This window comes from Streptomyces sp. NPDC000410, assembly GCF_040300305.1.
Taxonomy (GTDB): domain Bacteria; phylum Actinomycetota; class Actinomycetes; order Streptomycetales; family Streptomycetaceae; genus Streptomyces.
In genome coordinates, this window is sequence record NZ_JBEPDM010000007.1 from 169,049 (window position 1) to 261,296 (window position 92,248).

Here is a 92,248-nt window from a genome sequence, read left to right on the forward strand (position 1 = left end):
CCAGGCAGAACCCGTTCACCCACACGAACCCCCGCGTCCAGCCCGGCAGTTCGAGGCGGGCGTCACCGGGCGGTACGGGTGGCACGGCGGTCACCGGGGACGCCACGTCGAGCACGGCCCGGTACAGCCCCGGCTCCCCGCCACCGGCCACCGCCCCGAAGGGGATCCCTGCCACTGCCGTCGCGTCAGCGAACGCGTCCAGCCGCAGCCCCCGCGCCCGGAACCCGTGCAGATACTGCCGCTCGTGCCGTACGCCGCCGGTGATCCCCTTCGTCTCCGCCAGCCGCGGCCCGTAATTGACCCGCCCCAGGGACTCCACCCACAGCTCCACCGCCGCCGGCCCCGCCACCGCCGCGCCCGGCTCGGTCCGCTCGCCGTCCACGTAGAGCGCCGCCAGGTCCCGCAGTCCGTCGACGATCAGCGGATACGGCCGCCGCGGCCCCGGCAGCGCCACCCGGTAGCGCACCAGCCCCCGGTCCACCCCGAGCTCCTCGAACGTCGGCGGCACCGGGGAGGCCACCTCCTCGTCCCCGAGGACCCCCATGACGTCGGCGAGCGGCGCCCACGCCTCCGCGCGCGCCCGCACCGGCCCGCGCAGCCGCTCAGGGGCGTCCGGCACCTCCGGCAGCGGGCCCTGCGCGTACGCCGCCAGCACCTCGCGGAACCGCCAGAACTTCTCCGTCGGCCGCCCGCCCTCGTCGATCGGCGCGTCGTAGTCGTACGACGTCACCGTCCCGCGCAGCTCGCCCTGATGGAGATCGCCGGTGCGGTTAGCCCCCGCCCACCCGCCGAAGTTCGAGCCGCCGTGCGCCATGTACAGATTGACGGACGCCCCGCACTCCAGGATCTCCCGCAGCGCGTCCGCGGCGTCCGCGGGATCCCGTACGACGTGCTCCGTACCCCAGTGGTCGAACCAGCCGCACCAGAACTCCATGCACATCAGCGGACCACCGGGACGGTGCCGCCGAAGTACGCCGAACGCCTCCCGCGCGCCCGATCCGAAGTTCACCGTCGTCAGGACGCCCGGGACCGAACCGCCGGAGAGCATGTGATCCTCGGGCCCGTCCGAGGTGACCAGCGGCACCGCGACGCCCGACGCCCGCAGGAGACCGGCGAGGAAGCCGAGGTACGCCTGGTCCGTCCCGTAACTCCCGTACTCGTTCTCGACCTGTACCAGGACCACCGGACCACCCCGGTCGATCTGCCGCGCCACGACCTGCGGCAACAGCCGGCCGAACCAGCGCTCCACCTGCCCCAGATACTCCGCGTCGGCCGTCCGCACCCGTCGCCCGAGCGCCCCCGTCAGCCAGTGCGGCAGCCCGCCGTTCTCCCACTCGGCGCAGATGTACGGACCCGGCCGCACGATCGCCCACATCCCGGCGGCATCCGCCGCGTCGAGAAACCGCCCGAGCGCGCCGACATCGCTGTAGCGGCCCGGCTCCGGCTCGTGCAGATTCCACGGGACGTACGTCTCCACGCAGTTCAGGCCCATCGCCCGCAGCATCGCCAGCCGGTGCCCCCACTGCGCCTCGTGCACCCGGAAGTAGTGCAGCGCACCGGAGAGCAGCCGCACGGGCCGCCCGTCCAGCAGGAAATGCTCGTCACCCACAGTGAATTCCGCCACGGCCACCACCCTCGCCCTCTTCCGTGGCCCGGGTCCATGGACAAAGATCGCCCCTGCTTGGACTCGGACATCTGCTGGGACTCGGACACTCGGACACTCGGACACTCGGACACTCGGTCGGGAGGACGGATGGCGTACCACACCTGGATGCGCTACTTCACGCCCAGCCCGGTCCACCACCGCCTGGGTCTGGTCTGCCTCGGCGTCGGCCTCCAGCACGGCGTCCTGCCCACCGTCGGGCCCCGCACCCTCGACCACCATGTCGCGGTGCTGATCAGCGCGGGCGGCGGCTGGTACCGCGCCGCCGACGGGCGCCGCACCACCGTGACCGCGCCCGCCGTCATCTGGCTCGCCCCCGGCGTCCCGCACCACTACGCCCCCGACCCGGCCACCGGCTGGGACGAGAGCTTCGTCGACTTCACCGGCCCGGCCACGGCCACGTACACCGAACTCGGCTACATCGAACCGGACCGCCCCGTCGTCCCCCTCTCCGACGCCGCCCCCGCCCGCGCCGCCGTCGGCCGGATCGCCCGCGCCGCCCGCCGCGGCAACCCCCTCCTGGAGGTCGAGACCGGCGCCGCCGTCCATGAACTCCTCGTCGCCCTGCGCCGCGCCCGCGCCGACCTGAGCCCCGACGGCGACCCCGTCCTGACCGCCCTCGCCCGCGACGCCTTCCAGCCGCTGACCGTCGCCGAACACGCCGCCCGGCACGGCATGACCCCCGCCGAGCTGCGCACCGCCGTCCGGCGCGGCGCCGGGTGCAGCCCCAAGGACTACCTCCTCGGAATCCGCCTCGGCCGCGCCAAGGAACTCCTGGCCGCCACCGACCTCCCCGTCGCGGCCGTCGCCCGCCGCGTCGGTTACGACGACCCCGCCTACTTCTCCCGCCTCTTCACCCGCCGCGTCGGCACCGCGCCGATCCGCTTCCGCGAGCAGCAGGGCCGCGCAGTGCCCGGGGGCTGGAGCAACCGCGTTCCGGATCCTGAGCACCCGCCGACCATCACGCCCCGGCCGACGTAAGCTCCCTCACCATGACCACCAGCGACATCGACGAGTCCGTACAGGCCGAGCTGACCCGGCTGCGCGAGAGCATCGACAACATCGACGCCGCCGTCGTCCATATGCTCGCGGAACGCTTCAAATGCACCCAGCAGGTCGGCCACCTCAAGGCCGCCCACCACCTCCCACCCGCCGACCCGGCCCGCGAGTCCCGCCAGATCACTCGGCTGCGCCAGCTCGCGGAGAGCGCGAACCTGGACCCGGCGTTCGCCGAGAAGCTGCTGACGTTCATCATCGCGGAGGTCATCCGCCACCACGAGACGATCGCGGGCGGCTCCGACAGTCGCAGCTCCGACGACGGCAGCTGACCCCGGCTCCGGCGGTCCCCGCTGATCAACCCCTGACCCGTGCCCGGGCCTGCAGTTTCTCTGTGCGCTCTCAGCGCAATGAAAGTCCCGTGTGCGCGGGCACACCCATCCGGCAGCATGACCTCCATGTCCGTACTCACGCGCGACGAAGCGCAGATCCGAGCCCAGCTCCTCGACGTCCAGCGGTACACGATCGACCTGGACCTCACCACCGGCGAGGAGACCTTCGACTCCCGAACCGTGATCCGGTTCACTGCCCGCACGGACGCGGACACCTTTCTCGAGCTCAAGCCCGCCACCCTGCGCTCCGTCACCCTCGACGGACAGCACATCGACCCCGAGACGCTCGCCGGGAACCGGCTGCCGCTGAAGGGGCTCACGGCGGGCGAGCACGAGCTCCGTATCGACGCCGCCATGCGCTACTCCCGCACCGGCGAGGGCATGCACCGCTTCACCGACCCCACCGACGGTGAGACGTACGTCTACACCCAGCTCTTCATGGACGACGTGCAGCGTGTCTTCGCGGCCTTCGACCAGCCCGACCTCAAGGCCGTCTTCGAGCTCGCCGTCACCGCCCCCGACGGCTGGACCGTCCTCGCCAACGGCATCACCACCCACCACGGCGACGGCCGCTGGACCGCGGCCCCCACCCCTCGTATCTCCACCTACCTCGCCGCCGTCGCCGCCGGACCGTGGCACTCCGTACGCACCGAGCACGCGGGACTCCCCTTCGGTATCCACTGTCGCCGCTCCCTCGCTCCCCACCTCGACGCCGACGCCGAGGAGCTCCTCGGCATCACCCGCGCCTGCTACGACCGCTACCACGAGAAATTCGAGGAGCCGTATCCCTTCGACTCGTACGACCAGGCCTTCGTCCCCGAATTCAACGCCGGTGCGATGGAGAACCCGGGCCTGGTCACCTTCCGCGACGAGTACGTCTTCCGCTCCGCCGTCACCGACACCGAGCGGCAGAGCCGGGCCGTCACCATCGCGCACGAGATGGCCCACATGTGGTTCGGCGACCTGGTCACGCTGCGCTGGTGGGACGACATCTGGCTGAACGAGTCCTTCGCCGAGTACATGGGCTACCAGACCCTCGTCGAGGCGACGCGCTTCACCGACACCTGGACCGGCTTCGGCATCTCCCGCAAGGCCTGGGGCTACGACGCCGATCAGCGTCCCTCCACCCACCCCGTCGCCCCCGACCCGGACGCCGTTCCCGACACCGCGTCCGCGATGCTCAACTTCGACGGCATCTCCTACGCCAAGGGCGCCTCCGCTCTCCGCCAGCTCGTCACCTGGCTCGGCGAGAAGGACTTCCTCGCCGGAATCAACCTCCACTTCACCCGCCACCGCTTCGGCAACGCCACCCTCGCCGACTTCATCGACTCCCTCGCCGAGAGCACCGACCGCGACGTGCACGCGTGGGCCGGGCACTGGCTGCGCACCACCGGAGTCGACACCCTCACCCCCGCGATCGCCGAGGCCGACGGCTCCTGGCAGCTCACCGTGGACCGCGCCGGCAGCCGCCCCCACCGCATCGCCGTCGGCGCCTACGACCGCGACCTGATAGACGGCCGGAGCCTCGTCCTGCGCGAGCGGTTCGAGGTCGACGTACCCCAGACGGAGCCGCCCGCCGCGAGGCCCGGCCGCCGCCCCGCCCTCGTCGTCCTCAACGACGGCGATCTCAGCTACGCCAAGATCCGCCTCGACAAGGGCTCCGAGGAATCCGCCCTGCGCAGCCTCGCCGCCGTCCCCGACCCCCTCACCCGCGCCGTCCTGTGGAACTGTCTGCGCGACATGGTCCGCGACGGCCACCTCGAACCCGACACCTACCTCCAAACCGCCCGCGCCCACCTCCCGGAGGAGAGCGACCTCGCCATCGTGCAGGGTGTCCTCGCCTTCGCCGGCCCCCACATCGCTGACCGCTACGTCACCCCCGAGGACCGGCCCGCGGCCCTCGCCACCCTCCATGCCCTCACCCGCGACCTGATCCGCCGCACCGAGGACGGCCACAACCCCGGACTGCGGCTCGCCGCCGTACGCCACTTCATCGACGTCGCCACCCAGCCCGACACGATCCGGGACTGGTTCGACTCCGGAAGCATTCCCGGCGGACCCGGCCTCGACCCCGAACTGCGCTGGCGTATCCTCGCCAGGCTCGCCGTCCTCGGCGCCACCGACGAGACCGAGATCACCGCCGAACTCGACCGCGACCCCAGCGCCACCGGCCAGGAAGGCGCCGCCCGCTGCCGCGCCGCCCTGCCCACCCCCGAGGCGAAGGCCGCCGCCTGGTCCCGGCTCTTCGACTCCGACCACCTGTCCAACTACCTGTTCAGCGCTACCGCCCAGGGCTTCTGGCAGCCCGAACAGGCCGACCTCGTACGCGAGTACGTCCCGGCCTTCTACCCTGCGGCCATCGCCACCGCCGCCCGCCGCGGCCCCGCCATCGCCGAGGCAGCGGGCCGCTACGCCTTCCCGGCGTACGCCATCGACGCCGAAGCCCTCCGCCTCGGCGAGGACCGGCTCCGCGACGGCGACATGATCCCGGCGCTGCGCCGCAAGCTCATCGACCAACTCGACGACCTGCGCAGGGCGCTGGCCGTACGGGACAGCTGAGCAGGCAGGCGGCGGGGCCGAGTGGGGGAGGGGCGGGCTTTCTCCCGCCCCTCCCTCTACCTACTCCCTGGGGCGTGGGGGGGACCTCGGACGGGCTGGATTCGCCAGCCTCGCTGGGGGTCCCCACGCCCGCCAGGGCGTAGGGGGAGTTTGAGGCGCGGGGGGTGCGGGGGCAGAGCCCCCGCAAAACCAGGGCTGGGACGGAGCCCCAGTTGTGGGAAGGGGCGGGTAGGGGAAAGAAGCCCGCCGCAGGCGCACCCCCCGCCCATACCAGGCAGTGGGCAGCCATCTGCCGCTCACCACGGGGCAGTACCACTTTCGGGTCGAGATCGTTGAGCTCTGCGGGCACCCGCACCACAACCCCGTCCACCCTGGCGGGAAACCCGCGCTCCCGAAGGACCCGTCCCATGAGCATCCCGCCCCTCGCAGGAGGCACCACAGGACCCGACGCGCTGCGGCCCCTGCTCGGCGCCGTACTCGACGCGCTCGGCGAAGGAGCCAGGGCGCGGGGCGGGCCGCTCCCGGCAGGCGGCCCCGAGGCGGTGGCCGCGGCCGTGCGGGACGCCGTCACCCCGGTCGTCCCCGAGCACGGCAGCGGCGCCGACGAAGCCCTGCGTACGCTCGTACGCACCCTCGCGCACGGCGCCGCCGACCCCGCCGACCCCCGGTGCGCCGCCCATCTGCACACCCCGCCGCTCGCCCTCGCCGTGGCAGCCGACCTCGCCGCGTCCGCGCTCAACCCCTCTCTGGACTCCTGGGACCAGGCCCCCGCCGCCTCGGCTCTCGAAGCCGAGGTCACCCGCGCACTGGCCACCGAGGTGTACCCGGACGGCCCGAGGCCCGACGCCCTCGTCACCACCGGCGGCACCGAGGCGAACCAGCTCGCCCTGCTCCTCGCCCGGGAGCGAGCCCGGGAGCGAGCCCGGGAACGCGCACACGAACGCCACGGCGCCCCCGTCCAAGCCGTCTGCGGCGCCCACACCCACCACTCAGTCCGCCGCGCCGCCTGGCTCCTCGGCCTCCCCGAGCCCGTCACCGTCCCCGCCCCCGACGGCGTCACCGACCTCGCGGCCCTCGACGCCACCCTCGCCGGCCTGAGCGGGCCCGTGCTGGTCACCGCCACCGCCGGCACCACCGACACCGGCCGCATCGACCCCCTGCCCGCCATCGCCGACCTCTGCGACCGGCACGGGGCCGCACTCCACATCGACGCTGCCTACGGCGGACCGCTCCTCTTCAGTACCCGCCACCGGCAGCTGCTGGGCGGCCTCGACCGTGCCCAGTCCGTCACCCTCGACCTGCACAAGCTCGGCTGGCAGCCGGTCGCCGCAGGTCTCCTCGCCGTCCCGGACGCCGCACTGCTCGCCCCCCTCGCCCACACCGCCGACTACCTGAACGCCGACGACGACACCGAAGCCGGACTCCCCGACCTCCTCGGCCGGTCCCTGCGCACCACCCGGCGCCCCGACATCCTCAAGATCGCCGTCACCTTCCGGGCGCTGGGCCGCAGCGGCCTCGCCGGCCTCGTCGACGGCACCATCGCCGCCGCCCGCGACTTCGCCGACATCGTCGAGAAGCACCCGGCGCTGGAGCTCTTCGAACGGCCCACCCTCTCCACCGTCCTCTTCCGCCCGCGCGGCGCGAGCGACGACACCGTCGCCGGAATCCGCCGCACCCTCCTCCACCAGGGCAGCGCCGTCCTCGGCCGCGCCCGCGCGGCGGACCGCCTCTGGCTCAAGGCGACCCTGCTCAACCCCCACGCCACCCCCGGCGACCTCGACACCCTCATCGCACTCGTGGAAGGCAGCACCCCCCGATGACCGGCACCTCCGCCCCAGGCACCCCCGCCCCAGGCGCCCGCGACCTCGACCAGCCCCACGACCTGGTGGGTATCGGCATCGGGCCGTTCAACCTCTCCCTCGCCGCGCTCGCCCACGGCGTCCCCGGCGGCCTCGCCGCCACCTTCTACGAACAGCGCCCCACCTTCCACTGGCACCCCGGCCTGCTCATCGAAGGCTCCACCCTCCAAGTCCCCTTCCTCGCCGATCTGGTCACCCTCGCCGCCCCCGCGAGCCCCTGGACGTTCCTCAACTACCTCAAGAGCCGCGAGCGGCTCTTCCCCTTCTACTTCGCCGAGCGCTTCCACATCCAGCGCGCCGAATACGACGCCTACTGCCGCTGGGTGAGCGACCACGTGCCCGGACTCCACTTCGGCCACCAGGTCGACGCCGTCCGCTGGAACCCCGAACGCGCCCTGTTCGAAGTCGACTTCACCCAGCTCGACACCGAAGGCCAGGCCGAATCGCTCGGCCGGGCCTACACCCGCCACATCGCCCTCGGCGTGGGCACCGAGCCCTTCGTCCCCGAACCGCTGCGGCCCCTCGCCGAGGCCCCCGCCGTCCCGGTCCTCCACTCCGCGGACTACCTCAGTCACCGCGACCAGCTGCTGGCCGCCGAGCACATCACCGTCATCGGCTCCGGCCAGTCCGGCGCCGAGATCTTCCTCGACCTCCTGCGCGCCCGCCCCGCCGGGGCCGAGAAGATCCACTGGCTCGCCCGCACCGAGGCCTTCGCCCCCATGGAGTACTCGAAGCTCGGCCTCGAACACTTCACCCCCGACTACACCCACTACTTCCACGCCCTGCCCGAGTCCGTACGCGACGGACTCGTCCCGCGCCAATGGCAGCTCCACAAGGGCATCGACGCCGACACCATCGCCGCCATCCACGACGAGCTCTACCGCCGCACCCTCGACGGCGGCTGGCCCGACGCCGTCCTCACCCCCGGGGTCCACGTCCGTACCGCCGGCCGCGTCGCCACCACCAAGGTCGAGCTCCACCTCGAACACGTCCAGCAGGGCACCCGCTCCCGCCTCACCACGGACGCCGTCGTCCTCGCCACGGGCTACCGCGAGCGCCCCCTCAACCGCATCCTCGCCGGCCTCGACCCGTACATGCGCCGCGACTCCTCCGAGCGCCCGCGCATCGACGACCAGTTCCGGCTCGTCCTCGACCCCTCCGTCACCGGTTCGGTCTACGTACAGAACGCGGAACGGCACACCCACGGCGTCGGCGCCCCCGACCTCGGCCTCGCCGCCTGGCGCAGCGCGAGCATCCTCAACTCGCTCACCGGCAAGGAGCCCTACCCGCTGCCCCAGCGAACCGCCTTCACCACCTTCGGACTCGAGCGCCGGGAGGCGGCGCGGCTGCCCGGCCAGGCGGGGGAGGCCTTCACCCCTCTCGTGCAGTAGGAAACACTCGTGATCATCGCCGCGCCGGCACGGTCATGACGACGACGCACACCCGGGTGGCGGGCTTCCGCTCCGCGACCGTCGACCCGCACGAAACCATGCAGGTCTTCACGTCCCGGGCCTTCGCCGGACAGACCCTCCGCCAGGTCGTCCACCTCGACGGCGGGGGCTCGGCGGTACGGATCCTGCTCAGCAACCGCTACGGCACCCAGCCGCTCGTCATCGGTGAGGCCCGGCTCGCCGCCCGCACCGCGGGCAACGGAATCGGCCCCTCCACCGACGCGCCCCTGCTCTTCGGCGGCGCGGCCTAACTGACCGTCCCGGTGGGCGAGGAGGTCGTCAGCGACCCCGTCGAGCGCGACGTACGGGCCGGTGACGACCTCGTGCTCAGCCTGTACCTGCCGCACGAGACCGGCCTCGCCACCTTCTCCGGCATCGCCTCCGAGACCTCCTGGACCGTGCCGGGCAACGCCACGTCCGACAAGGACTTCGAAGGCCGCGAGGACATCGAGGAGTCCGAGTCCCGCTACTACCTGAGCGGCGCCGACGTCCTCGCCCCGGCGGGCACGGCCGTCGCGGTCGCCTTCGGCGACTCCTGGTTCGAGGGCGCCGGCACCTCCCTCGGCGCCAACGCCCGCTTCCCCCACCAGCTCAACGAGCGCCTGGAGCGGGGCTGGGTCGTCAACCAGGGCCTCTCCGGAAACCGGCTGCTCACCGACGAGATCGGCGTGCGGGCGCTCGACCGCGTCGAGCGGGACGTCTTCACGGTCCCCGGAGTGACCCACGTCCTGGTCACCTTCGGCCTCAACGACCTCGGCATGCCCGGCTTCGTAAGCCATCCCGAGCCCGCGGCCCCCGCCTCCGCCGAGGATCTCATCGACGGCTTCCAGAGCCTCGCCCGCCGTATCAAGGACTCCGGGCCGACCGTCATCGGCACCACCATCGGCCCGTACGCGGGCTGTGTCATCGACGGCTACTCCTCCGAGGCCGGCCAGGCCGTCAGTCTGCGGGTCAACGCCTGGCTGCGCGCGCACAGCCCCTACGACGCGCTGATCGACGTGGCCGCGGCGGTCGAGGACCCGGCCGACCCCTCACGGATCCGCGCCGACTTCGACTGCGGCGACGGCCTGCACCTGAACGACGCGGGCGTCAGGGCGATGGCCGACGCCGTCGACCTCGCCACGCTGGAGCTCCAGGGCCTGTCCGCGGAGCTGTACTCTGCCAGGACACCGGCCGAGGGAGCCCCCATGACCAGCGACGCCGCTCCGTACGCGACGCCCTACGGAACCCCCGAGACCCCGCGCGTCGCCGTGCGCGGGGAGGCCCTGCTGGAGTTCGACCCCGAGATCGCCCGCATCGGGGTGACCGTGAGCGCCCGCGGCACGGACCGGCGCGACGCGCTGGAGGACCTCACACGCCGCAACAGCGAGGTGCTGAGCCTCATCAAGTCGTACGGCGAGGCGGTCGAGAAACTGGAGACCGGGGCGTTCTCCATCAGCCCGGAGCTGACCCGGCACGGCCGTGGTGAGCGCGTCCGCGCCTACCACGGTCGTGTCCACGTCACAGCGGTGCTCGGCGACTTCACCGCCCTCGGTGAACTCACGACCCGCCTCGCCGACCTCGAACTCACCCGCGTCGACGGCCCCTGGTGGTCCCTGCGCCCCGACTCCCCGGCCCACGGCGAGGCCCGTCGCCAGGCGGTCCGCGAAGCCGTCCAGCGCGCCCGTGAATACGCCGAAGCCCTCGGCGCCCGACTCGCCGCCCTCGTCGAGCTCGCGGACCTGGGGGCCGAGGCGCCCGTTCCGTACGCCGCGTCGCAGGCACCGGGCGGCCTGCGTGCCGTCGCTTTCGGTGCCGCCGCCGAGGCCGCCCCCGCACTCGACCTCGAACCGCAGCGCCAGACGGTCTACGCCCAGGTCAACGCCCGCTTCACGATGACCCCGCCACAGCTGTGAATTGCTCATCAGAGCGCGCCCCTGCACAATTCAACACTTGTCAATAACCCTTCACGCAAAGGTTGTTGAGTAGTCACGCGCAGCCAATTCTCTACCCGTCGGTAAGCCATAGGCTCGAAACCATGCGCCGAGCAAAGATCGTCTGCACACTTGGGCCCGCCACCGATTCATACGACCAGATCAAGGCACTGGTCGAAGCCGGAATGGACGTCGCCCGCCTCAACCTCAGCCACGGCACCTACGCCGAGCACGAGGAGCGTTACCGGCACGTTCGCAAAGCCTCCGAGGAGGCCGGCCGCAGCGTCGGCGTACTCGCCGACCTTCAAGGCCCGAAGATCCGCCTCGGACGCTTCCGCGAAGGCCCCGTACTCCTTGAACGCGGCGATGAGTTCACCATCACCGTCGACGCCGTCGAGGGCGACCGCCATATCTGCGGCACCACCTACCAGGGCCTCGCGGCCGATGTCACCACCGGCGAGCGCATCCTCGTCGACGACGGTCGTGTCGCCCTCGAAGTCACCGCCGTCGACGGACCCCGTGTCCACACCACCGTTGTTGAGGGCGGTGTCATCTCCGATCACAAGGGCCTCAACCTCCCCGGCGTCGCGGTCTCCGTCCCCGCGCTCTCCGAGAAGGACATCGAGGACCTCCGCTGGGCGATCAGGACCGGCGCCGACGTCATCGCCCTCTCCTTCGTCCGCACCGGACGCGACATCGAGGACGTCCACCGCGTCATGGACGAGGAAGGCCGCCGCCTCCCCGTCATCGCGAAGATCGAGAAGCCCCAGGCCGTCGACAACATCGACGACATCGTCGCCGCCTTCGACGGCATCATGGTCGCGCGCGGCGACCTCGGCGTCGAAATGCCCCTGGAACAGGTCCCGATCGTCCAGAAGCGCGCCGTCAAGCTCGCCAAGCGCAACGCCAAGCCGGTCATCGTCGCCACCCAGATGCTCGACTCGATGATCGACAACTCCCGCCCCACGCGCGCTGAGGCGTCCGACGTCGCCAACGCCGTCATCGACGGCACCGACGCCGTGATGCTCTCCGGCGAGACCAGCGTCGGCAAGTACCCCGTCGAGACGGTCACGACGATGGCCCGCATCGTCGAGGCCGCCGAGGAGGACATCCTCGCCAAGGGCCTCCCGCCGCTGACCGACCGCAGCAAGCCCCGCACCCAGGGCGGCGCGGTCGCCCGCGCCGCCGCCGAGATGGGCGACTTCCTCGGGGCGAAGTTCCTGGTCGCCTTCACCCAGTCCGGCGACACCGTCCGCCGCCTCTCCCGCTACCGCTCCCCGATCCCGCTCCTGGCCTTCACCCCGGACCCGGCCACCCGCTCCCAGCTCACCCTCACCTGGGGAGTGGAGACCTTCCTCGGCCCGCACGTCGAGTCCACGGACGCGATGGTCGCCCAGGTCGACGAGATGCTCCTGAAGATCGGCCGCTGCGCCAAGGGCGACACCGTGGTGATCACGGCCGGCTCCCCGCCGGGAGTGGCCGGCTCGACGAACCTGGTGCGCGTGCACCGCATCGGCGAGGACGACAGCCCCCTGTAGGCGACGGGCAGGCAGCGAGCAGGGCGACGGGGAGGCGGCGAGCGGGCGTCAAGTTTGCTCGCACTCTTCCTGGGCAGTCGGCGAGTACAGGAGTCCCGTACGACAGGGCCCGCCGACAACGGACGCACGTGGAGGTCCGGATGTCCACAGAAACACTCATCGCCATCATCGTCCCCATCGCGGTCCTCCTGATCCTGATCGCGCTGGGGCTCTGGCTCGCCATGCGCAGACGCCACCTCAAAGAGCGGTTCGGACCCGAATACGACCGGACCATGGAGGCCGAGGACAGCCGGCATGCCGCCGAACGCGATCTGCGCTCCCGGGAGCAGCGGCATCGGAAGCTCGACATCAGGGAACTGCCCCCAGGAGCCCGCGACCGGTACGCCGAGGAGTGGAAGGGCGCGGAGGAACACTTCGTGGACCAGCCGGGACGCAGCGTCGACGACGCCGACCGTCTCGTCACCCAGCTCATGAGGGACCGCGGCTATCCCACGGAGGGCTACGACCAGATGCTCAGGGACCTCTCCGTGGAACACGGACGCACCCTGGAGCACTACCGCGCCGCCCACGAGGTCAACGTCCGCAACCAGGACGGCAGGGCGACCACCGAAGAACTGCGCGGAGCGATGGTGCACTACCGCGCGCTCTTCCAGGAGCTGCTCAGCGGCACCGACGACCGACCCGATCGACAACCACGGCACGACGCGGCCTGATCGCGCGTCGAGCGAGGTGAGTTGACATGCGCAACCCCGAAAGCACCCACGACGCACCCGAGCGCGGCCTCACGACCGAGGATCTCGCGCACCCCGGCGGGGAGACCCGACGGGACGACACCGCCTACCCCGACGAGACCGCCTCTCCCGAGGACACCGCCCGCGAGGATGCCGCGCCCGCCTACCCGGGCGAGGCCGCGCCGGTGCCCGGTTCCGGGCAGGACGAGCGGACCGAGGCGACGACAGCGGCTGAGGAGCCGGCCCCTGAGGACGACGGGCAGCCCCTGATCCCGCCCGATGACGCGGAGGGCTACCGCGACCGCTGGCAGCAGATCCAGGGCACCTTCGTCGACGACCCCAGGGACGCCGTGCGGACCGCCGACGCCCTGGTCGCCGAAGTGATCCAGTCCCTCGCGGCGACCTTCGCCGACCACAAGGAGGACCTCGAGGCCCAGTGGAGCCGCGGCGAGGACATCCAGACCGAGGAGCTGCGCGTGGCGCTCCAGCGCTACCGCTCGTTCTTCAACCAGCTGCTCCACGCGTGACGTCAACCAGCTGCTCCACGCGTGACGTCAACCAGTTGCTCCACGCCCGACCCGGAGCGTGAGCGCGACCTTCGGGCTCGGCTCGCCTCCGGGGCGCTTCAGCAGACGTCGACGGTCGATCGTGCTCGGCCCCTCGTTCCTCGGGGCCTGTGCGCGGTCTCCCTTTCGACGCCCGCGCGCCCCTTCGGCTCGGGCCGCCGTACACAGCGAGAAGCGGATGTTCACCAGAGTGTGAACATCCGCTTCGTTTCGATGGTGCCGGGTATGGGATTCGAACCCACACGTCCTTTCGGACAGAGGTGTTTGAGACCTCCGCGTCAGCCAGTTGCGCCAACCCGGCGAGATGACCGCGTGCAGCATACCGTGTGCGCGTTGCGCAGGCCCAGTAGGTAGGCTCGGGGGAGCAGTACCCCGCCCCGTACCAAGGAGTACCGTGACCGCCCCCGAGCCCGAGTCGCCCCAGCCCGCCGCCGACGACGCGAACGACACGTCGCACGTCCCGCCGCTGACGACCCGTGTCGTCATCGCCGAGGACGAGGCGCTCATCCGCCTCGACCTCAAAGAGATGCTCGAGGAAGAGGGCTACACGGTCGTCGGCGAGGCCGGTGACGGACAGAGGGCCGTCGAGCTGGCCCGGGAGCACCGCCCGGACCTCGTGATCCTCGATGTGAAGATGCCGGTCCTCGACGGGATCTCCGCCGCCGAGAAGATCGCCGAGGAGTCGATCGCCCCGGTCCTGATGCTCACCGCGTTCTCGCAGCGGGACCTGGTGGAGCGGGCCCGCGACGCCGGCGCGATGGCGTACCTCGTGAAGCCGTTCAGCAAGAGCGACGTCGTCCCGGCCATCGAGATGGCGGTCTCGCGGTTCGCGGAGCTGAAGGCGCTGGAGAAGGAGGTCGCGGACCTCTCCCAGCGGCTGGAGACGCGCAAGCTCGTGGACCGGGCGAAGAGCATCCTCCAGACGCAGTACGGCCTGACGGAGCCCGCCGCCTTCCGGTGGATCCAGAAGACGTCGATGGACCGGCGGCTGTCGATGCAGCAGGTGGCCGAGGCGGTCATCGAGGACGCCGAGGAGAAGAAGGCCGCGAAGGGGCAGTAGCCGCTCGCGTAGGTACGACTCAGGCCCGCACCCCGGATCCGGGGCGCGGGCCTGAGTCGTATCCGTACTGCTCAGTCCTCGCCGAGGTACGCCTTGCGGACGTCCTCGTTGACCAGCAGATCGCGGCCGGGGCCCGACAGGACGACCTTGCCGATCTCCATGACGTGACCCTGGTCGGCCAGGGACAGCGCGGCCTGGGCGTTCTGCTCGACCAGCAGGATGGTCGTGCCCTGGGCCTTGAGCTCGGCGATGGTCGCCATGATCTTCTGCATCATGATCGGGGAGAGACCCATGGAGGGCTCGTCGAGCATGAGCAGCTTGGGCTGGGACATCAGCGCCCGGCCCATGGCGAGCATCTGCTGCTCGCCGCCGGACAGGGTGCCCGCGGCCTGCTTACGGCGCTCGCCCAGGATGGGGAAGAGGTCGTAGGCGCGCTGGACGTCCTTCTGGATGCCGTCCTTGTCCTTGCGGAGGAAGGCACCGAGGAGGAGGTTGTCCTCGATCGTCATGCGCGGGAAGATGTGCCGGCCCTCGGGTGAGTGGGCGAGCCCGAGCGAGACGATCTCGTGTGCGGCGGTCTTCTTGAGGGACTTGCCGTTGAACTTGATCTGGCCGCCGCGCGGTTTGATCAGTCCCGAGAGGGTCCGCAGCGTGGTGGTCTTGCCCGCGCCGTTGGTGCCGATGAGGGTGACGATCTGCCCGGCCTCGACGCTGAACGAGATGCCCTTGACGGCTTCGATCTTGCCGTAGGCGACGCGGAGGTCCTCGACCTCGAGGAGTGCGGTCACTTGGCTTCTCCGTCCGTGCCGGTGGTGCTCGTGGTGCTGTCCGCCTCGGCGTCCCCGGAATCACCGGAGTCCTCGGCGTCCCCGGCGGTGTCCTCGGCGTCGGCGAGGACGGCCTCCGCGGCCTCGGCCTCGGCGGCTTCGACCTCGGCGGCCTCCTCGGCGCCGGGGGCGCCTTCGAAGGGCTCGCCGAGATACGCGGCGACGACGCGCTCGTCGCTCTGGACCTCGGTCGCGGTGCCCTCGATGAGCTTCTCGCCCTGGACGAGGCAGGCCACCCGGTCGCAGAGGTTGAAGATGAAGCGCATGTCGTGCTCGATGACGAGAACGGCGATGCCCTTGTCCCGGATGGCGAAGATGAGCTCTTCGGTGGTCCGGGTCTCCTGAGGGTTCATACCGGCGGTGGGCTCGTCGAGCAGGATCAGGCCCGGGTCGCTCGCGAGGGCGCGGGCGATCTCGAGCTTGCGCTGCTCGCCGTAGGGGAGGTTGCGCGCGAGGTGCTCGGCCTTGTGGGCGAGGCCGATGAACTCGAGCAGCTCCATGGCCTTCTTGCGGCTGGCTTCCTCCTCCTTGTGGAAGCCGGGCAGCCGCAGGAGGGCGGACCAGAGTCCTTCCTTGGTCCGGGTGTGGCGGCCGACGAGCACGTTCTCCAGGACCGTCATATTGCTGAAGAGACGGATGTTCTGGAACGTGCGGGCGATGCCGGCCGCGGTGACCTTGAAGGACTTGGGGGGCAGGACCGTGCCCTTGTACCGGACTTCACCCTCGGTGGGGATGTAGAGGCCGGTGAGGCAGTTGAAGAACGTGGTCTTGCCCGCGCCGTTGGGTCCGATGAGGCCGACGATCTCCCCGCTCCTGACGGTGAGGTCGACGCTCTTGACGGCGGTGAGGCCGCCGAACCGCATGGTGACGCCACGGGCGTCGAGAACGGTCTCCGCCGTGGTGGCGGTGGTGCTGGTCGTCATGGGTCAGGCCCCTGCCTTGCCGAGGACTGTGGGTGCGTCGTCCGACGGGTGCAGCTCGAGCTGGTTGCGCCGGTTGGGGATGAGGCCCTCGGGGCGCAGGCGCATCAGGACGATGAGCGCGATGCCGAAGGCGAGGAGCTGGTACTCGCCCAGGGACTGGAGCTTGTTGGGGAGCAGGAAGAGCAGCGCTCCGCCGACGAGCGGTCCGGAGATGGTCCCCATGCCGCCGAGGACGACCGCGGCGAGCAGGAAGGCCGAGTTCGGGGGCACGGCGTTGGCGAACACGTACTGGTCGGGGGTGACCGTGTAGTTGACGTGTGCCTGTACGGCGCCGGCGAGGCCGGCGAGTGTGGCGCCGAGGGCGAAGGCGATGAGCTTGACGCGGAAGCCGTTGATGCCCATGGCCTCGGCGGCGGTCTCGTCCTCGCGGATGGCGACCCAGGCGCGGCCGATGCGGGATTCCGCGCTGCGGCGGAAGACCAGGATCACCACGAGGGTGATCAGCAGCATCAGCAGGAAGTAGTTGGCGAACCGGCCGATGGTGAATCCGGCGAAGGTGTGTTCCGCGCCGAAGTCGAACCCGAAGAGGTTGATGTTCGGGACGCCGGCGATGCCGTTGGGGCCGTTGGTGACGTCGGGACCGGAGGTGCCGTCGAGGTTGAGCATGGTGATACGGAAGATCTCACCGAAGCCGAGCGTCACGATGGCGAGGTAGTCGCCGCGCAGGCGCAGGGTGGGAGCGCCGATGAGGACACCGAAGACCATGGAGGCGGCGGCGCCGATGAGGAGTGCGGCCCAGAAGGGGAGGTGCACGCCGAACGGCGAGTTGGGCGAGCCGGAGACCAGGGCGGCGACGTAGGCGCCGACGCCGAGGAAGGCGACGTATCCGAGGTCGAGGAGGCCGGTGAGGCCGACGACGATGTTCAGGCCGAGGGCGACGGTCGCGAAGATCAGGATGTTGACGCCGAGGTTCGCGTACTGGTCGTCGGTCTGGGTGAGGGGGAAGGCCGCCGCGGCGACGAACGCGCCGACGAGGGCGACATTGCGGTGCCGGTTGGTGAGGGCCGTGAACCGGGCCACCAGACCGGCCTTGTTGAGTGCCGCGAAGCCGAAGCCCGCCGTGATCAGGAAACCGATGAAGAGTTCCTGGTACGGCGTGGTGACGCCGTACGTGAAGACGCCGAGCCCGAGTGCGAGGGCGAGGGTGATGAGCAGGATCTCGGCGTAGGCCGGGAGCTGCCGGGCCGGGGCGGGGGTCCCGGCGGTGAAGGCGGCCTTGACGGTCGTCCACCGGTTGCCGGCGTTGTGCTTGAACTGGTCCCAGCCGTCGTCGTCGGGGTCGGGGCCTTCGAGCGCGGGGCGCTGGAAGGGGAGCGCGAGGGCGCCGACGAGGGTGAGCAGGGTGGTCAGGGCGACGACTCCGCCGCCCGGCTCGAGGTCCACCAGGGCGCCGAGCTGCACGACAATCGCGATGACGGTGTACCAGGCGGTGGCGAAGGCGGCGAGCGCGGAGAGCTTGATCGCCGCGTCGGTCCCCGCGGGGGCGAGCCAGCCGAGGCCCTTGACGCCGTAGGAGGCGAGACCGAACAGGGTGGTGAGGGCGCCGCCGACCAGGACGAGCCACTGGAGGCCGCCCGGGTAGCCGTAGACGGTCAGGTCGCCGGGGAACTCGGCGGTCCAGGTCCAGGACAGGAAGCAGCTGGCGACGGTGAGGGCGCCGCCCGCGGTGGCGAGAGCGCGGGCGGTCTTCTCGGGGATGCCGATGAAGCCCTTGTTCTCGGTCGTGGGGATCTTCGCGGGGTCCGCGGTGATGGTGGTCGTCATGGTTCTCACGCCCTGTCCGCCACGCGCTCACCCAGCAGGCCCTGCGGCCGGACGAGGAGCACGAGGATGAGAAGTACGAACGCCCAGGTGTTGCCCCATGGCTGACCGCCGAGCTGCTCGAAGCCGGGGATCTCGTCGATGTAGACGGTGGTGAGGGCCTCGGCGAGGCCGAGGACCAGCCCGCCGATCATGGCGCCGTAGATGTTGCCGATGCCGCCGAGGACAGCGGCGGTGAAGGCCTTGAGGCCGAGGATGAAGCCCATCCTGTAGTTGACCTCGCCGTACTTGAGGCCGTACGCGACGGCTCCGACGGCGGCGAAGAGGGCACCGAGGGCGAACGCGACCGTGATGATGCGGTCGGTGTTGATGCCCATCAGCTTGGCCGTGTCCGGGTCCTGGGCGGTCGCCTGCATACCGCGGCCGGTGCGGGTCTTCATGACGAAGAAGCCGAGGAAGGCCATGGAGAGAGGGGCGGCGATGAGCAGGAAGACGTCACCGGTCTGGATGGTGATGCTGCCGAGGTGGAACGGGCCGCCCGCGATCTCGGGGAAGACGATGGAGGACCTCGCGTCGGGGTACCAGGCCCAGACGGCCTGCTGGAGCACGATCGAGAGCCCGATGGCGGTGATGAGCGGGGCGAGCCGGGGCGCGTTGCGCAGTGGCCGGTAGGCGAAGCGTTCCGCGGCGACGGAGATGGTGGTGGCCACGATGACCGCGCCTATGATCATGAGTGGCAGGGCCAGCCACATGGTGGTGCCGCCGGGGAGCATCAGCCAGACCGTGAGGGCCCCGAAGCCGCCGGTCATGAAGATCTCGCCGTGTGCGAAGTTGATGAGCTGGACGATGCCATAGACCATCGTGTAGCCGATGGCGACGAGCCCGTACATTGATCCCAGTAGCAGGCCGTTGACCAGCTGTTGCGGCAGTTCGTGCACCGCAGGTCCTCCGAGTCTTTCGACGGATGTGACACCGCGCGGGGCGCCGTGGTGCGCGCCCCGCGCGGCAGGAGTGGGTGTGGAGAGGGAGGGTCAGCTGCCGAGGGTGCCGGACTCGACGGCCTTGAAGTCCGGGCCTTCGACCTTGTAGACGGTCAGCTGCTTGTTGGTGGCGTCACCGAACTCGTCGAAGGAGACCTTGCCGGTCACACCCTCGAAGGAGACGCCCTGAACGGCCTCGATGACCTTCGCGCGGGCGTCGGTGGGCAGCTTGCCGCCGTTGCCCTCGACGACCTTCTTGACGGCCTCGATGATGGCCCAGGCGGAGTCGTACGAGTAGCCGCCGTAGGCCGAGTAGTCGTCCTTGTAGCCGGCCTTCTTGTAGTTCGCGACGAACTCCTTGGCCGACGGCAGGGTCTCGACGGGCGCGCCGACCGAGGTGCACAGGTCGCCCGCGGCGCCGGCGCCGGCGAGCTCGACGTACTTCTTGTCCTTGATGCCGTCGCCGCCGACGAGCGGGATCTTGGCTCCGGCGGCCTTGATCTGCTTGCTGAGCGGGCCGCCCGCCGGGTACTCGCCGCCGTAGTAGACGACGTCCGCGCCGGAGCTCTTGACCTGGGTCACGATCGCGGAGAAGTCCTTGGTCTCCGCGTCGATGTGGCCCTCGCCCGCGACGGTGCCGCCGAGCTTGGTGAACTCGCCCTTGAAGGTGCCGGCGAGGCCTGCGCCGTAGGTCTTCTTGTCATCGATGATGAAGACCTTCTTCTTGCCGGCCTTGTTGAAGAGGTACTGCGCCGCGAACGGGCCCTGGATGGCGTCCGTGGTGGCGGTGCGGAAGTAGCTCTTGTAGGTGCGGGTCTTCTGGCCGGTGGCCCACTTCGGCCCCTGGGTGAGGGAGGGGCTGGTGTTGGCCGGGGAGATCTGGACGAGCTTGGCGTCGTCGAAGACCTTCTGCATGGACTCGGAGACCGAGGAGTTGAGCGGGCCGACGACGCCGATGACGTCCTTGTTGGCGACCAGCTTGGTGGCGTTCTGCTGTCCGGAGGACGCCTGGCCCTGGTCGTCGAGGGCCTCGAACTTGAAGGTGATGCCCTTGACGTACTTCTTCTCGTTCGCCTGCTTGACCGCCAGCTCGGCGGAGTTGCGGATACCGAGGCCGAGGGCGGAGAGATCGCCGGTCAGCGGGGCGTCGACGGCGATGACGACCGTGGCGCCTCCGCCCTCGGCGGTCTTGCCGCTGTCGTCGCGCGAACCACAGGCGGTGAGCGTGAGGGCTCCCGCGGTGAGCGCGGCCGTCACGGCGATGAGAGAACGTTGACGCACGATCTGTCCTTTCCTGGCACGGCGTCCCCCCTGGGACGCGCCGAGTCGTACGCGGACCGAACTGAAAATCCGGTGGGTCGCGGTGACTGGCCGTGACTCTAGGCGGCTGTTCGGGGGATATGGAGGGCTTGGGCCAATGATGTGACTCTCTTGTTATGCCACGGCGTAATGCATAGCGGATCCGGTGGGGTGGAACGGGGGAATTCAGGCCGGTTCGTCTTGTCCGCATAACGAGACGGTGCAGGACCGTCAGCGAGTTAGGTCCTGTCATGCCAGGGATCTGGAGGGCTTTGGTCCTGTCGCGGGCGGCTGTCGCGCGTCTCGGTTTTCGGGACACGCTTTCACCAGGGCTTTTGAAAGGTCGCTGGCATATCGGTCACCGAGGATGTAACTGTGCTCCTCCTTGGTGCGCCCATTACTCAGGGTCAATTCCAGGAATGGGAGACCTGCATTCCGTGCTACATGCATGCAATCCCGTACCTGAAATCCCACCAGGATCTCGTGGTGCCCGCCCCTCGGAACGGTCAGTGGAGGTACCGGGGCGGTGGTGACGCTGAGTGCCGACGACGGCTGGCCGATCCGCTCGACCGTGACGGGCGGCCCGTCCGTCGTGCGCAGCGTGATCCGGAAGGTGAACGCGCTGCCGGGCTCCGTTGGCGCGGCCGGCTTCACGTACGAGACGGCGAAGACCTGGGACGGGGCGGGCGGCGGCGCGGGCGGTACGGGCTCCGGCCGTACGGCGAAGAGATAGCCGGCGCCGAGGGCGAGCGCGGCCGCCACGGCCAGCGGGAGGGCGATCCGGCGGCGAGCCGGCCGGTCGGGGGCCCCGCCGAGCAGCTCGTCGGGTGCCCAGGTGTCCTCGCCCGGTTCGAGGGGCCCGATGCCGCTCACCGCCGGGACCCGTGGCGCGCCGGTCCTAATCCCATGCGGGAACGCTAGACCGGCGCGCCCGAGTCCACAACTGGTCAGGCGACAGGCGGCTGTTGCGAGTTCGTTTCGCGCAGCAGGCAGGTGAGGCGGGCCGTGCAGACCCGCTTGTCCTGCTCGTCGGTGATCACGATCTCGTACGTGGCGGTGGAGCGGCCGCGGTGCACCGGGGTGGCCACACCGGTGACCTGGCCGGAGCGGACGCCCCGGTGGTGGGTGCAGTTGAGGTCCACGCCCACGGCGATCTTGGAGCTGCCGCCGTGCAGCATCGAGCCGACCGATCCGAGCGTTTCGGCGAGCACGGCGGACGCGCCGCCGTGCAGCAGCCCGTACGGCTGGGTGTTGCCCTCCACCGGCATGGTGCCGACGACGCGCTCCGCGGAGGCCTCGGTGATCTGTACGCCCATCCGGGTCCCGAGGGTCCCGGCGGAGAAGAGGGCGGGCAGGTCGATGCCGAGTGCCGCGTACTCGTCGATGACCTCTTGCGGGAACTTCACCGTCGTCTGCTCGCCCATGGGCCCTGCTCCGATCGTCGTCCGTGTGTGTCTGACTGCCCGGGCAGCCCTGCGCGCCCGGCGCCTGAGCGAACGCTTAGGCGGGGCGCGATTGTTCCAGACGTACGATCACGGACTTGCTGGCGGGGGTGTTGCTGGTGTCGGCGGTGGCGTCCAGCGGCACCAGCACATTGGTCTCCGGGTAGTACGCGGCGGCGCAGCCCCGCGCGGTGGGGTAGTGCACCACCCGGAAGCCGGGCGCCCGGCGCTCCACCCCGTCCTGCCACTCGCTCACCAGATCCGTGTACGCGCCGTCCGCCAGGCCCAGCTCGCGCGCGTCCGCCGGGTTCACGAAGACGACGCGGCGGCCGCCCTTGATGCCCCGGTAACGGTCGTCCAGACCGTAGATCGTGGTGTTGTACTGATCGTGGGAGCGGAGTGTCTGCAGCAGCAGCCGGCCCTCGGGGACCCGGGGGTATTCGACGGGGGCGGCGGTGAAATTGGCCTTGCCGGTGGCCGTGGGGAAGCGTCGCTCGTCGCGCGGGGCATGCGGCAGCGTGAACCCGCCGGGGCGGGCGATCTTCGTGTTGAAATCCTCGAATCCGGGGACCACGCGGGAGATCCGGTCGCGGATCGTCGCGTAGTCGCGCTCGAACTCCTCCCAGGGCGTGGCCGAGCCGGCACCGAGCACGGCGCGCGCCATGCGCGCCACGATCGCCGGCTCGGAGAGCAGATGGGGACTCGCGGGCGGCAGGTTGCCGCGCGAGGCGTGCACCATGCCCATCGAGTCCTCGACGGTCACGAACTGCTTGCCGCCCTTCTGCACGTCCTTGTCGGTGCGGCCGAGCGTCGGCAGGATCAACGCGCGCGTGCCCGTCACCGCGTGCGAGCGGTTGAGCTTCGTCGACACGTGCACGGTGAGGCGGGCGCGGCGCATCGCCGCCTCCGTGACCTCCGTGTCGGGGGAGGCGCCGACGAAATTGCCGCCCATGGCGAAGAACACCTTCGCCCGGCCGTCGCGCAGCGCCTGGATGGACCGGACGACGTCGAGGCCGTGGTGGCGCGGCGGCGCGAAGCCGAACTCCTTCTCCAGGGCGTCGAGGAAGGCGGCGGCGGGCCGCTCGAAGATGCCCATCGTGCGGTCGCCCTGCACATTGGAGTGCCCGCGCACCGGGCACACCCCGGCGCCGGGCCGCCCGATGTCGCCACGCAGCAGCAGGAAGTTGACGACCTCCCTGATGGTCGCGACGGCGTGCTTGTGCTGGGTCAGGCCCATGGCCCAGCAGACGATCGTGCGCCGGGAGGCCAGGACCATCTCCAGGGCCCGCTCGATCTCTGGCCGCGTGAGGCCGGTCGCGGCGAGCGTCTCGTCCCAGTCGGCCTTCCGCGCGGCCGCGGCGAACTCCTCGTAGCCGTGCGTGTGGTCGCGTACGAAGGCGTCGTCGACGGCGCCCGGAGTGTCCAGGACCAGCTTGTTGAGCAGCCGGAAGAGGGCCTGGTCGCCGCCGATGCGGATCTGGAGGAACAGATCGCTGAGCGCGGCTCCCTTGAGCATGCCCGTCGGGGTCTGCGGGTTCTTGAACTTCGCCGTGCCCGCCTCGGGCAGCGGATTCACCGAGATGACCCGCGCGCCGGCCCGCTTGGCCTTCTCCAGCGCGGACAGCATCCGCGGGTGGTTCGTGCCCGGGTTCTGCCCGGCCACGATGATCAGATCGGCCTGGTGCAGATCTTCCAGGGAGACGCTGCCCTTGCCGACGCCGAGCGTCTCGGTCAGGGCCGAGCCGGAGGACTCGTGGCACATGTTGGAACAGTCCGGCAGATTGTTCGTGCCGAACTCGCGGGCGAAGAGCTGGAGCAGGAACGCCGCCTCGTTGCTGGTGCGGCCCGAGGTGTAGAAGAGCGCCTCGTCGGGGGAGTCGAGCGCCGTGAGTTCCTCCGCGATGATCGCGAAGGCCCGCTCCCAGGACACCGGCTCGTACCGGTCGCCGCCTGCCGGAAGGTGGACCGGCTCGGTGATACGGCCCTGCTGGCCCAGCCAGTAACCGCTGCGCTCGGCGAGGTCCGCGATCGGGTGGGCGGCGAAGAAGGCGGGGGTGACGCGGCGCAGCGTCGCCTCCTCGGCCACCGCCTTCGCCCCGTTCTCGCAGAACTCCGCGACATGGCGCTTGTCACCCTCGGGCCAGGCGCAGCCGGGACAGTCGAAGCCGTCCTTCTGGTTCACCTTGAGAAGGGTCCGCACGGTGCGGCGCAGGCCCATCTGCTGCTGGGCGATCTTCAACGTGTGCCCGATGGCCGGCAGCCCTGCCGCGGCGTGCTGCGGCGCCTCTACCTGCGGCGCGTCCTGGACGGGGTCACCTGAGGGCGGCTTGCTGGCCATCGTGCTCCTCTACGAGCGCGGGATCGGTGGCGGTCAGTGGCAGACCGTGTCGTGCACGGAGAATCCTGGCACGCGTCGCCGACAGACGGGTCGGGCCGGGGCGCGTGGACGGCGTTGTCAGTGGTCCGTGGCAGGATCGTGTGCGTGGCTGAGACAGCATCGAAGAAGACCCCAGACGACAACCGTCCGCGCCTGCTCCTCATGGACGGGCACTCCCTGGCGTACCGGGCGTTCTTCGCGCTGCCGGCGGAGAACTTCACGACCGCGAGCGGTCAGACGACCAACGCCATCTACGGCTTCGCGTCGATGCTGGCGAACACGCTGCGCGACGAGGCGCCCACGCATTTCGCCGTGGCCTTCGACGTGTCCCGCAAGACCTGGCGCTCGCAGGACTTCCCCGAGTACAAGGCGAACCGGTCCAAGACCCCGGACGAGTTCAAGGGGCAGGTCGAGCTGATCGGAGAGCTGCTCGACACCATGAACGCGGTGCGGTTCGCGGTGGACGGCTTCGAGGCGGACGACATCATCGCCACCCTCGCCACCCAGGCCGAGGCGGCCGGTTTCGAGGTGCTGATCGTCACCGGCGACCGGGACTCCTTCCAGCTGGTCTCCGACCATGTGACCGTGCTGTACCCGACCAAGGGCGTCTCCGAGCTGACCCGCTTCACCCCGGCGAAGGTCGAGGAGAAGTACGGACTCACACCCCAGCAGTACCCGGACTTCGCCGCACTGCGCGGCGACCCGTCGGACAACCTGCCGGGCATCCCCGGCGTCGGCGAGAAGACCGCCACGAAGTGGATCAACCAGTTCGGGTCGTTCGCGGAGCTCGTCGAGCGCGCCGACGAGGTCAAGGGCAAGGTCGGCCAGGCCCTGCGCGACCACCTGGAGTCGGTCAAGCTCAACCGTCACCTGACGGAGCTGGTCCGTGACGTGGAGCTGCCGAAGGCGGTCGCCGACCTGGAGCGCGCGCCGTACGACAGGACCGCGCTGAAGGGCTTCCTCGAAGTCCTGGAGATCCGTAACCCGAGCCTCAGGGAGCGGCTGCTCGCCGTCGACCCGGGCGCGGAGGAGGACGAGGCCCCGGCCCCGGAGGCCGGTGTCGAGCTGGACGGCGCCGTGCTGGGCGCCGGTGAGCTGGCCCTCTGGCTGGAGGCGCACGGCGGGCAGCAGCTCGGTGTGGCCACCGTCGCCGCGTGGGCGCTGGGCGTCGGCAGCGTCAGCGAGATCGCGCTGGCGGGCGCCGACGGAAAGGCGGCCTGGTTCGACACGACCCAGCTGGACGAGGCCGACGAGCGGGCCTTCGCCGCGTGGATCGCCGACCCGGCCAGGCCGAAGGTCATGCACAACGCCAAGGAGGCGCTGCGCGTGTTCCCCGAGCACGGCTGGGACATCGCGGGCGTCACGATGGACACCGCGCTCGCCGCCTACCTGGTCAAGCCGGGGCGCCGGTCCTTCGCGCTGGACGCCTTGTCCGTGGAGTACCTGCACCGGGAGCTGGCCCCGGCCGCGGCCGACGGGCAGCTGGCCTTCGGCACCGAGGAGGAGCAGGCCGAGGCCGACGCCCTGATGGCCCAGGCCCGCGCGGTCCTCGATCTGGGCAACGCGTTCGGCGAGCGGCTGGAGGAGGTCGGCGCGGTCGAGCTGCTGCACGACGTGGAGCTGCCCACGTCCCAGCTGCTGGCCCGGATGGAACGGCACGGCATCTTTGCCGATCGCCCGCATCTGGAGGCGATGGAGCAGCAGTTCGCCGGTGCCGTGCAGCAGGCGGTCAAGGAGGCGCACGCCTCGGTCGGCCACGAGTTCAACCTCGGCTCGCCCAAGCAGCTCCAGGAGGTCTTCTTCGGCGAGCTGAACCTCCCCAAGACGAAGAAGACCAAGACCGGTTACACGACGGACGCCGACGCGTTGGCGTGGCTGGCCTCGCAGACCGAGCACGAGCTGCCGGTGATCATGCTCCGGCACCGCGAGCAGGCCCGGCTGCGCTCCACGGTCGAGGGCCTGATCAAGACCGTCGCGGGGGACGGCCGCATCCACACGACGTTCAGCCAGACGGTCGCGGCGACGGGCCGTCTGTCGTCCACCGATCCGAACCTGCAGAACGTGCCGGTGCGCACGGACGAGGGGCGCGCGATCCGGCGGGGCTTCGTGGTGGGGGAGGGCTTCGAGGCCCTGATGACCGCCGACTACAGCCAGATCGAGCTTCGGGTGATGGCCCATCTGTCGGAGGACGAGGGGCTCATCGAGGCCTTCACCTCCGGCGAGGACCTGCACACGACCGTCGCCTCGCAGGTGTTCGGCGTCGAGCGGTCCGCGGTCGACGCGGAGATGCGCCGCAAGATCAAGGCGATGTCGTACGGGCTCGCGTACGGGCTCTCGGCGTTCGGCCTCAGCCAGCAGTTGAACATCGACGCGGGTGAGGCACGGGCCCTGATGGACACGTACTTCGAGCGCTTCGGGGGCGTGCGGGACTATCTGCGCCGCGTGGTCGACGAGGCACGGGCCACGGGGTACACGGCGACGATGCTCGGTCGCCGCCGCTACCTGCCGGACCTCAACAGCGACAACCGGCAGCGCCGTGAGGCCGCCGAGCGGATGGCGTTGAACGCGCCGATCCAGGGCACCGCGGCGGACATCGTCAAGGTCGCCATGCTGGGCGTCGACCGGGCCCTGAAGTCGGCCGGGCTCACCTCCCGCATGCTGCTCCAGGTCCACGACGAAATCGTCCTGGAGCTCGCACCCGGCGAGCGCGACCAGGTCGAGGAGCTCGTCCGCCGCGAGATGTCGACGGCGGTGGAACTGAGGGCGCCACTGGACGTCTCGGTGGGCGTGGGGCCGGACTGGGAGTCGGCGGCCCACTAGCCGTCACGCCGGGGGGGCTCACGCCCCCCGGCAGCCCCCTGCCCGGGGCGCGGGGCACGCAGCCCCGGTGCGTCAGACGCGGACGTCGGCGTCGCGCGCCGGTGCCGGCGGGGCGGGACGCCGCCCCCGGAGGCGTACGGCCGCGGCGTACAGCACCAACCCCACCCCCAGCCCCGCACCCGCGCCGAAGCACGCTGTCGGAATGATGTCGAGCGGCGTCTCGATCCGCCCCCAGTACTCGTACCACCGCACACACCGGTGCACGGCCCCGCCCATCACGCACCCCCCGAGCAGTGCGCCCGCCGCCCACCGGGCGCGCCGGTCCAGTAGGGGCACGGACACCGGCGGAGGCGTCGTCGAGGGCTGCCGTCCGAGCGCCGTGACCGTGAACCACCCGAGGGCCACCAGCGCCAGCGCCGAACTGCCGTACTGCGTGTACGTGTAGAGCGGGAAGCCGGCCACCATCTCACCGAGCACCGGCACCACCCGCGTACCCCACCGGTCGAAGTGGGTGAACGCGTCCCACACGACATGCGTCCCGGCCCCGATCACCGCCGAGACGTAGAACCAGAAGGCCGCGACCACCCCCGGCCGCTCCCGCCACGCCCGCCCCCGCAGGAACGCGTGCACCCGCCCCTGCCGGGCGCGCGGCAGCAGCGCCACCAAGGGGTCACGCACCAGCAGCCAGAGCCCGACCAGTGCCGCGGCGATCGCGGCATCGACCGTCAGCACACCGAGCGGACCGTGCGTCACATCCCCGAACGACATGGCGTCGGGAATGACGCTGGCCGCGAAGTACGTCATATCGGGCGCGAAGGATCCCGCCACGAGCGCGGAGGCGAACAGCGGCCCACGGGCGGTGCCGTTGCGGCGGATGCCCGGCAGGACCGCCGCGGCATGGCTGAGTGTGAACGGCATGAAGTTCCCCCCGTGCGACTGATTTCGAGCAATGGCGCCCAGTATGGAGTGCGCTGACCGTCCGCCATGCGAACAGGCGGCTCCGTAAGGCGCGGATGGCCGGTTCATGAACAACCGGCGAGAGGGGCCGGGGGCCCGGTGTCCGGGGGTGGGTCGTTGCCGTAGTGTCACCTGAGTCATCGCGCGGGGAGCGCGAACGGCCGTCAACGGGGAGGGAACAGACGTATGGCAGCGCAATTCGGCCGTCGGCTGCGCAGGGGAGCCACCACCACGGCGGTGGCCGCGGCAGCGGTGGCCGCGCTGTCCGCGTCCCAGGCGCCGGGTGTCACGCCCGCCGTGGCAGGAGGCGACGGTCAGACGGCCGGAGAAGCGACTCCGCCGCCCGGATCGGCCAGCGGCGACTCTTCGTACTACACCGACCTGCCGCCGCTGAACACCCCGAACAAGCCGGGCACTTCCATAGATCTCCCCGCGACGACGCCCGGTACCCCGGAAGCGGGCATACCGGCCACGGTCCTCGCCGCCTACAAGCAGGCCGAGCAGAGCCTCGCGAGCTCCGACCCGGCCTGCCGCCTCCCCTGGCAGCTGCTCGCCGCGATCGGCAAGGTCGAGTCGAGCCAGGCGCGCGGCGGCCGCGTCGACGCCGGCGGCACCACGCTCTCCCCGATCCTCGGCCCGGTCCTCAACGGCGTCGGGTTCGCCAACATCTCCGACACGGACGACGGCGCCTACGACGGGGACACCACGCACGACCGGGCCGTCGGCCCCATGCAGTTCATCCCCTCGACCTGGGCCGGATGGGGCCAGGACGCCAACCATGACGGCCGCAAGGACCCGAACAACATCTACGACGCGGCCCTCGCGGCCGGCAAGTACCTGTGCGCCGGGCAGCGCGATCTGTCCGTTCAGTCGGATCTCGACCGGGCGATCCTGAGCTACAACCAGTCGCGGGAGTATCTGCGCACGGTCATGTCGTGGTTCGACTACTACAAGCGCGGCACCCATGAAGTCCCGGACGGTACGGGCGTACTGCCGAGGGACCGCAGCGACAGCGGCGCCGGAGCGGGCAGCACGCCGACGGCCCCCGTCACCCCCGGCCCCACCCCTCCCACCACTCCCGCTCCGAAGCCCACGCCGCCCCCGAAGACTCCTCCGTCGAAGCCCGACGGCGGTACGGAGACCCCGAAGCCGCCGACCACCCCGGACCCGCTGCCCGTCGAGACCGTGACCCGTATCGAGGACGCGGACAGCGGAAAGCTCACCGCCACCGCGGGCACGCAGTTCGCCGAGCCGATCAGGGTCCGGGCCGAGAACCGCGCGGGCGCCGGCGTCTCCGGGGTGCCGCTCGTCTTCGAGATCGTCGGTGACACGGACACCCGCTTCGCCGAGGGCCGCACCTCCGTCGTCGTACCCACCCGGGTGGGCGGCATCGCCGTCGCTCCGGCGCTGAAGGCGGGCGAGAAGACCGGCACGTTCACGATCCGCGTCAGCGTGGACGGTCGTGCGCTGCCCCCGCTCGCCTACGCCGGGACCGTCACCCCGCGCCAGGCCGACACCCTGGCCAGGACCGGCGACAAGGAGCAGACGGCCGCGCCCGGCGCCGAGTTCGCCGAGCAGGTCGAGGTCAAGGCCACCCTCAAGGGCGCCGTGGCCGCGGGCGTCGCCGTCACCGCCACCATGATCACCTCCGCGGACGACCCGGCCGAGAACACCAAGGGCCCGTACTTCAAGGACGCCGACGGCAAGCCCGTCCGTACCCTCACCGAGCTCAGGACCGACGCCGAGGGCAAGCTCGTCCTGCCGAAGATCTTCGCCGACGACCAGACCGGCACCTTCCTGCTGCGGCTCACCACGGAGGGCGGCGCGACGCTCGCCGTCGAGCTGCAGGTCGCGGCCCCGGCCCCGGCCGCCTGAGCACGTGAGCCACCCGAGCACGTAGAGCTGCCTGAGCGCGCTGAGCCGCCTGAGTTCGCAGAGAAGCAGCCGCCCCTTCACCGCAGCCCGGTGAAGGGGCGGCTGTCGTGTGCGGTGCGACGTGTTCTCATCTCACCGCCGCGTTGCTACCGTGCCCCAGCCATTGCTGACGCTGCATCAGATCCCGGGAGGCCGACCATGCGCGCCCTCGTAGCCGCCGCCATCGGGCTGGTCCCGGTGCTGCTCATCGTGCTGCTCATCCCGGTGCTCCCCGTACCCACCGGTGAGACCTCCCCCAAACCCCTGCTGACCACCGTTCCCGGCCCCAAGAAATAACGGGAGGAACCAGCCGCCATGCGCCGCAGAGCCAGCCTCGTGCTCCTGGCCTTCGCCGTCTTCTTCACCGCCCTCGCGCCGGTTCTGCGCTGGTACGCCTTCCCGCGCCTCGCGAAGATCCCGCCCAGCCAGTACCAGGAGACGGTGCTGGAGGCCAAGCCCGCGACCCTCCTCGACTACCACGACGGTATGAAGGTCAAGGAGGTCCCCAAGGTCACCATCGTGCAGACCCTCAAGGGGAACGTGGAGGAGTCCGAGAAGATCGAGCGGGACGCCGGGCGCGACGTCGTGGTCTGGGACGCCATGGCGTACCTCGCCGACCCCGAGGGCCGGATGGTCTCCCAGATCCCCGAGCGCTACATCTTCGACGCCCATACGCAGGAGCCCGTGCACGCCACGGGGGAGTCGGTCGACGGGGACGCGGTGCGCCGCGAGGGCATCGAGTTCAAGTGGCCCTTCATGACGGAGAAGCGGGACTACCAGTACTTCGACGCCCAGACCCGTACCTCCGCGCCCATCCACTACAAGGGGACACGCGAGTTCCGGGGGCTGGAGGTCTACTACTTCGAGCAGACCATCCCGTGGACCCAGGTGGCCTTCCCCAAGAAGATGCCGATGGGCGTCACCCCGAAGGTGGCCCAGAGCACCGGCATGACCCGCTGGTACACCACCAAGCGCATGTTCTGGATCGAGCCCGTCACCGGCGCACCCGTCAACGGCGAGGAGATCCACCGGGAGGAGATGCGCAACGCCACGAAACTGCTGGGGAAGGACCGGGTCACCGTCTTCGCCGGACACGTGAAGATGCGCGAGGACTATCTGGACTACACCGTCGGACTGGTCACCGACAACCGTACGAAGGTGCTGCTGATGGTCTCGTACCTGCCGTGGACCTTCGTGGTCACCGGTGCGGGCCTGCTCGTGCTCTCCCTGTGGCTGGAGGCGCGCGGGCGCCGGCCGGTCAGCGCCGGACCCGTCAGCGCTTGACCCCGCGGGTGGGCTGTGCGGTCGTCGGGTCCTCCGGCCAGGGGTGCTTGGGGTAGCGGCCGCGCAGCTCGGCCCGTACGGCCCGGTAGCCGTCCTTCCAGAAGGACGCCAGGTCGGCGGTGACGGCGGCGGGCCGCCCGGCAGGGGACAGCAGATGCACCAGGACCGGAACCCCGGCCAGGGTCGGCGTCTCGGACAGCCCGAACAGCTCCTGGAGCTTCACGGCCAGTACGGGCTGCTCGCCCGTGTAGTCGACCCGGATCCGGGAACCGCTCGGCACCTCTATCCGCTCGGGTGCGAGGGTGTCGAGGCGGGCCGCGTCGCCGCTCGCCCAGGGCAGCAGCCGCGTGAGCGCCGCTCCTGCGTCGATACGCGCGAGATCACCCCGGCGCCCGGCCCGGGACAGCTCCGGCTCCAGCCACTCGTCGGTACGGTCCAGCAGTACGTCCGCCGCCACATCCGGCCACGGCGCGCCCACCACCCGGTGGACGAACGCGAGCCGCAGCCGCAGGGCCTCGGCATCCCGGGACCACGCCAGCAGACCGAGCCCCTCCCGGCGGAGCCCCTCCAGGAGCGCTTCCCGTACGAGAGCGGCATCGGGCTCCTTCAGCGGCCGCCCGGCCAGCTCCACCGCCCCGAGCCGCTCCACGCGCCGGGCGACGACGTCCCCGTCCTCCCAGTGCACCTCCTCGCCGCGGCTGAGGAGGTGGGAGGCGGCGGTACGCGCGGTCTCCTCGTCGATCACGGCAGCGAGCCGCACCCGTGCGGACGCGGCGTGCGCGCCCCGGTCCGCCACCGCGACCGCCAACCACGGCGCACCGCGCAACCGCGACGCGTCCGCGAGCTCGGCCCCGGTCCCGGACGCCATGAGGTACGCGCCCTCCGAACGGGCCCGCGCGACCCGCTCGGGGAAGGCGAGCGCGGTGACGAGCCCGGCGACGGCGTCATCGGACCCGGCCGCGCGGGAGACCTCGGACCCCGGGGGTGCCCCGAAGGGGACGGCGGGGGAGAGCTCCGTGGTGCCGGTGCCGGTGCCGGTGCCAGTCCCAGTCCCAGTCCCGGCTTCGGCCCTGGTCCCGGCCTTGGCCCCGGTTCCGCCCTCGATGCTGGCCCTGGTCCCGGCCCTGGCCCTGGTCCCGGCCCTGGTCCCGGCCCTGGTCCCGGCCCCGGCCCCGGCCCCGGTCCCGGCCCCGGTTTCCGTTCCCGTCCCGGCCGCACGCGCCAGGCGGCCCGCCTCCGTGCGCCAGCGCGCCCCGTACGCGTCACCACCGCGCCGCGCCGCGCGCCACGCGGTGGCGAGGTCGTCGCCGTACTCCCGAGGGGGCTCCTCGCTCAGCAGGGCGACGACTTCGGCGGCGCGCCGGGTGCCCACCTCGGGGGCCCCGTCCACCAGGGCGCGGGCGAGCCGGGGGTGGAGCCCGAGGCGGGACATGCGTACGCCACGGTCCGTGGCGCGGCCCGAGGCGTCCACCGCGCCGATGGCCGTCAGCACCGAGCGGGCCGCGGCCATGGCGCCGGCCGGGGGCGCGTCCAGCAGGGCGAGCCCGGACGCCGAGGGGTCGCCCCAGCAGGCCGCCTGCAGGGCGAACGCGGTCAGGTCCGCGACCTGGATCTCCGAGGCGGGGAAGCGCGGCAGCCGGCCGTCCTCCGCCTCGGTCCAGCAGCGGTACACCGCACCCGGCGCCTCGCGACCGGCCCGGCCCGCGCGCTGGCGGGCCGCCGCCCGGGACGCGCGTACGGTCGTCAGCGAGCCGATGCCCCGGGCGTGGTCGGTGCGAGGTTCCCGCGCCAGGCCCGAGTCCACCACGACCCGCACACCCGGCACGGTCAGCGACGACTCCGCGACCGAGGTCGCCAGCACGACCCGCCGCCGGTCGGCCCCGGGAGTCAGCACCGCGTCCTGCGCCGCCGCCGGGGCCCGTCCGTGCACCTGGAGCACCTCGGCGTCCACATCGGCGAGCTGCCCCGCCACGCGGGCGATCTCCCCGACCCCGGGCAGGAAACACAGCACGTCACCGGTGCGCTCGGTGAGCGCCCGCCGCACCACCGACGCCACATGCGCCAGCATCGCCGGATCGACCCGCATCCCGTGCGGCGGCCGCACGGGCCGGGCCGGGGGAGCCCACACCACCTCCACCGGGTGCGCGACCCCCTCCGCCTCGACCACGGGCGCGTCGCCCAGCAGCCGCGACCACCCGGCCGCGTCCGTCGTCGCCGACGCCGCCACCAGCTTCAGCTCGGGCCGCAGAGCCTCCCGTACGTCCAGCAGGAACGCGGCCACCGTGTCCGCGTCCAGATGCCGCTCATGGCACTCGTCGAGGACGACCACGTCGACACCGGTCAGCTCCTGGTCCCGCTGCAGCCGCTGGAGCAGCACACCCGTGGTGACCACCTCGACCACGGTCCGCTCCGACACGGCCCGCTCACCGCGCACGGTGAAGCCGACCCGGTTGCCGACCCGCTCGCCCAGCAGCCACGCCATCCGCTTCGCCGCCGCCCGCGCCGCGATCCGCCGCGGCTCGGCGACCACGACGCGCGCGCCGGACCCGGCGAGGGCCAGCGGTACGAGGGTCGTCTTGCCGGTGCCCGGCGGCGCGCACAGCACCGCGGAGCCATGCGTGTCGAGCGCCCGCTCCAGCGCGGGCAGGGCGGTACGTACCGGCAGCCGGTCCAGAGCCTCGGAACGGATCACGCGCGCTCGCAGACGAAGATCGCCGTCCCCGGGATCAGATTGCCGCGGAGGGGCGACCAGCCGCCCCACTCCTGGCTGTTCCAGGCCGGCCACTCGGGCTCGACCAGGTCCACGAGCCGGAAGCCCCCGGCCACCACGTCCCGCACCCGGTCGCCGATCGTCCTGTGGTGCTCCACATATACGGCCCGGCCCCGCTCGTCCTGCTCGACGTACGGCGTGCGGTCGAAGTACGAGGCGGACACGCTCAGCCCCTCCGGCCCGGGTTCGTCGGGAAACGCCCATCGGATCGGGTGCGTCACCGAGAAGACCCAGCGCCCGCCCGGCCGCAGGACCCGCCGGACCTCGCGGAAGACCTGCACAGGGTCCGAGACGAACGGCACCGCCCCGTACGCCGAGCACGCGAGGTCGAAGGAGCCGTCCCGGAAGGGCAGCGCCCCCGCGTCCGCCTCGACGAGGGGGAAGCCGGCACCGATCCGCAGCGCGTGCTGAAGCTGGCGGTGGGAGAGGTCCAGGGCCACCGGCCGCGCCCCCTGCGCCACCAGCCAGCGCGAGCACTGCGCCGCGCCCGCGCCGATCTCCAGTACGTCCTTGTCCTTCAGCGACGCCGCCGGGCCCAGCAGACCGGCGTCGGCCTCGTCCAGTCCCTCCGGCCCCCACACGAAACGGTCGTCGCCGAGGAACGTCCCGTGCTCGGTCTGGTACTCGTCCGCGTTCCGGTCCCACCAGCCCCGGCTCGCCCGGCTGCTCTCCGCGTCGTCGGCGGCACGCCGGGTCGCTTCGGGTTCGTCCTCCGGTTCGTACGCCGGTTCGTACTCTTGGATCATCTCGCCCGTCGTTGTACGTTGCTACAGGACCCCGCTCCCGGACGTGCCGCAGGCGTGTCGCCGACGTGTCGCGGACGAGTGAGGCGCGGCCATTGTGGCCTCGGCAAACCTTAGTTGTGCCGGGTATAGGACGTTCCGCCCCGGGTGGGGGCCTTCGCGCATTGACCCTGCCCTGCCGCGCCCTTATGCTAAAGGTTGCGCTGCGGGCTTGCGCGCCTCAGACGTAGCAGGCCGCGCTCGCATCTGTTGTATGTCCCCTCGGTTCTCGAGGCGCCTTTCCTCTCGGTTGGCGCTTCCTTGGCTGTCCGGCTTCTTCAGCTGCGGTATCGGGCTCTCGGCGTAGCAGTACCTACGACTTCATGTCCGTACCGGAGCCCTTTCCCACATGACGAGCAGCACCGAGACCACCGCCACCACTCCGCAGGTTGCGGTCAACGACATCGGTAACGAGGAAGCTTTCCTCGCCGCGATCGACGAGACGATCAAGTACTTCAACGACGGCGACATCGTCGACGGCGTCATCGTGAAGGTCGACCGGGACGAGGTCCTGCTCGACATCGGTTACAAGACCGAAGGTGTCATCCCGAGCCGCGAGCTCTCGATCAAGCACGACGTCGACCCGAACGAGGTCGTCAAGGTCGGCGACGAGATCGAGGCCCTTGTTCTCCAGAAGGAGGACAAGGAAGGCCGCCTGATCCTCTCGAAGAAGCGCGCCCAGTACGAGCGTGCCTGGGGCACCATCGAGAAGATCAAGGAAGAGGACGGCATCGTCACCGGTACCGTCATCGAGGTCGTCAAGGGTGGTCTCATCCTCGACATCGGCCTCCGTGGCTTCCTGCCGGCCTCCCTCGTCGAGATGCGCCGTGTCCGCGACCTCCAGCCCTACGTGGGCAAGGAGCTCGAGGCGAAGATCATCGAGCTGGACAAGAACCGCAACAACGTGGTCCTGTCCCGCCGCGCCTGGCTCGAGCAGACCCAGTCCGAGGTCCGCCAGACGTTCCTCACGACCCTCCAGAAGGGTCAGGTCCGCTCCGGCGTCGTCTCCTCGATCGTCAACTTCGGTGCCTTCGTGGACCTGGGTGGCGTCGACGGCCTCGTGCACGTCTCCGAGCTGTCCTGGAAGCACATCGACCACCCGTCCGAGGTTGTCGAGGTCGGCCAGGAGGTCACCGTCGAGGTTCTCGACGTCGACATGGACCGCGAGCGTGTCTCCCTGTCGCTGAAGGCGACGCAGGAGGACCCGTGGCAGCAGTTCGCCCGTACCCACCAGATCGGCCAGGTCGTCCCGGGTAAGGTCACGAAGCTGGTTCCGTTCGGTGCGTTCGTCCGCGTGGACGAGGGCATCGAGGGTCTGGTCCACATCTCCGAGCTGGCCGAGCGCCACGTGGAGATCCCGGAGCAGGTCGTCCAGGTCAACGACGAGATCTTCGTCAAGGTCATCGACATCGACCTCGAGCGTCGCCGGATCTCGCTGTCCCTGAAGCAGGCCAACGAGTCCTTCGGTGCCGACCCGGCGTCGGTCGAGTTCGACCCGACCCTGTACGGCATGGCCGCGTCCTACGACGACCAGGGCAACTACATCTACCCCGAGGGCTTCGACCCCGAGACCAACGACTGGCTCGAGGGCTTCGAGAAGCAGCGCGAGGAGTGGGAGCGCCAGTACGCCGAGGCGCAGCAGCGCTTCGAGCAGCACCAGGCGCAGGTCATCAAGAGCCGCGAGGCCGACGAGGCCGCCGCTGCCGAGGGTGGCCAGGCCGCCCCGGCCGCTGCCGGTGCCACCGGTGGTTCGTACTCCTCGGAGTCGGACGACACCTCCGGCGCCCTGGCGTCGGACGAGGCGCTCGCCGCCCTGCGTGAGAAGCTGGCCGGCGGCCAGAGCTGAACGGCTCGCACCGCTGAGCACTAGCTCTCAGTAGCTCACAGCCGAGGCCCGGCTCCCCATCGGGGAGCCGGGCCTCGGTGCGTGTGGTCTCCGTCGTGCGGTCTCCATGGTGAACGCCGTCGCGAACCACTTCGTGAACGCTCCGTGAAGCGGCACATGCGCGGGGAATGACCACGCCGCAGCCGTCGTTGTCCGTATGGACACGAGGAGGAGCGGTAATCGTGCTTGATCCGCAGGATTTGTACGAGTGGGAGCCGAAGGGCCTGGCGGTCGTCGACATGGCGCTCGCGCAGGAGTCGGCCGGCCTGGTCATGCTGTACCACTTCGACGGATACATCGACGCGGGTGAGACAGGCGAGCAGATCGTCGACGCGCTGCTGGAGTCACTCCCGCACCAGGTGGTGGCCCGCTTCGACCACGACAGGCTCGTGGACTACCGTGCGCGCCGCCCGCTGCTGACCTTCCGGCGCGACCGCTGGACCGCGTACGAGACCCCCGCCCTCGAGGTCCGGCTGGTCCAGGACGCCACCGGAGCGCCGTTCCTGCTGCTCTCCGGCCCCGAGCCCGACGTCGAGTGGGAGCGCTTCGCCGTCGCCGTGCGGCAGATCGTCGAGCGGCTCGGCGTACGTCTCTCGGTCAACTTCCACGGCATCCCGATGGGCGTTCCGCACACCCGGCCCGTCGGCATCACCCCGCACGGCAACCGCACGGAGCTCATGCCGGGCCATCGCAGCCCCTTCGACGAGGCCCAGGTACCGGGCAGCGCGGAGTCGCTCATCGAGTACCGGCTGATGGGGGCGGGACACGACGTCCTCGGCGTCGCCGCCCACGTACCGCACTACGTCGCCCGCTCCCCCTACCCGGACGCCGCGCTCACCGCGCTCGAAGCGATCACCGCTGCCACCGGACTGGTCCTGCCGGGCGTCGCGCACACCCTGCGCACCCAGGCCCAGCGCACGCAGACCGAGATCGAGCGGCAGATCGGGGAGGGCGACGAGGAGCTGGTGGCCCTGGTGCAGGGGCTTGAACACCAGTACGACGCCATCGCGGGGGTCGAGAGCCGGGGCAGCCTGGTCGCCGAACCGGTGGATCTGCCGTCCGCGGACGAGATCGGCCAGGAGTTCGAGCGCTTCCTCGCCGAACGGGAGGGCGAATCCTAGGGAGAGTCTTCAAAGCAGCGTCGCTCGCCCGCCGGGCAGACGGGACATCGAAGACACGGATCAGGGCCCGTCTTTCGGATCTTGCCGGGCTCCGGGCCGGGGCCCGGACCATGGGCCTAAGCTTCCGAACATGCTGAAGGTGGGATTGACCGGCGGAATCGGCGCCGGCAAGAGCGAGGTGTCCCGGCTGCTCGTCTCCTACGGGGCCGTCCTGATCGACGCCGATCTGATCGCCCGGGAGGTCGTGGCGCCGGGGACACCCGGGCTCGCGGCCGTCGTCGAGGCCTTCGGGCCCGGGATCCTGGCCCCGGACGGGACGCTGGACCGGCCGAAGCTCGGCTCCATCGTGTTCGCCGACGCGGAGCGCCGGGCCGAGCTCAACGCGATCGTCCATCCGCTGGTCGGGGCACGGTCCGCGGAGCTGGAGGCACAGGCGGGCCCGGATGCCGTGGTGATCCACGACGTACCCCTGCTCGCCGAGAACCGGCTCGCGCCGCTGTACGACCTGGTCGTGGTCGTGGAGGCGGCACCGGAGACCCAGCTGGACAGGCTCGTACGGCTGCGCGGAATGACCGAGTCCGACGCCCGGGCACGGATGGCCGCACAGGCCACCCGCGCGGAGCGACGTGCCATCGCCGATCTCGTCATCGACAACGACGGACCGCGGGAGGCGCTGGAATTGCAGGTCCGCAAGGTGTGGGCGGAACTGACCGAGCGCGTGAGCCGCTAGGGCCGATTCCGCCTGTTACGCGCACGCCGCGCCGTCGGGGTCGTACGACCGTCGGAATTCCGCCGGTGCGCGGGATGTTGAACCCCGCGGTACGAGGGGAAGGATGCGAGCGTGCCCGAGACGAGCCCGGAGACCCACGTCATCGACTTCCGCGCGGCCGAGCAACTGCTCGCGGCGCGTGACCCGCGCGGTGCCATCAAGCTGCTCGACTCGGTCATCGCCGCTCACCCGGAGAGCGGGGCGGCCCGTCTGCTGCGGGCGCGCGCCTATTTCGCGTCCGCACAACTACGCGCGGCGGAGCGAGAGTTCCAGCGGATCGTGGACCACGAGCCGGACAACGCCTTCGCGCACTTCGCGCTGGCCCGCACGTTCCAGCGGTCCGGGCGGCCGGACCAGGCCAAGCGGCACTTCCGGCTGGCCGCGGCGCTCGACCCGAAGCCCGAGTACCTGGAAGCGGCCGGCTTCGACGAGTGACGGCAGGGCGCCGGGGTCCTGTCAGGCCTGGTCCCAAGGACAGGCCAAGGACAGGCGAGGGACGGGCCAGGCCTTAGCCGCGACGTGGTCTGTTGTCCCCGTGGTCCGGTTCGTACGGCGGGATGTCGGGGCCGGGCTGGTAGTGCGGCCCCTGATGGAGCCGGTGGACCACGGCCATCAGATCGGCCGCGATGATCAGGCACAGCACCGCGCACGCGATCGCCCACCCCGGCCGCTCGGTGTGCGCGAACAGGGCCGTACCGGCGACGGCCCACAGCAGGCCCCAGACACTCAACCAGAACCGCAACCGCAGGGGACTGCGTGCGGTTATCGGCTCACTCCCAGTGCGCATGGCGATCGCCTCTTCCCCTCCAGGATGTACCCGATTTCCTCCACGCGAGCCGCCTCAGGTGTGGTGGCTGTCGGGAACCGGACGCCCACTCTGAGTCGTTGGAGGGGCATGAGCGGACAGATGCGCGAGGGACACGAAGGGACGGGCCCCGGGGCGATCACCCCGGACGGCTGCGCTGTCGATCTGTACGAACGGCTGTCGGTGGGCAACGAGCCGGAGGTCATCGAGGCGGCCGTGCCGGCGGGAGCGACCATTCTCGAACTGGGCAGCGGAGCGGGCAGGGTGACGCATCCGCTGGTCCAACGGGGCTTCTCCGTCACGGCCGTGGACGAATCCGGCGAGATGCTCCGACGGGTCAAGGGGGCGGTCAGAAAGGTCGAGAGCCCGATCGAGTCGCTGGAGCTCGACGAGCGGTTCGACGTGGTCATGCTCGGCTCGTTCCTGGTCCACACTGCCGAACACGAGGTGAGGGACGGGTTGTTGCGCACGTGCAGGCGCCACGTCAAGGACGACGGGTGCGTGCTGATCCAGCGCGAAGGGGCGGACTATCACACCAATGTGCCCAGGGAGCGCATCGATCCGGCGGGTTACACCGTACGGATCGTGTCGGCGGTGCCTGTGGGCGACGGAGTGAATTCCGTGCACGCGGAGTACATCTTCCCGGACGCGCGCTGGACGCAGACGTTTCTGGCCCGCGAGCTGACCAAGGAGGCGTTCGAGGCGTACCTGGACAGGGCCGGGCTCGTGGTCGACACCTATCTGACGGATGACGGGACGTGGGTGCGGGCGCGGCCGAAGGTGTGACGTGCCCGATCTTGGTGGACGGTGCCGAGGGCGTGGCGCGCCCGATTTGGTGGGCGGTGCCGAAGGCCCGACGGGCGCGTCGCTCAGTGGACGGTGCTGTAGCTGCGCCAGGGCAGCGCGCCGGGAGCGATGTTGTTGAACATCGTCGTCGCGACGTACTCGGCATTGCTTCCCGTGCAGTTGGGTGTCGTGTACAGCCAGAGATCGACGAGCGTGTTGTTCTCGACGCGGTGGGCGCCACTCGGCGCGAGCCGGTGGCAGCCCGTCACCAGGGGGTTCGACACGGTCACGACGGCGTGCCGCTGGGTTTCGTAGGTGACGGTGCCCACCGCGGTCCGGCCGAGGCCGGAGCAGCCCGCGACGGCGAGGGACAGGAGCGCTGTCCCGGCCGCGATGCCGAGACGCCGGTGATCGGACATGGCTGGTCCTCGTCTGTGATCCGGATCCGAACTCGTGCTCGTCACCCTTCCCGAAGCGCGTGGCGACGGCACGCCATGCGCGGCCGGTCAGGGGATCCGGCCGCTCGACCGGCGGTCGGGACAGGAATACCGTTGAAGCGGAGCCCGAAACAGATGCGGTGATCGAAACCTCCCGAACGCGTGGACGGCAGGGGGTGCCGTAATGGTCGAAGAGCTGGTGGCGGCAGGTCTGGCAGCAGGGGCCGCGTGTGTGGTCTACCTGGCTGGTGCGGCCCGGGTCGTCAAGCAGTACGAGCGTGGCGTCGTACTCCGCCTCGGGAGGCTGCGCGAGCAGATCCGGGAGCCGGGATTCACCATGATCGTTCCGTTCGTGGACCGGCTTCACAAGGTGAACATGCAGATCGTGACGATGCCGGTGCCCGCCCAGGAAGGCATCACGCGGGACAACGTCACGGTCAGGGTGGACGCCGTCGTGTACTTCAAGGTGGTGGACGCGGCCGACGCGATCATCAGGGTCGAGGACTACCGCTTCGCCGTCTCCCAGATGGCGCAGACCTCGCTGCGTTCGATCATCGGCAAGAGTGAGCTGGACGATCTGCTGTCCAACCGGGAGAAGCTCAACCAGGGCCTGGAACTGATGATCGACAGCCCGGCTCTCGGGTGGGGCGTGAGCGTCGACCGGGTGGAGATCAAGGATGTGTCGCTGCCGGAGACGATGAAGCGCTCGATGGCACGGCAGGCCGAGGCGGACCGTGAGCGCCGGGCCCGGGTCATCAACGCGGACGCGGAACTCCAGGCGTCGAAGAAGCTCGCCGAGGCCGCGCACCAGATGGAGGACGCGCCGGCGGCCCTGCAGCTGAGGCTGCTGCAGACGGTGATGGCGGTGGCCGCCGAGAAGAACTCCACCCTGGTGCTGCCGATCCCGGTCGAGCTGCTGCGCTTCCTGGAGCACGGCACGCGCGCCACCGACTCGCAGGCCGCCGCCGAGCCCGTCGCCGAGCCCGTCGCCGATGCGGCCTCACCGCCCGGCGCGCAGCCCGTCGAGTCGACGGAACCGGCCGCTGAGTTGACGGCGGAGCCGAAGGAGTCGGACTCGCCGGACGGTCCGGACGCGCCGGATGGTCCGGAGCCGTCGCAGCAGCGTGTCGAGGTGGACGCCCACAAGGTCGTCGACCGGCACAGGTGAACGGTAAAGAGCCGTAAACGCGCAGGTCGGGGGCCGGTTGGGGGGCGTTGTCAGACCCCACCCGTATGGTCGTGGATCCAGGGAGAAATACCTGGGACCAACGGACCGGATCACGGGAGGGGAGGTGCCCGCGCATGCTGCGCACCTGTGCCGCGGTCTTCGTGCCGTCCGCGCTGCCGAGGGAGGGGCGGGTCGCCTTCTGGAGCCCGGACGAGGCCGTGCCTCCCGCCACGCCAGGCGACGGGCCCGGCAGCGCCGGTGAGCTCACGGTCGTACGGCCGCACGGTGCCGGCGTCCGTAGCCGCACCGTCCCCGCTGTGCTGCTGCCCGTCGCCGACGCCGTACCGCTGCTCGTCCGTGCCCGGCACGACGCGGCGGCACATCCCGCGGCCGCCTGCTGGGGCGCCGCCGCCCTGCACGCCCTGCAGCTCGTCGCGCGCGGCAGACTGCTGCCGGGCCTGACCCCCGACGACCACGACGCCTGGCGGGCCGGCCCGCTGGACGCCGAGGACATCGCGCATCTGCGGGCCATCGCGGCCGCCATGCCGTACGAGGCGCACGCCACCCCGCTGCCGGGCCTGCGCCCCCTCCAGTTGCCCGACCCCGAGGCGCTGATCAGGTCGTTCCTGGACGCGGTCGCCGACGCCCTGCCCCGCACTCCCGCCGCCGAGCACGCGGCGGGGCGGCCGTTCGCCGCGACGGCGCCCCAGTATCTGCCCGCCGCCCGCGCATGGGCGGCGGAAGCGGCGGCCGGCATGGACGCGGGCGTCCGGATCTCGCTGCGCCTCGACCTGTCCGCGTACGAGCTGTTCGACCAGGCGGAGGAGGGCGGCGACCAGCGGCAGGCCGGCGCGGCACTCGTCCAGGTGCACAGCCTCGCCGACCCGGCGCTCGTCCTCGACGCGGCGCGTCTCTGGGCGGGAGAGGGCGACGAGCACTTCGGCCCGCGCGCCCGGATCGACGCCGTGCTGGCGCTGCGCCGCGCCGCCCGTGTCTGGCCCCCGCTCGCGCGGCTCGTGGAGCGCGACGTGCCCGACGTCCTGCCACTCACCGAGGACGAGCTGTACGAGCTGCTGGGCACCGCCGCCGCGCGGCTCGGCGCGGCAGGCGTCACCGTGCACTGGCCCAGGGAGCTGGCCCGGACGCTGAGCGCGGCCGCCGTCGTCCGGGCCCCCGCGCCCGGCTCCGCCACCGACGGCACGCCCTTCTTCGACAGCGAGCAACTCCTCAGGTTCAACTGGCAGCTGGCGCTCGACGGGGATCCGCTCACCGAGCGCGAGATGGACGCGCTCGCCGAGTCGCACCGGCCCATCGTGCGGCTGCGCGACCAGTGGGTCGTCGTCGACCCCGATCTCGTACGCAAGGCGCGCAAACGGGAGTTGGGGCTTCTGGAGCCGGTGGACGCGCTGGCCGTGGCGCTCACCGGCAGCGCCGAGGTGGACGGGGAGACGGTCGAGGCCGTCCCCGAGGGGGCGCTGGCCGTCCTGCGGGACCGGCTCACCGAAGGCCCGGCCGCGATCGCCCCGCCCGCGGGCCTCGACGCCACCCTGCGCGACTACCAGCTCCGCGGTCTCGCCTGGCTCGACCTCATGACCTCGTTCGGGCTCGGCGGCTGCCTCGCCGACGACATGGGCCTCGGCAAGACCGTCACCGTGATCGCGCTCCATCTGCACCGGGCCCGCACGGCTCCGACCCTGGTGGTCTGTCCGGCCTCGCTGCTGGGCAACTGGCAGCGGGAGATCACCCGTTTCGCACCGGACGTGCCGGTGCGCCGCTTCCACGGCGCGGAGCGCGTTCTCGACGTGGGGCCGGGCGGCTTCGTCCTGACCACGTACGGCACCATGCGCACCAGCGCCACCGAACTGGCCGGCCGGGACTGGGGCATGGTCGTCGCGGACGAGGCGCAGCACGTCAAGAACCCGTTCTCGGCGACCGCCAAGGCGCTGCGCACCATCCCCGCCCCCGCGCGTGTGGCCCTCACCGGCACCCCCGTGGAGAACAACCTCTCCGAGCTCTGGGCCCTGCTCGACTGGACCACCCCCGGACTGCTCGGCCCGCTCAGGTCCTTCCGGGCCCGCCACGCGCGCGCCGTCGAGCACGGTGAGGACGAGGAAGCCGTGGCGCGCCTGGCCCGGCTGGTCAGGCCCTTCCTGCTGCGCCGCAAGAAATCGGACCCGGGCATCGTGCCGGAGCTGCCGCCCAAGACGGAGTCCGATCACCCCGTGCCGCTCACCCGGGAGCAGGCATCGCTGTACGAGGCGGTGGTGCGCGAGACCATGGCCCTGATCGAGAGCGCGGAGGGCATCGCCCGCCGTGGCCTCGTCATGAAGCTGCTGACCTCGCTCAAGCAGATCTGCAACCACCCCGCGCAGTATCTGAAGGAGGACGCCGCCCGGCTCACCTCCCGCTCGGGCAAGCTCGCCCTCCTCGACGAACTGCTCGACACGATCCTCGCGGAGGACGGCTCGGTCCTGGTCTTCACCCAGTACGTCTCGATGGCCCGGCTCATCGCCGCCCATCTCACGGCTCGGGCGATCCCGTCGCAGCTGCTGCACGGCTCCACCCCGGTGCCCGAGCGGGAGCGGATGGTGGACCGCTTCCAGTCCGGCGAGATCCCCGTCTTCATCCTCTCCCTCAAGGCAGCGGGCACCGGACTGAATCTGACCAGGGCGGGGCACGTCGTGCACTACGACCGCTGGTGGAACCCGGCCGTGGAGGACCAGGCCACCGACCGGGCGTACCGGATCGGCCAGACCCAGCCGGTCCAGGTGCACCGGCTGATCGCGGAGGGCACCGTCGAGGACCGCATCGCCGACATGCTGCTGCACAAGCGGGCGTTGGCGGACGCGGTGCTCGGCTCGGGGGAGGCCGCGCTGACCGAGCTCACCGACCGGGAGCTCGCCGATCTCGTCTCGTTGCGGAGGTCGTCATGAGCCCGCACCGGCAGTCCCGGCGCACCGGCCCGCGCCACGACGACCGGCGGCGCACCTTCCCGCCGCTCGCCCCGCGGGCTTCGCGGTCCGGCGACGACTCCTTCGCCGCCTCCTGGTGGGGCAACGCCTGGGTGGACGCCCTCGAGGACACGGCACTCGACCCGGCCCGCCTCGCCCGTGGCCGGGCCTATGCCGGGCGCGGCCAGGTCGACGCGATCACCGTCACGCCCGGCCGGGTCACGGCGTACGTCCACGGATCCCGGCCGCGCCCGTACCGTACGGACATCCGGCTGCGCACACTCGCGGACGACGACTGGGACCGGCTCCTGGACGCCACGGCCGACCGCCCCGACCACATCGCGGCCCTGCTCGACAAGGACGTACCGCACGCGCTGGCCGCCGCGGCCGATCTGCTGCCGCACCCCGGGGACCTGATCCCGGACTGCTCCTGCCCGGACGACGGTTTTCCCTGCAAGCACGCGGCCGCCCTCTGCTATCAGACGGCCCGGATTCTCGATCAGGACCCGTTCGTCCTGTTCCTCATGCGCGGGCGCGGTGAGCAGGAGATCCTCGCCGAGCTCGCCCGGCGCAACGCCACCCGGTCCGCGGCCGAGAGGGCCGAGACCGCGAGGACCCCCGCCGCGCCGGTCCTCGCGAGCATCCGGGCCCGCGACGCGCTCCTGCCGCGCGCGTTGCCCCCGCTGCCGCCGCCGTTGCCCGTTCCGGCGCACCCCGGCCGCCCGCCCGTCTACCCGCAGGCACCCGGCGCCCCGGACCCTCTCGCGCTCGATCTGCTCGCCACCGAGGCCGCCGCCCGCGCGCACACCACCCTGCAGACCGGGCGCGACCCCCTCGAGGGCCTCACCCCCTGGCAGGACGCGGTGCGCCTGGCCGCCGCCCACCCCGGATCCGGGCTCACGGCCTCCACCCGCGCGCTCTACACCAGACTCGCCGCGGCCACCGACCGCGCGGTGACCGACCTCGCCCGCGCCGTCGCGGCTTGGCGGCAGGGCGGTCTCGCGGCCCTGGCGGTCCTGGAGGAGGACTGGGACCCGCCGGCCGGACCCTTCGACCGGGCCCGGCCCGCCCTGATCGCCGCCGACTTCCCGTACTTCCGGCCCCGGCGCAACCGGCTCTCCACCGCGTCCCTGCAACTGCGCCTGGGCCGCGACGGCCTGTGGTACGGGTACGAGTCGGATCCCGGCCGCGAGGACTGGTGGCCCCGCGGCATACCGGACGAGGACCCGGTAGGAGCGCTCACGACTCTGCTCGGGCGCTGACGGGTAGGCTCGGACGGGATGGGTCCGACGACCGGTGAGCCACAGAAGGGGCCTGATGGAAGCCGAGTTGGTGGCACTGGCGACGGCGGGGGCGACCACACTCGTCCAGCAGATGGCGACGGACGGATGGACGCGGGCGAAGGAGCGGCTGGTCGCCTTCTTCGCCCGGCACGGCACCGCGGACGAGGAGAGCGCCGCGGCCGACCTCGACATCGCTCGGGCCGAACTGGTCGAGGAGGGAGCCGAGGAGCAGACCGAGGCCGACATCACCGCCGAATGGCGCAACCGCCTACGCCGCACCCTGCGGGCCGACCCCGAGGCGGCGGCCGAGCTCCGCGCGCTCCTCAAGGAGCTGGCACCCGAGCAGCGGGCCCCGCGGGCGACCACCGAGGTGCACAACACGGTCAATGGTGGAGTCCACCATGGTGGGGTGATTCAGTCAGGTGTTTCGACGTCGGTTTCGTTCGGGGGCCCTGAATCGAGGCGTCGGCCGGGGTGAACGGCGGTGAGTCGAGGAGCCGGTATGCGGGATGAGGAACACGCGGTCGGATCCGCCGGACGTACCGGACCCGACCGGCCCGCTGATCTCGTCATCGAGGGCTGCACCGCGCTCGTGCACGGCACGGACGGCGCGATCCGGTTCGAGGAGGACCGGGCGATCGTCGTACGCGACGGAGCCATCGCCGACGTGACGGCCACCGACGCGGCCGCCGCCCTTCCCGCGCGCGAACGGATCCGGGCCCGGGGACAGTTGGCCATGCCCGGTCTGATCAATTGCCACACGCACTCTCCGATGGTGGCGCTGCGCGGGATCGCCGAGGACGTACCGGCCGAGGAGTGGTTCAACGACTGGATCTGGCCCATCGAGAGCAACCTCACCGACCGCGTCGTCGAGCTGGGCGCGCTGCTCGCCTGTGCCGAGATGATCCGTGGCGGGGTCACGTTCTTCGCCGACCACTACTTCTCGATGGACCGGGTGGCCGCCGCCGTCGTACGCGGCGGACTGCGCGCCAATCTGGGGTGGGCGTACTTCTCCAGCCAGGGTGAGGAAGGCCGCGAGCGCTCACTCGACTTCGCGCTCCGCTGGAACGGCGAGGCCGGCGGGCGGATCACCACCTCGCTCGCGCCGCACGCCCCGTACACGGTGAACGACGCCGATCTCGCGGCGACGGCCGAACTGGCGCGGCGGCATGAGCTGCCCGTCCACATCCACGCCGCCGAGAACCGGGCTCAGACGGACCACAGTCTCGAACGGTCCGGCCGTACGCCCATCGCGACCCTGCACCGCGCCGGGCTGCTCGACGTGGACGTGCTCATCGCGCACGGCACCGGCATCGTGGAGGAGGACCTTCCGGTGCTCCGGCGGGGCACCGGCCGTATCGGGGTCGCGACCGCGCCCAAGGGCTACCTCAAGTTCGGCTGGGACACGACGCCCGTCAGGGCGCTGCGCTCGATCGGGATCCCGGTCGGACTGGCCACGGACGGCGCCGCGTCGAACAACACGCTTGACGTGTGGGAGTCCATGACGCTCACCGCACTGGCGCAGAAGTCGGCCGAGCGGGACCCGCGGTGGCTGACCGCACGCCAGGCGCTCGACCACGCCACCACGCAGAGCGCGCTGGCCGCCGGACTGGGGGAGCAGGTGGGGGCGCTCGCGCCGGGGCGCCGCGCCGATCTGATCCTGGTGGATCTGACCGGACCCCATGTGCGCCCCCTGCACGACCTCGCCGCGGCCCTCGTCTTCAGCGCCCGGTCCGCGGACGTGCTCACGACGATCGTCGACGGACGCGTACTGATGCGTGACCGGACGTTGCTCTCGCTCGATGTGGAGGAGATCGCCGGCGAGCTCGCGGCGCATCTGCCGGAGCTGACCGACCGCGCTCATGGGCGGCGCATCCAGGAATACGGCGCGTATGACGCCGGGCCCGGTACCACGCACTGAAGAATAAAGAACACTCGCACGGTGCAGGGCAGTTCGACAGTGGCCCACTCGATAGGGTGAAAAGATTGTCGGCCATAACCCGATTGGCGCCATGACGTTATTTCCGGTGCGGGCGAGTACCCGTGTTTCATCCTCCGGAAAGCAGGAACCAATGAGGCAGATTCGCCGAACAGGTCGGACAGGTCTGGTCGCAGTGATCGTCACGGGCGGTGCCCTCGCCGCCGCCGGGACCGCGCAGGCCGACTCGGGCGCGCACGGTGGCGCGGCCCATTCGCCGGGGCTGGTCTCCGGGAACACGGTGCAACTCCCGGTGCATGTCCCGGTAAACGTCTGCGGGAACACGGTGAACGTGGTCGGCCTGCTGAACCCGGCGGTTGGCAACAGCTGCACCAATGACACGGCCGACACACGTGGCACGACAGGCGGTGCCCTCGCCGAAGGCGGAAGCAGAAAGGATTCCCCCGGAGTCCTCTCCGGCAATGGAATTCAGCTGCCCATCGAGGTGCCGGTGAACGTCACCGGCAACTCGGTCAATGTCGTCGGCGTCGGCAACGCGTCCACCGGCAATTCCTCCTCGAACGGCCCCGGGAAGCCCGCCGCGCCCAAGCCGGTGCCCCCGCCGAAGACCCGCCCCGGAGAACAGGTTCGCCACGCCGGCGAGCAGAAGCCGGTCCACCTGGCCGAGACCGGCGGGCCCGGACTCGGGCTCACCGTCCCGGCCGGTGCGGCCCTGCTCCTGGGCGGCGCGGTGCTCTACCGCAGGTCCCGATCCGCGGCCCGGGTCGGCTGATCAGTCCGGCCCGGGTCGGCTGATCAGCCGCGACGCCACGCGTCGAGCACCGCCTCGATGGCCGCCGCCACGCGAGCACGGGCCTCGTGCCGGGGCGTTCCCCGCATGAGCAGCGCGTCGTACGGCGTGTCCAGGTGGCGTACGGACGCCCGCACCGCGGCCGTGACCGCGCCCTCGTCCAGCGCACGGCCCGCCGCGGTGCGGCCCACGCGTCCACTGCCGCGCAGCGACGTGTGCGCCGCGATCTCCAGCGCGCGGTCGAGCGGACAGGACGGGAAGAGCCGCAGGATCTCCGCGGTGAGCACCCCCGTGAACCGCACGTCCTCCGCCGCCCGCCGGGCCGCGTCGCGCGCCCGTCGCCGGGCCCGTACCTCCGCGTCGGCCAGACAGGACGCCTCCGCCCGGACCAGGGCCGCCTCCTCGACGAGCAGCCCCTGCCGCTCGTACCGCGTACGGCGCTTGTTGTGCCGTACGACGACGGCCCACAGCGCACTCGCCTCACGGGACCGCCGGGTGAGCGCCGCGTTCCCGCGCGGAAGGAAGACCAGATGTCCGAGGTCGGCGCAGTCCAGACAGCGCGGCGAGTTGAACTCCAGCACCATCCGCTCCAGCGGGCCGCGCCGGCACTCGCCGCAGCGCAGCCGCTTCAGCGGTTCGACGACCACGAGCGCATCCATCCCCGTCCCGCCCCCTTCCGCCCCCACGCTTCCTGTCCTGTACGCGGTTCCTGTACGCGTTGCTTCCAATAATCGTTCGAAGAACGGATGTTGGTCTTGATACGTTCTCGGACGTGGCGAAACTCAATCAGATCATCGCAGTCGAGAAGGGCGTCAAGTCCAAGGCGCATCAGGACCTCACCGCAGCTCATCACGGTCTCCAGAAGCCCGCGTTGCTGGCCGGTATAGCCAGGACGTACCAGGCCAAGGACGAGGAGGGCGAGCAGTTGCCGCCCGAGTCGACGCTGGTGCAGGTCAAGGCCGAGGACGTGCTGCGCGACACCGCGAAGACGCTGACCCGGCTGTTCGACGTGACCGCCACGAAGGACTGGGCGAACTGCGCGGCCCGCGCCGACATCACCGTCGACGGACGCGTGCTGGTGGCCGATGTGCCCGTCGCGTACCTCCTCTTCCTGGAGAAGCAGCTGACGGACATCAACACCTTCGTGCGCAAGCTGCCTGTGCTGGACGCGGCCGAGTCCTGGTCGCAGGACCCGTCCACGGACTCCTGGAAGACGGACCCGGTCAAGACGGTCCGCACGAAGAAGGTGCCCCGCAACCATGTGAAGGCGGAGGCCACGGACAAGCACCCGGCGCAGGTCGAGGTGTACTACGAGGACATTCCGGTCGGTTACTGGACCACCGTGAAGTTCTCCGGTGCGCTGCCCGCCCGCCGGGTGAACGAACTGCTGGACCGGGTCGAGAAGCTCCAGCAGGCCGTGAAGTTCGCCCGTGAGGAGGCGAACGGATCGGAGGTCACCGACCAGCGCGTCGGCGACGCCGTATTCGGCTACCTCTTCGGGTAGCCGCACCACAGACTCCCCGGCCACCACAGCATCACGGCCGGGGTGCGCGAGGAGCGCAAAGCTGAAGCTGAAGCTTGTCGTGAACCACGCGGCCGGCACTGACCGTCGCGATGAATCTCAGACTCTCGCTCCAGACTCAGCATGCGCCGCTCATCGCCGGATCGACCGGGCCCAGGCCCCGGTGCGTCGAGATGCTGGTTCGACTCCAGCCCGCGGAGCTCGGTCTGCGGTGGTCTAAAGGCAGGACGCGGCGACATAACGACTGACCTGGGTTCTCAACCGTTCCGGCGTGTGAATGTGAGCGGCATCATCAGGGCTCGGGGGTTGGCTACGCCCCCGGGCCCGCTCCCATGTACGACCCCCTTTCCGTTCATCGGGCCCTCGGGTGGTGCCGCGCGGGCCGCGAGGCCGTAGGTGCGTCCTCAGCGTGCCGGGGGCAGATGCCGGGCGAAGAACGAGAGCACCTGGTCGCGTACCGCGGGCACCGATGAGGCCGGGTCGATCGCGCCGACCAGCCTGACCCGGTTGTCGGCGGTCATCACCCCGGCGGCCTGCAACTGGGGTGCCAGGGCGGCATAGTCGGTGAACACCCCGTGCGCGGCGTTGTCGAGCTGCCGCCGATGGGTGTGCCCTTCCGGGTGGGCGAGCATGGCCGACCAGGAACGCTCCAGCCCCTTCCGGTCGAGGAAGCCGTCGCTCCCCAGCAGGAGCAGCGGCCGGTCGACCCCGTTCCGTGCGACCGGGAACAACGGCCCTTCCTGGCCCGGCGCCTTCGGTGCCTGGTCCAGATAGCCTTCGAGGTTCACCGCCGCGTCGACGCGGCGGTCCTCGTACATCGTCTGAGCCGCTGTGGTGCCGCCGGCCGAGTGGCCGTACATGCCCACCCGTCGCAGATCCAGCGCACGACCCAGGTTCTGAGGCAGCGCGCGACCCGCCGCGTCGGGGTTGCGCCCGGCGGCCAGGATCTCCAACTGGTCCAGCACGAACCGGGCGTCCGCGATCCGGGTGTCGATCATGGTGCGGAAGAGCTCCGGATCCGTCCGGGCGTCGCCCCTGAGCACGGTCTCACGGATCTTCTCCTTCCGCTCCTCCGTCGTCACGGGGAAGTCGACCTCGCCGGCGTCGCCCGGGTGGTCGATGGTGACCACCACGTAGCCGTGGGCGGCCAGTTCCTCGGCGACCCCGGTGCCCATGGTGCGCGGGTCGCCGCCTCCCGGGCTGTACAGCACCACCGGCCGGCGTACGGCCTGCGCGGGCGCGCCCGTGTACGAGTGGGTCGTGGTGGCCGCCCAGTTCACACCGGTCGCCGGAAGCTCCGGGTGGACGGCGGGGCCCATGCCCGCGAACGACGCCGCCGCGTCCCGGGTCATCTGGTGGGCGAGCGGGTAGCCGTGGACGGTGCGGGCCGGGTAGAAGACCGTGGCCATCACTTCCCGGGTGGTGAGCTCGTCGGCCCACGGATCGCGTCGGGTGCGATCGACCAGATAGAGCGTGGTGACCCCGACCCGGTGCGGGCCGGTCGGCGCCGGCAGCTGTACGGTGACGTCGGCCGCGATATGTTCCCTCGCTTCCTTCACAGGGTGTGCCTGCGCGATACCGGTGATGCCGCCGCTGCCGGCGGCCAGTATCAACGCGACGCCCAACACGGTCGACTTTCCACGGAACATGGGTTCCCCTCACGCCTCTGTGACTTCGGTCCTTGTGCCTCGCGGCAGCCCCCTGAGTGAATGCGGAGGGCGTGATCCGCATGCTGTCGCCGACCCGGCCGGGCGGGGAAACGTTCAGGCTCTGGCCGAAACGATGGCGTGGTGTCGCCAGGGAGAGTAGTGATCCGTATCCGTTTCACGGCTGCCGACTTCGCCCGGGTCCGGTTCGCGTCCCGGCCGGCCCCGCTGCAAGAGCTGAACGCGGCCTTCATGAAGATGTTCCACCGCGACGACGAGCTGCTTTTCGGCCGCTGGAGACAACGGATGCTCCGGTCCCTGCCGGTCACCGCCGAGCCGTTGGGAGACTTGGCGCCGGCGGCGCGGGTCCCCGCCTTCATCGACGTGTTCAGCGACAGCCTGAAGGAGGGGCTGGAGACCGTCCGGGCTTCGCACCCGGACTGGGTCCGCTCCGAGCTCGAGCGGGTGTACGCCACCACCGCGTCCCCGGCCCCGCCGTGGATCCGCGGCCTGCACCGGGGTGATGCCGATGCCTGGCAACTCCTCCGCCGCGCCCAGACCACGGCCTTCGACACCGTGCTCCGCCCCGTATGGCACCTGGTGCAGGACCTGCACCGGGAGGAGTTCGCCCGCCATGCTCTGGCCGTGGCCGAGCACGGCATCGCCGCCGCACTCACCGAGCTCGTCCCGGCAAGCCGGGTGTACGAGGACCGGTGGGAGTTCGAGGCGCCCTCCGAACGGGACATCGAGCTGCGCGGACGGGGGATGGTGCTCCTGCCCACCTTTCACTGGACGGCGCATCCCGTCGCCACGGACCTGCCCGACCGGCCCCTGTACCTGACGTATCCGGCAGGCCCCGGCCTGCCACTCCCACAGGCTGGTGCAGCGGGTACGGAAGAGGCGCTGGCCGGAGTGCTCGGGCGAACCCGCGTCGACATCCTGTTCCTGCTCACCGAGGAGCACACCACCAGCGAACTCGCCCGTCGGCTGGGCGTCAGCAACGCCACCGCTTCCGCGCATACCGCCGCGCTGCGCGGCGCGGGCCTGATCACCACGGTGCGCGTCGGGCGCGCGGTTCTGCACCAACGCACCGCTCTGGGGGGTTTGCTGGTTCAGCGACGTGAGGGGCTGCGGCCGATGCGCCGGAAAGCCACTGGTCCGGTCTGAGCTACCGGGCCGGTCCGGTTCCGGGCGCCTGGTCGGTGCCGAACCGCCGCAGCGCGCCGGCCAGCCGCTCCCTCGCCTCGGTCTGCGCCGCGATCCGCGCGTCGAGTACGGCGAGCCGCTCGCGCGCGATTCCGAGTCCGCCCCGGGAGGGGGGAGCGGCGGCCACGTCGCCGTCCAGGCAGGCACTGAAGGCGGCGACGTCCTCCAACGTCAGTCCGGCGTCCAGCAGATACCGGATGTTGCGTACCCGTACGACGGCGCTCGCCGCGTAGAGCCGGTAGCCGTTGTGCGCGCGCTCGGAGGCGATCAGCCCCTGCTGTTCGTAGTGGCGCAGTGCGCGGGGCGTCGTACCCGTGGCCTTCGCCAGCTCCCCGATGCGCATCGCCCCCGCCTCCGTCTTCCTCTCGGCAGCCGATTCTGGCACGCGCGACGCGTACGGCACGAACACACGAAGAGCCGTGCGCCTCATGCGACCACGGCGCCGCCGTCCACTGCGAGGACGGTGCCCGTCACGAACGACGCCTCGGGCGACGCGAGCTGGGTGATCGCCCAGGCGACCTCCTCCGGGCGGCCGATCCGGCCCAGCGGTGTGTGCGCCAGCTGCCAGTCCCGTACCGCTGCCAGCCGCTCCGGAGTGAGCCCCTGGTGCGCGCCGATCGGGGTGTCGACGGCGCCCGGCGCGACCGCGACGACCCGCACGGAGCGGGGCGCGAGGTCCACCGCCCAGCTCCGGGTGAGGAGTTCCAGGGCCGTCTTCGTCGCCGCGTAGAGCGAATTCCCGGGCCAGGCGCGCTGTCCGATCGAGGTCGTCACATTGACGACGACGCCGGATGCCGCCTCCAGCGCGGGCAGCGCCGCCTGGGTGAGCAGCACCGGCGCGACGAGGTTGGTGGCGAGGAGCGGTTCGACGGACTCCCGGGTGAAGCTGCCGAGCGGGCCGCCGCCGCACACGATCCCCGCGTTGTTGACCAGGACGTCCAGCTGTCCGTGCTCCTCGACGACCGCGCCGACGATCCGTTCCGGCGCGCCATCGGCCGCGATGTCGGCGGCGAGGGGAACGATGCCGGGGTGGCCGTCCGCCGTCTCCGCGAGCGGCCCCGGCCTGCGGCCCACCGCGACGACCGTGTCTCCCTGTGCGGCGAAGCGACGGGCGGTGGCGCGGCCGATGCCGGTGCCCGCGCCGGTGATCAGTACGACTCTGTTCTTCGTCGAGCTCATGAGTGGATGCTCGAACCCTGTCGCCAGTGTCAAGGTCAACCCCTGCGCGGTCGCGGACCGGAAGTCCCCTCGAACCCCTCTGGTGGAAAGGCGCCGTCCGGCGGACATGATGGAGCCGTGCGACTCGAACCGATCACCTGGGAACGGCTGACCGAAGCCGTCGCCGACCGGGTCATGGTGGCCAAGGCCGAGGACGGCAGCCCCTGGTTGCGCGTCGCCGTCGACGGAGCCCCCGCCGCGGGAACCGGTTCCGCGGCGGGGGCGATCGCCGAGGCGCTGCGGCTGCGCGGGCGTTCGGTCCTGGTGGTCGGCACTGGCGGGTTCCTGCGGCCGGCGTCACTGCGGTACGAGTTCGGGCGCGAGGACCCCGACACGTACTACGACGGGTGGTTCGACACGGGCGCCCTGTGGCGGGAGGTGTTCGGGCCACTGGAGCCGGGAGGGTCCGGGCGCGTGCTGCCGGACCTGTGGGACCCGTCCACCGACCGCGCGACGCGCAGCCCGCACCGCGAACTGGCACCCGGCGGTGTGCTGGTGCTCCACGGGCCGTTGCTGCTCGGCCACTGGTTCCCGTTCGACCTGACCCTCCATCTACGGCTCTCGTCCGACGCGCTGCGCCGCCGTACCGACGAGGCGGAACGGTGGACGCTGCCCGCCTTCGAGCGGTACGAGCGCGAGGTCGGGCCGGACGCGGTCGCGGAGGTCGTCGTCCGCGCCGACGATCCGCGACGCCCGGCGTGGAACGCGCCCTGGGAGGGGTAGCTGTCTGTCGGGGCCGGTACCGCCCCCGGCGCGGGTGACTGTCTGCCGGGGCGGTGACTGTCCGTCGGGGCCGGTACCCCCGGGGCCGGTACCCCGGGGCCGCGGCCGCCCGTCGCGGTTGTGCTGTCTGTCGGTGCGGTGACCGTCCGTCGGGGCCGGTACCGTCTTCCGGCGCTGTGACCGTCCGTCGGTGCTGCGCCGTGTCGGTGCTGTAGCCGCCCGTCGGTGCCGTACCGCCCCCAGAGCCGTAGCCGTCATACGTCCCCAGTGACACCGCCGTCTCGCCCCGGCGGGCGGCCCCCCGGCAGCGTGACCGCGTGCGCCCCCGCGCGGCAGCCCTCCCGTGCCGCGGCGGCCGGATCCGCGCCCGTGACGAGCGCCGCGAGGAACGCGCCGGTGAACGCGTCGCCCGCCCCGGTCGAGTCCACCGCCGCCGCCGGGACCGGCGGCACCCGGGCCGTCACCGACCCCGACTCCGCCACCAGCGCGCCGCCCGCGCCGAGGGTGACGACCGTCAGCGGTACCCGGCGGCTCAGCGCCGCAGCGGCGTCGGCGGTGTCCGGGAGGCCGGTGAGGAGGCGGGCCTCGTCGGCGTTGGGGAGCAGGACGTCCGCGCCCGAGGACGCCGCCAGGAAACGTGCCACGCCGAAGGTCTCGATGAAGCCGGCCGACGCGGGATCCACACTCACCGGGACGCCTCGCTCGCGCGCCTGGGCGAGGGCGACGAGAGCCAGTTCGCGGCTCTCGCGGGCGAAGAAGAGGTAGCCGGACAGGTGGATCCGGGCGACCCCGTCGAGCAGTGCCGGGGACCAGTCGTCGGGGGAGAGCCGGAGCGCCGCCCCGCTGTCGGTGAGGAACGTGCGTTCGGCGCTCCCGTCGACGAGCGCGACGACCGTGGCGGTGGGCGTCTCTTGATCGGGGACGAGCAAGGGGCGCACGCCCGCGCCCCGGAGATGTATCTCGTGCCAGGGGGCCCACTCCCGGCCGACCCGGCCGAGGAGCCGCACCTCGGGGCAGCCCCGGTACGCGGCCCAGCAGGCGGCGTTGGCTCCCGCGCCGCCCGGCAGGATGCGGATCTCCGCCGCGGTGTCGGTTCCGTACGCGAGCGTGCCCCCGGCGTACCGGGCCACCACGTCGGTGACCACGTCCCCGACGACCAGCAACGCCCGGCCGGGGCGGACGGCACCCGGCACCGCACCCGGCACCGCATCCGGTACGGCACCAGGCACCGCGCCCGTCATGGTGCCGGGCACCGCATCCGGCACGGCGCCGGGCACCGCACCCGGCACCGCACCGGGCATCGCTCCCGGTACCGCGCCCGTCACAGCACCGCCGCGATCCGGGCCGCCAGCCACGCGTTGCCGCGTACGGCTGCCAGATTCGCCTCCAGCGAGGCGCCCCCGGTCCGCCGCATCAGCTGATCCAGCAGGTAGGGGGTGACGCGCTGCCCCCGGATCCCCCGTTCCTGGCACTCGTCCAGCGCCTCGGCCAGTACCCGGTCGTGCAGTCGGCGGTCCAACTGCGCGTTCTCCGGTACCGGCTGGGCGACGATCAGCGCGGCGTCCGGGCCGCCGAGCGCGTCCTGCGCGCGGATCACCTCCGCCACCTCCTGGGGCGTGTGGACCGTCCAGTCGACCGGTTCCCCGGAGGACGTCAGGTAGAAGCCGGGGAAGCGGTCCGTGCCGTATCCGACGATGCCGACCCCGAGGGTCTCCAGCCGCTGGAGGGTCGCCGGGATGTCGAGGATCGATTTCACCCCCGCGCAGACGACGGCGATCCGGGTGCGCGCCAGGAGGCTCAGGTCCGCCGATTCGTCCTGGGTCGTCGACCATTCCCGGTGTACGCCGCCGAGCCCGCCGGTCGCGAAGACCCGGATTCCGGCCCGCGCGGCGAGGAACGCGGTGGCCGACACCGTCGTCGCCCCGCTCGCACCCGCTGCCAGCGCGGGCGCGAGATCGCGGTGGCCGAGCTTGCGGACCTCCGGATCGGTCGCGACCCGCTCCAACTGGCTCTTCTCCAGGCCGATATGGGGCCGGCCGTCCAGTACGGCGATGGTGGCCGGCACCGCGCCGCCGTTTCTGACCAGCGACTCCAGCTCCTCGGCGACGGCGAGATTGCGTGGGCGCGGCAGTCCGTGCGCGATGATCGTGGACTCCAGGGCGACGACGGGCCGGCGCGTCTCGAGCGCCTCCCGCACCTCTTCGGACAGCAGTAGCGTGGTCTCGGGCATGTCCCATCCCTGGCACGGCGGCGTCGCGCGCAAACGTTTACCCGCCCCCTTGACCGCAGCCCGCACCACCGCCCCCGCTAAGGTGACGCGCCATGACTACCTTTGATCACGCCGCTGCAACGCCTGCTTCCCCTTCGTTCGCTGTGCACATCCCGGACGCCGCGCTGGAGGTCGAGCCGCTCGACCCCGGTCAGATCGTCTCCGGGGAGCCCGTCGTGACCGGCAAGGTGCTGTGGGAGTCGGAGGACGGCAAGCAGTTGCGCGGCATCTGGCAGATCACGCCGGGTGTGGTCACCGACACCGAGGCCAATGAGCTGTTCGTCGTAGTGAGCGGGCGGGCCACCATCGAGGTCGAGGGCGGCGACACCCTTGAGGTCGGCCCCGGTGACGCGTGTGTGCTGCGCGAGGGGGACCGTACGACGTGGACCGTCCACGAGACTCTGCGCAAGGCGTACCACATCAGCCTGTAAGGGCGGACGGTTACGCCCGCAGGTCCGGCCCGGACGACTTCGGCTCCTGGCGGGAGCGGGTGAGCGCGCGGTGGGCGGCCAGAGCCGCCAGGGGCAGCAGCAGACAGGCGCCGACCGCGTTCAGCACGCCGTAGCCCGCCTTGGAGACGATGACGCCCGCCATCACTCCGCCGACTCCCGCCGCCGTGTTCATGGCCAGGTCCGACAGGCCCTGGACCGCGGCGCGGGCGGGGCCGGGGACCGAGTCCGTGAGGAGCGCGGAGCCGGAGACGAGGCCCGCGGACCAGCCGAGCCCGAGCACGAAGAGCCCCGCCGCGGTCCGGCCATGGCTGGCGCCCGCCGTCCCGGCGAGCAGCGCGGCGGCCGCCAGCAGCCCCACGGCCAGACCGATCACCGCGAGCCGGCCGAACCGGTCGGACAGCCGGCCCATCACCGGTGAGAACGCGTACATGCCCGCGATATGACCGCTGATGACCAGCCCGATCAGCTCGATCCCCGCTCCGTGGTGGCTCAGCGCGAGCGGCGTCATCGTCATGATCGACACCATCGCGGTGTGCGACACCGTGACGGTGACGAGTGCGAGCCGGGCCCGCGGGGACTCCCGGACGGCCCGCACCCCCGCCCGCAGCGAACGCCCTTCCTTCGTCCCCTCCTCGGCCGGGGCCAGTGCACGAGCCGTCAGCAGAGGATCGGGCCGCAGCAGCACGGCGACGATCACCGCCGACAGCAGGAACACCCCCGCCGCCCAGACGAACGGACCCGCCGCCACCGGTATCCCGAGACCGGACACGCTTCGCCCCGCGGGCGCCGCGATGTTCGGCCCGAGGACCGCGCCGATCGTCGTCGCCCACACCACGGTCGAGATCGCCCGCGCCCGCCGGTCCGGCTCCGCCAGGTCCGCGGCCGCGAACCGTGCCTGCAGATTCGCCGACGAGCCCGCCCCGAACCCGGCCATCCCCAGGAGCAGCAGCGGAAAGTTCCCGATCACCGCCGCCAGTACGACCACGCCCGCGCCGAGCGCCCCGATCGCGTACGCCAGGACGAGCCCCGCCCGCCGCCCGCGCGCCGTCATCACCGCTGCCAGCGGCATGGACAGCAACGCGGTCCCGGCCACGGAGGCGGTCGGGACGAGCCCGGACAGCGCCTCGGTCCCGGTCACCTCCTGCCCCAGCACCGCCGCCAGCGCGATCCCGGTCGCGACGCCCAGTCCTCCGAGGATCTGGCTCACGATCAGCACGGGGGTGATCCGCCGCTGCAACGCCCGCAGATCCACCGCGTCGGGCTTCGCCTCCGCCGCGGCCGCCGTCTTCTCCTCGGCGCTCACTCGGAGGCCCGTTCGGATATCGCGCCGGTCGCGCCCTCAGATGTAATGCTCACATCCGCAGTCTGCCAGTGACGAAATGTTGCAGGGAAGTGAATTGGCCATGCGTTCAGGCCCCCCGGACCTGCTGGAACCCCGGAGCTGCCGCCGCCCTCGTACCCCCAGAGGGGCCCCTTGCCCCCAGACGGGCCCCCTCCCCCCCCAGGCGGGACTGACTCTCCGTACGCCCGGACCGGATCCTCCGTACCCCTCAGAACAGCGGCTGTGGAAGCACCCCCTCCAGCGCGAGCAGCTTCCGCTTCGTCTCCAGGCCGCCCCCGAATCCGCCCAGGCCTCCGTCGCTCTCCACGACCCGGTGGCACGGCACCACCACCGGCAGGGGGTTCGACCCCATCGCCGCCCCCACCGCCTGGGCCGCACCCGGCTGGCCCACCCGCTCGGCCAGGTCGCCGTACCCCACGACAGAGCCGTACGGCACTCCGGACGCCAGCTCGCGCAGCACCTGGCGGTTGAACCCGGACGTCAGCGACCAGTCCAGCGCGAGGCCGAACTCGTGGCGCTCGCCCGCGAAGTACTCCGCGAGCTGTCGTATCGGCTCGGTGAGCCGGTCCGAGCCCGGCGCCTCCTCGCCCGCCCCGGCGCCCAACTGGGCGGCCAGACGCGCGAGCGCCTTGTCCCGCACCGGGACGTCGGCGTGGAAGACCACGCTCACCAGCCCCTCTCCGGTGGCGGCGAGCAGCAACGGCCCGATGTCCGAGCCCACGACGGTCCAGTCGAACCTGTTCATGCGGACCACCGTACGACCGGCCACTGACAACGGCCCCGGAGCTGCCCCGAAACGACCCCGCCCTACCCCCTGACCAGCGAATTCGAGCCCCGATGTTTGATTGCCGCCCCGCTCGCCATACTCTCGCCACCGGCACAGGCCTTCCTCGACGGGGACATACGAGGGCACACGCGGAACAAGGGGCGAAGGGTGTAGACGGATGCAGGGCACAGTCGACGGTTTCAGTTACGGCCTCGTCACACCTGTGGCCGCGTACCTCATGGCCTGCCTCGGCGGCGCGCTGGGACTTCGCTGCACCACCAGATCCGTGCGGACCGGCGGATCGTTCAAACCGGGCTGGCTGGCTCTCGGCGCCACCTCCATCGGCTCCGGCATCTGGACCATGCACTTCATCGCCATGATGGGCTTCACCGTCGCCGAGTCCCCGATCAGCTACGACCGGCCGACCACGTTCGCCAGCCTCGGCGTCGCCGTCGTCATGACCGGCATCGGGATCTTCATCGTCGGCTACCGCGGCGCCACCAGGATGGCCCTGGTCACCGGCGGCACCATCACCGGCCTCGGCATCGCCTCCATGCACTATCTGGGCATGGCCGGAATGCGGCTCCAGGGGCGTCTCGAATACGACACCCTCACCGTGGCCCTGTCCGTGGTGATCGCCGTCGTGGCGGCCACCACCGCGCTCTGGGCGGCGGTGTCCGTCCACGGCTTCATGGCCAGCCTCGGCGCCAGCCTGGTGATGGGCATCGCGGTGAGTGGAATGCACTACACCGGGATGGCGGCCGTGAGCGTCCATCTGCACGGCGACGTCCCTCCGGGCATGGCGGGCGATTCGCCCGCGACCCTCATCGCCCCGATGCTGATCGGTCCCGCCGTCTTCCTGGTCATGGCGGGCGTGGTGGTCATGTTCGATCCCCTGCTCGTGATGGGAGACCCCGACCGGCAGCAGCCCGACGCGCGGCGCGGCGCGGCCGGCCGAAGGGCGCGGCCGGTCCTGCCCGGGCAACGGCAGGCGCCGTCGTACGGCGAGCCCGCGAACTGGTCGGCGCCCTCCCGGTCCGGGCGGCGTGCCGCCCACCGCTCCCGCCACCGCTGACACGAGCTCCACCCCCGGCTTCCCCCTCCAGGAACCCCGGATCCCGTCCGGCTGTCAGTGGCGGGTCGTACGGTGGTTCCATGCGGCCCGTTTCCCAGATCGAACGCTCGGTGGCGCCCTTCGAGGTCGTCAGTTCCTACCAGCCCAGCGGTGACCAGCCCTCGGCCATCGCCGAGCTTGAAAAGCGCATTCGCGCAGGTGAGAAGGATGTGGTCCTGCTCGGTGCGACCGGCACCGGCAAATCGGCGACCACGGCCTGGATGATCGAGAAACTCCAGCGCCCCACCCTCGTCATGGCGCCGAACAAGACGCTGGCCGCCCAGTTGGCGAACGAGTTCCGCGAGCTCCTGCCGAACAACGCGGTGGAGTACTTCGTCTCGTACTACGACTACTACCAGCCCGAGGCCTACGTCCCGCAGTCGGACACGTACATCGAGAAGGACTCCTCCATCAACGAGGAGGTCGAGCGGCTGCGCCACTCGGCGACGAACTCACTGCTGACCCGCCGCGACGTCGTCGTGGTCGCCTCCGTCTCCTGCATCTACGGCCTCGGCACCCCGCAGGAGTACGTGGACCGCATGGTGCCGCTCAAGGTCGGCGAGGAGATCGACCGGGACCAGCTGCTGCGCCGGTTCGTCGACATCCAGTACACGCGCAACGACGTGGCGTTCGCGCGCGGCACCTTCCGGGTCCGCGGCGACACCATCGAGATCTTCCCGGTCTACGAGGAGCTGGCCGTCCGGATCGAGATGTTCGGCGACGAGATCGAGGCCCTCTCCACCCTCCATCCGCTCACCGGCGAGGTCATCAGCGACGACCAGGAGCTGTACGTCTTCCCCGCCAGCCACTACGTCGCCGGCCCGGAGCGCATGGAGAAGGCGATCAACGGCATCGAGCGCGAGCTGGAGGTGCGCCTCGGCGAGCTGGACAAGCAGGGCAAGCTCCTGGAGTCCCAGCGGCTGCGCATGCGCACGTCGTACGACATCGAGATGCTCCGCCAGATCGGCTCCTGCTCCGGCGTGGAGAACTACTCGATGCATTTCGACGACCGCGCCCCCGGCACCGCGCCGAACACGCTCCTGGACTACTTCCCGGAGGACTTCCTCCTCGTCATCGACGAGTCCCACGTGACGGTCCCGCAGATCGGCGCGATGTACGAGGGCGACGCTTCCCGCAAGCGGACCCTCGTCGACCACGGCTTCCGGCTGCCCTCCGCGCTCGACAACCGGCCGCTGAAGTGGGAGGAGTTCCAGCAGCGGATCGGCCAGACGGTCTACCTCTCCGCGACCCCCGGCACCTACGAACTCTCCCGCTCCGACGGCTTCGTGGAGCAGATCATCCGCCCGACCGGCCTGGTCGACCCGGAGGTCGTCGTCAAGCCCACCGAGGGCCAGATCGACGACCTGGTGCACGAGATCCGCAAGCGCACCGAGAAGGACGAGCGGGTCCTTGTCACCACCCTCACCAAGAAGATGGCCGAGGACCTCACCGACTACTTCCTGGAGCTGGGCATCCAGGTCCGCTATCTGCACAGCGACGTCGACACGCTCCGCCGCGTCGAGCTGCTGCGGGAGCTGCGCTCCGGTGAGTACGACGTCCTGGTCGGCATCAACCTGCTGCGCGAGGGACTCGACCTCCCCGAGGTCTCGCTCGTCGCCATCCTCGACGCGGACAAGCAGGGCTTCCTGCGCTCGGGCACCTCGCTCATCCAGACCATCGGCCGCGCGGCGCGTAACGTCTCCGGCCAGGTCCACATGTACGCCGACACGATCACCCCGGCGATGGCGCAGGCCATCGACGAGACCAACCGCCGCCGCGAGAAGCAGGTCGCGTACAACAAGGCGAACGGCATCGATCCCCAGCCGCTCCGCAAGAAGATCAACGACATCGTGGCCACCATCGCCCGCGAGGAGGTCGACACCGAGCAACTGCTCGGCACCGGCTACCGCCAGGGGAAGGACGGCAAGGGCGCCAAGGCACCGGTGCCCTCGCTGGGCGCGCATGCGGTCAAGGGGGCCAAGGGCGGCAAGGCGGGCGCCAAGAAGGGCGAGATCACCAGCGACCGTCCCGCCGCCGAACTGGCCGGAATCATCGAGGAGATGACCGACCGGATGCGGGCGGCCGCGGCGGAGCTCCAGTTCGAGGTGGCAGCCCGACTGCGCGACGAGGTCGGCGAGCTGAAGAAGGAGCTGCGGCAGATGAAGGAGGCCGGACTGGCCTGACAGGCGGACGGGCCTCACGGCCTGACCGGCCGGCCTGGTGGGCGGCGGCCCGCCCGGCCCGCTGTGATGTGGGATTCGGCCGGGATTCCGGCCCCCGCTGTGTTTCAGGACCGACACAAAACCGGCCGAGGTCTGCTGCGCTGTCGGCGCGAATGCGTAGGGTGCAGGGCAGCCGCACACACGGACGGCAGCGGGGGCTGCGCTTCCCGGGCTGCCGCGTACGATCGCGGTGCCACTGGGGCGGCCGGACCTCGGCCGAGGGAGAAGGGGACAGCGCGTGACGGTCAACATGACCAAGGGTCAGGCCATCAGCCTGCAGAAGAGCGACGGCGGAACGCTGACCGCGGTGCGGATGGGACTCGGCTGGCAGGCGGCGCCGCGACGTGGGCTGTTCGGCTCGCGCACGCGCGAGGTCGACCTCGACGCCTCGGCCGTGCTCTTCGCCGACAAGCAGCCGGTCGACGTGGTCTTCTTCCGCCACCTCGTCAGTGACGACGGTTCGGTCCGGCACACCGGCGACAACCTCGTCGGCGGTGTCGGCCAGGGCGGCGACGACGAGGCGATCCTCGTCGACCTCCAGCGCGTACCGGTCCACATCGACCAGATCGTCTTCACGGTGAACTCGTTCACCGGCCAGACCTTCCAGGAAGTGCGGAACGCGTTCTGTCGCATCGTCGACGAGACCAACGGCGAGGAGCTCGCGCGCTACACGCTGGACGGCGGCGGGCAGTACACCGCGCAGATCATGGCGAAGGTGCACCGCGCCGGATCCGGCTGGAAGATGACCGCCCTCGGCAACCCGGCCAACGGCCGTACGTTCCAGGACCTGATGCCGTCGATCCTGCCGCACCTGTAGGCACGACTCGCGTTCTTCGCGTGCGCGCAGCTCCCGGACGGATCAGGCCGCCGGGAGCTGCGCCACGTACCACCGATGCGGCACGCACCACCGAGGGGACAGAGGCATGACGGCCGAGCTGGTCCGGGGGCAGAACCATCCACTGCCCCACACCCGACTGGAGATCCGGGTGTCGGCCGGCAGACCCGTCGTGGCCGGAGTCACGCTCGGCGACGAGGAAGGCCGCGTGCCGGGCACCGAATGGGTCGCCCACCCGGGGCAGCCGGAGCTCCCCGGGATCGAGGTCTCCCGGCAGGCCACTGCCGACCACCGGCTCACCGTGGACCTGGACGCGGCGCCCGCCGCCGTGCACCGGGTGGCGGTCCTGCTCGCACTGCCCCTGACACCCGCGACGCCGGTCCGCTTCGGCGCGGTCGCCGCCCCGTTCGTCGCCGTCGTCGGCGCCGACGGCACCGAGATCGCCAGCTACACGATCACAGGCCTGGACAGCGAGTCCGCGGTCGTCGCCCTGGAGCTCTACCGCCGCCAGGGTGCCTGGAAGGTCCGCGCCATCGGCCAGGGTTACGCGGGCGGCCTCACCGACCTCCTCACCGATCAGGGCCTCGACCGCGCCGGTGAGCTGGCCGCCGCCATCCAGGAGACCGTCGCGCCCGGTCTCTCGCGTACGGTCGCCACGCCCTCGCCGCGCACCACGGAGGTGCGGCGCGGCGCCACGGCGGCCGCGTCGGGAGCGCAGCCCCAGAGCACCGCGGCCCAGGGCCAGGCCGCCCCCACGGGCACCCCCTCCGACGGCACCCCGCAGCCCCAGTCCCAGTCCCAGCCCCAGTCCGAGGCACAGACCCACACCGGTCCCATCAACTACGCGCACCCGCGCAGGCAGTCCGCCGCGCCCCCGCCGTCGGCCCCGGCCGCGGCGCCCGCCGACCCGGGCCGTCCGCCCGCCCCGGTCGCCGGGGACGCCACCGGCTGGTCCATGGAGGAGCGGCTCTACAACCAGGTCTGGGGCATGTTCGAGGACCTGGCCCGCACCACCGCCGCGTACCGCAGCGCCGTCGACTTCGCCGAGTCCCGCCTCGACCAGGAGCTCGACCGCGCGCTCTCCGACCCGCGCAGCCGTATCGGAGGGACCGGGGACGCCGCCCGTGAGGAGGCGCGCGCCAAGCACGACCGGCTGACCGAGCAGGCCCGTGAGGTCCTCGACCGCGATCTCGCCCAGCTCGCCGCCGAGTCCGAGGTCGTCGAGCCCGCCCTGCCGCCCGCCTTCGCCCGCTGGGACAACCCCGTCTGGCACGGCTACCGCGTCCCGATGGAGATCCCGATGGCCCTGCGCCTGGGCGATCTGCATCTCCCCGAGAGCCCCGAGCTGCGCATTCCCATGCTGATCCGGCTGCCGCTGGAGCGGGGCCTGTGGGTGGACAGCGGGCGCTCCGGCTCCGAGGCCGCGGTGCTGATGGACGAGGCGCAGCTGCGCGCGCTCGCCATGGACACCGCGGTCGCGCACGCCGCCCGGCTGCTCGCCGTCTACCCGGCCGGTGAGTTCACGGTCCATGTCATCGACCCCGCGGGCGCCGCGGCCGCCTCGCTCGCCCCGCTCGTGCGCTCGGGAGTGCTGGACGAGCCGCCCGCCGCCGGGGCCCAGGGTGTCTCCGACGTCCTCGCGAAGCTCACCCAGCGCGTCGACCTGGTGCAGATGGCGGTGCGCGGCGGGGCGTCCGACGCGCTCCCGGCCGATCTGGACACCGCCGAGCAACTGCTGATCGTCAACGACTTCCCGCACGGCTTCGACGACCGAGCGGTCACTCAGCTGCGCTACATCGCCGACGAGGGCCCGGCGGTGGGCGTCCATCTCCTGATGGTCGCGGACCGCGAGGACGCCAGCGCCTACGGCCCGGTGCTCGACCCGCTCTGGCGCTCGCTGCTGCGGATCACGCCGGTCCCCGATGACCACCTCGCCGACCCGTGGGTGCAGCACGCCTGGACGTACGAGCCGCTGCGGATTCCGCCGGGCAGCGATGTTCTGCAGCAGGTGCTCGCCCAGGTCGCGCAGGCGCGTCGTACTCGGCGGCGTTGACGCGAAGAGAGCACGTAAGGGGTACTGACCTGCTCATTTGACTCTTACGTTACCTGGCTCTTTACCTTTCCTTGGGCTTTCCTGTACGCTCCTTTGAGCGGAGGGGAGTACTCCCATGTGCGGCGTGCCCGTCAATACGGACGGTCCGGAAGGACCGGTCCCGGGGCGTCGGCCCGGTATGCGGCACTGAGTCGCCCGGGTGGAAGAGACCTCCGGCAGCGACGACGCTGATCAAGTAGCCGTACGACGCCGGAGGCGCAGTGGACGTTTCATTGAACATGTGGGTGCTGACCATTCTTGGTCTCTCCGCCCTGATCGCGGTCGACTTCTTCATCGGGCGCAAGCCGCATGACGTGTCGACCAAGGAAGCCGGTATCTGGACGGTCGTCTGGATCGTTCTCGCCGCGCTCTTCGGCCTCGGCCTGCTGGTATTCGGCGAGAGCCAGGCGTCGGCCGAGTTCTTCGCGGGCTTCATCACCGAGAAGTCGCTCAGTGTCGACAACCTCTTCGTCTTCGTCCTGATCATGGCGAAGTTCGCGGTGCCGTCCCACCTCCAGCAGCGGGTGCTGCTCGTGGGCGTGCTGATAGCCCTGGTCCTGCGGGCCATCTTCATCGCCGCCGGCGCCACGATCATCGCCAGCTTCTCGTGGGTCTTCTACATCTTCGGTGCGTTCCTGATCTACACCGCCTGGAAGCTCATCCAGGAGGCGCGCTCCGACGAGGAGGAGGACGACTTCGAGGAGAACAGGCTCCTCAAGTCCATCGAGAAGAAGTTCGGCGTCGCCGACAGGTACCACGGCACGAAGCTCTTCATCCGCGTCAACGGCAAGCGTGTGCTGACCCCGCTGATGGTCGTCATGCTCGCCATCGGCACCACCGATGTGCTGTTCGCGCTGGACTCGATCCCCGCGATCTTCGGCCTGACCCAGGACCCGTACATCGTCTTCACGGCCAACGCCTTCGCCCTGATGGGCCTGCGCCAGCTGTACTTCCTGATCGGCGGACTGCTCAAGAAGCTCGTCCACCTCAGCTACGGCCTGTCGGTGATCCTCGGGTTCATCGGGGTCAAGCTGGTGCTGCACGCCATGCACGAGTCCGGGGTCCATGTCCCCGAGATCTCCATCCCGTTCTCGCTGGCGTTCATCTGCGCCGTCCTGATCATTACGACGATCACCAGCCTGATCGCCTCCAGGAGGCAGGAGCGGCGTGAGGCGGAGGCACGGGCCGCCGAGCAGCCTGCCGGGGCGGCCGACGCGGGCGGAGCGGACCAGAAGGACAGCATCGACGCCTGATGCGTCCGGACACCGTCCGATACGTGTCACGGGACAGCGGCCGGGTTGCTCAGCAACCCGGCCGCTGTCTGTGTGAGCAGTGGCGTCTCAGGCCGCCGCAGGCTCCTCCGCCGCCTCCGCCACCGTCCGCGTCGGCAGGGTCTCCGGCAGCAGCGCGAAGCAGCCGAGGCTGAGCAGGGCGATCCCGGTCAGATACGCTGCCACGCCCCACGGCGGGCCCGCGCCTTCCGAGAGTGCCGTGGCCACGATCGGGGTCAGCGCGCCGCCCAGTACGCCCGCCAGGTTGTAGCCGACCGCCGCGCCGGTGCACCGCACCCTCGGCTCGTACAGCTCCGGCAGATACGCGGCGACCACCGCGAACATCGTGATGAACGCCAGCATCGCGCCCAGGAACCCGACGAACATCAGCAGCGGCTCGGCGGTCTGCAGCAGCGCCGTCATCGGGAACATCCACAACGCGGTCGCGGCGCAGCCGATGAGGCAGAGCGGCCGCCGGCCGTAACGGTCACCGAGCATCGCTGCGAACGGCGTGACCGCACCCTTGACCGCCACGGCCGCCATGATGCAGACCAGCATCGATGTCCGGCTCACACCGAGCCGCTCGGTGCCGTACGCCAGCGCCCAGGTGGAGACCGTGTAGAAGACCGCGTAGCCCACCGCCAGTGCCCCGGCGGTCAGCAGCACCAGCCTCCAGTGCCCGCGGAACACCTCCGCCAGCGGCAGCCGGGCCGGTTCGGTGATCTCCTGGAACTGCGGGGTCTCCGTCAAGGACGTGCGCAGCAGCAGTCCGCCCGCCGCGAGCAGACCCGCCGCCCAGAACGGCACACGCCAGCCCCACTCCCGGAACTGGGCGTCGGTCAGCCCCGCGGACAGGGCCAGCATCACCCCGTTGGCCAGCAGAAATCCGACCGCCGGCCCGATCTGCGGAAAGCTCGCCCACAGCCCTCGGCGGGCGGCCGGCGCGTGCTCGGCGGTGAGCAGCACCGCCCCGCCCCATTCGCCGCCGAGTCCGAGCCCCTGCAGAAAGCGGAGCACCAGCAGCAGGAGCGGGGCGGTCACGCCGAGCGTCGCGTACGACGGCACGCAGCCGACCAGGACCGTGGCCAGCCCGGTCAGCAGCAGCGAGGCGAAGAGCACCGGCCGCCGCCCGTACCGGTCACCGATGTGCCCGAAGAGGACCGAACCGAGCGGGCGCGAAATGAAACCGACCGCGAACGTGCCGAACGCGGCGAGCGTCCCCGCGAGCGGCGAGAACGTCGGAAAGAACAGCGGCCCGAGCACGAGCGCCGCGGCCGTCCCGTACACGAAGAAGTCGTAGAACTCGATGGCCGTCCCCGCGAGGGAGGCGGCCGCGAGCCGTGGCATGGAAGGGGATGCAGGGGGTGAAGAGGATGAAGGGCCGGGCGTGGACGGTGACGGAAGGTGAGCTTTACGCATGTCGCGCCAACTACCCGTGATCGTCCACGGTTACGGGGGCGTGTGGAAGCACACCCGCCCAAGCGCTACCAGCCGCGTGCGCGCCACTCCGGCAGATGCGGACGCTCGGCGCCGAGGGTGGTGTCGTTGCCGTGTCCGGGATAGACCCAGGTCTCGTCGGGGAGAGCGCCGAAGAGCTTGGTCTCCACGTCGTGGATCAGGCTGGCGAAGGCCTTGGGGTCCTTCCAGGTGTTGCCCACCCCGCCCGGGAAGAGACAGTCGCCGGTGAAGACATGGGGGTGGCCGTGCGGGTCGTCGTAGACCAGCGCGATGGACCCCGGAGTGTGGCCGACCAGATGCCGGGCGGTGAGCTCGACCCGGCCGACCGTGATCGTGTCGCCGTCCTCGACCAGCACGTCGGTGGGGACGGGGATACCCTCCGCGTCGTACGCGCCGGCATAGGTGCGGGCGCCGGTGGCCGCCACCACCTCGGCCAGGGCCTGCCAGTGGTCGCCGTGGCGGTGGGTGGTGACGACGGCCGAGATGCCGTCGTCACCGATCAGCGTGATCAAGGTCTGCGGGTCATTGGCCGCGTCGATCAGCAGCTGCTCGCCGGTCGTCCGGCAGCGCAGCAGATACGCGTTGTTGTCCATCGGCCCGACCGCGACCTTGGAGATCATCACGTCCGTCAGCTCGTGCACATCCGCCGGACCGCCGACCTTCACCGCTCCGCTGTAAGTCATGGGATCAGCGTACTCAGCCGACTACAGCGGCGGCAGCACGGGAAGGGAACCTCCCCGCACGTCGAGCGCCGAGCCGTCCCGCCGTCCGGCCAGCCAGCCGACCAGATCGGGAGCGGCGCCGCTGACGGTGACCGGGGTCCCTTCTTCGCCACCTGTGCTCCAGGTGTGTCCGGCGGTGTCGGCGACGGTGATCGGGGGCAGCGCGGCGTTGCCGGTGAAGCGCTCGGTGAGGAAGGCGATCTCCCGCTGGGTGAACTCCTCGGGGAGGTCCTCCAGCTCGTAGCCGATGCCGAGGTCGACATGGTGCAGCTCGACCTCGATCAGGCGCCGGAAGGGGACACGGGCCGCCGCGTCCTTCACGCCGTTGCGCAGCTCGACGACGCGCGACCAGTCGGCGTCCTCGCCGCCCTCGGCCGCGGCGGCCTGGAAGCGGGCGGCGCTGGCGCGAGCCTCGTCGAGGTGGGCTGCGAGCGGCCGGGGCGCGTCGCGCTCGATGTCCGCGTCGCGGGCCTCGCCGCTGACGTACATGGGACGTCCCTGGAGAACGTTCGCGAGGGCGTCCGCGTTGAGGGCGACATGGGCCAGGATGTGGCCGCGGCTCCAGTCGGGGAGCCGTGACGGCTCAAGGGCGGCGGCGTTGTCCAGTCCGGCGGCCGCTGCGATGAGCCGGTCGGTCGCTTCACGTACAGAGGCCAGGTCGCGCACAGGATCGATCATGGGGAAGACGATAGCCCCGCCACACGTTCGGGTGAAGGTGTCCGAGCTCCGCCGGAAATCGAATGCGCGTGCTATAGGCTCGGGGGAGGCATCCTTGGAAGTCAGGCATTCATCAGTCCGGCATTCGTCCACATGGTGGCCCCCCTAGCCTGGGACAGTCCGGGGCGGGGGGCGATGCCGCCCGCTTCTCCCAAGACCTCTCTCAAGAAAGGTGCGGACCCGGCGTGGCCGACCGTCTCATCGTCCGTGGCGCTCGCGAGCACAATCTCAAGAACGTCTCGCTCGACCTCCCGCGTGACTCACTCATCGTCTTCACCGGGCTCTCGGGGTCGGGCAAGTCGTCTCTCGCGTTCGACACGATCTTCGCCGAGGGACAGCGCCGGTACGTCGAGTCGCTGTCCTCCTACGCCCGGCAGTTCCTCGGCCAGATGGACAAGCCGGACGTCGACTTCATCGAGGGCCTCTCCCCGGCCGTCTCGATCGACCAGAAGTCCACCTCACGCAACCCGCGCTCGACCGTGGGCACGATCACCGAGGTCTACGACTACCTGCGTCTGCTCTTCGCCCGGATCGGCAAGCCGCACTGCCCCGAGTGCTCCCGCCCCATCTCGCGCCAGTCGCCGCAGGCCATCGTCGACAAGGTGCTGGAGCTGCCCGAGGGCAGCCGCTTCCAGGTGCTCTCGCCGCTCGTGCGGGAGCGCAAGGGAGAGTTCGTCGACCTCTTCGCCGACCTCCAGACCAAGGGCTACAGCCGGGCCAGGGTCGACGGGCAGACGATCCAGCTGACCGAACCGCCGACGCTGAAGAAGCAGGAGAAGCACACCATCGAGGTGGTCGTCGACCGCCTCACCGTCAAGGACAGCGCCAAGCGCCGGCTCACCGACTCGGTCGAGACCGCGCTGGGCCTCTCCGGCGGCATGGTGGTGCTCGACTTCGTCGACCTCCCCGAGGACGACCCCGAGCGCGAGCGGATGTACTCGGAGCACCTGTACTGCCCGTACGACGACCTCTCCTTCGAGGAACTGGAGCCCCGTTCCTTCTCCTTCAACTCGCCGTTCGGCGCCTGCCCCGACTGCACCGGCATCGGCACGCGCATGGAGGTCGACCCCGAGCTGCTCGTCCCCGACGAGGAGCGCTCGCTGGACGAGGGCGCCATCCACCCCTGGTCCCACGGCCACACCAAGGAGTACTTCGGGCGGCTGATCGGCGGGCTCGCCCAGGCCCTCGGCTTCAGCACCGACATGCCCTGGGCCGGGCTGCCCCAGCGCGCCAAGAAGGCCCTGCTCTACGGCCACAAGACCCAGGTCGAGGTCCGCTACCGGAACCGGTACGGCAGGGAGCGCGCCTACACCACCCCGGCGTTCGAGGGCGCCGTCACCTTCGTCAAGCGGCGGCACAGCGAGGCCGAGAGCGACTCCAGCCGTGAGCGCTTCGAGGGCTATATGCGCGAGGTGCCCTGCCCGACCTGTGAGGGAAGCCGCCTCAAGCCGATCGTTCTCGCGGTCACGGTCATGGAGAAGTCCATCGCCGAGGTCTCGGCCATGTCGATCAGCGAATGCGCCGACTTCCTCGGTGAGCTGAAGCTGAACGCCCGCGACAAGAAGATCGCCGAGCGGGTGCTCAAGGAGGTCAACGAACGACTGCGGTTCCTGGTCGACGTCGGTCTGGACTACCTGTCGCTCAACCGCGCCGCGGGCACGCTCTCCGGCGGCGAGGCACAGCGCATCCGGCTCGCCACGCAGATCGGCTCCGGACTCGTGGGCGTGCTGTACGTGCTGGACGAGCCGTCCATCGGACTGCACCAGCGGGACAACCACCGGCTCATCGAGACCCTGGTCCGCCTGCGGGACATGGGCAACACGCTGATCGTGGTGGAGCACGACGAGGACACCATCAAGGTCGCCGACTGGGTCGTCGACATCGGCCCCGGTGCCGGTGAGCACGGCGGCAAGGTCGTCCACTCCGGCCCCTTGAAGCAGCTGCTGGCCAACAAGGAGTCGATGACCGGGCAGTACCTGTCGGGGAAGCGGTCCATCCCGACGCCGGACCTCCGGCGCCCCATGGACCCGAGCCGCCGGCTGACGGTGCACGGAGCCCGTGAGAACAATCTGCGGGACATCGACGTCTCGTTCCCGCTCGGTGTTCTGACGGCAGTGACCGGAGTTTCCGGCTCCGGCAAGTCGACGCTGGTCAACGACATCCTCTACACGCACCTGGCGCGCGAGCTCAACGGCGCCAAGTCGGTGCCGGGCCGGCACACCCGGGTGGACGGCGACGACCTCGTCGACAAGGTCGTGCACGTCGACCAGTCGCCCATCGGCCGTACGCCCCGGTCCAACCCGGCCACGTACACCGGAGTCTTCGACCACGTCCGCAAGCTCTTCGCGGAGACGATGGAGGCGAAGGTGCGCGGCTATCTGCCGGGCCGCTTCTCCTTCAACGTCAAGGGCGGCCGGTGCGAGAACTGCTCCGGCGACGGCACGATCAAGATCGAGATGAACTTCCTGCCGGACGTGTACGTCCCGTGCGAGGTCTGCCACGGTGCGCGCTACAACCGGGAGACGCTGGAGGTCCACTACAAGGGCAAGTCCATCGCCGAGGTGCTGGACATGCCGATCGAGGAGGCGCTCCACTTCTTCGAGGCCGTCCCGACGATCGCCCGCCATCTCAAGACCCTCAGTGAGGTCGGTCTGGGCTACGTCCGCCTCGGGCAGTCCGCGCCGACACTGTCGGGTGGCGAGGCCCAGCGGGTGAAGCTCGCCTCGGAGCTCCAGAAGCGCTCCACGGGCCGTACGGTCTACGTCCTGGACGAGCCGACCACCGGTCTGCACTTCGAGGACATCTCGAAGCTGATCAACGTGCTGTCGGGGCTGGTCGACAAGGGCAACACGGTGATCGTCATCGAGCACAACCTGGACGTCATCAAGACCGCGGACTGGGTCCTCGACATGGGGCCCGAGGGTGGCAGCGGCGGTGGCCTCGTCATCGCCGAGGGCACGCCGGAGCAGGTCGCCGGCGTCCCCGCGAGCCACACGGGCAAGTTCCTGCGGGAGATCCTCAGCCCGGACCGGATCAGCGACGCGGTGCCGCCGCAGAGCCGCAAGACGGTGACGAGGAAGGTGGCCGCGAAGAAGACGGTCGCGGCGAACGCGACCCCCACGAAGCGCGCGGCGACAGCCCGCACGGCGCGGGCCCGCAAGGCCTGACGCGCAGGCACGGGGGTGCCGGGGCGTGACCCCGGCACCTCTGCACGCCGACTGCCTGGAGCACCGGCGGGCGTGTCCCGGTGGACCGGAGCTCCGGGAGGCGTCTACGGGGCCGGGCTAACGGAGGTCCGCCGCGTACGGAGGTTCCGCGCCCGTGCGGGAGCACGTCAGCGCCGCCGCGTGGGCGGCGAATGTGAGGATGCCGGTCCAGGCGGCGGCGTCCAGGGGCGCCGGGTCCTGGCCGGCCAGGCGGTGCAGCAGCGCCGCGTTCACCGTGTCGCCCGCGCCGATCGTGTCCGCCACGGCGACCGGCGCGGCGGGGACCGAGACCTCCACGTCCTCCCGGGTGAGCACCGTGAGCCCCCGCGCGCCGCGCGTCAGCACGACCGCGGCCGGGCCCGCCGCGAGCCACTGCTCCGGGGAGCCGCCGAGCCACCGCGCGTCGTCCTCGGAGAGCTTCAGCAGCGACACCGACGGCAGCCAGCCCGCGAACCGGGCCCGGTAGGCGTCCGGGTCCGGGATCAGTCCCGGGCGGATGTTCGGGTCCAGCAGGGTGAAGACCCCGCGCGCCGCCTCCCGCCGCAGCAGTGCCTCGTACGCACTCGCCCCCGGCTCCCACACGAGTGAGCAGGTCCCGAGGGCCAACGCACGCACCTCGCCGGGCAGTTCCGGTGGCAGCTCGAAGAGCCGGTCGGCGCTGCCGGACGCGTAGAAGCCGTAACCCGCCGAGCCGTCGGCCCCGATCGAGGCGACCGCCAGCGTCGTCGGTTCGGGCCCGCGCTGCACCAGGGACGTTGCGACGCCCGCCGCGCGCAGCCCGCCCAGCAGGGCCTCGCCGAAGCCGTCCGTGGAGACGCGCGAGCAGAAGGTGACGGGCGAGCCCAGCCGCCCGAGCGCCACCGCGGTGTTGTACGGGCCGCCGCCAGGACGGGGCAGCAGTGCGGGAAACGGCTCGCCATCGACCGCCGCGCACTGCGGGACCAGGTCGATCAAGGACTCTCCGGCGACGACGATCACGGCTCAGAAACGTAACGCATCGTTCCGGGCCGCGACAGACCGCGCACGTCCCCGGGCTGCCCCGACCCGCCCGAAAGAGCCGCGATCTGCGTCGGTATCGTCCTGTCTGTCATCACCAGGCGACACGACCAAAGACAACACCAGGCACACCCGCCCCGATCCGTGGAGACTTCATGTCCGGCCAGCCTGCCGCCCGCCGCACCGTGCTGAAAGGCGCCGCCCTCGCCGGGGCCGCCGGGCTGGGGGCCGCCGCCTGCTCCACGGAGTCCAAGCTCGGCCACGCCCAGGTGCCCACCCCGACCGCCCCGGTCGACCTGGGTGCCCCGGACGCCGTCCCGGTCGGCGGCGCCAAGCTCTACCGCGAGGAGCGGGTCATCGTGCACTGCCCGGCCAAGGGCCAGTACAAGGCCTTCAGCGCGCAGTGCACCCACGCCGGCTGCCTCCTGGACAAGATCGAGGACATGGAGGGCAACTGCCCCTGCCACGGCAGCCGCTTCGACGTCACGACGGGTGAGGCCCTCAAGGGCCCGGCGACGGTCCCGCTCCCGGAGGTCCCGGTCACGGTGCGCGGCGGAAAGCTGATCGCGGGCCCGGACGCCTGACAGGCCCTGTCGCCGACCGGCTTCGACGCCGGCTTCCGCGCCGCCCGACCGGCTTCCGCGCCGCCCGACCGGCTTCCGCGCCGCCCGACCGGCTTCCGCGCCGCCCGGCCCTGACGCCCGCCCGGCCCTGACGTCCGCCCGGCCCTGACGTCCGCCCCGCCCCGACGCCCGACCGCCCCGACGCCCGACCGGCGGCCCGGGGCACGGGTTGGCGGGGCCCGGTTGTCGGTGGCCGCCAGTAGGGTGGGCGGCATGGCAGACCCCTCCAGCTACCGCCCCACGCCGGGGCAGATCCCCGACTCGCCCGGGGTCTACAAGTTCCGTGACGACCACCGCCGGGTGATCTACGTCGGCAAGGCGAAGAGCCTCCGGCAGCGGCTCGCCAACTACTTCCAGGACCTGGCGAGTCTGCACCCTCGCACCCGCACGATGGTCACCACCGCGGCCTCCGTGGAGTGGACGGTCGTCTCCACCGAGGTGGAGGCGCTGCAGCTGGAGTACTCCTGGATCAAGGAGTTCGACCCGCGTTTCAACGTCAAGTACCGGGATGACAAGAGCTATCCGTATCTCGCGGTGACCATGAACGAGGAGTTCCCGCGGGTCCAGGTCATGCGTGGCGCCAAGAAGAAGGGCGTGCGCTACTTCGGTCCCTACGGGCACGCGTGGGCGATCCGCGAGACCGTCGACCTCATGCTCCGGGTCTTCCCCGTACGGACCTGCTCCGCAGGGGTGTTCAAGAACGCGGAGAGGACGGGCCGGCCCTGTCTCCTCGGCTACATCGGCAAGTGCTCGGCCCCGTGCGTCGGGCGGGTCACCCCGCAGGAGCACCGCGAACTGGCCGAAGGCTTCTGCGACTTCATGGCCGGCCGCACCGGCACGTACATCCGCCGTCTGGAGAAGGACATGATGGCGGCCGCCGAGGAGATGGAGTACGAGCGGGCGGCCCGGCTCCGCGACGACATAGAGGCCCTGAAGCGGGCCATGGAGAAGAACGCGGTCGTGCTGGCCGACGCCACCGACGCCGATCTGATCGCGGTCGCCGAGGACGAGCTGGAGGCCGCCGTCCAGATCTTCCACGTACGGGGCGGGCGGGTGCGCGGCCAGCGCGGCTGGGTCACCGACAAGGTCGAGGCCGTCGACACGGCGGGCCTGGTCGAGCACGCGCTGCAGCAGCTGTACGGGGAGGAGAGCGGCGACGCCGTCCCGAAGGAGGTCCTGGTCCCCGCGCTCCCCGAGGATCCCGACGCGGTCGGCCAGTGGCTGAGCGGCCGGCGCGGGTCGAACGTCTCGTTGCGGATCCCGCAGCGCGGCGACAAGAAGGACCTGATGGCGACGGTCGGGCGCAACGCGCAGCAGGCCCTCGTCCTGCACAAGACGAAGCGCGCGAGCGATCTGACGACCCGGTCCCGGGCGCTGGAGGAGATCGCCGCGGCCCTGGACCTGGAGTCGGCGCCGCTGCGGATCGAGTGCTTCGACATCTCGCATCTGCAGGGCGAGGACGTGGTGGCCTCCATGGTGGTCTTCGAGGACGGGCTGCCCAGGAAGAGCGAGTACCGGCGCTTCCAGATCAAGAGCTTCGAGGGGCAGGACGACGTCCGCTCGATGCATGAGGTGATCAGCCGTCGGTTCAAGCGCTATCTGGCCGAGAAGGAGAAGACGGGGGAGTGGGCGGGGGAGGCCGGCGAGGTCCCCGCGGATGACGCGGGCAACGGCAAGGCGAAGCGCTTCGCGTATCCGCCGCAGCTCGTTCTCGTCGACGGCGGGCAGCCGCAGGTCGCGGCCGCCCAGCGGGCCCTGGACGAGCTGGGCATCGACGACGTCGCCGTCTGCGGGATCGCCAAGCGGATGGAGGAGGTCTGGCTGCCCGGCGAGGACGACCCGGTCGTGCTGCCCCGCTCCAGTGAGGGGCTGTATCTCATACAGCGGGTGCGTGACACGGCTCACGACTTCGCGATCCGCTACCAGCGCTCCAAGCGCACCAAGCGGCTCCGCACCAGCCCGCTGGATGCCGTGCCCGGCCTCGGCGAGACCCGTAAGCAGGCGCTGATCAAGTATTTCGGCTCGGTGAAGCGTCTGCGGCAGGCGACAATCGAGCAGATCTGCGAGGTGCCGGGCATGGGCCGTAAGACGGCCGAGTCCGTTGTCGTGGCCCTCGCCCAGGCTGCCCCGGCCGCGCCCGCCGTGAACACGGCGACAGGAGAGATCATTGAAGAGGACGCGGACGACGGGGCTCCGACAGTACGACGCACGACCGAGGACGGGGGCAGCACGGAATGACCGACCAGACCAGATCTGAACAGCCCGGTACGGGCCCGGAGGGCACCGGCCCCGACGCCACGGCCCCTGACGCCACGGGCCCTGAGGCCCCCGGGCAGGACCTCACACGTCCGGAGGCCACCGGACCGGGCGGCACCGGGGCGCCGGGTGCCGGGCCGAGCGCTGGCCGGCCCTCCGGTAGCGTGCCCGACACCACCACCGGCACCACCACCAGTGCCGGGCAGGACGGGGGCGGCCAGGAGGGCCGCACGGACCGAGAAGACGGAGCAGGAGACGTGAGTACGGGCACGACGACCGAGGCCGGGCAGGCCGCCGAGGCGGCCATTCCCGAGCTGGTGATCATCTCCGGTATGTCGGGCGCGGGGCGCAGCACCGCGGCGAAGTGCCTGGAGGACCTCGGCTGGTTCGTCGTCGACAACCTGCCGCCCGCGCTGATCCCGACGATGGTGGAGCTCGGCGCCCGTTCCCAGGGCAACGTGGCCCGCATCGCCGTCGTCGTGGACGTACGCGGCCGTCGGTTCTTCGACAACCTCCGCGAGTCCCTCGCGGATCTCGACGCCAAGCAGGTCACCCGGCGCATCGTCTTCCTGGAGTCGTCCGACGACGCCCTCGTGCGCCGCTTCGAGTCCGTGCGGCGCCCGCACCCGCTGCAGGGTGACGGCCGCATCGTCGACGGAATCGCCGCCGAGCGGGACCTGCTGCGTGAGCTGCGCGGCGACGCCGACCTGGTGATCGACACCTCCAGCCTCAACGTCCACGAGCTGCGCGCCAAGATGGACGCCCAGTTCGCGGGGGACGAGGAGCCGGAGCTGCGGGCCACCGTCATGTCGTTCGGCTACAAGTACGGCCTGCCGGTCGACGCCGACCTGGTGGTCGACTGCCGCTTCCTGCCGAACCCGCACTGGGTGCCGGAGCTGCGGCCGTTCACCGGCCTCAACGAGGAGGTGTCGGGCTATGTCTTCAACCAGCCGGGCGCCAAGGAGTTCCTCAACCAGTACACCGAGCTGCTCCAGCTGATCGCGGCGGGCTACCGCCGGGAGGGCAAGCGGTACGTGACCATCGCCGTCGGCTGTACCGGCGGCAAGCACCGCTCCGTCGCCATGTCCGAGAAGCTCGCCGCGCGCCTGGGGACCGAGGGGATCGAGACCGTTGTCGTCCACCGTGACATGGGGCGCGAGTGACCGGTCGCAATCTCCGCCTGCGCCGGCTGCGCGGCAGTGACACGCCGCGCACCGGCCGCAGGCGCGGCGCCCAGCCCAAGGTCGTCGCCCTCGGCGGCGGCATGGGGCTGTCGGCGTCACTCGCGGCGCTGCGCCGGATCACCGGCGATCTCACCGCGGTCGTCACCGTGGCCGACGACGGCGGCTCCAGCGGCCGGCTCCGGGAGGAGCTCGGCGTGCTGCCGCCCGGCGATCTCCGCAAGGCGCTGGCCGCGCTGTGCGGCGACGACGACTGGGGACAGACCTGGGCGCGGGTCATCCAGCACCGCTTCCAGTCCCAGGGCGACCTGCACGAGCACGCCGTCGGCAATCTGCTGATCGTGGCGCTGTGGGAGCAGCTCGGGGACCATGTCCAGGCCCTGGACCTGGTCGGCAAGCTGCTCGGCGCGCACGGCCGGGTGCTGCCGATGTCCGCCGTGCCGCTGGAGCTCCAGGCGCTGGTCCGAGGCCATGATCCAGCGCGCCCGGACGAGGTGGAGACCGTCCGGGGGCAGGCGACCGTCGCGCTCACCCCCGGTGAGGTGCAGTCCGTGCACCTCGTGCCGAACGATCCGCCGGCCGTCCCGGAGGCCGTCGCCGCGGTCCTGGACGCGGACTGGGTGGTGCTCGGGCCCGGCTCCTGGTTCTCCTCGGTGATCCCGCACCTGCTGGTGCCCGAGCTGCTGGACGCCCTCGTCGAGACCAAGGCCCGTCGGGTCCTCTCCCTCAACCTCGCGCCGCAGCCGGGAGAAACGGAAGGTTTCTCTCCGCAGCGTCATTTGGAGGTTTTGGGACGACACGCCCCTAAACTCGCCCTGGACGTGGTGCTGGCCGACGAGGCCGCCGTGCCCGACCGCGAGTCCCTCGCCGACGCCGCCAAGCGGCTCGGTGCCGCGGTCGAGCTGGCGCCGGTGGCCAGACCCGACGGTGCTCCGAAGCACGACCCGGAGCTGTTGGCCGCCGCGTACGACCGTATTTTTCGGATGCATGGAAGGATCGGCCCATGGCGATGACGGCAGCGGTGAAGGACGAAATCTCCCGGCTCCCCGTCACCCGGACCTGCTGCAGGAAGGCGGAGGTCTCGGCGATCCTGCGGTTCGCGGGCGGGCTGCACCTGGTCAGCGGCCGCATCGTGATCGAGGCGGAGCTGGACACGGGGATCGCGGCGCGCAGGCTCCGCAAGGACATCCTGGAGATCTTCGGGCACTCCTCCGACCTCGTGGTGATGGCGCCCGGAGGGCTGCGCCGCGGCTCCCGCTACGTCGTACGGGTCGTGGCGGGCGGTGACCAGCTGGCACGGCAGACCGGCCTGGTCGACGGCCGGGGCCGGCCCATCCGAGGGCTGCCGCCGCAGGTCGTCTCCGGCGCCACGTGCGACGCGGAGGCGGCGTGGCGCGGGGCCTTCCTGGCGCACGGTTCGCTGACCGAGCCCGGCCGCTCCTCCTCGCTGGAGGTCACCTGCCCGGGGCCGGAGGCCGCGCTGGCGCTGGTCGGTGCGGCGCGTCGGCTCTCCATCGGCGCGAAGGCCCGCGAGGTGCGCGGGGTGGACCGGGTGGTGGTCCGCGACGGCGACGCGATCGGGGCACTGCTGACCCGGCTCGGCGCGCACGAGTCGGTGCTGGCCTGGGAGGAGCGGCGGATGCGCCGCGAGGTCCGCGCCACCGCCAACCGCCTCGCCAACTTCGACGACGCCAACCTGCGCCGCTCCGCCCGCGCGGCGGTGGCCGCCGGTGCGCGGGTCCAGCGCGCCCTGGAGATCCTCGGCGAGGAGGTCCCCGAGCACCTCGCCGCCGCGGGCCGGCTCCGCATGGAGCACAAGCAGGCGTCCCTGGAGGAGCTGGGTGCCCTGGCCGACCCGCCGCTGACGAAGGACGCGGTCGCGGGCCGGATCCGGCGCCTGCTGGCGATGGCGGACAAGCGGGCGCAGGATCTCGGCATCCCCGGCACGGAGTCCAACCTCACGGAGGAAATGGCGGACGGCCTCGTCGGGTGAAGGACGCCTCGTCGGGCGGACCACGGCGCCGCCGGGTTCGATGACGCCTTCGCCGGACAAGCGGCGCCCTCGTCGGGTGCACGACGGCCTTCGTCGGACGGACGACGTCCTCGTCGGGTGCACGACGGCCTTCGTCGGACGGACGACGTCCTCGTCGGGTGCACGACGGCCTTCGTCGGACAGAGGACGGCCTCGTCGGATGACGACGGCTTCGGGCAACAACGGCCTCATCGGGGCATGACGCCCTCGCCGGGTGGCGGTTGCCTCTGTCCCTCCCCCGAGTGAATTTCCGCGCTGCCGACGTCCATTGGGGCGTCGGCAGCGGCGTGTCGCAGACCCCTCGGGCCATCTTGACATGATCATGAACAGTCATGAGCCTGGCATCTGTTTTCTTTCGCGACAGACGAAAGCAAGGGGGGCCAATGAGACAGAGACGAAAAGCGGCATCGCTCCTCGCCGCGACCTCACTCCTGATCGGCGCACTGGCACTCGCACCGCTCGCCGCGGCCGATGCCGGCGGAGGTGACGGCGGGGGAGACGACGGCAGCCTCTCCGTATGGCATGCGAAGGTCACCAAGGCGCAGGTGCCGCTGCTCCTCGCCGCCGGGGCCGACGGGCACGAGCTGACCGAGCAGGTGCCGGACAAGGGCACCGCGACCATCGAGATGTACCTCACCGGCGACCAGGCGGAGCAACTGCGCGGCCAGGGAGTCAGCATCGCCGAGCACTCGGTGCCCGCCGCCGCGCGCAAGCGGATCTCCGCCGCGGGCGACGGGATCTTCCGGCCCTACGGTGGCGCGGGCGGCCTCAAGGAGGAGATCCTCGCCACAGCCAAGGCGAATCCCTCCCTCACCAAGGTCGTCAGCATCGGCAGGACCGTGAACGGCCAGGACATCCTGGCCCTCAAGCTCACCAAGGGCGCCAAGAAGTACCGCGACGGCGCCAAGCCGTCCACCCTCTACCTCTCCAACCAGCACGCCCGCGAGTGGATCACCCCCGAGATGACGCGGCGGCTGCTCCACCACTACCTCGCGAGCTACGGCAAGGACCAGCGGATCACCCGGATCGTGGACTCCACCGAGCTGTGGTTCGTCCTCTCCGCCAATCCCGACGGCTACGACTACTCGCACGCGCCCGACGGTGAACGCCAGTGGCGCAAGAACCTCCGCGACAACAACCGCGACGGCAAGATCGCCCCCGGCGACGGCGTCGACCTCAACCGCAACTTCTCCTACAAGTGGGGCTACGACAACGAGGGTTCGTCCCCCGACCCCGCCGACGAGACCTACCGGGGCACCGCCGCCGGCTCCGAGCCCGAGACCAGGGCCCTCGACGCCTTCCAGAAGCGGATCGGCTTCGAGTACGGCATCAACTACCACTCCGCCGCCCAGCTGATCCTCTACGGCGTGGGCTGGCAGGTCGGCTCACCGACCCCGGACGACGTCCTCTACAAGTCGCTCGCCGGTACGCCCGAGAAGTCCGCCGTCCCCGGCTACCGCCCGCAGATCGCCTCCGAGCTCTACACCACCAACGGCGAGGCCGACGGTCACGCGGCCAACGCCAACGGCATGCTGATGTTCACTCCGGAGATGTCGACCTGTGCGACCGTCTCCCGGATCGACCCGAACGACGCCTGGGAACCGGCCGACTGTGCGTCCGTCTTCACCTTCCCCGACGACGAGAAACTGATCCAGCAGGAGTTCGCCAAGAACATCCCGTTCGCACTCGCCGTCGCCGAGAGCGCCGCACACCCCGACCGGCCGTCGTCCCCGGTCGGTATCGAGGCCCCCGACTTCACCCCGGACGCGTTCACCGTCTCGTACACGCGCGGCGACCAGGAGGTGTCCGTCACCGCCCGTAAGTCGCTTCGCGACAAGGAGCTCAACTACCGCGTCAACGGCGGACGCCCGCACGACGAGGACCTCGAGCCCTGGAAGGGCGGCAAGACCTACGGGGGCCACGACAACATCCGCTTCGACCAGTACCGGGCCGAGGTGAAGGGCGCGCGGCCCGGCGACAAGGTCGAGGTCTGGTTCACCGGTCGCGCCGCTGACGGAAACCGGGTCTCCAGCACCCCCTTCACGTACACCGTCGCCGAACGGCCCCGCGCCGACACCCTCGTCCTCGCCGAGGAGGGAGCCCCCGCCAAGCACACCGAGGCGTACACTCGGGCGCTCTCCGACAACGGCCACAAGGCCGCTGTCTGGGACGTCGCGACGCAGGGCACCCCGCATCCGCTCGGCGTCCTCTCCCACTTCAAGACCGTCGTCTGGTACACCGGCGCGGGCAAGCCGTCCGGCCCGGTCATGTTCGCCGTCCGTGACTACCTGAACGAGGGCGGCAAGCTCGTCAACGCCGGTGAGGAGTCCGGCGGTTTCGTCGACATCGGCCGCGCGGACTCCAACGACTTCGCCCAGTACTACCTCGGGGCGTACCACCACGCCGGCCTGAAGACCCCGCCCGGGTTCGCCGGAACCGGGCCCTTCGCCGGTACGCAGGCGGTCCTCGGTGACGCCACGGACAACCCGCTGAACGCGGCGGGCGCGTACACCGTCACCTCCGACACGCTCGATCCGAAGCAGTTCCCGCAGTTCGCGGGCGCGGCCGCGGGCGACTACCCGGGTGTACGGACCCCGTTCGAGCCGTACGAGGGCACCACCTTCGCCGCGGCCGAGCACGCCGACGACTCCTGGACGCGGCTCAGCCGCACCGTCGACCTGACCGGCACACCCGCCTCGGCGAAGCCGACCCTCCGGTTCCAGCTCAGCTACGACACCGAGAAGGACTACGACAACGTGGTCGTCGAGGCCCGCACGGTCGGCCAGGACGACTGGACGACCCTGCCCGACACCGGCGGCGGCACCACCTCCGAGACGCCCGCCGAGTGCCAGGAGGGCTTCTACATCAACGGCCACCCCTTCCTCGCGCACTACCTCACCATCCAGGGCGACACCTGTGCGCCGACCGGAACCACCGGCGCCTGGAACCGGTTCACCGGCAGTTCCAACGGCTGGCAGCCCGTCTCCGTCGACCTGAGCGCCTACGCGGGCAAGCAGGTCGAGCTGTCGATCTCGTACATCACCGACCCGGGCACGGGCGGCCTCGGTGTCTTCGCCGACGACACGAGCCTCGTCATCGGCGGCACCCCGCAGGGCGAGGAGGGCTTCGAGACCTCCCTCGGTCCCTGGAGCGTGACCGGACCGCCGGCGGGCAGTCCCGAGAACGCGACCGCCTGGGCGCGCTCGCCCGCGCTCTTCCACTCCTACGCGGCCGTCACCACGCGCGACACCGTGCTCCTGGGCTTCGGACTCGAGCACGTCAAAACCGCGACGGAGCGTAAGCAGATCATCGGAAACGCACTGAGCAAGCTGCGCAATTGAGCGCCGGTGTCCACTCGTGAGCATCGGCAATCGCCGCTGATCACGGCCCTGTACGGCGGCCCGTACTCCTACCGAGTAGTACGGGCCGCATCGCCACGTTCTGTGGCTCCTGAATGTCACCGAAGGGCCCTTCGGGGGGTAGGGTCGTAAGCGGTCGGGGACATCCCATACAGCTCGCCGGCGTCGAAACCCGGCGTACCAACGAGGAGATCGGTTACGTGACGATCCGCGTAGGCATCAACGGCTTTGGCCGCATCGGTCGTAACTACTTCCGCGCGCTGCTGGAGCAGGGTGCTGACATCGAGATCGTGGCTGTCAACGACCTGGGCGACACCGCGACCACCGCTCACCTGCTGAAGTACGACACGATCCTGGGGCGCCTCAAGGCCGAGGTGACCCACACCGCCGACACCATCACCGTCGACGGGCACACCATCAAGGTGCTCTCCGAGCGCAACCCGGCCGACATCCCCTGGGGTGAGCTGGGCGTCGACATCGTCATCGAGTCGACCGGCATCTTCACGAAGAAGTCGGATGCCGAGAAGCACATCGCGGGTGGCGCGAAGAAGGTCCTCATCTCGGCTCCGGCCAAGGAGGAGGACATCACCATCGTGATGGGCGTCAACCAGGACAAGTACGACGCGGCCAAGCACCACGTCATCTCCAACGCCTCCTGCACCACCAACTGTGTGGCGCCGATGGCCAAGGTTCTCGACGAGAACTTCGGCATCACCAAGGGCATGATGACCACGGTCCACGCGTACACGAACGACCAGCGCATCCTGGACTTCCCGCACTCCGACCTGCGTCGCGCCCGCGCCGCCGCGGAGAACATCATCCCGACCTCGACGGGTGCCGCCAAGGCCACCGCTCTGGTCCTCCCGCAGCTCAAGGGCAAGCTGGACGGCATCGCCATGCGCGTCCCGGTCCCGACGGGCTCCGTGACCGACCTCGTTGTCGAACTCGACCGCGAGGTCACCAAGGACGAGATCAACACCGCCTTCCAGAAGGCTGCCGAGGGTCAGCTCCAGGGCATCCTGGACTACACCGAGGACCCGATCGTCTCCTCGGACATCGTGAACTGGCCGGCCTCCTGCACCTTCGACTCCTCCCTGACCATGGTTCAGGGCAAGCAGGTCAAGATCGTCGGCTGGTACGACAACGAGTGGGGCTACTCGAACCGTCTCGTCGACCTGACCGTCTTCGTCGGCAACCAGCTGTGACCAGCCGATAAGGCATAAGGCATCTTGATGTGAGCGCAGGGCTCGAACAGCGCAACGCGGCGCTGTACGAGCCCTGTCGCTTGTGCTCGACCTCCTAGGAGTCATCACCATGAAGACGATCGACGAACTTCTCGCCGAAGGCGTCACCGGCAAGCGGGTCTTCGTCCGCGCCGACCTCAATGTGCCGCTCGACGGCACCAGGATCACCGACGACGGCCGTATCCGCGCCGTGCTGCCGACCGTGAAGGCCCTGGCCGACGCGGGCGCGCGGGTCATCGTCGCCTCCCACCTGGGCCGCCCCAAGGGCGCCCCGGACCCGGCGTTCTCGCTCGCCCCGGCCGCCGCGCGCCTCGGTGAACTGCTCGGCGCCGACGTGGCGTTCGCGACCGACACGGTCGGCGAGTCCGCCCGCAGCACCGTGGACGGCCTCGCCGACGGCCGGGTCGCCGTCATCGAGAACCTCCGCTTCAACGCCGGCGAGACGTCCAAGGACGACGCCGAGCGCGGCGCCTTCGCCGACCAGCTCGCCGCCCTCGCCGACGCCTACGTGGGCGACGGCTTCGGAGCCGTCCACCGCAAGCACGCCTCGGTGTACGACCTCCCGGCGCGCCTCCCGCACGCCGCCGGCTCCCTCATCGCCACCGAGGTCGGCGTTCTGAAGAAGCTCACCGAGGACGTCAAGCGGCCGTACGTGGTCGTCCTCGGCGGAGCCAAGGTCTCCGACAAGCTGGCGGTCATCGACCAGCTGCTGGAGAAGGCTGATCGGATCCTGATCGGCGGAGGCATGGCGTACACCTTCCTCAAGGCCAAGGGCCACGAGGTCGGCAAGTCGCTGCTTCAGGCGGACCAGATTCCGGCCTGCCTGGAGTACCTTGCCCGCGCCGAGAAGCGCGGCGTGGAGTTCGTGCTCCCCGTCGACGTACTGGTCTCGCCGGACTTCCCGGACCTGAAGACGAAGGCCCCGGCCAACCCGACCACGGTCGCCGCGGACGCCATCCCGAAGGACCAGGAGGCCATGGACATCGGCCCCGAGACCCGCAAGCTGTACGCCGCGAAGCTCGCCGACGCGGCCACCGTGTTCTGGAACGGCCCCATGGGCGTGTTCGAGCACCCGGACTTCGCCGAGGGCACCAAGGCGGTCGCCCAGGGGCTCGTCGACTCCTCGGCCTTCACGGTTGTCGGCGGTGGAGACTCCGCCGCGGCCGTGCGGCTCCTGGGCTTCGACGAGAACACATTCGGCCACATTTCGACCGGCGGTGGCGCCAGCCTCGAATACCTCGAGGGCAAGACGCTTCCCGGCCTCGCCGCACTGGAGGACTGACACCTACATGAGTACGCGTATCCCGCTGATGGCGGGCAACTGGAAGATGAACCTCAACCACCTCGAGGCCATCGCGCACGTCCAGAAGCTCGCCTTCGCGCTCGCCGACAAGGACTACGACGCCGTCGAGGTCGCCGTCCTGCCGCCCTTCACCGACCTGCGCTCCGTGCAGACCCTGGTGGACGGCGACAAGCTCAAGATCAAGTACGGCGCCCAGGACCTCTCGGCGCACGACTCCGGTGCGTACACCGGTGAGATCTCGGGCCCGATGCTGTCGAAGCTGAAGTGCACGTACGTCGCCATCGGTCACTCCGAGCGACGGCAGTACCACGCGGAGACGGACGAGCTCTGCAACGCCAAGGTGAAGGCCGCCTACCGTAACGGCCTGACGCCGATCCTCTGTGTCGGAGAGGGCCTGGACATCCGCAAGGCGGGCGATCAGGTCTCCTACACGCTCGCCCAGCTCGACGGCGGTCTGAAGGACATCCCGGCCGAGCAGGCCCAGTCCATCGTGATCGCGTACGAGCCGGTGTGGGCCATCGGCACCGGCGAGGTGGCCACCCCCGAGGACGCCCAGGAGGTCTGCGGGGCGATCCGCGTCAGGCTGGCCGAGCTGTACGACCTGGAGCTGGCGGACAAGGTCCGGATCCAGTACGGCGGCTCGGTGAAGGCCGGGAACGTCGCCGCGATCATGGCGCAGCCGGATGTCGACGGCGCCCTGGTGGGCGGCGCGGCGCTGGACTCGGACGAGTTCGTGAAGATCGTCCGGTTCCGCGACCAGTGAGTAGGCCGTAGGGCCCATCCCGTCGTACCCTTGCGGGGGCCGAGGTGCCTGGCACCCGGCCCCCGTCTCCTTGAGCGTTTGATCCGTTTGATCCGTTGTTCCGTCCCACACCGTCCGAGGAAGTTGGTCCAGCCGTGATTATGGGGTTCTCGATCGCCCTGATCGTCTTCAGCCTGCTGATGATGCTGCTGGTGCTGATGCACAAGGGGAAGGGCGGCGGCCTGTCCGACATGTTCGGTGGCGGCATGCAGTCGTCCGTCGGCGGCTCCTCGGTCGCCGAGCGCAACCTCGACCGCATCACCGTGGTGATCGGTCTGCTGTGGTTCGCGTGCATTGTCGTACTTGGTCTGCTGATGAAGCTGGGCAACTGACCCACTGAGGGCGTCCCGGGGGTGGGGGTGTAACTCCAATCACTGGACGCGCGTTGGGCCTTACGTAGACTGGGGCATCTTCGAGCACCATCACGCAGGGAGTTACGACCGTGGCAAGTGGCAACGCGATCCGGGGAAGCCGGGTCGGAGCGGGGCCGATGGGGGAGGCCGAGCGGGGCGAGTCCGCGCCGCGTCTCCGCATCTCCTTCTGGTGCTCGAACGGGCACGAGACGCAGCCGAGCTTCGCCAGCGACGCGCAGGTCCCGGATCACTGGGACTGCCCGCGATGCGGTTTCCCGGCCGGTCAGGACCGGGACAACCCGCCGGACCCGCCGCGCACCGAGCCGTACAAGACGCATCTGGCGTATGTGCGCGAGCGGCGCAGCGACGCGGACGGCGAGGCGATCCTCGCCGAGGCGCTGGCCAAGCTCCGGGGCGAGATCTGAAGAACTGAAGAGATGACGTGACGCCGGGCCCGGCCCGTGGAGGAACCCCAGGAATCCTCCACGGGCCGGGCCCGACGCGTTGTCCACAGGTCGCGAAGCGCGGTCGCCCGGATCAACTAAGTTGGGAGACGCAGCGGGGCACGCAGGCAGGTATTGAGAAGAAGTGGGCTGATGTCCAAGATGAACGCAGAAGGACGCACCAGGCTCAACCGGATGCCGGAGTGGGCTGCTCTGGGCAAGCACCGCGAGCAGCTGGGCGAGACACATCTGCGGGAGCTGTTCGCCGCCGATCCGGACCGCGGCAGCGCGTACACCCTCCAGGTCGGCGATCTCCATGTCGACTACTCCAAGCACCTGGTGACCGACGAGACGCTGGCGCTGCTGCGCGAGCTGGCCGCCGCCACCGACGTCACCGGGCTGCGGGACGCCATGTTCCGCGGCGACAAGATCAACATCACCGAGAACCGGGCCGTGCTGCACACCGCGCTGCGCGCCCCGCGCGACGCCGTCGTCGAGGTCGACGGTGAGAACGTGGTGCCCGAGGTGCACGCCGTGCTCGACGAGATGGCCGCGTTCTCCGAGCAGATCCGCTCGGGCGGCTGGACCGGCCACACCGGAAAGCCCATCAAAAACGTTGTCAACATCGGCATCGGCGGCTCCGACCTGGGCCCCGCGATGGCGTACGAGGCGCTGCGCTCCTACACCGCCCGCGATCTGACGTTCCGTTTCGTCTCCAATGTCGACGGTGCCGATCTGCACGAAGCGGTCCGCGACCTCGATGCCGCCGAGACGCTGTTCATCATCGCGTCCAAGACGTTCACCACCATCGAGACCGTCACCAACGCCACCTCCGCCCGCAACTGGCTGCTCACCGAGCTCAGGGCCGGCCAGGACGCGGTCGCCCGGCACTTCGTCGCCCTGTCGACGAACGCGGAGAAGGTCGCCGAGTTCGGCATCGACACGGCGAACATGTTCGGGTTCTGGGACTGGGTCGGCGGGCGCTATTCGTACGACTCGGCCATCGGCCTCTCCTTGATGATCGCCATCGGCCCGGACCACTTCCGCGAGATGCTCGACGGGTTCCACCTGATCGACCAGCACTTCCTCACCACCCCGCCGGAGGAGAACGGGCCGCTGCTGCTCGGTCTGCTCGGTGTCTGGTACGGCGCCTTCTTCGACGCCCAGTCCCACGCGGTGCTGCCGTACTCGCACTACCTCAGCAAGTTCACGGCGTACCTCCAGCAGCTGGACATGGAGTCCAACGGCAAGTCCGTCGACCGCGACGGCAAGCGGGTCGACTGGCAGACCGGCCCCGTCGTCTGGGGCACGCCCGGGACCAACGGTCAGCACGCGTACTACCAGTTGATCCATCAGGGTACGAAGCTCATCCCGGCCGACTTCATCGGCTTCGCGCGGCCGGTCCCGGATCTGCCCGCAGGACTGGCCGCCCAGCACGACCTGCTGATGGCCAACTTCTTCGCCCAGACGCAGGCCCTGGCCTTCGGCAAGACTCCCGAGGAGGTGCGGGCGGAGGGCGTCGCGGAGGAGCTGGTGCCGCACAAGACGTTCCTCGGCAACCATCCGACGACCACCATCCTCGGATGCGAACTCACGCCGTCCGTACTGGGCCAGCTGATCGCGCTCTACGAACACAAGGTGTTTGTTCAGGGAGCCGTCTGGAACATCGACTCCTTCGACCAGTGGGGCGTCGAGCTCGGCAAGGTCCTCGCCAAGCGGATCGCGCCCGTCCTGACCGACGGGACCGGGGGCGAGGGACTGGACAGCTCGACCGCCGCCCTGGTGGCCAGGTACCGAACGCTGCGGTGGGGGTCCCCCCACGCCCGCAGGGCGTAGGGGGAGCTGATCCGATGAGGGGGGAGGAGGCCGTGCGGCTGAGGCCGCCGAACAACGCGCTGAACGAGCGGGCCGTCGGCTGGTGGCGGACACAGTGCCTGCTGACGACGCTGGTGCCGGTGGCCGTGCTCGGGGTGCTGGGCGCGTTCATCGGGCCCGCGCGGGACTGGCTGCTGGCCGCCGGCGCGGCGGTGGCGGTCATCGGTCTGGCCGGCACGGCCTTCCTCCCCTCCTGGTGGTACCGGGTGCACCGCTGGGAGGTCACGGACGAAGCGGTGTACGTCCGCACCGGCGCCCTCTGGCAGGAGTGGCGGATCGCGCCGATGTCCCGGATCCAGACCGTGGACACCGTACGCGGACCGCTGGAGCAGGCGTTCCGGCTCGCCACGGTCACCGTCACCACCGCGTCCGCCAAGGGCGCGATCCGGATCGAGGGCCTGGACCACGCACTCGCGGCGGACCTGGCCGAGCAGCTGACCCGGATAACCCAGGCCACGCCCGGGGACGCCACATGAGCGACCACGGCGACGACTGGCTGCGGCTGGACCGGCGCACGGTCCTGGTCACGGCCGCGGTCATGACCGGAGTCGCGGGCGGCGCGGGACTGCCGGTCTTTTTCGGCCTGGCGGGCGGTATGCCCTGGTGGCAGGCGCTGGCATGGGTCATGGCCGGGGCCGTCGTGCTCATCGTGGGCGGTGCCGGGGCGGACTACGTCCGGTGGCGGCGTACGAGATATCGCATCGGCCCTGAGCGCGCCGAACTCCACACCGGCCTGCTCCTCGTCAAACGCCGCACGCTGGCGCGCGAGCGGATCCGCAGCGTCGATCTGACCGCCAATCCGCTCCTGCGGATACTCGGCCTGGTCGAGGTCAGGATCGGCACCGGCGAGCATGCCGGTGGCGGCGAGTCCACGCTGGAGCTCGACCCCGTCACCAGGGCGGAGGGCGAACGGCTGCGCCGTGAGCTGCTGGACCGCGCGGTGGCCGCCGGCCCCGGAGGCCACCGCGAAGGCGAGTTGGCCGCGCTCGACCTCCGATGGATCCGATACGCCCCCGTGTCGTTCGTCGCGCCGCTGCTCGGCGGGGCGGCGGCCGGAGCGGTGATGCAGGTCAGCGAATGGTTCGGGGCCCAGGGCGAGGTCATCGACTGGACAGCCGACCGGTTCCGCGACACGCCCCTCGTCTGGACGATCGTCGTGCTGGCCGCGCTCGCCCTGCTGTCCGGTGTCATCGGGGCGCTCGGACTCTGGATCGAGATGTGGTGGAACTACCGCCTGGAGCGGGAGCCCGGCGGCACCCTCAGGGTCCGGCGCGGGCTGTTCACCGCCCGCTCGCTGTCCATCGAGGAGCGCCGGTTGCGCGGCGTGGAGCTCGTCGAACCGCTGGGCGTACGGCTGTGCGGCGCGGCGAGGGTGGACGCGGTCGCGACCGGCCTGGTCAAGGACGACGACGAGCAGCGCGCCGACCACAAGACGCTCCTGACGGCCGCGCCGCGTGCCGCCGCGGACGCGGTGGTGGCGCTGGTGCTGCGCGAGACGGGCGCGCCCACGAGCACGCCCCTTGTGCCGCATCCGCGCGCTGCCCGCTCCCGCCGACTGCGCTGGGCGGTGGCCGTCGCGCTCGTGCCGTCGCTGGTCCTCGCGGCGTTCGGCCTGCTGACCATGGCCGTCGTCTGCGCGGTGATCCTCATACCGCTCGCGGCGCTCCTGGCACTGGACGCGTACCGCGCCCTGGGACACGCCGCCGCCGGCGACTACGTGGTGGCCCGCTCGGGCACGATCCGGCGTGGGACGGTGGCCCTTCAGCGCGGCGGTGTCATCGGCTGGACCCTCAAACAGTCCTGGTTCCAGCGCCGCGCGGGCCTTCTGACGGTGACGGCGACGACGGCGGCGGGCGACGGGGCGTACGCGGTCTACGACGCCGACGAACGCGAGGTCCTGGACTTCGCGTCCCACGCGGTTCCGGGCCTGCTGGAGCCGTTCCTGCTGCGGGGGGCCTCCCTGGCGCGGGGACCGGAGGGCGGGGGCGGGTAGGGGGCGCCTGCGGCGGGGCTCCAAAGGAGCCCGTCTGTGGGCCCCACGCCCGCCAGGGCGTGGGGGGAGTTTGAGGACACGGCCCGCCGCAGGCGCGCAAACACGACAGCCCGGGCCCGCCCCCTAGGGGGCGGGCCCGGGCTGTCGTG

76 protein-coding genes, 1 tRNA gene and 1 pseudogene (1 of these 78 only partly in view) are annotated in these 92,248 nt (G+C 71.0%); 52 read left to right on the forward strand and 26 right to left on the reverse strand.

Going from position 1 to position 92,248, the window contains the following annotated elements; genetic code table 11:
• On the reverse strand, window positions 1-1,624 hold the 5' portion of the coding sequence (locus ABT342_RS11870; protein WP_351570777.1) for a glycoside hydrolase family 35 protein. Its footprint begins 125 nt before the window's first position; 1,624 of the gene's 1,749 nt are visible here — the first part of the coding sequence; it begins with the start codon at window positions 1,622-1,624; its stop codon lies beyond the left edge, outside the window.
• A gap of 129 nt (window positions 1,625-1,753) precedes the next feature.
• Between ABT342_RS11870 and ABT342_RS11875 the strand changes: the two genes are divergently transcribed.
• The 11 genes and pseudogenes from ABT342_RS11875 (at window position 1,754) to ABT342_RS11925 (ending at window position 13,629) form a co-directional block, all read left to right on the forward strand.
• Window positions 1,754-2,644, forward strand: coding sequence for a helix-turn-helix domain-containing protein (locus tag ABT342_RS11875; protein ID WP_351570780.1), 891 nt, complete (start codon window positions 1,754-1,756; stop codon window positions 2,642-2,644).
• Between the two features lie 11 nt (window positions 2,645-2,655).
• On the forward strand, window positions 2,656-2,991 hold the full coding sequence (locus ABT342_RS11880) for a chorismate mutase (RefSeq protein WP_351570782.1): 336 nt from the start codon (window positions 2,656-2,658) through the stop codon (window positions 2,989-2,991).
• A gap of 126 nt (window positions 2,992-3,117) precedes the next feature.
• On the forward strand, window positions 3,118-5,610 hold the full coding sequence (pepN, locus tag ABT342_RS11885; RefSeq protein WP_351570784.1) for an aminopeptidase N: 2,493 nt from the start codon (window positions 3,118-3,120) through the stop codon (window positions 5,608-5,610).
• A 407-nt stretch (window positions 5,611-6,017) separates the two neighbouring features.
• Window positions 6,018-7,430 (forward strand): pyridoxal phosphate-dependent decarboxylase family protein, encoded by a 1,413-nt coding sequence (locus ABT342_RS11890; protein ID WP_351570788.1) that lies wholly within the window; start codon window positions 6,018-6,020, stop codon window positions 7,428-7,430.
• Window positions 7,427-8,860, forward strand: coding sequence for a lysine N(6)-hydroxylase/L-ornithine N(5)-oxygenase family protein (locus tag ABT342_RS11895; RefSeq protein ID WP_351570791.1), 1,434 nt, complete (start codon window positions 7,427-7,429; stop codon window positions 8,858-8,860). Before ABT342_RS11890 ends, ABT342_RS11895 begins: the two co-directional genes overlap by 4 nt.
• A 35-nt stretch (window positions 8,861-8,895) precedes the next feature.
• Window positions 8,896-9,171, forward strand: a complete 276-nt coding sequence (locus ABT342_RS11900; RefSeq protein ID WP_351570794.1) for a hypothetical protein — start codon at window positions 8,896-8,898, stop codon at window positions 9,169-9,171.
• Window positions 9,172-9,318: 147 nt separating this feature from the next.
• Window positions 9,319-10,020: pseudogene (locus ABT342_RS11905) on the forward strand (GDSL-type esterase/lipase family protein); the annotation flags it as partial.
• Between the two features lie 87 nt (window positions 10,021-10,107).
• Window positions 10,108-10,815: an SIMPL domain-containing protein gene (locus tag ABT342_RS11910; protein WP_351571013.1), complete on the forward strand. Its 708-nt coding sequence runs from the start codon at window positions 10,108-10,110 to the stop codon at window positions 10,813-10,815.
• A 122-nt stretch (window positions 10,816-10,937) separates the two neighbouring features.
• The gene (gene pyk / locus ABT342_RS11915) at window positions 10,938-12,371 is read left to right on the forward strand and encodes a pyruvate kinase (protein WP_351570797.1); all 1,434 of its coding nucleotides are present in this window, start codon (window positions 10,938-10,940) and stop codon (window positions 12,369-12,371) included.
• A 140-nt stretch (window positions 12,372-12,511) separates the two neighbouring features.
• Window positions 12,512-13,084, forward strand: a complete 573-nt coding sequence (locus ABT342_RS11920) for a hypothetical protein (RefSeq protein ID WP_351570800.1) — start codon at window positions 12,512-12,514, stop codon at window positions 13,082-13,084.
• Between the two features lie 26 nt (window positions 13,085-13,110).
• A complete protein-coding gene (locus ABT342_RS11925; protein ID WP_351570803.1) occupies window positions 13,111-13,629 on the forward strand; it encodes a hypothetical protein in 519 nt (172 codons plus the stop codon).
• A gap of 253 nt (window positions 13,630-13,882) precedes the next feature.
• Here ABT342_RS11925 and ABT342_RS11930 read toward each other — a convergent pair.
• Window positions 13,883-13,969: transfer RNA gene (locus ABT342_RS11930), tRNA-Leu, on the reverse strand.
• Between the two features lie 93 nt (window positions 13,970-14,062).
• Here ABT342_RS11930 and ABT342_RS11935 point away from each other — a divergent pair.
• Window positions 14,063-14,728 carry an ANTAR domain-containing response regulator gene (locus ABT342_RS11935; RefSeq protein ID WP_351570806.1) on the forward strand — a complete coding sequence of 222 codons (666 nt, stop codon included), beginning with the start codon at window positions 14,063-14,065 and terminating at the stop codon, window positions 14,726-14,728.
• 71 nt (window positions 14,729-14,799) lie between these two features.
• Here ABT342_RS11935 and ABT342_RS11940 read toward each other — a convergent pair whose 3' ends face one another.
• The 5 genes from ABT342_RS11940 to ABT342_RS11960 form a co-directional block, all read right to left on the reverse strand.
• Window positions 14,800-15,516 (reverse strand): ABC transporter ATP-binding protein, encoded by a 717-nt coding sequence (locus ABT342_RS11940; protein WP_351570809.1) that lies wholly within the window; start codon window positions 15,514-15,516, stop codon window positions 14,800-14,802.
• The gene (locus ABT342_RS11945; RefSeq protein WP_351570811.1) at window positions 15,513-16,478 is read right to left on the reverse strand and encodes an ABC transporter ATP-binding protein; all 966 of its coding nucleotides are present in this window, start codon (window positions 16,476-16,478) and stop codon (window positions 15,513-15,515) included. Before ABT342_RS11945 ends, ABT342_RS11940 begins: the two co-directional genes overlap by 4 nt.
• A 3-nt stretch (window positions 16,479-16,481) precedes the next feature.
• On the reverse strand, window positions 16,482-18,302 hold the full coding sequence (locus ABT342_RS11950; RefSeq protein ID WP_351570815.1) for a branched-chain amino acid ABC transporter permease: 1,821 nt from the start codon (window positions 18,300-18,302) through the stop codon (window positions 16,482-16,484).
• Between the two features lie 5 nt (window positions 18,303-18,307).
• A complete protein-coding gene (locus ABT342_RS11955; RefSeq protein ID WP_351570818.1) occupies window positions 18,308-19,237 on the reverse strand; it encodes a branched-chain amino acid ABC transporter permease in 930 nt (309 codons plus the stop codon).
• A 93-nt stretch (window positions 19,238-19,330) separates the two neighbouring features.
• Entirely contained in the window at window positions 19,331-20,560 is a 1,230-nt protein-coding gene (locus ABT342_RS11960; protein WP_351570821.1) for a branched-chain amino acid ABC transporter substrate-binding protein, read from the reverse strand.
• Window positions 20,561-21,104: 544 nt separating this feature from the next.
• On the opposite strand from ABT342_RS11960, the gene ABT342_RS11965 reads away from it, so the two are divergent.
• On the forward strand, window positions 21,105-21,311 hold the full coding sequence (locus ABT342_RS11965; protein WP_351570824.1) for a hypothetical protein: 207 nt from the start codon (window positions 21,105-21,107) through the stop codon (window positions 21,309-21,311).
• Between the two features lie 214 nt (window positions 21,312-21,525).
• Here the strand turns inward: ABT342_RS11965 and ABT342_RS11970 are convergent, their stop codons facing one another.
• Together ABT342_RS11970 and ABT342_RS11975 are read right to left on the reverse strand one after the other, a co-directional pair.
• Window positions 21,526-22,002, reverse strand: a complete 477-nt coding sequence (locus tag ABT342_RS11970; RefSeq protein WP_351570827.1) for a PaaI family thioesterase — start codon at window positions 22,000-22,002, stop codon at window positions 21,526-21,528.
• 76 nt (window positions 22,003-22,078) lie between these two features.
• Window positions 22,079-24,358, reverse strand: a complete 2,280-nt coding sequence (locus tag ABT342_RS11975) for an FdhF/YdeP family oxidoreductase (RefSeq protein WP_351570830.1) — start codon at window positions 24,356-24,358, stop codon at window positions 22,079-22,081.
• Window positions 24,359-24,559: 201 nt separating this feature from the next.
• Between ABT342_RS11975 and polA the strand changes: the two genes are divergently transcribed.
• Complete coding sequence (gene polA, locus ABT342_RS11980) at window positions 24,560-27,217, forward strand: DNA polymerase I (RefSeq protein ID WP_351571016.1); 2,658 nt, start codon at window positions 24,560-24,562, stop codon at window positions 27,215-27,217.
• 72 nt (window positions 27,218-27,289) lie between these two features.
• Here polA and ABT342_RS11985 read toward each other — a convergent pair whose 3' ends face one another.
• Entirely contained in the window at window positions 27,290-28,135 is an 846-nt protein-coding gene (locus ABT342_RS11985; protein ID WP_351570832.1) for a DUF4184 family protein, read from the reverse strand.
• Between the two features lie 225 nt (window positions 28,136-28,360).
• Between ABT342_RS11985 and ABT342_RS11990 the strand changes: the two genes are divergently transcribed.
• The 3 genes from ABT342_RS11990 (at window position 28,361) to pgfA (ending at window position 31,372) form a co-directional block, all read left to right on the forward strand.
• Complete coding sequence (locus ABT342_RS11990) at window positions 28,361-30,049, forward strand: lytic transglycosylase domain-containing protein (protein ID WP_351570835.1); 1,689 nt, start codon at window positions 28,361-28,363, stop codon at window positions 30,047-30,049.
• A gap of 198 nt (window positions 30,050-30,247) precedes the next feature.
• Complete coding sequence (locus ABT342_RS11995) at window positions 30,248-30,385, forward strand: SPW_0924 family protein (protein ID WP_351570838.1); 138 nt, start codon at window positions 30,248-30,250, stop codon at window positions 30,383-30,385.
• A gap of 18 nt (window positions 30,386-30,403) precedes the next feature.
• Window positions 30,404-31,372, forward strand: coding sequence for a cell envelope lipid trafficking protein PgfA (pgfA, locus tag ABT342_RS12000; RefSeq protein ID WP_351570841.1), 969 nt, complete (start codon window positions 30,404-30,406; stop codon window positions 31,370-31,372).
• On the opposite strand, the gene ABT342_RS12005 is transcribed toward pgfA, so the two are convergent.
• Together ABT342_RS12005 and ABT342_RS12010 are read right to left on the reverse strand one after the other, a co-directional pair.
• Complete coding sequence (locus ABT342_RS12005) at window positions 31,362-34,064, reverse strand: ATP-dependent RNA helicase (RefSeq protein ID WP_351570844.1); 2,703 nt, start codon at window positions 34,062-34,064, stop codon at window positions 31,362-31,364. The genes pgfA and ABT342_RS12005 overlap by 11 nt on opposite strands.
• A complete protein-coding gene (locus ABT342_RS12010) occupies window positions 34,061-34,888 on the reverse strand; it encodes a class I SAM-dependent methyltransferase (RefSeq protein WP_351570847.1) in 828 nt (275 codons plus the stop codon). The genes ABT342_RS12005 and ABT342_RS12010 overlap by 4 nt, the downstream gene beginning before the upstream one ends.
• Before the next feature lie 385 nt (window positions 34,889-35,273).
• On the opposite strand from ABT342_RS12010, the gene rpsA reads away from it, so the two are divergent.
• The 4 genes from rpsA (at window position 35,274) to ABT342_RS12030 (ending at window position 39,134) form a co-directional block, all read left to right on the forward strand.
• The gene (gene rpsA / locus ABT342_RS12015) at window positions 35,274-36,770 is read left to right on the forward strand and encodes a 30S ribosomal protein S1 (RefSeq protein ID WP_351570850.1); all 1,497 of its coding nucleotides are present in this window, start codon (window positions 35,274-35,276) and stop codon (window positions 36,768-36,770) included.
• 221 nt (window positions 36,771-36,991) lie between these two features.
• On the forward strand, window positions 36,992-37,930 hold the full coding sequence (locus ABT342_RS12020) for a PAC2 family protein (RefSeq protein WP_351570853.1): 939 nt from the start codon (window positions 36,992-36,994) through the stop codon (window positions 37,928-37,930).
• A 130-nt stretch (window positions 37,931-38,060) separates the two neighbouring features.
• Window positions 38,061-38,660 (forward strand): dephospho-CoA kinase, encoded by a 600-nt coding sequence (gene coaE, locus ABT342_RS12025; RefSeq protein WP_351570856.1) that lies wholly within the window; start codon window positions 38,061-38,063, stop codon window positions 38,658-38,660.
• Window positions 38,661-38,771: 111 nt separating this feature from the next.
• Window positions 38,772-39,134, forward strand: a complete 363-nt coding sequence (locus tag ABT342_RS12030) for a tetratricopeptide repeat protein (RefSeq protein ID WP_351570859.1) — start codon at window positions 38,772-38,774, stop codon at window positions 39,132-39,134.
• Between the two features lie 73 nt (window positions 39,135-39,207).
• On the opposite strand, the gene ABT342_RS12035 is transcribed toward ABT342_RS12030, so the two are convergent.
• Window positions 39,208-39,486 carry a DUF6343 family protein gene (locus ABT342_RS12035; RefSeq protein WP_351570861.1) on the reverse strand — a complete coding sequence of 93 codons (279 nt, stop codon included), beginning with the start codon at window positions 39,484-39,486 and terminating at the stop codon, window positions 39,208-39,210.
• Window positions 39,487-39,594: 108 nt separating this feature from the next.
• Between ABT342_RS12035 and ABT342_RS12040 the strand changes: the two genes are divergently transcribed.
• Window positions 39,595-40,290, forward strand: a complete 696-nt coding sequence (locus ABT342_RS12040) for a class I SAM-dependent methyltransferase (protein WP_351570864.1) — start codon at window positions 39,595-39,597, stop codon at window positions 40,288-40,290.
• A gap of 83 nt (window positions 40,291-40,373) precedes the next feature.
• Here ABT342_RS12040 and ABT342_RS12045 read toward each other — a convergent pair whose 3' ends face one another.
• A complete protein-coding gene (locus tag ABT342_RS12045) occupies window positions 40,374-40,709 on the reverse strand; it encodes a hypothetical protein (protein ID WP_351570867.1) in 336 nt (111 codons plus the stop codon).
• 202 nt (window positions 40,710-40,911) lie between these two features.
• On the opposite strand from ABT342_RS12045, the gene ABT342_RS12050 reads away from it, so the two are divergent.
• The 6 genes from ABT342_RS12050 (at window position 40,912) to ABT342_RS12075 (ending at window position 48,840) form a co-directional block, all read left to right on the forward strand.
• Entirely contained in the window at window positions 40,912-41,895 is a 984-nt protein-coding gene (locus tag ABT342_RS12050) for a slipin family protein (RefSeq protein WP_351570870.1), read from the forward strand.
• Between the two features lie 134 nt (window positions 41,896-42,029).
• Window positions 42,030-44,828, forward strand: coding sequence for an SCO1167/SCO6262 family helicase (locus ABT342_RS12055; protein ID WP_351570873.1), 2,799 nt, complete (start codon window positions 42,030-42,032; stop codon window positions 44,826-44,828).
• Complete coding sequence (locus tag ABT342_RS12060; RefSeq protein ID WP_351570876.1) at window positions 44,825-46,108, forward strand: SWIM zinc finger family protein; 1,284 nt, start codon at window positions 44,825-44,827, stop codon at window positions 46,106-46,108. The genes ABT342_RS12055 and ABT342_RS12060 overlap by 4 nt, the downstream gene beginning before the upstream one ends.
• A 55-nt stretch (window positions 46,109-46,163) precedes the next feature.
• Window positions 46,164-46,607, forward strand: coding sequence for a hypothetical protein (locus ABT342_RS12065; RefSeq protein WP_351570879.1), 444 nt, complete (start codon window positions 46,164-46,166; stop codon window positions 46,605-46,607).
• Between the two features lie 24 nt (window positions 46,608-46,631).
• Window positions 46,632-48,050, forward strand: coding sequence for an amidohydrolase (locus ABT342_RS12070; protein WP_351570882.1), 1,419 nt, complete (start codon window positions 46,632-46,634; stop codon window positions 48,048-48,050).
• Between the two features lie 151 nt (window positions 48,051-48,201).
• Window positions 48,202-48,840: a chaplin gene (locus ABT342_RS12075; RefSeq protein ID WP_351570885.1), complete on the forward strand. Its 639-nt coding sequence runs from the start codon at window positions 48,202-48,204 to the stop codon at window positions 48,838-48,840.
• 23 nt (window positions 48,841-48,863) lie between these two features.
• Here ABT342_RS12075 and ABT342_RS12080 read toward each other — a convergent pair whose 3' ends face one another.
• Complete coding sequence (locus tag ABT342_RS12080; RefSeq protein ID WP_351570888.1) at window positions 48,864-49,517, reverse strand: DUF2293 domain-containing protein; 654 nt, start codon at window positions 49,515-49,517, stop codon at window positions 48,864-48,866.
• A gap of 113 nt (window positions 49,518-49,630) precedes the next feature.
• On the opposite strand from ABT342_RS12080, the gene ABT342_RS12085 reads away from it, so the two are divergent.
• Entirely contained in the window at window positions 49,631-50,362 is a 732-nt protein-coding gene (locus tag ABT342_RS12085) for a DUF7873 family protein (RefSeq protein WP_351570891.1), read from the forward strand.
• A gap of 422 nt (window positions 50,363-50,784) precedes the next feature.
• Here the strand turns inward: ABT342_RS12085 and ABT342_RS12090 are convergent, their stop codons facing one another.
• Window positions 50,785-52,029, reverse strand: a complete 1,245-nt coding sequence (locus ABT342_RS12090; protein ID WP_351570894.1) for an alpha/beta hydrolase family protein — start codon at window positions 52,027-52,029, stop codon at window positions 50,785-50,787.
• Window positions 52,030-52,188: 159 nt separating this feature from the next.
• On the opposite strand from ABT342_RS12090, the gene ABT342_RS12095 reads away from it, so the two are divergent.
• The gene (locus ABT342_RS12095) at window positions 52,189-53,193 is read left to right on the forward strand and encodes an ArsR/SmtB family transcription factor (protein ID WP_351570897.1); all 1,005 of its coding nucleotides are present in this window, start codon (window positions 52,189-52,191) and stop codon (window positions 53,191-53,193) included.
• 1 nt (window position 53,194) lies between these two features.
• On the opposite strand, the gene ABT342_RS12100 is transcribed toward ABT342_RS12095, so the two are convergent.
• Together ABT342_RS12100 and ABT342_RS12105 are read right to left on the reverse strand one after the other, a co-directional pair.
• Window positions 53,195-53,575 carry a MerR family transcriptional regulator gene (locus tag ABT342_RS12100; protein WP_351571019.1) on the reverse strand — a complete coding sequence of 127 codons (381 nt, stop codon included), beginning with the start codon at window positions 53,573-53,575 and terminating at the stop codon, window positions 53,195-53,197.
• Between the two features lie 83 nt (window positions 53,576-53,658).
• Complete coding sequence (locus ABT342_RS12105; protein ID WP_351570900.1) at window positions 53,659-54,411, reverse strand: SDR family NAD(P)-dependent oxidoreductase; 753 nt, start codon at window positions 54,409-54,411, stop codon at window positions 53,659-53,661.
• 117 nt (window positions 54,412-54,528) lie between these two features.
• On the opposite strand from ABT342_RS12105, the gene ABT342_RS12110 reads away from it, so the two are divergent.
• Window positions 54,529-55,173 (forward strand): nucleoside/nucleotide kinase family protein, encoded by a 645-nt coding sequence (locus ABT342_RS12110; RefSeq protein ID WP_351570903.1) that lies wholly within the window; start codon window positions 54,529-54,531, stop codon window positions 55,171-55,173.
• Between the two features lie 254 nt (window positions 55,174-55,427).
• On the opposite strand, the gene ABT342_RS12115 is transcribed toward ABT342_RS12110, so the two are convergent.
• On the reverse strand, window positions 55,428-56,474 hold the full coding sequence (locus ABT342_RS12115) for a carbohydrate kinase family protein (RefSeq protein ID WP_351570906.1): 1,047 nt from the start codon (window positions 56,472-56,474) through the stop codon (window positions 55,428-55,430).
• Window positions 56,475-56,494: 20 nt separating this feature from the next.
• On the reverse strand, window positions 56,495-57,403 hold the full coding sequence (locus ABT342_RS12120) for a pseudouridine-5'-phosphate glycosidase (protein WP_351570909.1): 909 nt from the start codon (window positions 57,401-57,403) through the stop codon (window positions 56,495-56,497).
• A gap of 92 nt (window positions 57,404-57,495) precedes the next feature.
• Between ABT342_RS12120 and ABT342_RS12125 the strand changes: the two genes are divergently transcribed.
• Window positions 57,496-57,873: a cupin domain-containing protein gene (locus tag ABT342_RS12125; RefSeq protein ID WP_351570912.1), complete on the forward strand. Its 378-nt coding sequence runs from the start codon at window positions 57,496-57,498 to the stop codon at window positions 57,871-57,873.
• 10 nt (window positions 57,874-57,883) lie between these two features.
• Here ABT342_RS12125 and ABT342_RS12130 read toward each other — a convergent pair whose 3' ends face one another.
• Complete coding sequence (locus tag ABT342_RS12130; RefSeq protein WP_351570915.1) at window positions 57,884-59,197, reverse strand: MFS transporter; 1,314 nt, start codon at window positions 59,195-59,197, stop codon at window positions 57,884-57,886.
• Between the two features lie 247 nt (window positions 59,198-59,444).
• Window positions 59,445-59,981: a methylated-DNA--[protein]-cysteine S-methyltransferase gene (locus ABT342_RS12135; protein WP_351570918.1), complete on the reverse strand. Its 537-nt coding sequence runs from the start codon at window positions 59,979-59,981 to the stop codon at window positions 59,445-59,447.
• A 199-nt stretch (window positions 59,982-60,180) separates the two neighbouring features.
• Between ABT342_RS12135 and ABT342_RS12140 the strand changes: the two genes are divergently transcribed.
• The 5 genes from ABT342_RS12140 to ABT342_RS12160 all read left to right on the forward strand — a co-directional run bounded on the left by ABT342_RS12140 (window position 60,181) and on the right by ABT342_RS12160 (window position 67,518).
• Window positions 60,181-61,077: an MHYT domain-containing protein gene (locus ABT342_RS12140; RefSeq protein WP_351570921.1), complete on the forward strand. Its 897-nt coding sequence runs from the start codon at window positions 60,181-60,183 to the stop codon at window positions 61,075-61,077.
• A gap of 80 nt (window positions 61,078-61,157) precedes the next feature.
• Window positions 61,158-63,299 (forward strand): excinuclease ABC subunit UvrB, encoded by a 2,142-nt coding sequence (gene uvrB / locus ABT342_RS12145; RefSeq protein ID WP_351570923.1) that lies wholly within the window; start codon window positions 61,158-61,160, stop codon window positions 63,297-63,299.
• 277 nt (window positions 63,300-63,576) lie between these two features.
• Window positions 63,577-64,155, forward strand: coding sequence for a TerD family protein (locus tag ABT342_RS12150; RefSeq protein ID WP_351570925.1), 579 nt, complete (start codon window positions 63,577-63,579; stop codon window positions 64,153-64,155).
• Between the two features lie 106 nt (window positions 64,156-64,261).
• Window positions 64,262-66,226, forward strand: a complete 1,965-nt coding sequence (locus ABT342_RS12155; protein WP_351570928.1) for a TerD family protein — start codon at window positions 64,262-64,264, stop codon at window positions 66,224-66,226.
• A 260-nt stretch (window positions 66,227-66,486) separates the two neighbouring features.
• Entirely contained in the window at window positions 66,487-67,518 is a 1,032-nt protein-coding gene (locus ABT342_RS12160) for a TerC/Alx family metal homeostasis membrane protein (protein WP_351570931.1), read from the forward strand.
• Between the two features lie 87 nt (window positions 67,519-67,605).
• Here ABT342_RS12160 and ABT342_RS12165 read toward each other — a convergent pair whose 3' ends face one another.
• The 3 genes from ABT342_RS12165 to ABT342_RS12175 form a co-directional block, all read right to left on the reverse strand.
• Window positions 67,606-68,883: an MFS transporter gene (locus ABT342_RS12165; RefSeq protein ID WP_351570934.1), complete on the reverse strand. Its 1,278-nt coding sequence runs from the start codon at window positions 68,881-68,883 to the stop codon at window positions 67,606-67,608.
• 137 nt (window positions 68,884-69,020) lie between these two features.
• Window positions 69,021-69,677 carry an MBL fold metallo-hydrolase gene (locus ABT342_RS12170; RefSeq protein ID WP_351570937.1) on the reverse strand — a complete coding sequence of 219 codons (657 nt, stop codon included), beginning with the start codon at window positions 69,675-69,677 and terminating at the stop codon, window positions 69,021-69,023.
• 21 nt (window positions 69,678-69,698) lie between these two features.
• Entirely contained in the window at window positions 69,699-70,394 is a 696-nt protein-coding gene (locus ABT342_RS12175; protein WP_351570940.1) for a maleylpyruvate isomerase family mycothiol-dependent enzyme, read from the reverse strand.
• A 224-nt stretch (window positions 70,395-70,618) separates the two neighbouring features.
• On the opposite strand from ABT342_RS12175, the gene uvrA reads away from it, so the two are divergent.
• Window positions 70,619-73,600: an excinuclease ABC subunit UvrA gene (gene uvrA / locus ABT342_RS12180; protein ID WP_351570943.1), complete on the forward strand. Its 2,982-nt coding sequence runs from the start codon at window positions 70,619-70,621 to the stop codon at window positions 73,598-73,600.
• A 117-nt stretch (window positions 73,601-73,717) separates the two neighbouring features.
• Here the strand turns inward: uvrA and ABT342_RS12185 are convergent, their stop codons facing one another.
• Window positions 73,718-74,617: a carbohydrate kinase family protein gene (locus ABT342_RS12185; protein WP_351570946.1), complete on the reverse strand. Its 900-nt coding sequence runs from the start codon at window positions 74,615-74,617 to the stop codon at window positions 73,718-73,720.
• A 173-nt stretch (window positions 74,618-74,790) separates the two neighbouring features.
• Here ABT342_RS12185 and ABT342_RS12190 point away from each other — a divergent pair, with 173 nt between their 5' ends.
• From ABT342_RS12190 to ABT342_RS12255, 14 genes are all read left to right on the forward strand, one after another.
• Window positions 74,791-75,219, forward strand: a complete 429-nt coding sequence (locus ABT342_RS12190) for a Rieske (2Fe-2S) protein (protein WP_351570948.1) — start codon at window positions 74,791-74,793, stop codon at window positions 75,217-75,219.
• 252 nt (window positions 75,220-75,471) lie between these two features.
• Entirely contained in the window at window positions 75,472-77,496 is a 2,025-nt protein-coding gene (uvrC, locus tag ABT342_RS12195) for an excinuclease ABC subunit UvrC (RefSeq protein ID WP_351570950.1), read from the forward strand.
• Window positions 77,493-78,677, forward strand: coding sequence for an RNase adapter RapZ (rapZ, locus tag ABT342_RS12200; RefSeq protein WP_502965514.1), 1,185 nt, complete (start codon window positions 77,493-77,495; stop codon window positions 78,675-78,677). The genes uvrC and rapZ overlap by 4 nt, the downstream gene beginning before the upstream one ends.
• Window positions 78,674-79,708, forward strand: a complete 1,035-nt coding sequence (locus ABT342_RS12205) for a gluconeogenesis factor YvcK family protein (protein ID WP_351570955.1) — start codon at window positions 78,674-78,676, stop codon at window positions 79,706-79,708. Before rapZ ends, ABT342_RS12205 begins: the two co-directional genes overlap by 4 nt.
• Window positions 79,699-80,688, forward strand: coding sequence for a DNA-binding protein WhiA (gene whiA, locus ABT342_RS12210; protein WP_351570958.1), 990 nt, complete (start codon window positions 79,699-79,701; stop codon window positions 80,686-80,688). The genes ABT342_RS12205 and whiA overlap by 10 nt, the downstream gene beginning before the upstream one ends.
• A gap of 422 nt (window positions 80,689-81,110) precedes the next feature.
• On the forward strand, window positions 81,111-84,068 hold the full coding sequence (locus ABT342_RS12215) for a M14 family metallopeptidase (protein ID WP_351570961.1): 2,958 nt from the start codon (window positions 81,111-81,113) through the stop codon (window positions 84,066-84,068).
• A 218-nt stretch (window positions 84,069-84,286) separates the two neighbouring features.
• Window positions 84,287-85,291, forward strand: a complete 1,005-nt coding sequence (gene gap / locus ABT342_RS12220; RefSeq protein WP_351570964.1) for a type I glyceraldehyde-3-phosphate dehydrogenase — start codon at window positions 84,287-84,289, stop codon at window positions 85,289-85,291.
• A gap of 109 nt (window positions 85,292-85,400) precedes the next feature.
• Entirely contained in the window at window positions 85,401-86,612 is a 1,212-nt protein-coding gene (locus tag ABT342_RS12225; protein ID WP_351570967.1) for a phosphoglycerate kinase, read from the forward strand.
• A 7-nt stretch (window positions 86,613-86,619) separates the two neighbouring features.
• Window positions 86,620-87,396, forward strand: a complete 777-nt coding sequence (gene tpiA / locus ABT342_RS12230; protein ID WP_351570970.1) for a triose-phosphate isomerase — start codon at window positions 86,620-86,622, stop codon at window positions 87,394-87,396.
• Window positions 87,397-87,536: 140 nt separating this feature from the next.
• Window positions 87,537-87,767, forward strand: coding sequence for a preprotein translocase subunit SecG (secG, locus tag ABT342_RS12235; RefSeq protein ID WP_351571022.1), 231 nt, complete (start codon window positions 87,537-87,539; stop codon window positions 87,765-87,767).
• Window positions 87,768-87,877: 110 nt separating this feature from the next.
• On the forward strand, window positions 87,878-88,213 hold the full coding sequence (locus ABT342_RS12240) for an RNA polymerase-binding protein RbpA (RefSeq protein WP_351570973.1): 336 nt from the start codon (window positions 87,878-87,880) through the stop codon (window positions 88,211-88,213).
• Between the two features lie 180 nt (window positions 88,214-88,393).
• The gene (pgi, locus tag ABT342_RS12245) at window positions 88,394-90,067 is read left to right on the forward strand and encodes a glucose-6-phosphate isomerase (protein ID WP_351571025.1); all 1,674 of its coding nucleotides are present in this window, start codon (window positions 88,394-88,396) and stop codon (window positions 90,065-90,067) included.
• Between the two features lie 14 nt (window positions 90,068-90,081).
• Window positions 90,082-90,582: a PH domain-containing protein gene (locus ABT342_RS12250; RefSeq protein ID WP_351570976.1), complete on the forward strand. Its 501-nt coding sequence runs from the start codon at window positions 90,082-90,084 to the stop codon at window positions 90,580-90,582.
• Complete coding sequence (locus ABT342_RS12255) at window positions 90,579-92,099, forward strand: PH domain-containing protein (protein WP_351570978.1); 1,521 nt, start codon at window positions 90,579-90,581, stop codon at window positions 92,097-92,099. The genes ABT342_RS12250 and ABT342_RS12255 overlap by 4 nt, the downstream gene beginning before the upstream one ends.
• Window positions 92,100-92,248 lie beyond the last annotated feature (149 nt).

Excerpts from the sequence above, each read along its gene's own strand:
- ABT342_RS11875 (WP_351570780.1), top strand. The coding sequence starts at position 1,754 with ATGGCGTACCACACCTGGATGCGCTACTTCACGCCCAGCCCGGTCCAC.
- ABT342_RS11880 (WP_351570782.1), top strand. The coding sequence starts at position 2,656 with ATGACCACCAGCGACATCGACGAGTCCGTACAGGCCGAGCTGACCCGG.
- pepN (WP_351570784.1), top strand. The coding sequence starts at position 3,118 with ATGTCCGTACTCACGCGCGACGAAGCGCAGATCCGAGCCCAGCTCCTC.
- ABT342_RS11890 (WP_351570788.1), top strand. The coding sequence starts at position 6,018 with ATGAGCATCCCGCCCCTCGCAGGAGGCACCACAGGACCCGACGCGCTG.
- ABT342_RS11895 (WP_351570791.1), top strand. The coding sequence starts at position 7,427 with ATGACCGGCACCTCCGCCCCAGGCACCCCCGCCCCAGGCGCCCGCGAC.
- ABT342_RS11900 (WP_351570794.1), top strand. The coding sequence starts at position 8,896 with ATGACGACGACGCACACCCGGGTGGCGGGCTTCCGCTCCGCGACCGTC.
- ABT342_RS11910 (WP_351571013.1), top strand. The coding sequence starts at position 10,108 with ATGACCAGCGACGCCGCTCCGTACGCGACGCCCTACGGAACCCCCGAG.
- pyk (WP_351570797.1), top strand. The coding sequence starts at position 10,938 with ATGCGCCGAGCAAAGATCGTCTGCACACTTGGGCCCGCCACCGATTCA.
- ABT342_RS11920 (WP_351570800.1), top strand. The coding sequence starts at position 12,512 with ATGTCCACAGAAACACTCATCGCCATCATCGTCCCCATCGCGGTCCTC.
- ABT342_RS11925 (WP_351570803.1), top strand. The coding sequence starts at position 13,111 with ATGCGCAACCCCGAAAGCACCCACGACGCACCCGAGCGCGGCCTCACG.
- ABT342_RS11945 (WP_351570811.1), bottom strand. The coding sequence starts at position 16,478 with ATGACGACCAGCACCACCGCCACCACGGCGGAGACCGTTCTCGACGCC.
- ABT342_RS11950 (WP_351570815.1), bottom strand. The coding sequence starts at position 18,302 with ATGACGACCACCATCACCGCGGACCCCGCGAAGATCCCCACGACCGAG.
- ABT342_RS11970 (WP_351570827.1), bottom strand. The coding sequence starts at position 22,002 with ATGGGCGAGCAGACGACGGTGAAGTTCCCGCAAGAGGTCATCGACGAG.
- ABT342_RS11975 (WP_351570830.1), bottom strand. The coding sequence starts at position 24,358 with ATGGCCAGCAAGCCGCCCTCAGGTGACCCCGTCCAGGACGCGCCGCAG.
- polA (WP_351571016.1), top strand. The coding sequence starts at position 24,560 with ATGGACGGGCACTCCCTGGCGTACCGGGCGTTCTTCGCGCTGCCGGCG.
- ABT342_RS11985 (WP_351570832.1), bottom strand. The coding sequence starts at position 28,135 with ATGCCGTTCACACTCAGCCATGCCGCGGCGGTCCTGCCGGGCATCCGC.
- ABT342_RS11990 (WP_351570835.1), top strand. The coding sequence starts at position 28,361 with ATGGCAGCGCAATTCGGCCGTCGGCTGCGCAGGGGAGCCACCACCACG.
- ABT342_RS11995 (WP_351570838.1), top strand. The coding sequence starts at position 30,248 with ATGCGCGCCCTCGTAGCCGCCGCCATCGGGCTGGTCCCGGTGCTGCTC.
- pgfA (WP_351570841.1), top strand. The coding sequence starts at position 30,404 with ATGCGCCGCAGAGCCAGCCTCGTGCTCCTGGCCTTCGCCGTCTTCTTC.
- ABT342_RS12010 (WP_351570847.1), bottom strand. The coding sequence starts at position 34,888 with ATGATCCAAGAGTACGAACCGGCGTACGAACCGGAGGACGAACCCGAA.
- rpsA (WP_351570850.1), top strand. The coding sequence starts at position 35,274 with ATGACGAGCAGCACCGAGACCACCGCCACCACTCCGCAGGTTGCGGTC.
- coaE (WP_351570856.1), top strand. The coding sequence starts at position 38,061 with ATGCTGAAGGTGGGATTGACCGGCGGAATCGGCGCCGGCAAGAGCGAG.
- ABT342_RS12035 (WP_351570861.1), bottom strand. The coding sequence starts at position 39,486 with ATGCGCACTGGGAGTGAGCCGATAACCGCACGCAGTCCCCTGCGGTTG.
- ABT342_RS12040 (WP_351570864.1), top strand. The coding sequence starts at position 39,595 with ATGAGCGGACAGATGCGCGAGGGACACGAAGGGACGGGCCCCGGGGCG.
- ABT342_RS12045 (WP_351570867.1), bottom strand. The coding sequence starts at position 40,709 with ATGTCCGATCACCGGCGTCTCGGCATCGCGGCCGGGACAGCGCTCCTG.
- ABT342_RS12050 (WP_351570870.1), top strand. The coding sequence starts at position 40,912 with ATGGTCGAAGAGCTGGTGGCGGCAGGTCTGGCAGCAGGGGCCGCGTGT.
- ABT342_RS12055 (WP_351570873.1), top strand. The coding sequence starts at position 42,030 with ATGCTGCGCACCTGTGCCGCGGTCTTCGTGCCGTCCGCGCTGCCGAGG.
- ABT342_RS12060 (WP_351570876.1), top strand. The coding sequence starts at position 44,825 with ATGAGCCCGCACCGGCAGTCCCGGCGCACCGGCCCGCGCCACGACGAC.
- ABT342_RS12065 (WP_351570879.1), top strand. The coding sequence starts at position 46,164 with ATGGAAGCCGAGTTGGTGGCACTGGCGACGGCGGGGGCGACCACACTC.
- ABT342_RS12070 (WP_351570882.1), top strand. The coding sequence starts at position 46,632 with ATGCGGGATGAGGAACACGCGGTCGGATCCGCCGGACGTACCGGACCC.
- ABT342_RS12075 (WP_351570885.1), top strand. The coding sequence starts at position 48,202 with ATGAGGCAGATTCGCCGAACAGGTCGGACAGGTCTGGTCGCAGTGATC.
- ABT342_RS12080 (WP_351570888.1), bottom strand. The coding sequence starts at position 49,517 with ATGGATGCGCTCGTGGTCGTCGAACCGCTGAAGCGGCTGCGCTGCGGC.
- ABT342_RS12090 (WP_351570894.1), bottom strand. The coding sequence starts at position 52,029 with ATGTTCCGTGGAAAGTCGACCGTGTTGGGCGTCGCGTTGATACTGGCC.
- ABT342_RS12100 (WP_351571019.1), bottom strand. The coding sequence starts at position 53,575 with ATGCGCATCGGGGAGCTGGCGAAGGCCACGGGTACGACGCCCCGCGCA.
- ABT342_RS12105 (WP_351570900.1), bottom strand. The coding sequence starts at position 54,411 with ATGAGCTCGACGAAGAACAGAGTCGTACTGATCACCGGCGCGGGCACC.
- ABT342_RS12115 (WP_351570906.1), bottom strand. The coding sequence starts at position 56,474 with ATGCCCGGTGCGGTGCCGGGTGCGGTGCCCGGCGCCGTGCCGGATGCG.
- ABT342_RS12120 (WP_351570909.1), bottom strand. The coding sequence starts at position 57,403 with ATGCCCGAGACCACGCTACTGCTGTCCGAAGAGGTGCGGGAGGCGCTC.
- ABT342_RS12125 (WP_351570912.1), top strand. The coding sequence starts at position 57,496 with ATGACTACCTTTGATCACGCCGCTGCAACGCCTGCTTCCCCTTCGTTC.
- ABT342_RS12135 (WP_351570918.1), bottom strand. The coding sequence starts at position 59,981 with ATGAACAGGTTCGACTGGACCGTCGTGGGCTCGGACATCGGGCCGTTG.
- ABT342_RS12140 (WP_351570921.1), top strand. The coding sequence starts at position 60,181 with ATGCAGGGCACAGTCGACGGTTTCAGTTACGGCCTCGTCACACCTGTG.
- uvrB (WP_351570923.1), top strand. The coding sequence starts at position 61,158 with ATGCGGCCCGTTTCCCAGATCGAACGCTCGGTGGCGCCCTTCGAGGTC.
- ABT342_RS12155 (WP_351570928.1), top strand. The coding sequence starts at position 64,262 with ATGACGGCCGAGCTGGTCCGGGGGCAGAACCATCCACTGCCCCACACC.
- ABT342_RS12165 (WP_351570934.1), bottom strand. The coding sequence starts at position 68,883 with ATGCCACGGCTCGCGGCCGCCTCCCTCGCGGGGACGGCCATCGAGTTC.
- ABT342_RS12170 (WP_351570937.1), bottom strand. The coding sequence starts at position 69,677 with ATGACTTACAGCGGAGCGGTGAAGGTCGGCGGTCCGGCGGATGTGCAC.
- ABT342_RS12175 (WP_351570940.1), bottom strand. The coding sequence starts at position 70,394 with ATGATCGATCCTGTGCGCGACCTGGCCTCTGTACGTGAAGCGACCGAC.
- ABT342_RS12190 (WP_351570948.1), top strand. The coding sequence starts at position 74,791 with ATGTCCGGCCAGCCTGCCGCCCGCCGCACCGTGCTGAAAGGCGCCGCC.
- uvrC (WP_351570950.1), top strand. The coding sequence starts at position 75,472 with ATGGCAGACCCCTCCAGCTACCGCCCCACGCCGGGGCAGATCCCCGAC.
- rapZ (WP_502965514.1), top strand. The coding sequence starts at position 77,493 with ATGACCGACCAGACCAGATCTGAACAGCCCGGTACGGGCCCGGAGGGC.
- whiA (WP_351570958.1), top strand. The coding sequence starts at position 79,699 with ATGGCGATGACGGCAGCGGTGAAGGACGAAATCTCCCGGCTCCCCGTC.
- ABT342_RS12215 (WP_351570961.1), top strand. The coding sequence starts at position 81,111 with ATGAGACAGAGACGAAAAGCGGCATCGCTCCTCGCCGCGACCTCACTC.
- ABT342_RS12225 (WP_351570967.1), top strand. The coding sequence starts at position 85,401 with ATGAAGACGATCGACGAACTTCTCGCCGAAGGCGTCACCGGCAAGCGG.
- tpiA (WP_351570970.1), top strand. The coding sequence starts at position 86,620 with ATGAGTACGCGTATCCCGCTGATGGCGGGCAACTGGAAGATGAACCTC.
- secG (WP_351571022.1), top strand. The coding sequence starts at position 87,537 with ATGGGGTTCTCGATCGCCCTGATCGTCTTCAGCCTGCTGATGATGCTG.
- pgi (WP_351571025.1), top strand. The coding sequence starts at position 88,394 with ATGAACGCAGAAGGACGCACCAGGCTCAACCGGATGCCGGAGTGGGCT.
- ABT342_RS12250 (WP_351570976.1), top strand. The coding sequence starts at position 90,082 with ATGAGGGGGGAGGAGGCCGTGCGGCTGAGGCCGCCGAACAACGCGCTG.
- ABT342_RS12255 (WP_351570978.1), top strand. The coding sequence starts at position 90,579 with ATGAGCGACCACGGCGACGACTGGCTGCGGCTGGACCGGCGCACGGTC.